The organism is Pseudomonas sp. FW305-96 (assembly GCF_058783825.1).
The window spans coordinates 171303-285235 of record NZ_JBYSYW010000001.1 but is presented as its reverse complement, the minus strand read 5'-3'; the positions used below and the strand labels follow the sequence as shown (position 1 = coordinate 285235).

At 64.6% G+C, this 113933-nt stretch carries 96 protein-coding genes, 4 pseudogenes and 2 riboswitches (1 of these 102 only partly in view); of the genes and pseudogenes, 44 read left to right on the top strand and 56 right to left on the bottom strand.

What is annotated here, in order from left to right; all coding sequences use genetic code 11:
• The 13 genes and pseudogenes from AC3WL2_RS01260 to ubiE all read right to left on the bottom strand — a co-directional run.
• Nucleotides 1-214: the start of a methyl-accepting chemotaxis protein gene (locus AC3WL2_RS01260; protein WP_371918341.1), read on the bottom strand. Its footprint begins 650 nt before the window's first position; the window shows 214 of its 864 coding nt (coding positions 1-214); it begins with the start codon at nt 212-214; the stop codon falls past the left edge of the window.
• Nucleotides 206-1294: pseudogene (locus AC3WL2_RS01255) on the bottom strand (methyl-accepting chemotaxis protein); the annotation flags it as partial. The gene AC3WL2_RS01260 and the pseudogene AC3WL2_RS01255, both read right to left, overlap by 9 nt.
• Before the next feature lie 155 nt (nt 1295-1449).
• Nucleotides 1450-2163 carry a methyl-accepting chemotaxis protein gene (locus AC3WL2_RS01250; RefSeq protein ID WP_404940939.1) on the bottom strand — a complete coding sequence of 238 codons (714 nt, stop codon included), beginning with the start codon at nt 2161-2163 and terminating at the stop codon, nt 1450-1452.
• A gap of 141 nt (nt 2164-2304) precedes the next feature.
• Nucleotides 2305-3366 (bottom strand): annotated as a pseudogene (locus AC3WL2_RS01245) (methyl-accepting chemotaxis protein); the annotation flags it as partial.
• A gap of 99 nt (nt 3367-3465) precedes the next feature.
• Nucleotides 3466-4173, bottom strand: coding sequence for a 16S rRNA (uracil(1498)-N(3))-methyltransferase (locus tag AC3WL2_RS01240; RefSeq protein WP_102682251.1), 708 nt, complete (start codon nt 4171-4173; stop codon nt 3466-3468).
• Nucleotides 4170-4961: a twin-arginine translocase subunit TatC gene (gene tatC / locus AC3WL2_RS01235; RefSeq protein ID WP_023632588.1), complete on the bottom strand. Its 792-nt coding sequence runs from the start codon at nt 4959-4961 to the stop codon at nt 4170-4172. The genes AC3WL2_RS01240 and tatC overlap by 4 nt, the downstream gene beginning before the upstream one ends.
• The gene (gene tatB, locus AC3WL2_RS01230) at nt 4958-5326 is read right to left on the bottom strand and encodes a Sec-independent protein translocase protein TatB (RefSeq protein ID WP_102682250.1); all 369 of its coding nucleotides are present in this window, start codon (nt 5324-5326) and stop codon (nt 4958-4960) included. The genes tatC and tatB overlap by 4 nt, the downstream gene beginning before the upstream one ends.
• 3 nt (nt 5327-5329) lie before the next feature.
• Nucleotides 5330-5602, bottom strand: coding sequence for a twin-arginine translocase TatA/TatE family subunit (locus AC3WL2_RS01225; RefSeq protein WP_102682249.1), 273 nt, complete (start codon nt 5600-5602; stop codon nt 5330-5332).
• A 77-nt stretch (nt 5603-5679) separates the two neighbouring features.
• Complete coding sequence (locus AC3WL2_RS01220; protein WP_102682248.1) at nt 5680-6015, bottom strand: phosphoribosyl-ATP diphosphatase; 336 nt, start codon at nt 6013-6015, stop codon at nt 5680-5682.
• A gap of 1 nt (nt 6016) precedes the next feature.
• A complete protein-coding gene (hisI, locus tag AC3WL2_RS01215; RefSeq protein WP_023632585.1) occupies nt 6017-6409 on the bottom strand; it encodes a phosphoribosyl-AMP cyclohydrolase in 393 nt (130 codons plus the stop codon).
• Nucleotides 6410-6482: 73 nt separating this feature from the next.
• Nucleotides 6483-8096 carry a ubiquinone biosynthesis regulatory protein kinase UbiB gene (gene ubiB / locus AC3WL2_RS01210; protein WP_102682247.1) on the bottom strand — a complete coding sequence of 538 codons (1614 nt, stop codon included), beginning with the start codon at nt 8094-8096 and terminating at the stop codon, nt 6483-6485.
• Nucleotides 8093-8716 carry a ubiquinone biosynthesis accessory factor UbiJ gene (locus AC3WL2_RS01205; RefSeq protein ID WP_102682246.1) on the bottom strand — a complete coding sequence of 208 codons (624 nt, stop codon included), beginning with the start codon at nt 8714-8716 and terminating at the stop codon, nt 8093-8095. The genes ubiB and AC3WL2_RS01205 overlap by 4 nt, the downstream gene beginning before the upstream one ends.
• Complete coding sequence (gene ubiE / locus AC3WL2_RS01200) at nt 8716-9486, bottom strand: bifunctional demethylmenaquinone methyltransferase/2-methoxy-6-polyprenyl-1,4-benzoquinol methylase UbiE (RefSeq protein ID WP_102682245.1); 771 nt, start codon at nt 9484-9486, stop codon at nt 8716-8718. Before ubiE ends, AC3WL2_RS01205 begins: the two co-directional genes overlap by 1 nt.
• A 125-nt stretch (nt 9487-9611) precedes the next feature.
• Here ubiE and AC3WL2_RS01195 point away from each other — a divergent pair, with 125 nt between their 5' ends.
• A complete protein-coding gene (locus AC3WL2_RS01195) occupies nt 9612-9887 on the top strand; it encodes a polyhydroxyalkanoic acid system family protein (RefSeq protein ID WP_102682244.1) in 276 nt (91 codons plus the stop codon).
• Between the two features lie 12 nt (nt 9888-9899).
• On the opposite strand, the gene AC3WL2_RS01190 is transcribed toward AC3WL2_RS01195, so the two are convergent.
• On the bottom strand, nt 9900-14549 hold the full coding sequence (locus AC3WL2_RS01190) for a DUF6543 domain-containing protein (RefSeq protein ID WP_256582555.1): 4650 nt from the start codon (nt 14547-14549) through the stop codon (nt 9900-9902).
• Between the two features lie 226 nt (nt 14550-14775).
• Between AC3WL2_RS01190 and AC3WL2_RS01185 the strand changes: the two genes are divergently transcribed.
• Nucleotides 14776-15195, top strand: a complete 420-nt coding sequence (locus tag AC3WL2_RS01185; RefSeq protein WP_102682242.1) for a phasin family protein — start codon at nt 14776-14778, stop codon at nt 15193-15195.
• Between the two features lie 10 nt (nt 15196-15205).
• Nucleotides 15206-15949: a phasin family protein gene (locus AC3WL2_RS01180; protein ID WP_102682241.1), complete on the top strand. Its 744-nt coding sequence runs from the start codon at nt 15206-15208 to the stop codon at nt 15947-15949.
• 85 nt (nt 15950-16034) lie between these two features.
• Here the strand turns inward: AC3WL2_RS01180 and AC3WL2_RS01175 are convergent, their stop codons facing one another.
• The 14 genes from AC3WL2_RS01175 to gshB form a co-directional block, all read right to left on the bottom strand.
• Nucleotides 16035-16649 carry a TetR/AcrR family transcriptional regulator gene (locus AC3WL2_RS01175; RefSeq protein ID WP_046853913.1) on the bottom strand — a complete coding sequence of 205 codons (615 nt, stop codon included), beginning with the start codon at nt 16647-16649 and terminating at the stop codon, nt 16035-16037.
• Nucleotides 16650-16653: 4 nt separating this feature from the next.
• The gene (gene phaC, locus AC3WL2_RS01170) at nt 16654-18336 is read right to left on the bottom strand and encodes a class II poly(R)-hydroxyalkanoic acid synthase (RefSeq protein WP_102682240.1); all 1683 of its coding nucleotides are present in this window, start codon (nt 18334-18336) and stop codon (nt 16654-16656) included.
• A gap of 126 nt (nt 18337-18462) precedes the next feature.
• Nucleotides 18463-19314: a poly(3-hydroxyalkanoate) depolymerase gene (gene phaZ, locus AC3WL2_RS01165; RefSeq protein WP_038706927.1), complete on the bottom strand. Its 852-nt coding sequence runs from the start codon at nt 19312-19314 to the stop codon at nt 18463-18465.
• Nucleotides 19315-19378: 64 nt separating this feature from the next.
• Complete coding sequence (gene phaC / locus AC3WL2_RS01160) at nt 19379-21058, bottom strand: class II poly(R)-hydroxyalkanoic acid synthase (protein ID WP_046853916.1); 1680 nt, start codon at nt 21056-21058, stop codon at nt 19379-19381.
• A gap of 335 nt (nt 21059-21393) precedes the next feature.
• Nucleotides 21394-21771: a gamma-butyrobetaine hydroxylase family protein gene (locus tag AC3WL2_RS01155; RefSeq protein ID WP_102682239.1), complete on the bottom strand. Its 378-nt coding sequence runs from the start codon at nt 21769-21771 to the stop codon at nt 21394-21396.
• An 87-nt stretch (nt 21772-21858) separates the two neighbouring features.
• Nucleotides 21859-23202 carry an ATP-dependent protease ATPase subunit HslU gene (gene hslU, locus AC3WL2_RS01150; RefSeq protein WP_102682238.1) on the bottom strand — a complete coding sequence of 448 codons (1344 nt, stop codon included), beginning with the start codon at nt 23200-23202 and terminating at the stop codon, nt 21859-21861.
• A gap of 74 nt (nt 23203-23276) precedes the next feature.
• Nucleotides 23277-23807, bottom strand: a complete 531-nt coding sequence (gene hslV / locus AC3WL2_RS01145) for an ATP-dependent protease subunit HslV (RefSeq protein WP_011536056.1) — start codon at nt 23805-23807, stop codon at nt 23277-23279.
• Between the two features lie 178 nt (nt 23808-23985).
• Nucleotides 23986-25257 (bottom strand): dihydroorotase, encoded by a 1272-nt coding sequence (locus AC3WL2_RS01140; protein WP_102682237.1) that lies wholly within the window; start codon nt 25255-25257, stop codon nt 23986-23988.
• The gene (locus AC3WL2_RS01135) at nt 25254-26258 is read right to left on the bottom strand and encodes an aspartate carbamoyltransferase catalytic subunit (RefSeq protein ID WP_102682236.1); all 1005 of its coding nucleotides are present in this window, start codon (nt 26256-26258) and stop codon (nt 25254-25256) included. The genes AC3WL2_RS01140 and AC3WL2_RS01135 overlap by 4 nt, the downstream gene beginning before the upstream one ends.
• 12 nt (nt 26259-26270) lie before the next feature.
• The gene (pyrR, locus tag AC3WL2_RS01130; protein WP_102682235.1) at nt 26271-26789 is read right to left on the bottom strand and encodes a bifunctional pyr operon transcriptional regulator/uracil phosphoribosyltransferase PyrR; all 519 of its coding nucleotides are present in this window, start codon (nt 26787-26789) and stop codon (nt 26271-26273) included.
• A 52-nt stretch (nt 26790-26841) separates the two neighbouring features.
• On the bottom strand, nt 26842-27267 hold the full coding sequence (gene ruvX / locus AC3WL2_RS01125) for a Holliday junction resolvase RuvX (RefSeq protein ID WP_028688357.1): 426 nt from the start codon (nt 27265-27267) through the stop codon (nt 26842-26844).
• Nucleotides 27267-27836 (bottom strand): YqgE/AlgH family protein, encoded by a 570-nt coding sequence (locus AC3WL2_RS01120; RefSeq protein ID WP_102682234.1) that lies wholly within the window; start codon nt 27834-27836, stop codon nt 27267-27269. Before AC3WL2_RS01120 ends, ruvX begins: the two co-directional genes overlap by 1 nt.
• Before the next feature lie 127 nt (nt 27837-27963).
• Entirely contained in the window at nt 27964-28863 is a 900-nt protein-coding gene (locus AC3WL2_RS01115) for an energy transducer TonB (protein WP_102682233.1), read from the bottom strand.
• 233 nt (nt 28864-29096) lie between these two features.
• Complete coding sequence (gene gshB / locus AC3WL2_RS01110; RefSeq protein WP_102682232.1) at nt 29097-30050, bottom strand: glutathione synthase; 954 nt, start codon at nt 30048-30050, stop codon at nt 29097-29099.
• Nucleotides 30051-30305: 255 nt separating this feature from the next.
• On the opposite strand from gshB, the gene pilG reads away from it, so the two are divergent.
• The 7 genes from pilG (at nt 30306) to trhA (ending at nt 40217) form a co-directional block, all read left to right on the top strand.
• Nucleotides 30306-30707 carry a twitching motility response regulator PilG gene (gene pilG / locus AC3WL2_RS01105; RefSeq protein ID WP_102682258.1) on the top strand — a complete coding sequence of 134 codons (402 nt, stop codon included), beginning with the start codon at nt 30306-30308 and terminating at the stop codon, nt 30705-30707.
• 47 nt (nt 30708-30754) lie between these two features.
• A complete protein-coding gene (gene pilH / locus AC3WL2_RS01100; RefSeq protein WP_046853925.1) occupies nt 30755-31120 on the top strand; it encodes a twitching motility response regulator PilH in 366 nt (121 codons plus the stop codon).
• Nucleotides 31117-31671, top strand: a complete 555-nt coding sequence (locus AC3WL2_RS01095) for a chemotaxis protein CheW (RefSeq protein ID WP_046853926.1) — start codon at nt 31117-31119, stop codon at nt 31669-31671. The genes pilH and AC3WL2_RS01095 overlap by 4 nt, the downstream gene beginning before the upstream one ends.
• Before the next feature lie 63 nt (nt 31672-31734).
• Nucleotides 31735-33759, top strand: coding sequence for a methyl-accepting chemotaxis protein (locus AC3WL2_RS01090; protein ID WP_102682257.1), 2025 nt, complete (start codon nt 31735-31737; stop codon nt 33757-33759).
• A gap of 11 nt (nt 33760-33770) precedes the next feature.
• Nucleotides 33771-39065 (top strand): Hpt domain-containing protein, encoded by a 5295-nt coding sequence (locus tag AC3WL2_RS01085; RefSeq protein ID WP_102682231.1) that lies wholly within the window; start codon nt 33771-33773, stop codon nt 39063-39065.
• Complete coding sequence (locus AC3WL2_RS01080) at nt 39058-39531, top strand: chemotaxis protein CheW (protein ID WP_023632084.1); 474 nt, start codon at nt 39058-39060, stop codon at nt 39529-39531. Before AC3WL2_RS01085 ends, AC3WL2_RS01080 begins: the two co-directional genes overlap by 8 nt.
• Nucleotides 39532-39599: 68 nt before the next feature.
• A complete protein-coding gene (trhA, locus tag AC3WL2_RS01075) occupies nt 39600-40217 on the top strand; it encodes a PAQR family membrane homeostasis protein TrhA (protein ID WP_102682230.1) in 618 nt (205 codons plus the stop codon).
• Here trhA and AC3WL2_RS01070 read toward each other — a convergent pair.
• The 3 genes from AC3WL2_RS01070 to AC3WL2_RS01060 form a co-directional block, all read right to left on the bottom strand.
• Complete coding sequence (locus AC3WL2_RS01070) at nt 40214-40933, bottom strand: 16S rRNA (uracil(1498)-N(3))-methyltransferase (RefSeq protein ID WP_102682229.1); 720 nt, start codon at nt 40931-40933, stop codon at nt 40214-40216. The two genes, trhA and AC3WL2_RS01070, sit on opposite strands and share 4 nt — an antisense overlap.
• Nucleotides 40934-41014: 81 nt before the next feature.
• Nucleotides 41015-42421: an adenosylmethionine--8-amino-7-oxononanoate transaminase gene (locus AC3WL2_RS01065; protein ID WP_102682228.1), complete on the bottom strand. Its 1407-nt coding sequence runs from the start codon at nt 42419-42421 to the stop codon at nt 41015-41017.
• A gap of 73 nt (nt 42422-42494) precedes the next feature.
• A complete protein-coding gene (locus tag AC3WL2_RS01060; RefSeq protein ID WP_102682227.1) occupies nt 42495-42926 on the bottom strand; it encodes a hypothetical protein in 432 nt (143 codons plus the stop codon).
• Nucleotides 42927-43130: 204 nt separating this feature from the next.
• Between AC3WL2_RS01060 and AC3WL2_RS01055 the strand changes: the two genes are divergently transcribed.
• The 3 genes from AC3WL2_RS01055 to AC3WL2_RS01045 all read left to right on the top strand — a co-directional run bounded on the left by AC3WL2_RS01055 (nt 43131) and on the right by AC3WL2_RS01045 (nt 46332).
• On the top strand, nt 43131-44957 hold the full coding sequence (locus AC3WL2_RS01055) for a flavin monoamine oxidase family protein (RefSeq protein ID WP_102682226.1): 1827 nt from the start codon (nt 43131-43133) through the stop codon (nt 44955-44957).
• 213 nt (nt 44958-45170) lie between these two features.
• The gene (locus tag AC3WL2_RS01050) at nt 45171-45722 is read left to right on the top strand and encodes a cytochrome b (RefSeq protein ID WP_094012344.1); all 552 of its coding nucleotides are present in this window, start codon (nt 45171-45173) and stop codon (nt 45720-45722) included.
• Nucleotides 45723-45756: 34 nt separating this feature from the next.
• On the top strand, nt 45757-46332 hold the full coding sequence (locus AC3WL2_RS01045; protein WP_102682225.1) for a YceI family protein: 576 nt from the start codon (nt 45757-45759) through the stop codon (nt 46330-46332).
• Nucleotides 46333-46429: 97 nt separating this feature from the next.
• On the opposite strand, the gene rhlE2 is transcribed toward AC3WL2_RS01045, so the two are convergent.
• The 4 genes from rhlE2 to ahcY all read right to left on the bottom strand — a co-directional run bounded on the left by rhlE2 (nt 46430) and on the right by ahcY (nt 51844).
• The gene (rhlE2, locus tag AC3WL2_RS01040) at nt 46430-48325 is read right to left on the bottom strand and encodes an RNA helicase RhlE2 (protein ID WP_173862419.1); all 1896 of its coding nucleotides are present in this window, start codon (nt 48323-48325) and stop codon (nt 46430-46432) included.
• 223 nt (nt 48326-48548) lie between these two features.
• A complete protein-coding gene (locus tag AC3WL2_RS01035) occupies nt 48549-49331 on the bottom strand; it encodes a substrate-binding periplasmic protein (RefSeq protein ID WP_102682256.1) in 783 nt (260 codons plus the stop codon).
• A gap of 116 nt (nt 49332-49447) precedes the next feature.
• A complete protein-coding gene (metF, locus tag AC3WL2_RS01030; RefSeq protein WP_046853938.1) occupies nt 49448-50293 on the bottom strand; it encodes a methylenetetrahydrofolate reductase [NAD(P)H] in 846 nt (281 codons plus the stop codon).
• Nucleotides 50294-50434: 141 nt separating this feature from the next.
• Nucleotides 50435-51844, bottom strand: a complete 1410-nt coding sequence (gene ahcY / locus AC3WL2_RS01025) for an adenosylhomocysteinase (RefSeq protein ID WP_046853939.1) — start codon at nt 51842-51844, stop codon at nt 50435-50437.
• A gap of 21 nt (nt 51845-51865) precedes the next feature.
• Nucleotides 51866-51962, bottom strand: a riboswitch (S-adenosyl-L-homocysteine riboswitch).
• A 177-nt stretch (nt 51963-52139) separates the two neighbouring features.
• On the opposite strand from ahcY, the gene AC3WL2_RS01020 reads away from it, so the two are divergent.
• The gene (locus AC3WL2_RS01020) at nt 52140-52541 is read left to right on the top strand and encodes an acyl-CoA thioesterase (RefSeq protein ID WP_003257757.1); all 402 of its coding nucleotides are present in this window, start codon (nt 52140-52142) and stop codon (nt 52539-52541) included.
• 107 nt (nt 52542-52648) lie between these two features.
• Here the strand turns inward: AC3WL2_RS01020 and AC3WL2_RS01015 are convergent, their stop codons facing one another.
• Complete coding sequence (locus tag AC3WL2_RS01015; protein ID WP_102682224.1) at nt 52649-53887, bottom strand: cation:proton antiporter; 1239 nt, start codon at nt 53885-53887, stop codon at nt 52649-52651.
• A gap of 218 nt (nt 53888-54105) precedes the next feature.
• Here AC3WL2_RS01015 and AC3WL2_RS01010 point away from each other — a divergent pair, with 218 nt between their 5' ends.
• Entirely contained in the window at nt 54106-54939 is an 834-nt protein-coding gene (locus AC3WL2_RS01010) for an EamA family transporter (RefSeq protein ID WP_102682223.1), read from the top strand.
• 31 nt (nt 54940-54970) lie between these two features.
• Nucleotides 54971-55357, top strand: coding sequence for an MAPEG family protein (locus AC3WL2_RS01005; protein ID WP_046853941.1), 387 nt, complete (start codon nt 54971-54973; stop codon nt 55355-55357).
• 61 nt (nt 55358-55418) lie between these two features.
• Here AC3WL2_RS01005 and mltA read toward each other — a convergent pair whose 3' ends face one another.
• Nucleotides 55419-56570: a murein transglycosylase A gene (gene mltA / locus AC3WL2_RS01000; RefSeq protein WP_102682222.1), complete on the bottom strand. Its 1152-nt coding sequence runs from the start codon at nt 56568-56570 to the stop codon at nt 55419-55421.
• Between the two features lie 119 nt (nt 56571-56689).
• Here mltA and AC3WL2_RS00995 point away from each other — a divergent pair, with 119 nt between their 5' ends.
• On the top strand, nt 56690-57136 hold the full coding sequence (locus AC3WL2_RS00995) for a c-type cytochrome (protein WP_102682221.1): 447 nt from the start codon (nt 56690-56692) through the stop codon (nt 57134-57136).
• A gap of 54 nt (nt 57137-57190) precedes the next feature.
• On the opposite strand, the gene AC3WL2_RS00990 is transcribed toward AC3WL2_RS00995, so the two are convergent.
• From AC3WL2_RS00990 to AC3WL2_RS00975, 4 genes are all read right to left on the bottom strand, one after another.
• Nucleotides 57191-57583, bottom strand: coding sequence for a DUF1090 domain-containing protein (locus tag AC3WL2_RS00990; RefSeq protein ID WP_102682220.1), 393 nt, complete (start codon nt 57581-57583; stop codon nt 57191-57193).
• 118 nt (nt 57584-57701) lie between these two features.
• Nucleotides 57702-59402, bottom strand: coding sequence for an NAD-dependent DNA ligase LigB (gene ligB / locus AC3WL2_RS00985; protein ID WP_102682219.1), 1701 nt, complete (start codon nt 59400-59402; stop codon nt 57702-57704).
• Between the two features lie 144 nt (nt 59403-59546).
• The gene (gene metK, locus AC3WL2_RS00980) at nt 59547-60737 is read right to left on the bottom strand and encodes a methionine adenosyltransferase (protein WP_038706913.1); all 1191 of its coding nucleotides are present in this window, start codon (nt 60735-60737) and stop codon (nt 59547-59549) included.
• A gap of 19 nt (nt 60738-60756) precedes the next feature.
• Complete coding sequence (locus tag AC3WL2_RS00975) at nt 60757-61749, bottom strand: ArsR/SmtB family transcription factor (RefSeq protein ID WP_102682218.1); 993 nt, start codon at nt 61747-61749, stop codon at nt 60757-60759.
• A 229-nt stretch (nt 61750-61978) separates the two neighbouring features.
• Here AC3WL2_RS00975 and tkt point away from each other — a divergent pair, with 229 nt between their 5' ends.
• From tkt to AC3WL2_RS00930, 9 genes are all read left to right on the top strand, one after another.
• Nucleotides 61979-63976: a transketolase gene (tkt, locus tag AC3WL2_RS00970; RefSeq protein WP_102682217.1), complete on the top strand. Its 1998-nt coding sequence runs from the start codon at nt 61979-61981 to the stop codon at nt 63974-63976.
• Between the two features lie 129 nt (nt 63977-64105).
• Nucleotides 64106-65167, top strand: a complete 1062-nt coding sequence (gene epd / locus AC3WL2_RS00965) for an erythrose-4-phosphate dehydrogenase (RefSeq protein ID WP_102682216.1) — start codon at nt 64106-64108, stop codon at nt 65165-65167.
• Between the two features lie 12 nt (nt 65168-65179).
• Entirely contained in the window at nt 65180-66343 is a 1164-nt protein-coding gene (locus tag AC3WL2_RS00960) for a phosphoglycerate kinase (RefSeq protein ID WP_102682215.1), read from the top strand.
• On the top strand, nt 66343-66594 hold the full coding sequence (locus AC3WL2_RS00955) for a hypothetical protein (protein ID WP_371918102.1): 252 nt from the start codon (nt 66343-66345) through the stop codon (nt 66592-66594). Before AC3WL2_RS00960 ends, AC3WL2_RS00955 begins: the two co-directional genes overlap by 1 nt.
• 79 nt (nt 66595-66673) lie before the next feature.
• Complete coding sequence (locus AC3WL2_RS00950; RefSeq protein ID WP_102682214.1) at nt 66674-67003, top strand: MliC family protein; 330 nt, start codon at nt 66674-66676, stop codon at nt 67001-67003.
• A gap of 100 nt (nt 67004-67103) precedes the next feature.
• Nucleotides 67104-68168: a class II fructose-bisphosphate aldolase gene (gene fba, locus AC3WL2_RS00945; protein WP_023631710.1), complete on the top strand. Its 1065-nt coding sequence runs from the start codon at nt 67104-67106 to the stop codon at nt 68166-68168.
• 237 nt (nt 68169-68405) lie between these two features.
• Entirely contained in the window at nt 68406-70523 is a 2118-nt protein-coding gene (locus AC3WL2_RS00940) for a putative bifunctional diguanylate cyclase/phosphodiesterase (RefSeq protein ID WP_046853949.1), read from the top strand.
• Nucleotides 70524-70561: 38 nt separating this feature from the next.
• On the top strand, nt 70562-71062 hold the full coding sequence (locus AC3WL2_RS00935; RefSeq protein WP_023631708.1) for a M48 metallopeptidase family protein: 501 nt from the start codon (nt 70562-70564) through the stop codon (nt 71060-71062).
• Nucleotides 71063-71076: 14 nt separating this feature from the next.
• Nucleotides 71077-71379, top strand: a complete 303-nt coding sequence (locus AC3WL2_RS00930; protein WP_102682213.1) for a winged helix-turn-helix domain-containing protein — start codon at nt 71077-71079, stop codon at nt 71377-71379.
• A gap of 65 nt (nt 71380-71444) precedes the next feature.
• Here AC3WL2_RS00930 and AC3WL2_RS00925 read toward each other — a convergent pair whose 3' ends face one another.
• A complete protein-coding gene (locus tag AC3WL2_RS00925; RefSeq protein ID WP_102682212.1) occupies nt 71445-71897 on the bottom strand; it encodes a GNAT family N-acetyltransferase in 453 nt (150 codons plus the stop codon).
• A gap of 212 nt (nt 71898-72109) precedes the next feature.
• On the opposite strand from AC3WL2_RS00925, the gene AC3WL2_RS00920 reads away from it, so the two are divergent.
• Complete coding sequence (locus AC3WL2_RS00920) at nt 72110-72847, top strand: substrate-binding periplasmic protein (protein WP_102682211.1); 738 nt, start codon at nt 72110-72112, stop codon at nt 72845-72847.
• A gap of 27 nt (nt 72848-72874) precedes the next feature.
• Here AC3WL2_RS00920 and yccS read toward each other — a convergent pair whose 3' ends face one another.
• The 7 genes from yccS to AC3WL2_RS00885 all read right to left on the bottom strand — a co-directional run bounded on the left by yccS (nt 72875) and on the right by AC3WL2_RS00885 (nt 84021).
• Nucleotides 72875-75058: a YccS family putative transporter gene (gene yccS, locus AC3WL2_RS00915; protein WP_102682210.1), complete on the bottom strand. Its 2184-nt coding sequence runs from the start codon at nt 75056-75058 to the stop codon at nt 72875-72877.
• 131 nt (nt 75059-75189) lie between these two features.
• On the bottom strand, nt 75190-76371 hold the full coding sequence (locus tag AC3WL2_RS00910; RefSeq protein WP_102682209.1) for a BaiN/RdsA family NAD(P)/FAD-dependent oxidoreductase: 1182 nt from the start codon (nt 76369-76371) through the stop codon (nt 75190-75192).
• 49 nt (nt 76372-76420) lie between these two features.
• Nucleotides 76421-77758: an ATP-dependent RNA helicase DbpA gene (gene dbpA / locus AC3WL2_RS00905; protein WP_250888476.1), complete on the bottom strand. Its 1338-nt coding sequence runs from the start codon at nt 77756-77758 to the stop codon at nt 76421-76423.
• A 112-nt stretch (nt 77759-77870) separates the two neighbouring features.
• On the bottom strand, nt 77871-79298 hold the full coding sequence (gene mdtD / locus AC3WL2_RS00900; RefSeq protein WP_102682207.1) for a multidrug transporter subunit MdtD: 1428 nt from the start codon (nt 79296-79298) through the stop codon (nt 77871-77873).
• A 122-nt stretch (nt 79299-79420) separates the two neighbouring features.
• Entirely contained in the window at nt 79421-80752 is a 1332-nt protein-coding gene (locus tag AC3WL2_RS00895; RefSeq protein WP_102682206.1) for a TldD/PmbA family protein, read from the bottom strand.
• Complete coding sequence (locus AC3WL2_RS00890; protein ID WP_102682205.1) at nt 80752-82194, bottom strand: TldD/PmbA family protein; 1443 nt, start codon at nt 82192-82194, stop codon at nt 80752-80754. The genes AC3WL2_RS00895 and AC3WL2_RS00890 overlap by 1 nt, the downstream gene beginning before the upstream one ends.
• A gap of 30 nt (nt 82195-82224) precedes the next feature.
• Nucleotides 82225-84021: an acyl-CoA dehydrogenase gene (locus tag AC3WL2_RS00885; RefSeq protein ID WP_102682204.1), complete on the bottom strand. Its 1797-nt coding sequence runs from the start codon at nt 84019-84021 to the stop codon at nt 82225-82227.
• 117 nt (nt 84022-84138) lie between these two features.
• Here AC3WL2_RS00885 and AC3WL2_RS00880 point away from each other — a divergent pair.
• The 3 genes and pseudogenes from AC3WL2_RS00880 to AC3WL2_RS00870 form a co-directional block, all read left to right on the top strand.
• Nucleotides 84139-84255, top strand: a pseudogene (locus AC3WL2_RS00880) (DUF3077 domain-containing protein); the annotation flags it as partial.
• Nucleotides 84256-84603: 348 nt separating this feature from the next.
• On the top strand, nt 84604-84888 hold the full coding sequence (locus AC3WL2_RS00875) for a type II toxin-antitoxin system Phd/YefM family antitoxin (RefSeq protein ID WP_023630627.1): 285 nt from the start codon (nt 84604-84606) through the stop codon (nt 84886-84888).
• On the top strand, nt 84854-85162 hold the full coding sequence (locus tag AC3WL2_RS00870; protein ID WP_102682203.1) for a Txe/YoeB family addiction module toxin: 309 nt from the start codon (nt 84854-84856) through the stop codon (nt 85160-85162). Before AC3WL2_RS00875 ends, AC3WL2_RS00870 begins: the two co-directional genes overlap by 35 nt.
• Before the next feature lie 55 nt (nt 85163-85217).
• On the opposite strand, the gene putA is transcribed toward AC3WL2_RS00870, so the two are convergent.
• On the bottom strand, nt 85218-89171 hold the full coding sequence (gene putA / locus AC3WL2_RS00865; protein ID WP_102682202.1) for a trifunctional transcriptional regulator/proline dehydrogenase/L-glutamate gamma-semialdehyde dehydrogenase: 3954 nt from the start codon (nt 89169-89171) through the stop codon (nt 85218-85220).
• A 361-nt stretch (nt 89172-89532) separates the two neighbouring features.
• Here putA and putP point away from each other — a divergent pair, with 361 nt between their 5' ends.
• The 9 genes from putP to AC3WL2_RS00820 all read left to right on the top strand — a co-directional run bounded on the left by putP (nt 89533) and on the right by AC3WL2_RS00820 (nt 100319).
• The gene (gene putP / locus AC3WL2_RS00860; RefSeq protein ID WP_102682201.1) at nt 89533-91008 is read left to right on the top strand and encodes a sodium/proline symporter PutP; all 1476 of its coding nucleotides are present in this window, start codon (nt 89533-89535) and stop codon (nt 91006-91008) included.
• 167 nt (nt 91009-91175) lie between these two features.
• Complete coding sequence (locus tag AC3WL2_RS00855; RefSeq protein ID WP_102682200.1) at nt 91176-92012, top strand: 23S rRNA (adenine(2030)-N(6))-methyltransferase RlmJ; 837 nt, start codon at nt 91176-91178, stop codon at nt 92010-92012.
• Nucleotides 92013-92221: 209 nt separating this feature from the next.
• Nucleotides 92222-93979: a carbamoyltransferase family protein gene (locus tag AC3WL2_RS00850; RefSeq protein WP_102682199.1), complete on the top strand. Its 1758-nt coding sequence runs from the start codon at nt 92222-92224 to the stop codon at nt 93977-93979.
• Nucleotides 93963-95093, top strand: coding sequence for a glycosyltransferase (locus AC3WL2_RS00845; protein WP_102682198.1), 1131 nt, complete (start codon nt 93963-93965; stop codon nt 95091-95093). Before AC3WL2_RS00850 ends, AC3WL2_RS00845 begins: the two co-directional genes overlap by 17 nt.
• Entirely contained in the window at nt 95093-95989 is an 897-nt protein-coding gene (locus AC3WL2_RS00840) for an antimicrobial resistance protein Mig-14 (RefSeq protein WP_102682197.1), read from the top strand. The genes AC3WL2_RS00845 and AC3WL2_RS00840 overlap by 1 nt, the downstream gene beginning before the upstream one ends.
• Before the next feature lie 2 nt (nt 95990-95991).
• Complete coding sequence (locus AC3WL2_RS00835) at nt 95992-97419, top strand: PIG-L deacetylase family protein (RefSeq protein ID WP_102682196.1); 1428 nt, start codon at nt 95992-95994, stop codon at nt 97417-97419.
• On the top strand, nt 97416-98378 hold the full coding sequence (locus AC3WL2_RS00830) for a glycosyltransferase family protein (protein WP_102682195.1): 963 nt from the start codon (nt 97416-97418) through the stop codon (nt 98376-98378). Before AC3WL2_RS00835 ends, AC3WL2_RS00830 begins: the two co-directional genes overlap by 4 nt.
• Before the next feature lie 23 nt (nt 98379-98401).
• Entirely contained in the window at nt 98402-99169 is a 768-nt protein-coding gene (locus AC3WL2_RS00825; RefSeq protein ID WP_102682194.1) for a glycosyltransferase family 2 protein, read from the top strand.
• Complete coding sequence (locus AC3WL2_RS00820) at nt 99162-100319, top strand: hypothetical protein (protein ID WP_102682193.1); 1158 nt, start codon at nt 99162-99164, stop codon at nt 100317-100319. The genes AC3WL2_RS00825 and AC3WL2_RS00820 overlap by 8 nt, the downstream gene beginning before the upstream one ends.
• A gap of 33 nt (nt 100320-100352) precedes the next feature.
• Here the strand turns inward: AC3WL2_RS00820 and AC3WL2_RS00815 are convergent, their stop codons facing one another.
• Entirely contained in the window at nt 100353-100991 is a 639-nt protein-coding gene (locus AC3WL2_RS00815; RefSeq protein ID WP_102682192.1) for a phosphotransferase, read from the bottom strand.
• Between the two features lie 110 nt (nt 100992-101101).
• Between AC3WL2_RS00815 and msbA the strand changes: the two genes are divergently transcribed.
• The gene (msbA, locus tag AC3WL2_RS00810) at nt 101102-102904 is read left to right on the top strand and encodes a lipid A export permease/ATP-binding protein MsbA (protein ID WP_102682191.1); all 1803 of its coding nucleotides are present in this window, start codon (nt 101102-101104) and stop codon (nt 102902-102904) included.
• 131 nt (nt 102905-103035) lie between these two features.
• Nucleotides 103036-104361, top strand: a pseudogene (hldE, locus tag AC3WL2_RS00805) (bifunctional D-glycero-beta-D-manno-heptose-7-phosphate kinase/D-glycero-beta-D-manno-heptose 1-phosphate adenylyltransferase HldE); the annotation flags it as partial.
• A gap of 19 nt (nt 104362-104380) precedes the next feature.
• Here the strand turns inward: hldE and AC3WL2_RS00800 are convergent.
• The 4 genes from AC3WL2_RS00800 to AC3WL2_RS00785 form a co-directional block, all read right to left on the bottom strand.
• Complete coding sequence (locus tag AC3WL2_RS00800; RefSeq protein WP_102682189.1) at nt 104381-105349, bottom strand: metal ABC transporter ATPase; 969 nt, start codon at nt 105347-105349, stop codon at nt 104381-104383.
• 37 nt (nt 105350-105386) lie between these two features.
• Nucleotides 105387-106199, bottom strand: a complete 813-nt coding sequence (locus tag AC3WL2_RS00795) for an aldo/keto reductase (RefSeq protein WP_102682188.1) — start codon at nt 106197-106199, stop codon at nt 105387-105389.
• Complete coding sequence (locus AC3WL2_RS00790) at nt 106196-107371, bottom strand: NAD(P)/FAD-dependent oxidoreductase (RefSeq protein ID WP_102682187.1); 1176 nt, start codon at nt 107369-107371, stop codon at nt 106196-106198. Before AC3WL2_RS00790 ends, AC3WL2_RS00795 begins: the two co-directional genes overlap by 4 nt.
• Nucleotides 107372-107488: 117 nt before the next feature.
• Nucleotides 107489-107821, bottom strand: a complete 333-nt coding sequence (locus AC3WL2_RS00785) for a DMT family transporter (RefSeq protein WP_050707183.1) — start codon at nt 107819-107821, stop codon at nt 107489-107491.
• 90 nt (nt 107822-107911) lie between these two features.
• Between AC3WL2_RS00785 and AC3WL2_RS00780 the strand changes: the two genes are divergently transcribed.
• Both AC3WL2_RS00780 and waaA read left to right on the top strand, forming a co-directional pair.
• Nucleotides 107912-108802 (top strand): LysR family transcriptional regulator, encoded by an 891-nt coding sequence (locus AC3WL2_RS00780; RefSeq protein WP_102682186.1) that lies wholly within the window; start codon nt 107912-107914, stop codon nt 108800-108802.
• A 38-nt stretch (nt 108803-108840) separates the two neighbouring features.
• Nucleotides 108841-110112, top strand: coding sequence for a lipid IV(A) 3-deoxy-D-manno-octulosonic acid transferase (gene waaA / locus AC3WL2_RS00775; RefSeq protein ID WP_102682185.1), 1272 nt, complete (start codon nt 108841-108843; stop codon nt 110110-110112).
• An 82-nt stretch (nt 110113-110194) separates the two neighbouring features.
• Here waaA and AC3WL2_RS00770 read toward each other — a convergent pair whose 3' ends face one another.
• Complete coding sequence (locus AC3WL2_RS00770; RefSeq protein ID WP_023632667.1) at nt 110195-111628, bottom strand: TolC family outer membrane protein; 1434 nt, start codon at nt 111626-111628, stop codon at nt 110195-110197.
• 158 nt (nt 111629-111786) lie between these two features.
• Nucleotides 111787-111893, top strand: a riboswitch (TPP riboswitch).
• A gap of 157 nt (nt 111894-112050) precedes the next feature.
• Here AC3WL2_RS00770 and thiC point away from each other — a divergent pair.
• Complete coding sequence (thiC, locus tag AC3WL2_RS00765) at nt 112051-113931, top strand: phosphomethylpyrimidine synthase ThiC (RefSeq protein WP_102682184.1); 1881 nt, start codon at nt 112051-112053, stop codon at nt 113929-113931.
• The last annotated feature ends 2 nt before the right edge of the window (nt 113932-113933 follow it).

Sequence of the window (113933 nt, the reverse complement as noted above, 5' to 3'; positions counted from 1 at the left end):
CCGCTAGCGAGGCTTGTTCGGCGTTCTGCGCGACTTCCTGTACCGTGGCGCTCATCTGGTTCATGGCCGTGGCCACCTGATCGGTCTCTTCGCGCTGCTGGCTGATGCGCTCGCGCGTATCCACGCTGGCGCAGGCCAGCTCTGCCGCTGCCTTGGACAACTGGCCGACGCCCTGATCGATGCCGCCGAGCAGCTCGCGCAGGCTCAAGGTCATCTCGCGCATGCTGGTTTGCAGCTGGCCCATCTCGTCACGGCGGTGCACCGTCTGTACCTGGCTGAGATCGCCACGGGCGATGCGCGCGGCCTGGGACAGCACCTGGCGCAGAGGTAGGGTGACCTGCCGGGTGATCAGCCAGGCGGCCAGGATGCCGAACACCAGCGCCAACACGGCCACGCTGGTCAGCAACGAACGGTCGGCCAGGGCCTCGTTGTCGCGCTGTTCGACCTTGCGCTCGCTCAGTTCAAGGCTCACGGCCTGCAGTTCGTCGCCCATTTTCTCCATGCCGTCCTGCAATTGCTCAACCTTGAGCGCGGCCTCGCGGTATTGGCGCAGGGTGTCGCGGTAGCGGTCCAACTCCACCTGTGGCCGCTGGGTCAATGTGGCGGGCAGTTCCAGTGGGGCAATGGCCCGTAGCAACTGCCCCAGGCTGACGTTCGCCGCCTGCAGCGCGGCATCGCCCATGCTGGCGAAACTGTCCTGGGGCGAGTAGGTATAGGCCGGCACCTGGCTTTGCTGGCTGGCGGACTCGATATGGCGGCCCAGGGTATCCATAAGCCCGACTACGCTGCCTTGCTGGCCATCGCCGGGCAGCTTGAGCAAGGCCTGGGTCTGCAGTTCGTCGATCACGGCTTCGAGCACGCCTGCCTGCGCCTGCATCGCCGCACGCAAGCCTTCGCGGCTGTCCACGGTGCCTTGCAGGATGGCGAAGTCGGCCTTCAGGCGCTGCAGCAGCTGCAGTTTCTGGTTCAGCATCTGCCGCGACGAATCGACGCCGCTGCGTTGTTGCAGCAGGGTCAGGCGGTCGTGCAACTGCTCCAGGATGGTCGCGATGCGGGCCTTGCTGACGTCGTCGGCAAGCACCCGGTAAGTGATGCGCTCGGCACGCAGGTCACGGGTCAGGTCGTTGAGTTGACCGATGTCGCCGAGCTGCTCCGAGCGCTGGATGGCGCCGTCCAGGGCGCGCCAGCCGCTGAGCGTGGTGGCCAGGGTGAGCAGCAGCACCACGGCGAAACCGAGGGCGAGCTTGAGCCCGACGCCGAGGTTGCCGAGCTGACGATCAAGGTATCCGAACATGGCAGGTCTCCGTCCAATTGAGAAATGGCCATAGCGCTATGTTGCCGCTATGACCCTTGCTCATCGGCAGGGAGTCCGTCGGACTGGACCTGTAAATAGGGTAGGAAAAGTCCTTGCGGGCTGAAGGGCAAAACCTACAGCCCGCAAACCGCAGTCTAGAGCCTGAAACGTCCTACCAGACCCTGCAGGTGAGTCCCCAGGCGCGCCAGCTCGACGCTGGAACTTGCCGTCTCCTCGCTGGCCGCGGAGGTCTGGTCGGAGATATCGCGCACGTTCATCACGCTGCGGTTGATCTCCTCGGCCACGGCGCTCTGTTGCTCGGCGGCGGTGGCGATCTGCTGGTTCATCGACTGGATCGACGACACGGTGCGGGTGATGGTGCCCAGCGAATCACCGGCGCGGCGCGTCAGTTCCACGCTGCTGTCGGTGAGGGCGCGGCTGCTGTCCATGACACCGGCCACGCGCTCGGTGCCGTTTTGCAGGCTGGCAATCAGCTCCTCGATCTCTTCGGTGGACTGCTGGGTGCGCTGGGCCAGGCTGCGCACTTCGTCGGCGACCACGGCGAAGCCACGGCCTGCCTCGCCCGCACGGGCCGCTTCGATGGCTGCGTTGAGCGCCAGCAGGTTGGTCTGCTGGGCCACCGACTTGATCACATCGAGCACACTGCCGATCTTGTCGCTCTCGGCCTTGAGCTGGTTCATCGCTTCGCTGGAGTTGACCACTTCGCTGGCCAGGCGCTCGATCTGACTGATCGCCTCGCCCACCACCTTGTCACCCTCGCGGGCCTGCTGGTCGGCCATCAGCGCCGCTTCCGAGGCCTGTTCGGCGTTGCGCGCCACTTCCTGGACGGTGGCGGCCATCTCGTTCATGGCGGTGGCGACCTGGTCGGTCTCGACTTTCTGGTTGTTGACTCCGGCGCTGGTCTGCTCGGTGACCGCCGACAGTTCCTCGGCAGCACTGGCGATTTGCGTCACGCCGTCGCCGATGCCGCCGATCAGTTCGCGCAGGCTCTGGGTCATGCGCTGCATGCTGGCCTGCAATTGGCCCAGCTCGTCGCGCCGGTCGGCCTTGAGGTCCTGGCGCAGGTCGCCACCGGCCACGCGTTCTGCGGCGGCGAGGGTCTGGCGCAGGGGCACGATGATCTGCCGGGTAATGGCGAACGCGGCGAGCACGCCCAGCAGCAAGGCCAGCGCCGTGGCACCGGCCAGCAGGGTCTTGGCCTGCTGGGTGCCCTGATCGCGCACGGTTGTTTGCGAAACGGTCATTGCCTGGCTGGCGTCCAGCAGCACCTGGCCCTGTGCGGACATGCGCGTCAACGCTTGCTCGCTGGCGGCCTGGGCATTGCCGAACTGGTTCACCGCGTCGCGGTAGGCGGCCAGCGCGCTGGCGGCGTCGTCCAGGCTGGCGGCGAACTCGGCCGGGAGCCTGGCGGGCAGGGCCTTGAGCACGGTCAGGGCCTGGTCGATGGCAGTGAGCGCGGTCTGCTGGAATTCGGCCTTGCCGCTGTAGGTGTAGCCGCGTACCTGGAAGCGCGCCTGCTGCAGCAGCGCCGCGACCTGCACAGCTTCCTGGTACTGCTGGATATCCCCGCCCTGCAACAGGCGCTGCTGGACCTTGCCGATCAGGTCGGCGGCCTTGTCGGCGCTGTCGCCCAGGGTGCCGCGGCTGGCCTCGCGGCGCTGGCCGGCCTGCCTGAGCTCGGCGAAGGCTTGCTGGTATTGGCGTACGGCGTCCTGTTGCTTGTCCAGACGCTGGCGGTCGGCGGGCAGTTCGATCTGGCCGATCATGAGCTGTACTTGGCGCTCAAGATTGGCCAGGGCCTTCTCCAGCTCGGCCACGGAAGCGTCATCACGGCTGCGCTCGTAGGCCAGGCGGGCGAGACGCAGGTCCTGGGTGTACTGGTGGATCACCGAGATGTTGCCGAGCTTGTCGCCACGGCTGGTGACGCTGTCGATGCCCAGCCAACCGGTGAAGGTGATGCCCAGGGTGAGCAGCAGCACCAGGCCGAAGCCGATCCCCAACTTGCGATTGACGCTTACATTTCCCAATGACTGGGCAAACCAACGGTACATAGACGACTCCCCGGCGCGTGGCAGTGCGGATTATTGTTTTGTTGCATAGGGCATCGGCGCACGGCGGGGAAACTTGATGGGAAAAAGCTGACCGCTCTGTCAGAAAATTCGCGAAAGCAACGCTGTTACAGCCGTCTCCACACGTAGGATCCTATCCCCCAATTGCACAGGCTCCAGGCCAGCCTTGCCCAGCAGCTCGACTTCATAGGGGATCCAGCCGCCCTCCGGGCCGATCGCAAGCGTCACCGGGCCTTCAACGGCTCGTGGGCAAGCGAGGTAGGGGCCGGGATGCCCGACCAGGCCGAGAGTGCCGGCGGCGATGGCGGGCAGGCGGTCGTCGACGAACGGCTTGAAGCGCTTCTCGATGATGACCTCGGGCAACACGGTGTCGCGGGCCTGCTCGAGCCCGAGGATGAGGTTCTCGCGAATGCTCTCGGGGTTGAGGAATGGCGTCTGCCAGAAGCTTTTCTCAACCTTGTAGCTATTGACCAGGATCAGCCGCGGCACGCCCAGGGTGGCGACCGTCTGGAACAGCCGGCGCAGCATCTTCGGGCGCGGCACGGCCAGCACCAGGGTAAGCGGCAGTTTGGCCGGTGGTGTCTGGTCGAAAGTCACCTGCAGTTCGGCTTCGTGATGCTCGAGGCGCACGACCTCGGCCTTGCCCATCAAGCCGTTTACGCGACCCACGCGCAGGCTGTCGCCCACCGCCACGCGATGGATCTCCTGCATGTGGGTGAAGCGGCGATCGGCCAGGACAACACGGTCGGCCGACACGAAGTCGGCCTCTTCAAGGAGCAACAGATTCACGGTTGGGTCGCAGGCGGCTGGTCGTTGTGGTCGTTGCCGGTTTCTTCATGGGCGTGGCTGCGCTTGCGGATCAGGCTGCCGCACAGCACGCCGACCTCGAACAGCATCCACATCGGCACGGCCAGGAGGGTCTGGGAGAAGATGTCCGGTGGGGTGAGGATCATGCCGACCACGAAGCAGCCGATGATCACGTACGGGCGGATCTTCTTCAGGTACTGCACGTCGACCACGCCAATCCACACCAGCAGCACTACCGCCACGGGGATTTCGAAGGCGACCCCGAAGGCGAAGAACAGGGTCATGACGAAGTCGAGATAGCTGGAAATGTCGGTCATCATCGACACGCCTTCGGGCGTGGCGCTGGCGAAGAAGCCGAAGATCAGCGGGAACACCAGGAAATAGGCGAAGGCCATGCCGGCGTAGAACAGGAAGATGCTCGACACCAACAGCGGGATGGCGATGCGCTTTTCATGGCGGTACAGGCCGGGGGCAATGAAACCCCAGATCTGTTGGAGGATGAACGGGATTGCCAGGAACAGCGAGACGATCATGGTCAGCTTGAACGGCGTCAGGAACGGCGAGGCCACATCGGTGGCGATCATCGTCGCGTTGGCCGGCAAGTGCTCGCGCAGCGGCGCCGAGACCAGGGTGTAGATCTGCTGGGCGAAGGAGAACAGCCCGGCGAAGATCAGGAAGATGGCGGCGACGCAGCGCAGCAGGCGGGTGCGCAGCTCGGTCAGGTGCGAGACCAGCGGCATCGGCTGGTCGGTTTCCGGATTCTCGCTCATGGGGCTCGCGGCGGTTGTGGCGGTTCGGAGGGTGGGGCTGCGGCCGGCTGCGCGGGCGCTGCGTCGGCGGCAGGCGTGGCGGGCGTTTCAGCGTTTGCTGGCGGCTGTGTGGGCGGCGTCAGCGGATTGAGGATGCGCTTGGCCTCCTGCTCCATCTGCAGGATGTGCTCGTTGTGCAGCTGGCGGCGGATGTCGTCGGCGCCGATCTCGCGCTCGACTTCCATCTTGATCGCGTTGAAGCTGCGCTTGAGGCGACCGATCCACAGCCCGGCAGTGCGCGCGGCTCCCGGCAGGCGCTCAGGGCCGAGCACCAGCAGGGCGACCAGGCCGACGAGCAGCAGCTCGCTGAAACTGATACCGAACATGGGTCAGTCTTTCCGCTGCGGCTCTTGAACCGGCTGGGCCTGGCCCTCGATGGTGTGGCCCTGGGCCTGCTGCGCGGTGTTCTGCACAGGCGGAACGGGCTGCGCCGGCGGTGGGGCCTGCTCGGCCGGCTTGGCTTCTTCTTCGTTCATGGCCTTGCGGAAGCCCTTGATCGATTCGCCCAGGTCGCTGCCGAAGTTCTTCAGTTTCTTGGTGCCGAACACCAGCACCACGACGACCAGCAGGACGATCCAGTGTTTCCAGTCAAAAATACCCATTTCGTACTCCTGAAAAATGTATGTCAGCCGGAACCGGCGCTATCGCGGGGCAAGCCCGCTCCTAAAAATACGCGCGGTCAGGCCTGGGGCTGACGGGCGGCCTTCTCGTCATGGCCGGAAAGGCCGAAGCGGCGCTCCAGTTCGTCCAGCACCGCCTGCGGATGCTGGCCCAGCGCGCTGAGCATGACCAGGCTATGAAACCACAGGTCCGCGGTCTCGTAGATGACATCGCTGTAATCCTTGCTGATGGCGGCATCCTTGGCGGCGATGATGGTCTCGATGGACTCTTCGCCGAGCTTCTCGAGGATCTTGTTCAGGCCCTTGTGATGCAGGCTGGCCACGTAGCTGCTGTCGGGCGCCGCGTGCTTGCGTTCTTCCAGCACCTCGGCGAGGCGGTCTAGCGTGTCGCTCATGTCAATGCCCTGCGCTATAGATGGCGTCCGGATCCTTGAGGACCGGATCGACGATTTTCCACTGGCCGTCTTCGAACACGCGATAGAAGCAGCTTTCGCGGCCGGTATGGCAGGCGATATGGCCCAGTTGCTCGACCATCAGGATGATCACGTCGGCGTCGCAGTCCAGGCGCATTTCGTGCAGCTTCTGCACATGGCCCGACTCTTCGCCCTTGCGCCACAGCTTGCCTCGCGAGCGCGACCAATAGATGGCGCGATGCTCGGCGGCGGTCAGGGCGAGGGATTCACGGTTCATCCAGGCCATCATCAGCACGCGCCCGGTCTTGTGGTCCTGGGCGATCGCCGGTACCAGGCCATCGCTGTTCCACTTGATCTCGTCCAGCCAGTCTTTCATCGTCGACTCCAAACCGGGCCCGCTCCCGTACCGGGCCCCTGTGCGCTAGTGTGCCAGCCGGCGGCGCGGCTGGCTATCGGCGCACGATCAGGTACAGGCCCGCTGCCAGCATCAACCACGCAGGCCAAGCGGCCGGGGCGCTGAGGCTGACCGCGCCGGCCGCCAGGGTGGCGCCACCGCCGAGCAGCCCGGCGCCAAGCAGGCGCAGCGCCCAGTTGTCGCCGGCGCGGCGGCGCTCGGGCAGTTGTGGGTCGTGCAGGTGCGGTTGCGACAGGCGTTCGAGCAGGTCGCGGGTCATGTCGGCCAGGTGCGGCAGTTGCTCGGCCTGGCTGTAGAGGTTGCCGATTACCGCTTTCGGGCTCATGCGCTCGCGCATCCAGCGTTCGAGGAAGGGCTTGGCGGTGCTCCACAGGTCCAGGTCGGGGTAGAGCTGGCGGCCCAGGCCTTCGATATTGAGCAGGGTCTTCTGCAGCAATACCAGCTGTGGCTGGACCTCCATGTTGAAGCGTCGGGCCGTCTGGAACAGGCGCATCAGCACCTGGCCGAAGGAGATGTCCTTGAGCGGCTTTTCGAAGATCGGCTCGCACACGGTGCGGATCGCCGCTTCGAACTCGTTGACCTTGGTCTGCGCCGGTACCCAGCCCGAATCGATATGCAGCTGGGCCACGCGGCGGTAGTCGCGCTTGAAGAAGGCGATCAGGTTGCGGGCCAGGTAGTCCTGGTCCTCGGCAGTGAGGCTGCCGACGATACCGCAGTCGATGGCGATGTATTGCGGGCTCCACGGCTTGACCGTGCTGACGAAGATGTTGCCGGGGTGCATGTCGGCATGGAAGAAGCTGTCGCGGAACACTTGGGTGAAGAACACCTCGACGCCGCGCTCGGCCAGCATCTTCATATCGGTGCGCTGGTCGGCGAGCGTCGCCATGTCGGTGACCGGCACGCCATAGATACGCTCCATCACCAGCACCTTGGGCCGGCACAGGTCCCAGTAGACCTGGGGTACGTACATCAGCTCGGAGCCTTCGAAGTTGCGCCGCAGCTGGCTGGCGTTGGCGGCCTCGCGCAGCAGGTCGAGCTCGTCGTAGATGGTCTTTTCGTAGTCGCCGACGATTTCCACCGGGTGCAGGCGACGGGCATCGGCCGAGGCGCGCTCGGCGGCCTTGGCGATCAGGAACAGCCAGGCCAGGTCCTGGGCGATGACCGGTTTCAGGCCTGGGCGCACCACCTTGACCACCACTTCCTCACCGCTCTTCAGGCGTGCGGCGTGTACCTGGGCCACCGAAGCCGAGGCCAGCGGCTCAACGTCGAAACGGCTGAACACCTCGCCCACCTTGGCACCGAGCTGTGCTTCGATCAGCGCCACGGCGTGCTGCGGGTCGAAGGGTGGCACGCGGTCCTGCAGCAGCATCAGCTCGTCGGCGATGTCGGTGGGCAGCAGGTCGCGGCGGGTGGAGAGCAACTGGCCGAACTTGATGAAGATCGGCCCCAGGTCCTGCAGCGCCAGGCGCAGGCGTGCGCCGCGGCTCAGCTCCAGGGGCTTGCGCGGCAACCAGCGCCACGGCATCAGCAGGCGCAGGCTGGCCAGCCACCAGGGCAGCAGGGGTTGTTCGAACAGCAGGTCATCGAGGCGGTAGCGGATCACGACGCGCTGGATGCGCAACAGACGGCGGACGGCGAGCAGCTTCATGCGTTATCGCTGGTATCAAGAGTGTGGGCGAGGCGGCGCAGGCGTGCCTCGAGGCGTTCGATATCGACCTTCAGCGTATCGAGTTCGCTGAATGCCGCTTCGGCTTCGCGTTTGCCGACCAGGGTACGCGATTCCTCGGCCAGGTACTCGGACAGATTCTCGCCGAAGCGGGCCAGGCCCTGGCGGGTCCAGCGCGCGCGCAGGCGCAGGTGGCCGGCGAGCAGCGCGGTGGGCACCGGCCCCAGCCAACGCTGCAACTCGTGTTCCCAGTCCAGTTCCAGGTCCTGCAGGATGCCGAACAGGTCGAGCAGCACGGCGCTGTCGCCATGCAGCTCGACCTGGGGGCTGTGCAGTACCGCGGTCTTGTCTTTGGCCAGCGCCAACTGCGCCAGGCGCCCGGCGGGGGCGCGCAGGGTGCAGTCGACCTCGCTTTCCCAATGGGCGGCAAGCATCAGGCCTTCCTCGTCGGGCAGCACGAACAGCTTCAGGGCCGGCTGCACGCAGTCGATCTCGATCACCTTGCCTTCCAGCGCCGCCAGGCGCGGGAGGGCGGTGCTGTCCAGGCGCAGGACACGGTTGAGCCCGTGCTCGACGCTGGCGAGCAGGCCGGCCAGGAGCATCAGGGCTTGATCCCCCGGTGCACGGCGACGATACCGCTGGTCATGTTGTGGTAGGTGACGCGGTCGAAGCCGGCCTCGACCATCATGCTCTTGAGCGTTTCCTGGTCGGGGTGCATGCGGATCGATTCGGCCAGGTAGCGGTAGCTTTCCGAGTCGTTGGTGATGAGCTTGCCGGCCAGCGGCATGAAGGCGAACGAGTAGGCGTCGTAAGCCTTGGACATCAGCTTGTTGGTCGGCTTGGAGAACTCCAGGATCAACAGGCGGCCACCGGGCTTGAGCACGCGCAGCATGGAGCGGATGGCCGCATCCTTGTGCGTCACGTTGCGCAGGCCGAAGGCGATGGTCACGCAGTCGAAGTGGTTGTCCGGGAACGGCAGCTTTTCAGCATCGGCCTGGACGAATTCGATATTGCCGGACACGCCGCGGTCGAGCAGGCGGTCGCGGCCGACCTTGAGCATCGATTCGTTGATATCGGCCAGCACCACCTGCCCGCTCGGGCCGACCAGGCGCGAGAACTTGGCGGCCAGGTCGCCGGTGCCACCGGCGATGTCCAGCACGCGGTTGCCGCTGCGCACCCCGGACAGCTCGATGGTGAAGCGCTTCCACAGACGGTGCATGCCGCCGGAGAGCACGTCGTTCATCAGGTCGTACTTGGCGGCCACCGAGTGGAAGACCTCGGCGACTTTCTTCGCCTTCTGGCTCTCGGGAACGTCCTGGTAGCCGAAGTGGGTGGTGGGTTCGGCGTGGTCGCCTTTGCGCTGGTCGGTCATATCGCTTCACCAGAAAAAAATTACGGCCATTCTAGGGGCTACGGGCGGATTTGTCTTGGCGGGGTGTGTCATGCAAAGGGGGCGGGCATAATGGCGATTATGTCTTCATATCCAGGATCACCCGCATGACCCAGATCAGCGTCGAACGCAAACACTCCCTCGGCCGTGAAGCCGCTCGCGCCAAGGCGCAGGCGCTGGTGGAAAAGCTGACCCGCGAGTACGACCTCAAGGCCAGCTGGAACGGTGATCGTGTCGATGTGAAACGCAGCGGCGCCAACGGCAGTGTGCATATCGGTGAGGACACCATCCGCGTCGAGCTCAAGCTGGGCATGATGCTGTCGATGATGAGCGGCACCATCAAGGGCGAGATCGAGCGGGCGTTGGACAAGGCGCTGGCCTGACGCCCGCTGCTGTCAGTTGTCGGGGAACGGGATCAGGTCGTCGATCTGCTCCAGACGTAGATCACCTCTATAGATCTCATTGCGCTCTGCCGGGGCCAATGCACGTTCCAGGCGCTCGTCGCGACTCATGGCGTCCGGGAACTTCAAATGGCCTTTGGCGAAGCGCCGGGCATCGACATTGGCAGTGGTGTAGTGGAAATGCGCTTCCCAGAGCTTCTGCCTGGGTTGCAGGCGATAAATGTCATACACATCCAGAAAATCGTTGGCCTTGAGCTTCTTGCGGCTTCGGGTCAGCTTGATCTCGATTTCGCCCGCCCCCACCAGGAAACGCAGGGCTTTGCTATCCGGCTGCAGGGTGCCAAGGTAGGCGATGGTCAAGAGCCGTTTCTTTTCTGCCTGTACCTCGGCAATCGCCTGATCCAGCCTGGTGGCGAGTGAATGCCCTTGATCCGGGCCGTTACGCAAATCCTTTGCGGTGTTGGTCATGTCCTGAATGTAGAAATCAAGCTGGTCTCTTAGGTCGTTTGGGGTCTTCAAATAGCGGGAGGCGTGGGTGAGCCTGGCATTCTGCTCATCTAAAAGGTAGTTGCCGGTGCGGCGCAGGCGAGCGTAGTTAGGTGTTGGCGCTCTTTGCTTTACATCTTCCCAGCGATCACCTTCAGGCTGATAGCGCGCAATGGTCTGTCCTGTCAGCGGATCGATCTGCACGGCTTCACTGCCTTCCTCGGTCTGCTCGACGACCAGTGATCTGCCGTGGGTGGTGCGGATTATTTTGCGTCTCGCTGGCCGCACCTTGTGCGTCGTCAATTGCGGTTCGAACACTGCCTCCGGCGTATCCGCCGCAGCAGAAACATGGGCAAGGTCATTCTCGGCCAGGGTTATTAGGGCATTCAGTTCAGCGATGTATTCATTTAGCCTGCTGCTGTCTATTGCCGGAAGATCACCTGATAGCAAATATTCGGCATTGCTCCGTGACAGTTTGTATTCGCTCAGCGCGCTCTCCAGCGGTTCCTTCTGCGCTTGCGGCTCCAGGCGGGCAGCGGCCAGGCTGTCGTGGCTCAGCAGCGCTTCGTGGAGTTGTTTGCTGCGCAAGGTCTTTTGCAATAACAGGGTGGATTCGAAGTTTTCCGCGGTCAGCTGGCCTCGCTTCACCACCAACTGATGCAAGTCGCTCAAGATCTGGGCTCGAACGATCAGTGTCGAGTATCGTCGGGTGTTGATGATGTGATCGAGCACCTTGCGTTTGCCCGGGAACTGGATCTGTCCATCTGCTAGAGCCTCGCTGAGGTCCTGGTCAAGCCGTTGGCTGACGTTGAAAATGCGTCTATGGACACCCAAGGCCGCCTCGACGTTCTTGCTGTACTCCAGATACAGCGCTGCTTGTTGCTGGCCGAAAGGCAGTTGCTGAAGCTGACGCGACTGGTTCTTGAGTGTGTCGTAGTCATTCATTTCTAGCAGGCGGCGGAATTGTTGCACGTCGGCGGTCAACAACTGTTCCGACCACTGGCCGCGGGCATAGGATGCTGCACCCTTGGGATCGAACCTGGCATATTTCGGGTCGCTCATGCGGGCGTACAGCTGCATCTGGTCCTTTATCAACCCGGCCTGTTTTTCAAAAGTGCGTGCCAGTACATCCAGGTTGTCCCGTGCCTCGTTGCGCAGGGCTCGTAGTGCCTGCCGCCGTATCTGCATACCTTCCGGCAGGTCGTCCGGGGCGACGCCGGGGTAATCGTTCAGAGCCTGGTCGAATGCCGAGTGTGCTTCGTCATACGGTTTCACCCGCTCAAGACAGCGCTCGACCAACGTTACTGTGCTGGTGAGTTGTTGGTCATTCGCCACTCGGCGTTCCTGCATCTGCTTGAAGGCCTGCTTTTTTTCATCGATCAACGCCCTGGCTGTTTTTGGCATGCCGCCTGGCATATGCAGGTCCAGCATCCATTCGCCGTTCCAGCGCGCCAACCACGGACCGCGGCCGCGTTCACGGCCGACAATATAGTAATCGTCAGGCTCCGCCCCCCAGGTTTGCGACCAGTCACTCTGTGTGACGTCCGGGCCAATAATGCGCATGCCCCTCCAGCTCTCCTCAACTTCATAGGCGACTTCTTGCAGTTTTACGTAGTAACGGTCATCCACCTTGTACAGGCCGCGCATGCGGCCGGTGGTCAGCGCACTTTGTTCGTTCAGACTGACATGGGCGCGTAGCGTGTCGAGGGTGGCACGGGCGTCGCGGGGCAGGTTGCCGAGCCGCTGATCGCGGCCCCATTGGCCGACGTTGAGCGCTGCAGGCTTGAGGTGCTCGGTGGGGGCTTGCCAGGTTTTTTGCTCAGGTTGCTGCTTTGCGGTCGCGCGGGAGCCACGCCATGACCTGGGCTGAAGCGCCAGCTCAGGTTCGACGTGGGCTGGACTGGAATCGTGGGCCAGCAGCATGGCCAGGTTCAGCAGTATGTCAGCGGTGGCGAGCACCTTTTCTCCGCTGCTTCCTTGGGTCAAGGCTGTCAGGTCATCCTTGATGCTGAGCAGGGCTGTCACCAGCCAGGCGAGCAGGCCTGCAGGCCCACGCAGCAGCGGCGTGACCGTGTTGAACGCCAGCCAGGCGAATTGCACGACCATCGCCCAGCGTTGTTGGGCATTCGAGGTGCTCTGGCGTGAAGCCAGTAACAGAAGCACGTCGGCTCTGGCCTGAAACATCGACCTGTCCAGGTCGCCGGTCGGTGGAGTGAAGGCCAAAGTGGCCGGTGCCCTCAGGCGTTCGATCGCCTCGGCGGCCAGCTCGGAATCGGGCCCCAGCAAGTGCGCCAGTTCAGTCAGGCCACTGTGCAAGTGCGGATGAGTGAAGCCATCATCGGCATAAATGGGGCGGGCTTCGTCATCCAGCCAGGCGAGGATGTCCTGCTGCAGGCGCTGCTCAGTCCGGATTGCTGCCATCAGGTGCCCTTGGCTTTCGAACTGCCTGACAGCCTGCGCGGCGTTCAAGGGCCGGTAGAGTATCCAGGCCTCTGTGGCGGGGACATGGATGACGAACATGCCATGCACCCGGTTGGCCTTCGGGCCACCCGGGACGCTGTTGAATGACAGCGGAGCCAGGCTCAGCGATGCGCTGGCGTGGGCTTTACGGTGGCAAAAGTCTGCAACGACCTGCCAGGTTCGCTCACTCAGCTGGCCACCGATCTTGGCCTGTAGTGCGCTCAGCAGTAGGGCTGCACGCCATTCTTCGGCGAAAAGCTGGCGGTGTTTGTCGGTGTCGTTGCCCTTTTGCAACTGGTCGTGGACAAAGGGCGGATACTGGCCACCGACATCCACGGCAGCGATCAGTGCATCGACGTAGTCAAGGTCCAGCCAGCTGCTCAGCGCCTGTTGATCGGCCAGTTGGATGGCTGAAGCTACCTGGCCGCTGCCCAAGGGCAGGCGTGAAATGGCCAGTTCGGTCAGGCTGATGGTTTTCAGGTACTCAAGCCTCGCCGGCCCCTCGGAGGACACCTGCACCACCTGCGAAACGGTGATCTGCACCTGGTCAGGGTGGTAAGGCGGCTCGGCCGGGTGGTCATTGCGCATGTGCTCGCGTAGGCGGCGAACCGTGTACTGCTGCAAGTCTTCGATTCCGTCCAGGGATGACTCACCCTGTTTCAGCATTTGCTGCGCCGACAGATCCAGCAACGCCATGTGGTACTGGAATCGATCCGTCAGCGTGGCGTTTTCCAGCCAGTCAGGGAGGGGGATCGCGGGTGTCCATTGCTCGAGCTTGAAGGAGGCCGGGAATGTCGATGAAGGATCGCTCAACAGGCTGAAGGCCTCTTCCAGATCGCTTGTCTGTTCGATTGCATCAAGTTGCATGCGGTCAATCTGTTGCAGCATGGCGTTGAGCAGTTGCCTGGCCTGATAGCCGAACGGGTCTTCGGCCAGGGCCGTGCAGGCCCAGGACATCGTGTCGAACACATGGCGCTCGGAGAGCTCGTCGCGCAGGGCTACCGCAAAGGCCGGGAGCCCGGTGAAGCCGCGTACGGTGCCAGAGGGTTTGCACCACAAGATCACCTCGCGCGCCTCTTTTTTGCCAGTAATGAGAAGGTCCGGCACTACCAGCTCAACCATGTTGCCGTGATTGCCGAGTGTCACCTGCACACCCTGCACGTTGGCCGACGTATCGGATTGAGCGAGCATGGGGTACAGCAAGGCCTTCTGGTCACTGTCCAGGCCTTGGCGCTCGAGCGTGCCGAGAAGTGCGGCCTTGAGCACCTGCTGCATCCAGTGCAGACGGGTCACATCCGAGTCCCCCTCGCGGCTGTTCCAGAAACTGACCTGTGCCTGCTGAAATCTTTCGCAGAGGGTCGCAAGGACATCGTCGTAATCCGTGTTCAGGTCGGCCATGCGAATGTGGATGGTCGGCGCATCATCCTGGGGGTGGAAGATGGCTGGCGGGTTCAGGCTGAACTGGTCCGTGGGCTTGAGGGCCATGGGCTGGCCGTTGAGGAAATGCTCCAGCAATGTGTCGACCAGGTTGCCTGGTTGTGTCGGTTGTTCTTCATCCGGGCCGGGCAGGATGCTGAAGCCCTCCAGGGATTGCAGCTGCGGGTGGTTCTTGCGGGTCCACGGGTAGCGTGCGGCAAGTGCGTCGAAGCCAGCAGCGGCAGTGACCTCGCGCAAGCTGGGGCGGTTGGCGAATTGCATTGCTACCCGTTGCCTGAACGATGTCGCTGGCGAGGTCGGTGACTGGGGCATGACAAAGGCTCCGGGAAAAGGGAGCCGAATTCTGCAACGCCAGCATGCAGCAGCTGCGGTAGATACTTCAGCGTGGCGATCTTAGGGTGAAGATTCTAAATCCTGCCCCTACCTTATGCTCAAGCCCAAACTTCATGGGCGGTTCTCCTCCACTCATGAGCATGAGGTACAGAGCATGGCCAAAGTGAATGTGAAGAAAAAGGACGACGCCCAGAGTACGCTGGGCGAAGTGCGCGGCTACGCGCGCAAGATCTGGCTGGCTGGGATCGGCGCTTATGCGCGGGTCGGCCAGGAAGGCTCCGACTACTTCCATGAGCTGGTCAAGGCCGGCGAAGGTGTCGAGAAGCGTGGCAAGAAGCGCATCGATAAAGAGCTTGATGCTGCCAACCACCAGATCGACGAAGCCGCTGAAGAAGTCAGTCGCGTACGCGGCAAGGTAGAGATCCAACTGGACAAGATCGAAAAAGCTTTCGACGCACGGGTGGGGCGCGCCTTGAATCGCCTCGGCATTCCGTCTAAACATGACGTTGAGGCGTTGTCCATCAAGCTTGAACAGCTGCACGAGCTGCTCGAGCGCGTCGCGCACAAACCATAAGGAGAGCAGGATGGCTGGCAAGAAGAACACCGAGAAAGAAGGCAGCTCCTGGATCGGCGGAATCGAGAAGTACTCCCGCAAGATCTGGTTGGCTGGCCTGGGTATCTACTCCAAGGTCGACCAGGACGGTCCGAAGCTGTTCGATTCGCTGGTGAAGGACGGCGAGAAGGCCGAGAAACAGGCGAAGAAAACCGCCGAAGACGTGGCCGAAAGCGCCAAGTCGTCGACCAACTCGCGAGTGTCGGGCGTGAAGGATCGCGCGCTGGGCAAGTGGAGCGAGCTGGAGGAAGCCTTCGACAAGCGCCTGAACAGCGCCATCTCGCGCCTGGGCGTGCCCAGCCGCAATGAGATCAAGGCCCTGCACCAGCAGGTCGATTCGCTGACCAAGCAGATCGAGAAACTGACCGGTGCCTCGGTCACCCCGATCTCCAAGGCCAGCGCCAGCAAGACGGCCGCCAAGCCATTGGCCAAGGCGGCCGCCAAGCCTGCGGCCAAGACCGCTGCGGCAAAACCTGCGGCGAAAACCGCGGCGGCCAAGCCTGCGGTCAAGGCTGCGGCCAAGCCTGTAGCGGCCAAGCCCGCTGCCAAACCGGCAGCAGCCAAGAAACCTGCCGTGAAGAAAGCGGCGCCGGCCAAGCCTGCCGCAGCCAAGTCCGCCGCACCGGCGCCTGCTGCCACCGCAGCCCCGGCACCGAGCGCGGCTCCGGCCAGCAGCACCCCGTCGGCACCGGTGAACGCGGCCAACCAAGCCTGATACCGGGTCGTACTGCTCGCGGGGCAAGCCCGCTCCCACGAAACCTGCACAGGACTCGGGGGAGCGGGCTTGCCCCGCGATCGTTTCAGCCTTCCAGATACCTCATTGCCAACTGCTCCGCCGCCATACGCGCCGGGGCCTGCAGATGTGGCGCCACCAGCATCATCACCTGGTACACCACCACGCCGACATCGCCCTCGCGGCCAAGCACGCGCTGATAATCAAGCGAGCACATCAGGGTCAGGGTGATCTGTTCCACCAACTGCCCCAGTGCCTGGGTCTCGCTGGTCACCTGGCCCTGTCCCTTGAGGCTGGCCAGCAGTGCGGCCAGGGTGCGCTTGAGAGCGTTGATCAGGCTGCGCATGCCCCGCGCCAGCTTGGGCAGACGCCCGGTGAGGTTGGACAGGTCCTGGAACAGGAAACGGTACTGGGCCATGCGTTCGACGATCAGGTGCAGGAACAGCCAGTAGTCCTCGGCATCCAGGCGTACGTCCAGCGGCGGGTCGAGCAGTGGCATCAATTGCTCTTCGAAACGTTCGAACAGGCCGATCACCAACGGCTCCTTGCCGTGGAAGTGGTAGTACAGGTTGCCTGGGCTGATCCCCAGTTCGTTGGCGATCTCCAGGGTCGAGACGTTCGGTTCGCCCTGGCGATTGAACAGCTGCAAGGCACATTCGAGGATACGGTCGCGGGTCTTCATCCGGTCAGCGTGCCAGTACGTAGCTGCCGGGCGCGGGGCCCAGCGGTGGATAAGTGGTGCTGCCCAGGTCGTCGCGTGGCGTCCTGAGCGTGCCGGAGCGCTGCAGTATCCATTCCAGCCACAGGGGCCACCAGCTGCCGTCGCGGCGTTGGGCGTCGTGGAACCAGGCCCGCGGGTCGCTGGAGAGCTTGGGGTTTTCCAGGTAGTAGGACTTTGGGTTGCCGGGCGGGTTGATGATGCTCTGGATATGACCGCTGTTGGCCAGAATGAAGCGCCGGTCGCCGCCGAGCAGCAGGGCCGAACGGTACACCGCGTCCCAGGGGGTGATGTGGTCGTTGCTGCCGGCCACGGTGAAACTGTCCAGCCCGACCTGCGTGAGGTCGATCGGTGTGCCGCACACCTCAAGGCCTTCGGGGAAGGTCAGCGGGTTGAGCTTGAAGAAATCCAGCAGGTCGCCGTGCAGCGCGGCCGGCAGGCGCGTGCTGTCGGCGTTCCAGTAGAGGATGTCGAAGGCCGGCGGTGTCTTGCCCATCAGGTAGTTGTTGACCCAATAGTTCCAGATCAGGTCGTTGGGGCGCATCCAGGCGAAGATCCGTGCCACCTCGCCGCCGTCCAGTACGCCGCGCTGATAGGAGCGGCGCTTGGCCGCCTCGATGGTCTGTTCGTCGGCGAACAGGCTGGCGGGGCTGTCGAACTGGCTGTCGAGCAGGCTCACCAGGTAAGTGGCGCTGCGTACCTTGCGCAGCTGCTTCTTAGCTTGCAAGTGGCCCTGCAGCGCGGCCATGGTCAAGCCGCCGGCGCAGGCGCCCATGAGGTTGGGGTCGCGGTTGCCGCTGATGCTGCGGCAGGCGTTGAGCGCTTCCTCCAGGGCTTGCACATAGCTGGACAGGCCCCACTCACGGTGACGGGGGTCGGGGTTGCGCCAGCTGACCATGAACACCTGCAGGCCCTGCTTGAGCATGTACTGGACGAAGCTGTTGGTCGGGCTCAGGTCGAAGATGTAGAACTTGTTGATCTGCGGCGGTATCACCAGCAGCGGCCGGGAGTACTGTTTCTCGCTCATGGGTTTGTACTGGATCAGCTCCAGCAGCTCGTTGCGAAACACCACGGCGCCCGGGGTCGCTGCCAGGTTGCCGCCAACCTCGAAGGCCCGTTCGTCCACTTGCCGTGGCAAGCCGTCGTTGTGGCGCAGGTCGTCGAGCAGGTGGCTGACACCACGCAGCAGGCTCAGGCCGCCGGTGTTGAACAGTTCCTTGACCGCCAGCGGGTTGAGCAGCGAGTTGCTGGGGGCGAAGGCGTCGCTGACCAGGTTGAACAGGAACTGCGCCCGGGCGCGGTCGTCGTCGGCCAGGCTGCTTTCCTCGATCCACAGGCGCGTCTGCTTCTGCCAGGCAAGGTAGGCCTGCAGGCCGCGGCGGTAGAACGGGTTCTGGCTCCAGGTCGGGTCGCTGAAGCGTGCGTCACGCGGGTGGGGCTGGTAGGGGCTGTCGCCGATAAGCACGCGCCCCAGCTGGCCGCCCAGGCTCAGCAGGTGATGCGCGGTGTGCAGCGGATTGCGCAGGCCGATCCGGCCGACCTGGCGCAGGGTCGAGAACAGGTCGCGACCGCGCAGGCCGGTAATGGCGTTCTGCACGTTCATGCTCGTGGCGGGGACCGGTGTCGATCCTCTGGCCGGTTTGTCCTTCATGCCAACACTCCTTCGTCAGATCCATTTCCGCGTTGGCCTTGGTGCGGGTAAAGCTACTCCTGCAGGTTCGCATCACCTACCTGGGAGTGCCCGCAAAGGCCCGTGCTGACGCAATAAAAAGCCTTCCTACCCCCGTGCCGCTGGCCGAGGGTGCATGACCGCGCGTTGGCGTTCTTGCTCGAGGAATTTCATGATGATCGGGGCGACGGCCTCGGCCCGGGTGATCAGGAACAGGTGGCCATCATCGATTATGTGTAGCTGGGCATTGGGAATCCGCCAGGCCAGCAGGCGCATGTTGATCAGCGGGATCAGCGGATCGTCGTCGCCGGCCAGCACCAGGGTGGGCTGGTGGATCTTGTGCAGCCAGTGGATGCTGGTCCAGCCGAGCCCGGCGAACAGTTGCCAGTAGTAGCCCAGCTTGCCGCCCGAACGTACCTTCGAGGCATGGTGCATGGCGAGGTCCGGATCCCGGCGAAAGCCGCCGCCATAGATCAGCGGCGCGATGCGGATCACATGGGAGGGCTGCACGTAGCGCCGTGGGCTGGCCATCATCCACAACACCTTGGGCTTGCCCGGTACCATCACCGCGCCGGCGGCGGTGGCGGCCAGTACCAGTTTCTTGCAGCGTTCGGGGTAGTCGTGGGCGAACTGCTGGGCCAGGGCGCCGCCCCAGGACACGCCGATGACGTTGACCTGGCCGTAGTCCAGGTAGTCGAGCATCCTTGCAGTCAACTTGGCCAGGCCGGGAAAACGGTAGGGGTGACGGGGCGTGGACGAGCCGCCCACCCCGGGCACGTCGAAGGCGATGACCTCCAGGTCCGGGTCCAGGGCCTCGATGAATGGAAACACCAGCTCGAGGTTGGCGCCGATGCCGTTGAATATCAGCAGCGGCGTCAGGTGGGGCTTGCCCGGGCGGACCGCAGTGCGGATGGACTGGTCGTCCAGCTCGACGGTCCTGAAGATGTACGGTTGCGGCATGCGCGTGACTCTGTGGTGAAAGTAGCGCCGCGCTGCGCCAGCAGGCGCACCACGGCGGTTCGGCTCAACGCTCGTGCACGTATGTTCCCGGTGCGGCCTCGCCCGCGGTATAGGCGCGGTTACCCAGCCGTGTAGGTGCCTTCTTGAGTTCGCCGGCGCGCTCACCCAGCCAGGCCTGCCAGTGCAGCCACCAGGAGTCGGCATGCTTGACCGCGTTCTCCTGCCAGGCCACCGGGTCGTCCGGGCGGTCTTCGCCGGTCATGAAGCGCGCCTTGGGGTTGCCCGGGGGGTTGAGGATGCTCTGGATATGGCCGCTGTTGGACAGCACGAACTCGATCTTGCCGCCGAACAGGTGCGCCGAGCGGTAGCACGACTGCCACGGGGTAATGTGGTCGGCGGTGCCGGCAACGCTGTAGATGTCGCAGTCGACCTGCTTCAGGTCGATGGCCGTGCCGCACACTTCGAGGGCGTTGGAACGGATCAGCGGGTTGTTCTTGAACATCTCGATCAGGTCGCCGTGGAAGGCGGCCGGCAGTCGGGTGGTGTCGTTGTTCCAGAACAGAATGTCGAACACCGGTGGCTCGTTGCCGAGCAGGTAGTTGTTGACCCAGTAGTTCCAGATCAGGTCGTTGGGGCGCATCCAGGCGAACACCTTGGCCATGTCGCTGCCTTCCAGCACGCCGGACTGGTAGGAGTGGCGCTTGGCCGCTTCCAGGGTCTGCTCGTCGACGAACAATGCCACCTGGGTGTCGACAGTGGTGTCGAGCACGCTCACCAGCAGGGTCAGGGCATTGACCTTCTTCTCGCCGAGGGCGGCGTAGTGGCCCACCAGCGCCGTGCAGGTGATACCGCCGGAGCAGGCACCGAGCATGTTCAAGTCCTTGCTGCCAGTGATTGCCAGCACCGCGTCGACGGCTTCCTTGAGTGCGTCGATGTAGGTGGACAGGCCCCACTCGCGCTGGGCCTTGGTCGGGTTGCGCCAGCTGACGATGAAGGTCTGTTGCTGCGAGCGCAGGCAGAAGCGCGCCAGGCTCTTTTCCGGGCTCAGGTCGAATACGTAGAACTTGTTGATCTGCGGTGGCACCACCAGCAACGGGCGGCTGTGCACCTGCTCGGTGATGGGGCTGTACTGGATCAGCTCCAGCACATCGTTGCGGTACACCACCGCGCCTTCGCTGGTGCCCAGATTCTTGCCGACCTCGAAAGCCTCCATGTTCACCTGGCTGGGCATGCCGCCGTTGTTGACGATGTCCTTGGCCAGGTTGGACAGCCCGTCGAGCAGGCTCTTGCCGCCGGTCTCGAAGAAGCGTTTGACCGCGGCCGGGTTGGAGAGGGTGTTGGTGGGCGCCATGGCCTCGGTCACCAGGTTGATGACGAACTGCCCGCGGCTGATGTCCTGCGGCGACAGGTCACTCTCGCTGATCCAGTCGTTGAGTTCCTTGCGCCAGGCGAGGTAGGTCTGCAGGTAGCGGCGATAAAGGGGGTTCTTGCTCCACGCCGGGTCGCTGAAGCGACGGTCGTCGCCTTCCGGTTGCAGCGCCGACTTGCCCAGCAGGACGTTTTTCAGCTCCAGGCCGAAGTGCGCCACGTGCTTGGCGCTGTGCAAGGGCTGGCGCATGGCCTGGCGTAATACCGTGCGTGCCGATGTAAGTAGATCCTTGCGGCGAATGCCGATGACCGGGTTCAGCCCCAGGGTGTTTTCCGAGGCCTGCCGCTGCAACTCATCGTTGTTCTTGTTACTCATCTACGACGCTCCGTTGTCCTGAGACGAGTACCGGTGTGCTGTGACAGCCCGGTACTGCTACTCGGGTGACCAGTGATAAGGAACAGCGGTGCTGCGACCGGATGCGTGCCGATGATGAGCTGCGGGGGTTTCTGCGTGTGAAGACAACCTGCTTTCGCTCGCGACCTCTACATACCGGCCTGGCCCTGCCTGCCCGGAGGCGATGCAGGGAACTTGCCAGCTCCATTGGTTACCCGACTTTCGTGTAATGCGCAAGACAGCCAATCTTTGGCCGTCATCCAGGCATTCAAGCAGATGAGATTAGAAAATGCGCTCTAAAGCTTGCGGGGCTTGAGCTAGAGCATCAATTTCACTACCGATTCGGACGGGTCGCGGGATTTGCCGGCCTTGTGCAATTCGTCGAGGTAGTCGGCCCATAGCTGCTCCTGGCGCAGGCACAGCTGCTCGAGGTATTCCCAGGTGAACAATCCTGAGTCATGGCCGTCGTCGAAGGTCAGTTTCAGTGCGTATTGACCAGCCGGTTCCAGGCCGCTGAGGCCGACGTTGATCTTGCCGAATTGCAGGATGGGATTGCCGTGGCCCTGGACTTCGGCGGAAGGCGAGTGCACGCGCAGGAACTCGGCGGGCAGGTGGTAGACCTCGCCGGGGGCGTAGGTGAGGGTAAGGGTTCTGGAGGCTTTGTGCAGGTTGATGGCGGTGGGGAGGCGGGCCATGGGTGACTCTCTCTTTGGCTTCAAGCTGCAAGCTTCGAGTGATTCCAGGCATTGTGCAAGGGGGCCGCAACGCGGCCCCCTGCGGTCTTACAGGATGTAGCGCGACAGGTCTTCGTTCTGCGCCAGCTCACCCAGGTGGCTGTTGACGTAGGCGGCGTCGATGTGGATCGGCGACTCGTCGTGGGCGCTGGCCAGGTCGCCGGCGCTGAACGACACCTCTTCGAGCAGGCGCTCGAGCAGGGTGTGCAGGCGGCGGGCACCGATGTTCTCGGTTTTCTCGTTGACCTGGTAGGCGATCTCGGCCAGGCGCTTGAGGCCCTCGTCGGCGAACTCGATGTTCAGGCCCTCGGTCTTGAGCAGGGCGCTGTATTGCTCGGTCAGCGAGGCGTGCGGCTCCTTGAGGATGCGCTCGAAGTCTTCCGGGGTCAGCGCCTTGAGCTCGACACGGATCGGCAGGCGGCCTTGCAGCTCGGGTACCAGGTCGCTCGGCTTGCTCAGGTGGAACGCGCCGGAAGCGATGAACAGGATGTGGTCGGTCTTGACCATGCCCAGCTTGGTATTGACGGTGCAGCCTTCGATCAGCGGCAGCAGGTCGCGCTGCACGCCTTCACGGGAAACATCGGCGCCACCGACGTTGCCACGCTTGGCAACCTTGTCGATCTCGTCGATGAACACGATACCGTGCTGCTCGACCGCCTCCAGGGCCTTGGCCTTGAGCTCTTCCTCATTGACCAGGCGGCCGGCTTCTTCGTCACGGACCATCTTCAGCGCGTCCTTGACCTTGAGCTTGCGTGCCTTGCGCTTGCCCTTGCCCATGTTGGCGAACAGGCTTTGCAGCTGGTTGGTCATCTCTTCCATGCCGGGTGGCGCGGCGATCTCGACACCCATGCTTTCGGCGACTTCGATCTCGATTTCCTTGTCGTCCAGCTGGCCTTCGCGCAGGCGCTTGCGGAACAGCTGGCGAGTGTTGGAGTCGCTGCTGCTCTGCTGGGCTTCCTCGCTGAAGCTGCTGACCCGCGCCTGTGGCAGCAGGGCGTCGAGGATGCGGTCCTCGGCGGCGTCCTCGGCGCGGTGGCGCACGCGGACGATCTCCTGCTCGCGCAGCATCTTCAGCGCGGCGTCGGCCAGGTCGCGGATGATCGATTCGACGTCACGGCCGACATAGCCGACCTCGGTGAACTTGGTCGCTTCGACCTTGATGAACGGTGCGTTGGCCAGCTTGGCCAGGCGGCGGGCGATTTCAGTCTTGCCCACGCCGGTGGGGCCGATCATCAGGATGTTCTTGGGGGTGACTTCGGCACGCAGCTCGGCGGGGAGCTGCATGCGCCGCCAGCGGTTGCGCAGGGCAATGGCGACGGCGCGTTTGGCGTCGTCCTGGCCGATGATGTGGCGGTTGAGTTCGTGGACGATTTCGCGTGGGGTCATGGACATGATGTGTGGGGTCCTCAAGCACAGTGATCAGTGTGGAAAAGTCCCGCTGCGAGCGGGACGCCAAAACAACTGATTCACTCGGCCAGGTCCTGCTCCTCGATGGTCAGGTTGTGGTTGGTGAACACGCAGATGTCGCCGGCGATGTTCAGGGCGGCCTCGGTGATCTCGCGGGCCGACAGGTCGGTCTTGTTCAGCAGGGCGCGGGCCGCGGCCTGGGCATAGCCACCGCCGGAACCCATGGCGATCAGCCCGTCCTCGGGTTCGACCACGTCGCCGTTGCCGGTGATGATCAGGGATGCATCCTTGTTGGCCACGGCCAGCATCGCTTCCAGGCGGCTCAGCGAGCGGTCGGTACGCCATTCCTTGGCCAGCTCGACGGCGGCACGCACCAGGTGGCCGGAGTGTTTCTGCAGCTGGGCTTCGAAGCGCTCGAACAGGGTGAAGGCATCGGCGGTGGCACCGGCAAAACCGGCGATGACCTGGCCGTTGTACAGGCGCCGCACTTTCTTGGCGTTGCCTTTCATCACGGTGTTGCCGAGGGAAACCTGGCCGTCGCCGCCCATGACGACTTTGCCGTTACGGCGGACAGAAACGATGGTAGTCAAGGGGAGAGTCTCCACGCAGCGGGGCGAAAGTGCCTGATGCAGACTCATATGGGGGGAGGGGGGAAGGATTTCAACCGAGAGGGATGAATGGTTGTTTCAAGGCATTGCCTGGCAGGCCTGCTCCACACAATGACCCCGGGGGCTTCGTGGGAGCGGGCTTGCCAGGCAATGGCGTTACTCAGGCCTCGTGGCAGACGTGCCCATCGACCAAGGTATAACGCACCGCGCCCGGCAGGCAGTGGCCGATGAACGGGCAGTTCTCGCCGCGGGAGAACCAGTGTTCGCCGGCCACGGTCGAGGCTTTCGGGTCGAACAGCACCAGGTCGGCGGCGGCGCCGACTTTCAGCTCGCCGGCTGGCAGGCGCATGGCCGTGGCCGGGCCGCTGCTCAGGCGTGCCAACAAGGTCGGCAGGTCGAGCAGGCCGTCCTCCACCAGGGTCATGGCCAGCGGCAACAGCAGTTCGACACTGCTGATGCCTGGCTCGGTGGCGCCGAACGGCGCCAGCTTGGCATCGCGCTCGTGGGGCTGGTGATGGCTGGAGATTGCCTGGATCACCCCAGACTTTACCGCCTCGCGCAGGCCGTCGCGGTCGGCGGCGGTGCGCAGCGGCGGCTGCACGTGGTACAGGCTTGAGAAGTCGCGCAGGGCCTCATCGGTGAGGATCAGTTGGTACAGCGCCACATCGGCGGTGACCGGCAGCCCCAACTGCTGGGCCTGGGCGATCAGCCGGGCGCCACGGGCGCTGGTGATCTGGGTGAAGTGAGCGCGCACGCCGCTCTGCTCGACCAGCAGCAGGTTGCGGGCCAGGGCCACGGTCTCGGCGGTTTCCGGGATGCCAGGCAGGCCGAGGAAGCTGGCCATCGGCCCCTCGTGGGCGAGGCCGCCCTGGGCCAGGTCACGGTCCTGGGAATGGAACACCACGGTCAGGTCGAAGGTGGCGGCGTATTCCAGGGCGCGAGCCAGGGTGCGGTTGTTGGGGATCTCTTTCAGGCCGTTGCCGAAGGCCACGCAGCCAGTGTCGCGCAGGGCCACCAGTTCGGCCAGTTGCTCGCCTTCCAGGCCTTTGGTCAGGGCACCGATCGGATAGACCTTGCTGTTGGCCGCTTCGCGGGCGCGGTCAAGGATCAGTTCGGCGACGGCCGAGGTGTCCAATACTGGCTTGGTCTGCGGTGGGCAGCACAGGCTGGTGACGCCACCGGCGACCGCGGCGCGGGTTTCGCTGGCGATGTTGCCTTTGCGGCTGTAGCCAGGTTCGCGCAGGGAGACGCCGAGGTCGACCAGGCCTGGGGCGGCGACCAGGCCATCGGCCTGGATCATGCGGCTGGCGCTGAAGCCGGCTGGAGCCGCGCCGATGGCGGCAATGCGCCCGCCGTCGAGGTGCAGGTCGGTGACCTTGTCCAGGCCGCTGGCAGGATCGATGACCCGGGCGCCGATAATGCTGATGGTCACTGGGCGTTCTCCTGCTCGAATTGACGTTGCGCGTTCTGCCCGCTCATGGCCATGGACAGTACTGCCATGCGTACGGCGATGCCGTAGGTGACCTGATTGAGGATCACCGAATGCTGGCCGTCGGCCACTGCTGACTCGATCTCCACGCCGCGGTTGATCGGGCCCGGGTGCATGACGATGGCGTCGGGTTTGGCACCGGCCAGGCGCGCGGTGGTCAGGCCGAACAGGCGGTAGAACTCGCCCTCGCTGGGCAGCAGGCCGCCGGCCATTCGCTCACGCTGCAGGCGCAGCATGATCACCACGTCGACATCCTTGAGGCCTTCGGCGAGGTCCGTGTACACCTTCACGCCGTACTGCTCGATGCCGATCGGGATCAGCGTCTTCGGGCCGATCACGCGGATGTCCGGGCAGCCCAGCGCCTTGAGCGCGAGCATGTCGGAGCGGGCCACGCGCGAGTGCAGGATATCGCCGACGATGGCCACCGACAGGTTCTCGAAGCTGCCCTTGTGCCGACGGATGGTCAGCATGTCGAGCATGCCCTGGGTCGGGTGGGCGTGGCGGCCGTCACCGCCGTTGATCACCGCCACGTCCGGGCACACGTGCTCGGCGATGAAATGGGCGGCGCCGGAGTCGGAGTGGCGCACGACGAACATGTCGGCGGCCATGGCCTCCAGGTTGCGCAGGGTGTCGAACAGGGTCTCGCCCTTGCTGGTCGAGGAGGTCGACACGTTCAGGCTGATCACGTCGGCCGACAGGCGCTGGGCGGCCAGCTCGAAGGTGGTGCGGGTACGGGTGGAGTTCTCGAAGAACACGTTGCACACGGTCTTGCCGCGCAGCAGCGGGACTTTCTTCACGGCCCGGGCGCCGACTTCGAGGAACGAGTCGGCGGTGTCGAGGATCTCGGTCAGCAGTTCGCGGGGCAAACCGTCGAGCGAGAGGAAGTGGCGCAGCTGGCCCTGATCATTGAGCTGCAGCGGGCGCTTGGCGTCGAATGGCGTCATCGCGGGGGACTCTTAAAGGGCGGATGCGGGAGCGAGGTCCTGGCGCTCGAGGGCGAGCGGCGTGGGTCCGGTCAATTTTACCCGTTCATGGGCGGCCAGGGACAGGGTGGCGCCAAGCACATTCGGGCGGATCGGCAGTTCGCCGGCATCCAGGTCGAGCAGGCAAACCAGCGTCACGCTGGCCGGGCGGCCGTAGTCGAACAGCTCGTTGAGCGCGGCGCGGATGGTGCGCCCGCTCATCAGCACGTCGTCCACCAGCACCAGGTGCTGGCCTTCGATCTCGAAAGGCAGTTCCGAGGGGCGCACCTGCGGGTGCAGGCCGTTCTGGCTGAAATCGTCCCGGTAGAAGGAGACGTCCAGGGTACCCAGCGGGCTCTGGTCGCCGAGCTCGGCCTGCAGGGCCTGGGCCACCCACACGCCGCCGGTGCGGATGCCGATGAAGCGTGGCTCGGCGATCGTGCGGCGGGCCAGGTGGGCGCGAAGGTCGACGGCCATCTGCCGGATCAGGTCGGCGGGATTGGGTAGGCTCATTGCGTGCTCCTCGGAAGGCGGGCGCCGGCAAGCCGCCGGCGGCAAAGCGGATTTAAGTGTTGGCCTCCAGCCAGCCTTGCAGCAGCAGGGCCGCGGCGATGGCGTCGACCGGATTGTCGCGGTAGCTGCCATGCCGGCCGCCACGGGCCATCTGCTCGCCCTTGGCTTCGAAGGTGGTGAGCCGTTCGTCGTGGGTGTGTACCGGCAGGTTGTAGCGGCCGTGCAGGCGACGGGCGAATTTTTCGGCGCGTTCGCTCATCTCGCTGGGCGTGCCGTCCATGTTCAGCGGCAGGCCGACGACGATGGCGTCGGGTTTCCATTCCTTGATCAGCTTCTCGACCTGGTTCCAGTCCGGCACGCCGTTCTGCGCCTTGAGCGTGCACAGTTCTCGGGCCTGGCCGGTGATCACCTGGCCGACGGCCACGCCGATCTGCCGGGTGCCGTAGTCGAAGCCAAGCAGCAAGCGCAGTTCGGCCATCAGGCGTGGCCCGCCTGGCTGGTCAGCAGGCTGAGGTTGATCCCCAGGCTGGCGGCGGCGGCGCCCAGGCGCATGTCGCTGGCCATGCCGAAGATAATCTCGGGGTCGAAGGGGCAGTTGAGCCAGGCGTTGTCGGCCAGCTCGGCCTCCAGCTGGCCGGCTTCCCAGCCCGCGTAGCCCAGGGTGATCAGGCTCTTGCGCGGACCGTCGCCGGCGGCGATGGCGAACAGCACGTCCTGGGAGGTGGACAGCGACAGGCCCTCCAGCTCGACCGTGGCCTGGTAGCTGCGGTCGTTGCTGTGGAGTACGAAGCCGCGGTCGGTCTGCACCGGGCCGCCCTGGTAGATCGGGATGTGCAGGGTGCTGGCGGGCGGCTCATCGTCCGGGCGCAACTGCTCGAGGATGTCGGCCAGGTTCAGCTCCTGCGGGCGGTTGACCACCAGGCCCATGGCGCCGTGGGCATTGTGCTCGACGATGTAGGTGAGGGTCTGGGCAAAGTTCGGATCGGCCATGTGCGGCATGGCGATCAGGAACTGGTGCTTGAGGTAGCTGGGGGCGAGGGTCTTCATGTCCGCTAGTGTGGCGCCAGGTGGCGAGGCTGACAAGCCGGCTCCTCCACCGATCGTGCAGAACTCAAGCCATGCGCTGCCCCTGTGGGAGCTGGCTTGCCAGCGATGGGCCGCAACGCGGCCCCGATCAGTTGCTCGACAGCCGGTCACCCCGGGCAAAGCGCCAGGTACGGATGATCTCCAGGCGGTCGAACTCCGCCAGGTCCCCGGTGAATGGCGCGAAGGGCGCGGCCAGGCGCACGATGCGCTGGGCAGCCTGGTCCAGCACGGGCTGGCCGGAGGACTCCAGCACCAGCACCTCGTACAGCGAACCGTCGCGGTTGATCGACACCATCATCCGCAGGCTGCCGTACATCTGCTGGCGCCGGGCTTCTTCGGGGTAGTTGAGGTTGCCGATGCGCTCGACCTTCTTGCGCCACTCTTCCTTGTACCAGGCACCCTTGTCGCGCAGGGTCGAGGCGGCATTCAGGCGGTGGATGCGCGGGCGTTTGGCGTAAAGCTGCTGTTCCTGGGACAGTTCGGCCTCGAGGCTGGCGATCTGGCTGGACAGCTGCGAACTGTCGAAGTCCGGTACCTTGGCCTCGGGCTTAGGTTGCGGCTTGCTCTCCTTGGGCCTGGGCTCGGCTTTCTGCGGCTTCGGCGCCTGGGTGGCGACCACGGACTTCGCCGGTGCCGGGGGTGTTTGCGGTTTCGCCGCCGGGGGCGGGGTGATCTTGTTGATCTTGCTGTCCTGGAACGGCGCGACCTCGGTGGTCTTGGGCACCGCTTTCTTGTCCAGCGTACCGCTACCCTGCTGGTTGTCCTGGGCTTGGAAATCGGCCTTCTCGGGCGCTTTCTCGCTCTTGAAGGTGGCCAAGGTGATATCCATGGCGTGTCGGATTTCGGCCGGTTTGACCACGGTGAAACCCACGCCCAGGATCAGCGCCAGGTGCACCAGGGTGGCCAGGAACAGGGTGAAACCGAGCCGGTCCACCGGGCGGACGCGCGGTGGCAGCAGGTCGGGTGGGATGTCGGCGGGGAGCGTCATCGGGTATCCAGCAACCGCTAGGCTCTGTACGAAAAGCCTTGATACTTGTTCATGCTGCGTTGAAAACAGCCTCGGAATGCTCATGTACTCCAGTACACTGCGCTTCCTCGGCGGTTTTCGCCTTGCCTGACCTGCGTCTCAAGACTTTTCGTACAGAGCCTCGGCGGGGCAGCAGCTCAGTCGAAAAGGACCGGCATCATACCCCACTGCGCGGTGTTGCCACCTGTCTTCGGTCAGCGCGCCTGAAGCTTGCGATCAATGGCGTCCATCAATTGCCCGCCGATATTGGTGTTGAAGGCGGCGTCGATCTCGCGGATGCAGGTCGGGCTGGTGACGTTGATTTCGGTGAGGTAGTCGCCGATCACGTCCAGGCCGACGAACAGCAGGCCCTTTTCACGCAAGGTCGGGCCGACCTGGGCGGCGATCCAGCGATCGCGCTCGCTCAACGGGCGGGCTTCGCCGCGACCACCGGCGGCCAGGTTGCCGCGGGTCTCGCCGCTGGCCGGGATGCGCGCCAGGCAGTAGTCCACCGGCTCGCCGTCGATCATCAGGATGCGCTTGTCGCCGTCCTTGATCGCCGGCAGGTAGGCCTGCGCCATGATCTGCTGGGCGCCGAGCGCGGTCAGGGTCTCGAGGATCACCGACAGGTTGGGGTCGCCGACCCGGTGACGGAAGATCGAAGTGCCACCCATGCCATCCAGCGGTTTGAGAATCACATCACCATGCTCGGCGGCGAACTCGCGGATGATGTCGGGGCGGCGGCTGACCAGCGTGGGGGGCGTGCACTGCGGGAACAGCGTGGCGAACAGCTTCTCGTTGCAGTCGCGCAGGCTCTGCGGGCGGTTGACCACCAGCACGCCTTCGGCCTCGGCCTGTTCCAGCAGGTAGGTGCTGTAGACGAACTCCATGTCGAAGGGCGGGTCCTTGCGCATCAGGATCACGTCCAGCTCGGCCAGGGTGCTGTCCTGCTCCTCGCCCACTTCGAACCAGCGGGCCGGGTCGGCGAACACCTTGAGCGGGCGCATGCGTGCGCGGGCCTTGCCCTGGCCCTGGTACAGATCGCGCTGCTCCATGTAGTACAGGCTCCAGCCGCGGGCCTGGGCGGCCAGCAGCATGGCCAGCGAGCTGTCCTTTTTGTAGGAGATGGACGCGATGGGGTCCATGACAATCCCGAGGCGAACGCTCATGGGTAGTTCCTCTTGGCGGCCCTAGGCCGCGATGGCACGAAAGAAAAGTGGCTCAGGGTGGCGCCGGGCGCGCCCACGGTCAAGGGGCGGGCGGATGGAATGGCCTTCGGGAGTGTGCTAAAAAGGCTCGATCCAGCTTCAAGCTCCAAGCCACAAGCTGCAAGAGAGCCGGGCTGCACACCCATTTGCTTTTACTTGACGCTTGTAACTTGCAGCTTGCCGCTCAGACCAGAGCAGCAAATGATGGCGAACTATATGGAACAACCCCTGAAGGTGATGGTGATCGACGATTCCCGCACGATCCGCCGCACCGCGCAGATGTTGCTCGGCGAGGCAGGCTGTGAGGTGATCACCGCCAGTGACGGCTTCGACGCCCTGGCCAAGATCGTCGACCACAAACCGCGGGTCATCTTCGTCGACGTGCTGATGCCGCGCCTCGACGGCTACCAGACCTGCGCCATCATCAAGCACAACAGCGCGTTCAAGGACACCCCGGTGATCCTGCTCTCTTCCCGCGACGGCCTGTTCGACAAGGCCCGCGGCCGGGTGGTCGGCTCCGACCAGTTCCTGACCAAACCGTTCAGCAAGGAAGAACTGCTCGACGCGATCCGTGCCTGCGTGCCCGGTTTCGCCGCGCAGGATCCACACGCACCCTGACGCCGCCCACGCAAGGCGGCGTCTCTATTTCCTGATGGGGAAACAGCATGGCCCGAGTTCTGATTGTCGACGACTCGCCGACAGAGATGTACAGATTGACCGAATGGCTGGAGAAGCACGGCTATGGGGTGCTCAAGGCCGACAACGGTGCCGACGGCGTGGCCCTGGCCCGCCAGGAAAAGCCCGACGCGGTGCTGATGGACATTGTCATGCCCGGCATGAACGGATTCCAGGCCACCCGCCAGTTGAGCAAGGACCCGGAAACCAGCGCCATCCCGGTGATCGTGGTCACCACCAAGGACCAGGAAACCGATCGGATCTGGGCCCAGCGCCAGGGCGCCCGCGACTTCCTGACCAAACCTGTGGAAGAAGACGCGCTGATCGCCAAGCTCAAAGAAGTGCTGCAGGCTTGACCACCCGGCCCCAGGGCGCGTCGCTGACCGCCTTCGAGCTGCTGCTGGACATCGACCGGCGCTGCCGCCTGCTGGTGGCCGACCAGCCACCGCAGGACATCCGCCTGCAACAATGGAGCGGCATCGGCTTTCGTGTCGCCGGGCAGTGGTTCGTCGCGCCCATGGGTGAAGTCGCCGAAGTGTTGCGCGAACCCCGCGGTAGCCGGGTGCCGGGTGTGCAGCCCTGGGTGCGCGGAGTGGCCAACCTGCGTGGGCGGCTGCTGCCGGTGATGGACCTGTGTGCATTCTTCGGCCTGGGGCCGGCGGCGGCGGGCAAGCAACGGCGGGTGCTGGTGCTGGATCACGAAGAGCTGTTCGCCGGGCTGCTGGTGGACGAAGTGGTCGGCCTGCAGCACTTCGCCCTGAGCAGCCTCGAGCTGTCGCCGCCGCAACCGTTGATCCGCGCGGCCGCGCCCTTCGTGCAGGGCCATTTTCCCCGTGAGCGCAATTGGGCGATCTTCAGCCCGTTCGCCCTGGCCCAGGCGCCGGGCTTTCTCGATGTGGCGTTGTAGAGGACTTTCGACGTGAACAAGCCAGGACCCACCGTTGCCGCAGCCGGCGTCTCGCCCGCAGCCGTGGCCCAACGCCCGCGCAGCACTGCGCAGATCACCGTGCTGTTCGTGGTGCTGATCCTGTCGATCGTCCTGTTGTTCGCCAACTTCGCCTACCTCAACACCCAGGCCAACCACGACAAGCAGTACATCGGCCATGCCGGCGAGCTGCGCGTGCTGTCCCAGCGCATTGCCAAGAACGCCACCGAGGCGGCGGCGGGCAAGGCGCTGGCGTTCAGGCTGCTCAGCGACGCGCGCAACGACTTCGAGCGGCGCTGGAGCTACCTGCGCGAGGGGGACAAGACCACCGGCCTGCCCGCCGCGCCCGCCACGGTACGCGACGAAATGGACGCGGTGCGCCAGGACTGGGAGAACCTGCGCAAGAACACCGACACCATCCTGGCCAGCGAACAGACCGTGCTGTCGTTGCACCAGGTCGCGGCCACCCTGGCCGAGACCGTTCCGCAGTTGCAGGTCGAATACGAGAAAGTGGTGGAAATCCTGCTGCAGAGCGGTGCGCCGGCCAACCAGGTGGCCGTGGCCCAGCGCCAGTTGCTGTTGGCCGAGCGTATTCTCGGCTCGGTCAACACCGTGCTCGCCGGTGACGAGACTTCGGTGCAGGCCGCCGATGCCTTCGGCCGCGACGCCAGCCGCTTCGGCCAGGTGCTCGAGGGCATGCTCGCCGGCAACCCGGCGATCCAGGTCACCCGCGTCGAGGACGCCGATGCCCGGGCGCGGCTGGCCGAGATCGCCGAACTGTTCCAGTTCGTCTCGGGCTCGGTGGACGAAATCCTCGAGACTTCGCCCGAACTGTTCCGCGTGCGCGAGGCTGCCGGTAACATCTTCAGCCTGTCGCAGACCCTGCTCGACGAGGCCTCGCACCTGGCCAACGGCTTCGAAAACCTGGCCGGCGGGCGTACCCTCGATACTGTCGGCGGCTACGTACTCGGCCTGCTGGCACTGGCCTCGATCATCCTCATCGGCCTGGTGATGGTGCGCGCCACCCACCGCCAGCTCCGCGAGACCGCGGAAAAGAACGAGCGCAACCAGCAGGCGATCATGCGCCTGCTCGACGAGATCGAGGAACTGGCCGACGGCGACCTGACCGTGACCGTTTCGGTGACAGAGGACTTCACCGGAGCCATCGCCGACTCGATCAATTTCTCGGTCGACCAGCTGCGCGACCTGGTCGCCACCATCAACCACAGTGCCGAGCAGGTCGCCGCTGCGGTGCAGGACACCCAGAACACCGCCCGCCAACTGGCCAAGGCCTCCGAGCACCAGGCCGAGCAGATCAGCGAGGCGTCCGAGGCGGTGGGCGACATGGTCGAGTCGATCGACCGGGTCTCCGCGCATGCCTATGAATCGGCCAAGGTGGCCGAGCGTTCGGTGGCCATCGCCAACAAGGGCAACGAAGTGGTGCACAACACCATCCACGGCATGGACAACATCCGCGAGCAGATCCAGGACACCGCCAAGCGGATCAAGCGCCTGGGTGAGTCCTCCCAGGAGATCGGCGATATCGTCAGCCTGATCGACGACATTGCCGAGCAGACCAACATCCTCGCCCTCAACGCGGCCATCCAGGCATCGCTCGCCGGCGAGGCCGGCCGCGGCTTTGCCGTGGTCGCCGACGAGGTGCAGCGCCTGGCCGAGCGCTCGTCCTCGGCAACCCGGCAGATCGAGGCGTTGGTACGCACCATCCAGGCCGATACCAACGAGGCGGTGATCTCCATGGAGCAGACCACCGCCGAAGTGGTGCGCGGCGCGCGCCTGGCCCAGGACGCCGGCGTGGCCCTGGCAGAGATCGAAGGCGTGTCGCAGACGATGGCCGACCTTATTCACAGCATCTCCGATGCCGCTCAGTTGCAGACGTCGTCTGCCGGGCAGATTTCCCACACCATGGCGGTGATCCAGCAGATCACCGCGCAGACCTCCGCCGGTTCCGGCGCCACGGCCGACAGCATCCGCCACCTGGCACGCATGGCCAGCGAGATGCGCCGCTCGGTATCCGGTTTCACCCTGCCCAAGCCGGTGGAGCGGTCGTGAGCGGGGCGAGCATGGCCGGCCCGGGCAATACGGCCGGCGAGCGCCACGACACGGTGGCCCTGGCCTGGATCAAGGCCCCCATCCTCGATTGCCTGGCGCAGGCGCGCCAGGCCCTGGAGCGTTTCTCGGCGGAGCCAGGCGATCTGTCGATGCTGGCGTTCTTCGTCGACAACCTGCACCAGGTGCACGGTTGCCTGCACCTGCTCGAATTGCCGGGCGCGACGCGCCTGGCCGAGGAACTGGAGCTGCTGGGACGGGCCATGGCCGAGGGCCAGGTGAGCCCTCGCGGCGACTGCCTGGGCGCGCTGTTCCGGGGGCTTGAGCAATTGCCGCCTTACCTGGATCGCCTGCGCGGAGCGCGTCACGACTTGCCGCTGGTGGTCATGCCGTTGCTCAACCAGCTGCGGGTCTGCCGGGGTGCCGAGCCCCTGGCCCAGGGCAGCCTGCTGGGCGAACTCGGGCAGCGCCTGGCGGGCGCCGCGGACCTCGCCAACCTCGACCTTTCCCTGGGGAGCTGGCGTGAGCACATGCAGGCCGGCCCTGGGCGGGACGCGCTGCGTTCGGTGGTGATGGCCCTGTGCGATGACCTGATGCGCATCAAGGACCGTCTCGACCCCTTTGTCAGTGGCGAGCATCCGCCCCGCGAGTCGTTGGAAACCTTGCTGCCACCCTTGCGCCATGTCGCAGATACCCTGGCAGTGCTGGGTTTCCAGCAGCCACGACGAGTAATCATCGACCAGGTGCTGGCGCTGCAGGCGCAGGTCGAGAAGGACGGCGCGGTGGACGAGGCGCTGTTGATGGATGTCGCCGGGGCGCTGTTGTACGTCGAGGCGACCCTCAACGGCATGGTCGGCCCGCTGGAGGAGACCTCGCCAGGCAACCTGCCTGGTTCTGACCTTGCCGAGATTCGCCAACTGGTACTCAACGAGTCGCTCAATGTGCTGCAGCAGGCCAAGGACCTGATCGGCGACTGCCTGGAGTCGGACTGGTCGCGTCAGCGCCTGCAGGCCTTGCCCGGTTTGCTGCAGCAGGTGCGCGGGGCGTTGGCGATGCTGATGCTGCCGGCCGCCGCCGAGGTATTCGGTGGGTGCGCGGGGTATGTGCAGGGCTGGTTGGTCCATGTGGAGGACGAGCCGCTGCCCGATGAGCTGGCCCACCTGGCCGATGCCCTGTGCGCCGGGGAGGCCTGGTTGCAGTGGCGGGTGGCCGATCCGCTGGCCGATGCCCAGCGTTTCATCGACATGGCCCACGCCAGCCTGACCGCCCTGGGCGTGCAATGCCCGCGCCTCGAGCGGCCCTTGGCTGGCTCCGGCATGGCGGACGGTGTCGATGACGAGTTGCGCGGGGTTTTTCTCGAAGAGGCCGGCGAACTGTTGCCTGAACTCGAGCGCCAGTGGCTGCGTTGGCGTGCCGACAACGGCCTGCGCGAGGCACTGATCGAGGTACGCCGCGCGCTGCATACGCTCAAGGGCAGCGGGCGGATGGTTCACGCAGAGGCCGTGGCAGAACTCGCCTGGGGCGCCGAGCACCTGCTCAACCGGGTGCTGGAGGGGCGCATCACACTGAGCGCCGAAGGCCTGGTGGCCTTGCAGCAAGTGTTCGTGCGCCTGCCCGACCTGCTCGCCGACTTCGCCGCCAGCCAATTGCCGCCCACTGCGGAGATAGAGCAACTGGCCGGGCATCTGCACGCACTGGCGCTCAATGACACGCCGGCCAGCGCCAGCATCGACGGGCTCGATCCGCAGCTGCTGGAGATTTTCCGTAACGAGGCCCAGGGGCACCTGGCCGGGCTCGATGTTTTCCTGCAGGTGGCTGGTGCCCAAGGCACAGTGGTCAGCGACAGCCTGCAACGCGCCTTGCACACCCTCAAGGGCAGCGCCGCCATGGCCGGCGTGATGCCGGTGGCGGATCTGGCCACCGCGCTCGACCGCTTGGTGCGCGAGTACAAAGGTCACCACCTGCCTTTACAGCAGGCCGAGATCGAGCTGCTGGAGGCTGCGCGTGCGCTGTTCCACCTGGGGCTGGCCCAGTTGGATAGCTCACCATTGGCTGCCATCCCGGGGGCTGCGGCGTTGATCGAGCAGGTCGGGCAAACGGTCGATGCCAGGCTCGCCCGGCACCAGGCCGAGCCGCACCCGTCGCGTCGGGCCAGGCGTGACCCGCAACTGACGGCCACCTTCCTGACCCTGGGCATGGATATCCTGCTTGACGCCGAGGCGCGGCTGGCCAACTGGCAGGCCGACCCCACGCAGCATCATGAGCTGCACCTGCTGCTCGAGGAAATGACCACCCTCAGCCATGGCGCGCACCAGGCTGAGCTGTGGCAGGTGGATGAAGTCTGCGAAGGGCTGCTCGACCTCTATGGCGCGGTCGAAGAGGGCAGCCTTGCGGTGACACCGCGTTTCTTTGCCATCGCCCGTCAGGCCCACGAAGCGCTGCTCGACCTGTTCGACGAAATAGCCGCCGGGCAGGATCCGACCGCCCGCCCCGATTGCCTGGCCGCCTTGCATGGCTTGCTTGACGATGCCCTCGACCCGGCGGCCCTGGGGTTGGTCGGCGCAGCTGGCGCGACAGTGCTGCCCCTACCTGGCCAGCTGCCGGACCCCGCTGTCGTCGAGCTGTTTCTCGAGGAGGCCGCGGATATTCTCGAGGGCGCCGACCAGGCACTGCGGCAATGGAAGGACGATCCCGAAAGCCTGTCACCGCTGTCTGCGTTGCAACATGATGTGCTGACCCTCAAGGGCGGTGCGCAGATGGCCGCGATTGGCGCCATCGAAGTGCTTGCCCAGGAGCTCGCGCGGCTCTACGAAGGGCTGGTGGACCGGCGGATCGGGGCAAGCCCAGGGCTGTTCGAGCTGCTCGCACGCAGCCATGACGCCCTGGCCGAGATGCTGCGCAGCTTGCGCGAGGGCCAGTCACCGCTGTCGGCGGTGGCGTTGCTGGGCGAGCTGCGCGATTTCCGCCATAACGCTCCGCCCCCTGGCCCGACCGAGGCGCAGGACGACACGCAGGAAAGCGAAGGCGACAAGGAACTACTGGAGGTTTTTCTCGAAGAGAGCTCCGATATCCTCGAAAGCGCGGCCCAGTCCCTGGCGCGTTGGCAGGCCGACCCGCGCAACACGGTCGAGGTGGAGAACCTGTTGCGCGACCTGCACACCCTAAAGGGTGGGGCGCGCATGGTCGAGATCGCCGCCATCGGCGACCTGGCCCATGAGCTGGAATTCCTCTACGAGCTGCTGGCGGCCGCGCGGCTGCCGTCGACGCCGGCCTTGTTCAGCCTGCTGCAGAACTGCCATGACCGCCTGGCGCACATGCTCGACGCGGCGCGCCTGGGTGAGCCGCTGCACGCGGCGACGGCGCTGATCGACTATATCCGCAACTTCTCCAGCGCCGCGCTGACCGACAGCGCCGCCGGGCAGCCCCAGGCCGAGCCCGCCCCGGCCGAAGCCCCGGCTGTCGCGCCCGAGCGGGCCGGGGACATGGTCAAGGTCGATGCCGAACTGCTTGACGACCTGGGCAACCTGGCCGGCGAGCATTCGGTGATCCGTGGGCGCATCGAGCAGCAGGTCAACGATGCGCAGTTCGCTCTCAACGAGATGGAGACCACGCTGGAGCGCATGCGCGACCAGCTGCTGCGCCTGGATATCGAGACCCAGGGGCGGATCTCGAGCCGGCACCAGTTCGAAGGTGACGCCTATGACGACTTCGACCCCCTGGAGATGGATCGTCATTCGCAGTTGCAGCAATTGTCGCGGGCGCTGTTCGAGTCCACCTCGGACCTGCTCGACCTCAAGGAGACCCTGCTGCAGCGGGCCCAGGAAGCGCACAGCCTGTTGCAGCAGCAGGCGCGGGTCAACAGCCAGTTGCAAGAGGGGCTGACCGCCACCTTGATGGTACCGTTCGAACGCCTGGTGCCGCGTTTGCAACGGGTGGTGCGGCAGGTGGCGAGCGAACTGGGCAAACAGGTCGAACTGGTGGTCGGCAATGCCGAGGGCGAGCTGGACCGCAGTGTGCTCGAGCGCATGGTCGCGCCGCTGGAACACATGCTGCGCAATGCCGTCGACCATGGCCTGGAAGCCCGCGAGGCGCGCCTGGCGGCCGATAAGCCGGAGCAGGGCACCATCCACCTGAACCTGCTGCACGAAGGCGCCGACATCGTCATCGAGATGAGCGACGACGGTGCCGGGGTGCCGCTGGAGGCGGTGCGCAACAAGGCGATCAAACGCGGCCTGCTCGATCCGCAGGCACGCTTGAGCGACCACGAGATCCTGCAGTTCATCCTGCGCCCGGGGTTTTCCACTGCCGAGAAGATCACCCAGATCTCCGGGCGCGGCCTGGGCATGGACGTGGTCCATGAAGAGGTCAAGCAGCTGGGCGGTTCGATGAGCATCGAGTCCAGCCCCGGCAAGGGCGCGCGCTTCCTGATCCGCTTGCCGTTCACCGTGTCGGTGAACCGGGCGCTGATGGTGCACGTGGAGGATGAGCAGTACGCTATTGGGCTGAACACCATCGAGGGCATCGTGCGCGTGCCGCCATCGGAGCTCGAGGCCTGCTACCGACTCGACCCGCCACGCTACAGCTATGCCGGCCATGACTACGCGCTGCGTTACCTCGGCGAGCTGCTGCAGGAGGGTACGCAACCCAACCTGCTGGGCCAGAGCGTGCCGCTGCCGGTGCTGCTCACCCATTCCCACGAGCAATCGTTCGCGATCCAGGTCGACAGCCTGTCGCCCAGTCGCGAGATCGTGGTCAAGAGCCTGGGCCCGCAGTTCGCGGCGGTGCCGGGGCTGTCCGGTGCCACCCTGCTTGGCGACGGGCGGGTGGTGCTGATTCTCGACCTGCTCGGCCAGTTGCGCGGCCAGCAGCGACGCCTGGCGCGCCTGCCGGGCGCGGCGCAGGGGCAGCATCTGCTGACCGGCCCGGTGCCCAGGCGGCCATTGCTGGTGATGGTGGTGGACGACTCGGTGACCGTGCGCAAGGTCACCAGCCGCCTGCTCGAACGCCACGGCATGAGCGTGCTGACCGCCAAGGACGGGGTGGATGCCATGGCGCTGCTCGAGGAGCACCGCCCGGACGTGTTGCTGCTGGACATCGAGATGCCGCGCATGGACGGCTTCGAGGTGGCCACGCGCATCCGCCGCGACGAACGCCTGGCACAGTTGCCGATCATCATGATCACCTCGCGTACCGGGCAGAAGCACCGCGACCGGGCCATGGCCATTGGCGTCAACGATTACCTCGGCAAGCCCTACCAGGAGTCGGTCCTGTTGCAGAGCATCGCCCACTGGAGCCAGCCCCATGCTTGAACATATCGCCGGCCAGCGCAGCAGCCTAACCGGCCTGCTGTTGCCCCTGGGCGACCGCACCCTGGTACTGCCCAACGTGGCGGTGGCCGAATTGATTGGTCATCGTGCCATCGCCTGCGAGCCAGGAGAGCCGGCCTGGCACCTGGGCTGGGTGGACTGGCGCCAGCAGCGCTTGCCGTTGATCGGTTTCGAGGCGGCCTGTGGCGGGCAGACCACTTGCGGCGAGCGGGCACGGGTGGTGGTTCTCAACGCATTGGGAGATACCGGCCTGCGCTTCCTGGCGTTGCTGCTGCAGGGGATTCCGCGCTCGTGCAAGCTCGACAGCCAGTTGAACTATGTTGACGTGCCGCTGGCCGCGCTGGAGCTGGCGGCAGTGCAGGTGGGCGAGCAGGTGGCGCGGGTGCCGGACCTGGCCGGGCTGGAAAGATTGGTACGTGACGCTGATCTGCAATCTGCAGCTGGCTAGGATGATGGTTGAGCGGGCCCTGTCGCGGGGCTCAGGAACCCTGACTGCTGCGGGAGGTCTGTGCTTGCATGTATTACGGTGAACGCTTCAACGCCTGGACCCACCTGGTCGGCGCGGTACTGGCCTGCATCGGCGCGAGCTGGCTGATCGTCGTGGCGGGCCTGCAGGGCGATCCCTGGAAGATCGTCAGTTTCTCCATCTACGGTTTCACCCTGCTGTTGCTCTACAGCATCTCCACCCTCTACCACAGCACCCGCGGGCGGGCGAAGCGGGTCATGCGCAAGCTCGACCACCTGTCGATCTACCTGTTGATTGCCGGCAGCTACACGCCGTTCTGCCTGGTCAGCCTGCGCGGCCCCTGGGGCTGGAGCCTGTTCGGGGTGGTCTGGGGGCTGGCGCTGGTCGGCATGTTGCAGGAGATCAAGCCGCGCTCCGAGGCACGGATCCTGTCGATCGTCATCTATGCGCTGATGGGCTGGATCGTGCTGGTGGCGGTGAAACCGCTGCTGCACAGCCTGGGTGCCGCGGGTTTCGCCTGGCTGGCGGCCGGCGGTGTGTTCTACACCGTCGGCATCATCTTCTTCGCTTTTGACAGCCGATTCCGCCACTGGCACGGCATCTGGCACCTGTTCGTGATTGCCGGCAGCCTGATGCACTTCGTCGCGGTGTTTTTCTACGTGCGTTAGAAATCGCCCCACAGTTGCTGTGCCACCGACAGGGCCACCACAGGCGCGGTTTCGGTGCGCAGCACGCGAGGGCCGAGGCGGGCGGCGTGGCAGCCGGCGGCCTTGGCCTGCTCGACTTCCGCTTCGCTCAGGCCGCCCTCGGGGCCGATCAGGAAGGCCAGCCTGGCCGGTTTGGCATGGCTGGTCAGTGGCTCGGCCACCGGGTGCAGCACCAGCTTGAGGTCGGCTTCGGTGCTTTTCAGCCACTCGGCCAGGGTCACGGGCGGGTGGATCACCGGCAAGGTCGAGCGCCCGCACTGCTCGCAGGCACTGACAGCCACCTGGCGCCAGTGGGCCAGGCGCTTGTCGGCGCGTTCGTCCTTCAGGCGTACTTCGCAGCGTTCGCTGACGATCGGGGTGATTTCGTTGGCCCCCAGCTCGGTGGCTTTCTGGATCGCCCAGTCCATGCGCTCGCCACGGGACAGGCCCTGGCCGAGGTGGATATGCAAAGGCGAGTCGGCCTGGCCGGGAAGTGCCTGGTCGAGGCTGACGCGCACGGTTTTCTTGCCGACTTCGAGCAGTTGGCCGAGGTATTCCTGGCCGCTGCCGTCGAACAGCTGCACGGCGTCGCCAGCGGCCATGCGCAGCACGCGGCCAATGTAGTGGGCCTGGGCTTCGGGGAGCTCGTGCTCGCCAAGGCCCAGTGGGGCGTCGATGAAGAAGCGGGAGAGTCTCATGGGCTTGCTCTGGAAAAAGGCTGACGCAGATCCTGTAGGAGCGGACGAGCCGGCTCCTACAGGTTTCGGGTTGGTCTGGGGCTAGCCCGGATCGCGGAAATCCGGATGGAAGTCGGCCGGCACGGCAACGCTCACCTTGTCGCGGGTGGCGATATCGATCCCTTCGCTGGCCACCTCGGCCAGGAAGTCGATCTGTTCGGGTGTAATCACGTAAGGCGGCAGGAAATACACCACGCTGCCCAGCGGGCGCAACAGTGCGCCACGGCTCAGGGCGTGCTCGAAGACTTTCAGGCCGCGGCGCTCCTGCCAGGGGTAGGCGGCCTTGGTGGCCTTGTCCTGGACCATCTCGATGGCCAGGACCATGCCGGTCTGGCGGATCTCGGCGACGTGGGCATGGTCGGCCAGGTGCGCGGTGGCGCTGGCCATGCGCGCCGACAAGGCCTTGTTGGCCTCGATCACGTTGTCCTGCTCGAAGATGTCCAAAGTGGCCAGGGCCGCGGCGCAGGCCAGCGGATTGCCGGTGTAGCTGTGCGAGTGCAGGAAGGCGCGCAGGGTCGGGTAGTCGTCGTAGAACGCCTGGTAGACCTTGTCGGTGGTCAGGCAGGCGGCCAGCGGCAGGTAGCCGCCGGTCAGGGCCTTGGACAGGCACAGGAAGTCCGGGGTGATGCCGGCCTGCTCGCAGGCGAACATCGTGCCGGTGCGGCCGAAGCCGACGGCGATCTCATCGTGGATCAGATGCACGTCGTAACGGTCGCAGGCCTCGCGCAGCAGCTTGAGGTACACCGGGTGATACATGCGCATGCCGCCGGCGCCCTGGATCAGCGGTTCGACGATCACCGCAGCGATGCTGGCGTGGTGTTCGGCCAGGGTCTGCTCCATGGCCGCGAACATGTTCCGCGAGTGCTCTTCCCAGCCCATGCCTTCCGGACGCAGGTAGCAGTCCGGGCTCGGCACCTTGATGGTGTCCAGCAGCAGCGCCTTGTAGGTTTCGGTGAACAGCGGCACGTCGCCCACCGACATCGCGGCGATGGTCTCGCCATGATAGCTGTTGGTCAGGGTGACGAAGCGCTTCTTCTGCGCTTTGCCGGTGTTCTGCCAGTAGTGGAAGCTCATCTTCAGCGCCACTTCGATGCACGATGAGCCATTGTCGCCATAGAACACCCGGTCCAGGCCGGCGGGGGTGATCGCTACCAGGCGTTCGGACAGCTCGATCACCGGCTGGTGGCTGAAACCGGCGAGGATCACATGTTCGAGCTGGTCGACCTGGTCCTTGATGCGCTGGTTGATGCGCGGGTTGGCATGGCCAAAAGCGTTGACCCACCATGAGCTGACGGCGTCCAGGTAGCGTTTGCCCTCGAAGTCCTCCAGCCACACGCCCTCGCCGCGCTTGATCGGGATCAGCGGCAGCTGTTCGTGGTCTTTCATCTGGGTGCAGGGGTGCCAAAGGACCTTCAGGTCGCGCTGCATCCACTGATCGTTGAGGCCCATGGGCACTTCTCCTGGCGTTACGGCTCGGTTTGACCGCGTAAGCCTAAGCAATGCCGGGGGGCAGGACAACCGCTCAGTGTCGCCAGGCCGGGCGCCATTCCAGCTGGCGGATATGCACGGTGCACTGCGGTAGGGTGGACAGGGTCAGGCGGTCGAGCGGGCCGGGCACGTCGTGCCAGGAGGTGCCGTGGGTGCCGGGCCCGGGCGTGAACTCGGTGTAGTCCAGGTCGCGCAGGGTCAACCAGTAGGCGGTCGAGACGGCCGTGCTGAGCGTGGTGACATCCACTTCAAGCAGCAGGCAATCGACCGTCTGGCCGAAGATGAACTCGATATCGCACTGGCCATGGATGATCAATTCCGTGCCGATCCGCCCCTCCTCGGTCTGGTAACGCGCGCTGTAGACAATGCCATTGGACACGATGTTCAGGCCGGTGGGCGTGCGCCAGGAGCACTCGGGTAGGGGCGCCGAAGGCGTCCACCTGGCAAAATCTTCGGTGTAGATCACTGTTCTTCCCCGGCTCGATGCTTGAGTGCCAGCCAAGGCTGCACGCCCCGGCGACCCAACGCCACTGACAAAATTACCAGTTGCCAAAGGCACTTGATGTCACTGCGGTGGCAGGGTGGGCAGAGGTGACGTATTCTTAACGCATCTCTCCCGGGGCATTGCTCCCCGTCCCTTCTATCGCTTCTCTAACCGGAGTTCGCCATCATGGCTGCTGCTTGGGTGCGCCTGTGCGCGTTGGTATTGATCGGGGTGACCAGCGGCGTCGCGCTGGCCAAGGACAAGACGGCGATCGTCGTCGGTGGTGGCCTGGCGGGCCTGACCGCGGCCTACGAGCTGCAGAGCAAGGGCTGGCAGGTGACCCTGCTGGAAGCCAAGTCGGGCATGGGCGGGCGTTCGGGCCTGGCCACCAGCGAATGGGTCGGCAACAGCAAGACCCAGCCGGTGCTCAACCAGTATCTGGAGCAGTTCAAGGTCGCCACCCTGCCGGCCCCGGAGTTCGTGCGCAACCCCGGCTACCTGATCGACGGTGAATATTTCACTGCCACCGATCTGGCGACCAAGCAGCCAGCCACTGCCGAGGCGCTCAAACGCTTCGAGAAAACCCTCGACGACCTGGCCCGTTCCATTGAAGACCCGCTCAATCCCGCGGCAAACAGCACCCTGTTCGCCCTCGACCAGATGAACGTGTCCACCTGGCTCGACAAGCTGCAGCTGCCAGCCACCGCCCGTCAGCTGGTCAACCAGCAGATCCGCACCCGCTATGACGAGCCGTCGCGCCTGTCGCTGCTGTACTTCGCCCAGCAAGGCCGGGTCTACCGCAATGTCAGCGACCGTGACCTGCGCGCCGCGCGCCTGCCAGGTGGCAGCCCGGTGTTGGCCCAGGCCTTCGTCAAGCAGCTGAAGACCATCAAGACCAGTTCGCCGGTTACCGCCATCGTTCAGGACAAAGACGGTGTGACCGTCAAGGTCGGCGGTGTCGGCTACCAGGCTGACTATCTGGTCATGGCCGTACCGCTGCGTGCACTGGCCAAGATCCAGATGACCCCAGGCCTGGACGGGCAGCACCTGGCCGCCTTGAAGGGCACCAACTATGGCTGGCGCGACCAGCTGATGCTCAAGTTCAAGAACCCGGTGTGGGAAAGCCGTGCACGCATGTCCGGCGAGATCTTCAGCAACACTGGCCTTGGCATGCTGTGGATCGAGCCGGCGCTCAAGGGTGGCGCCAACGTGGTGATCAACCTGTCCGGGGATAACGCCCGCTTGCTCCAGGCTTTTGGTGACAAGCAGATGGTCGATCAGGTACTGATCCGCCTGCACGCCTTCTACCCGCAGGCACGCGGCGCCTTCACCGGTTATGAAATCCGCCGCTACAGCACCGACGCCGGCATGGGCGGTGCGTACCTGGCCTACGGCCCGGGGCAGATCAGCAAATACTGGCGCCTGTGGGAGCGCCCGGTACAACGGATCGCCTTTGCCGGCGAACACACCGATGCGCTTTACCCAGGTACCCTCGAAGGGGCCCTGCGTAGCGGCCAGCGTGCCGCGGGGCAGGTCCAGGACCTGGCGGCGGGCAAGTCCTTCGACCCGGCCAAGGCTGCGTCGGTAGCCGCCGCAGCGGCTACTGGAGCGGCCGGCGTCGCGGCCGCGAAGGACAAGGGCGGGTTCTTCTCCAACCTGTTCGGCGGCGCCTCTGACAAGGCTCCGGCCAAGGCGGAGCCCGTGAAGGCCGAGCAGGTCAAGCCGGGCTTCTTCTCGCGTCTGTTTGGCGGCTCTGACAAGCCAGAGGCCAAGGCCGCGCCGATCGCCAAGGCCGAGGAGGTTGCGCCTGCACCGGCAGCCGCGCCGGTTGCGCCGACACCCGTTGCTAAGGAAGAGCCAGTGAAGCCGGCGGCCACCAAGCAGACCCCCGCCAAGCCTGCGGCCAAGCAGGCCCACAAGCCTGCAGCCAAACCGGCGCCGGTGAAGAAGGCCACCGCCAAGTCGGAATCGGCCAAGAAGCCGGTGCTCAACAGCCAGGCCAAGGCCGGCTGATCTCGGTATAGCCGCCATCGCGGAGCCCTGTGTAAGCGGGCTTGCCCCGCGATGGCGTCGGATCTTCCAAACGTCTATCGTTAATGTTTCCTTAATAGGAAGCTTCCAGAATTAATATCTGGTTTTTCGATAATCAGAAGCTGCTTTTTACGCTTTTATTCGATGCATTACGCGTTAGTCTTGTGCACAGCTTTCACGGGGAAATACGCCAACATGCAACTGCGCAATTCATCTTCTCGCTATGGCCTGGTCAGCATCGTCCTGCACTGGGGTGTGGCGCTGGCGGTCTTCGGGCTGTTTGGCCTGGGCTTGTGGATGGTCGGCCTTGATTACTACGACCCATGGCGCAAGTCCGGTCCGGACCTGCACAAGAGCATCGGCCTGGTGTTGCTGGCACTGATGCTGTTGCGGGTAGTCTGGCGTTTCGTCAGCCCGCCGCCACCGGCACCGGCCAACCATGGCAAGGTCACCCGGCTGGCCGCCAAGCTGGGCCATCTGGCGCTGTACCTGGGCCTGTTCGCAGTGATGATAGCGGGCTATCTGATTTCCACCGCCGACGGCGTGGGTATTCCGGTGTTCGGCTTGTTCGACGTTCCCGCGCTGGTCAGCGACCTGCCTGACCAGGCTGACCTGGCGGGGGTGATCCACCTCTGGCTGGCCTGGGGCCTGGTGATTTTTGCCGTACTGCACGCATTGGCGGCATTGAAACATCATTTCATCGACCGTGACGCGACCCTGACCCGCATGCTGGGCCGCAAAGCTTGACTCTCAACCTCAATTGCAAAGGAAGGAAGTAAGGATGTTGAAAAAGACTTTTGCCGCTCTGGCGCTCGGTACCGCTCTGATCTCCGCCGGCCAGGCCATGGCCGCCGAGTACAAGATCGACAAGGAAGGCCAGCACGCGTTCGTCGACTGGAAGATCAGCCACCTGGGCTACAGCTTCATCCACGGCACCTTCAAGGACTTCGACGGCAACTTCACCTGGGACAGTGCCAAGCCCGAGGCCAGCAAGATCAGCGTAGACCTGAAGACTGCCAGCCTGTGGTCGAACCACGCCGAGCGTGACAAGCACATCGCCAGCAAGGACTTCCTGGATGTCAAAAAATATCCGGAAGCCAAGTTCGTCTCCACCAGCGTCAAGTCGACCGGTGACAAGACTGCCGATGTGACCGGCGACCTGACCCTGCACGGCGTGACCAAGCCCGTCACCTTCAAGGCCGTGTTCAATGGCGAGGGCAAGGACCCGTGGGGCGGCGAGCGCGCTGGCTTCAACGCCACCACCACGCTGAACCTGAACGACTTCGGCATCAAGGGCCCAGGTCCGACTTCGCAGACCCTGGACCTGGATATCAGCGTCGAAGGCCTGAAACAGTAGTAATTCGCTTCGCCAGCAGCGAAAACGCCGCCCAATGGGCGGCGTTTTCGTTGGCTTTGCATGGCCTCATCGCGGGGCAGGCCCCGCGATTGCGGGCTCAGCCCTTGCGGGTCAGCAGCGCCGGGCGCTCACCGCGTGGGCGGCTTGGCAGGTCGTCCAGTTGCTCGGGCGTCGGGTAGCGGTCGAGTTTGGATTCCTTGCGGATGATCACTGGTGCGCTCTGCGACTCGCGCGGGTTGCGCACGGCCGGTTCCTGGCGGGACGAATCTTCACGGCGAGCACGGCCACCGTTGTTGTCGCGTCGGGCGCCACCATTGCTGCCGCCGCCGTTGCGCGGGCGCTTTTCACCGGAGCCCTGGCCCTGGCGCTGCTGGCCATTGCCACGGCCCTGGCCTTGCCCCTGGCCGCCACCACTGCGCTGGCCTTGCCCTTGGGCTTGGCCCCCGTTGCCGCCCGGGCGACGATTGCGCCCCTGGTTCTTGGCGTTCTGGTAGGGGCTGACGTAGTCGGCGCGGTTGCCAAAGTTGTCGACGTCGTCGTCGAGGAACTCTTCAGGGTCGCGATTGGGGGAGGCGACCGGCGCGGCTTTCTGGCCGTTGTTCTGCTGCTGGCGTGGCTTCTGGTCGCGCGGCTTGCGCTGCTGGCCCTGCTGCTGTTTCTCGCCGGACTTGTCCTTTTCCGCGGACTTCTCGGACGAAGGCTTGTTGCGGCCTTTGTCCTTGCCTTTGTCCTTGCGCCCGCCACTGCCTTCCTTGCCGCCTTCGCCGCGAGGTTGCTGGTTGCGGCCACCGCGGCCATTGTTCGGCTGGCGCTCGCGCACTTCCGGCTTCTCGGCCTCGACCTGCGATGCGTCAAAGCCCATCAGGTCGCCATCCGGGATTTTCTGGCGGGTGACGCGCTCGATGCTCTTGAGCAGCTTTTCTTCATCCGGCGCGACCATCGAAATGGCTTCACCGGAGCGACCGGCACGGCCCGTACGGCCGATGCGGTGAACGTAGTCTTCCTCGACATTGGGCAGCTCGAAGTTGACCACGTGGGGCAACTGGTCGATGTCCAGGCCGCGGGCGGCGATGTCGGTGGCGACCAGCACGCGCACGGTGTTGGCCTTGAAGTCGGCCAGCGCCTTGGTGCGGGCGTTCTGGCTCTTGTTGCCGTGGATCGCCGCGGCGGTCAGGCCGTGCTTCTCGAGGTATTCGGCCAGGCGGTTGGCGCCGTGCTTGGTGCGGGTGAACACCAGCACCTGTTCCCAGGCGCCCAGGGTGATCAGGTGCGCCAGCAGGGCGCGCTTGTGGCTGGCCGGCAGGCGGTAGACCCGCTGCTCGATACGCTCGACGGTGGTGTTTGGCGGCGTGACCTCGATGCGCTCGGGGTTGTGCAGCAGCTTGTCGGCGAGGTCGGTGATGTCCTTGGAGAAGGTCGCCGAGAACAGCAGGTTCTGGCGCTTGGCCGGCAGGCGCGCCAGCACTTTCTTGACGTCGTGGATGAAGCCCATGTCGAGCATGCGGTCGGCTTCGTCCAGCACCAGGATCTCGACCCGCGAGAGGTCGACGCTGCCTTGGCCGGCCAGGTCGAGCAGGCGGCCCGGGCAGGCGACCAGGACGTCGACGCCCTTGGCCATGGCCTGGACCTGCGGGTTCATGCCGACGCCACCGAAGATGCAGGCGCTGATGAAGTTGAGGTCGCGGGCGTAGACCTTGAAGCTGTCATGCACCTGCGCTGCCAGCTCGCGGGTGGGGGTCAGCACCAGCACGCGCGGTTGGCGCGGGCCATGGCGTTGCGATTTGTCGGGGTGGCCACCCGGGAACAGGCGCTCAAGAATAGGGAGCGCGAAGCCGCCGGTTTTACCAGTACCTGTCTGGGCGGCGACCATCAGGTCGCGACCTTGCAACACGGCGGGAATGGCCCGCTGTTGCACCGGAGTGGGCTGGGTATAGCCCGCTGCCTCGATAGCGCGGACAAGAGCCTCGGAGAGACCGAGGGAAGCAAAGGACATGGGCAATCCTGTTCTCGTGGGGGCTAGGCCCGATGGGGTGTTCTGCCTGGCGCGACGGGCATCGGAGGGATGCGATCGCGTCCGGTCCAGCTGGGCGTTCACTGCGCATCCTGAATGCCGGCGGGCGGGCACCAAAGGTGCGCGGCTGCGGGTCGAGATGCCTGTTGCGAGGCCGAGCGTCCGGGCGTGAGCCGGGCGGGAAGGCCCGAGTATAACAGAGCAATCAGCGTGTGCCGCGTTCCTGCTGCTCAACGGCGAAAGGAAAATCCTGATTGCCGAGGTAGCGGGCACTGATCGCGGCATAGGCTGGCTCCTGTTTGAAGCGCCGCAGCTCCTCGCTGAAGGCCTGCGCCAACTGCTCGCGGCCGGGCTTGCGGGCCAGCCCCAGGTACTGTGGGCGGCGGCTGACCACCAGGGGCAGCTCTTCCACGGTCTGCTCCAGGCCCAGGCGTCGGCTCACATAGCGGCCGACCCGGCGGTCGGTCACCAGCAGGTCGATGCGCCCCAGCGCCAGCTTGCCGAAGTTGGCTTCGTGGCTGGGCGCGGGCTCGCGGCGAAACAGCGGCGATTCGGCGAAAGTGCCGTCGTAGACATAGCCCGGTGAGGTGCCGACGGTCAGCCCGGCCAGGTTCTCGACGCGCTTGACCGGGTGTGGCCGTGAGCGCGCTTGGTAGAGGACGAACTCGACCTCGGACATCGGTTCGTCCGGGTAGACCAGGTAGCCCTGGCGCGAGTCGACCTGGAAAATATCCATCACGGCATCTGCCAGGCCCTGTTCGACCATGGCCAGGCAGCGCTTCCAGGGCAAAAACTGCCATTGCACCTCGACGCCCAGGCGTTTGAACACCTCGTTGGTGATCTCGTAGTCGATGCCTTTGGCCTGGCCGTTCTCCTGGTAGAGGTAGGGCGCCCAGTCGTCGCTGACGATGCGCAGGCGTTCTGCATTGGCCAGCGGGCTCAGGCCGGCGAGCAGCAACAGCAGGAGAGGGAGGATGAGCGTGCGCATGGCGTGAGAGTACGCTGCAAGCCCGGGCAAGACCAGTGAACGCTGGCCGCAGGTGTGTGCGGCGCGAGCGCGAACGAACAAGGCTTTGACCTGCGCCAAAGCCTTGTTCGCGACCATCAGCGTGGCAGCTTCAGGTTGTTCCAGATCGCCAGGCTCGGCTCGGCCTGGTTCAGGGTGTAGAAGTGCAGGCCCGGCGCGCCGCCTTGCAGCAGCTGTTCGCACATGCGGGTGATCACTTCCTCGCCGAATGCCTGGATGCTGGCGGTGTCGTCGGCATAGGCTTCCAGCTGCTTGCGGATCCAGCGTGGGATCTCGGCGCCGCAGGCGTCGGAGAAGCGTGCCAGCTTGCTGTAGTTGGTGATCGGCATGATGCCGGGCACCACCGGGATCTCCACGCCCAGCTTCTGCGCGCGCTCGACGAAATAGAAGTAGCTGTCGGCGTTGAAGAAATACTGGGTGATGGCGCTGTCGGCACCGGCCTTGACCTTGTGCACGAAGTTGGCCAGGTCGCTCTCGAAATTGCGCGCCTGCGGGTGCATCTCCGGGTAGGCGGCCACTTCCAGGTGGAAGTGGTTGCCGGTTTCCTGGCGGATGAATTCGACCAGGTCGCTGGCGTAGCGCAGTTCGCCGCTGGCCATGCCCATGCCCGACGGCAGGTCGCCACGCAGGGCGACGATGCGCTTGATGCCGGCGGCCTGGTACTCGGCCAGCAGGGCGCGCAGGTCGTCCTTGCTGTCGCCCACGCAGGACAGATGCGGGGCGGCGGGGACTTTCACCTCATTTTCCAGCTGCAGCACGGTGTTGAGCGTGCGGTCGCGGGTCGAGCCACCGGCACCATAGGTGCAGGAGAAGAAGTCCGGGTTGTAGCTGGCCAGCTGGCGGGCAACGCCCATCAGCTTTTCGTGACCGGCATCGGTCTTGGTGGGGAAGAACTCGAAACTGTAGCGGCGTTCTTGTGACATCTCTGGTTCCTTCGGCAGTGAGCCTGGGCTGCTGCCTGCAAATAAAAGCCAGGACGGTGGGGGCCGGCCTGGCTCGGACATCGGTTCGAAACGTTGCCTGCCAGTGCCGGGCAAGGATACCTGGCACTGGCAACCAGCCGCTTAGTAGCGGTAAGCGTCCGGCTTGAACGGGCCTTCGACGGTCACACCGATGTATTCGGCCTGCTGCGGGGTCAGCTGGGTGACCACGCCGCCGAAGCCGCGGACCATTTCCAGGGCCACTTCTTCGTCGAGTTTCTTCGGCAGCACTTCCACGGTCAGGCGCTCGGCCTTCTTCGCGGCAGGCAGCGCGGCGAACTTCTGCTCGAACAGGAAGATCTGCGCCAGGACCTGGTTGGCGAACGAACCGTCCATGATGCGGCTCGGGTGGCCGGTGGCGTTGCCCAGGTTTACCAGGCGGCCTTCGGCCAGCAGGATCAGGTAGTCGTCGTTCTGCGGGTCGAACACGCCGGCGCCGGTGCGGTGGATCTTGTGCACCTGTGGCTTGACCTCTTCCCATGCCCAGTTCTTGCGCATGAAGGCGGTGTCGATCTCGTTGTCGAAGTGGCCGATGTTGCAGACCACGGCGCGCTTTTTCAGGGCCTTGAGCATGTTGGCGTCGCAGACGTTGACGTTACCGGTGGTGGTGACGATCAGGTCGATGCGGCCGAGCAGGTCCTTGTTGATGCCGGCTTCGGTACCGGTGTTGATGCCGTCCTTGAACGGCGAGACGACTTCGAAGCCGTCCATGCAGGCTTGCATGGCGCAGATCGGGTCGACTTCGGTGACCTTGACGATCATGCCTTCCTGGCGCAGGGACTGGGCCGAGCCCTTGCCCACGTCGCCGTAGCCGATCACCAGGGCCTGCTTGCCCGAAAGCAGGTGGTCGGTGCCGCGCTTGATGGCGTCGTTGAGGCTGTGGCGGCAGCCGTATTTGTTGTCGTTCTTGCTCTTGGTGACCGAGTCGTTGACGTTGATCGCCGGGACTTTCAGCTCGCCCTTGGCCAGCATGTCCAGCAGGCGGTGCACGCCGGTGGTGGTCTCTTCGGTCACACCGTGGATCTTGTCCAGCATGGCCGGGTATTTCTTGTGCAGGATCTCGGTCAGGTCACCACCGTCGTCCAGCACCATGTTGGCGTCCCATGGCTGGCCATCCTTGAGGATGGTCTGCTCGATGCACCACTCGTACTCTTGCTCGGTCTCGCCTTTCCAGGCGAACACCGGGATGCCGGCGGCAGCGATGGCGGCGGCGGCCTGGTCCTGGGTGGAGAAGATGTTGCACGACGACCAGCGCACTTCGGCACCCAGGGCGACCAGGGTCTCGATCAGCACGGCAGTCTGGATGGTCATGTGGATGCAGCCGATGATCTTCGCGCCCTTGAGCGGTTGCTCGGCTTGATACTTGCGGCGCAGGCCCATCAGCGCGGGCATTTCCGACTCGGCGATGATGACTTCCTTGCGGCCCCAGTCGGCCAGGGAGATGTCGGCGACCTTGAAGTCGGAAAAACCTGCAGGCGTGTTTACAGCGCTCATTGAGAGCCTCCATTCGTAGTGTGCGAATGGGCGCCGTTGTGCGTTGAGCGTCCGCTTGCGCGGACAACGCCCCAACCGAGCCTGACAGGCCAAGCCTGCTGCAGCGCCCCTCGGATGGGTGGCGGGATGGCCACCACTGTGGGGGGCCATGTGAAACGGCAAGATTATAGCCGCGGGCGTGTGACACACCCAAGACTTTCTGTCGATTAATCGAGACGATAGTCGATGTTCAATGGAGCGTGACCGAGCGGTCTGCCATCATTAGCGCATGTCAGCAAGCAGGTCAGGAGTACAGATGAACTTTCACACCCGCAAATGGGTAAAACCCGAAGACCTCAATCCCAACGGCACCCTGTTCGGCGGCAGCCTGCTGCGCTGGATCGACGAGGAGGCGGCGATCTACGCCATCGTCCAGCTGGGTAACCAGCGCGTGGTGACCAAGTACATTTCCGAGATCAACTTCGTCAGTGCCTCGCGTCAGGGCGACATCATCGAACTGGGCATCACCGCCACCGAATTCGGCCGCACCTCGATCACCCTCAAGTGCGAAGTACGCAACAAGATCACCCGCAAGGCGATCCTGACCGTCGACAAGATGGTGTTCGTCAACCTGGGTGAGGATGGCCTGCCGGCCGCCCACGGGCGCACCGAGATCAAGTACATCCAGGACCAGTTCCCGGACAGCGCGGTGGAATAGACCCGTTTGCTCAAGCGTGGGAGCGGGCTTGCCCCGCGATGGCGCCGGCAGGATCAACATCGATGCCTGTGCAGACGATATCGCGGGGCTAGTCCGCCTCTACGTTGTTACTCGGGTTGTGTGCTGACCTTGCGCACCACCTTGCCGACCGTCAGGCCCTGAATCAGGATCGACGACAGCACCACGATGTAAGTGATCGACAGCAGCAGGTCACGCTCGGCGCCCTGCGGCAGCGACAGCGCCAGGGCGACCGACACGCCACCGCGCAGGCCGCCCCAGGTCAGCACGCGGATGGTGCCCTGCGGCACGCTGCGCCAGCGGCGCAGCAGCACGATCGCCGGCGCCACGGTCAGCAGCCGCGAAGCCAGCACCGCCACCGCCAGCACGCCACCGGCCGCCAGGTGCAGCCAGTTGAACGGCAGCAGCAACAGCTCCAGGCCAATCAGCGCGAACAGCAAGGCATTGAGCATGTCGTCGATCAGTTCCCAGAAGCCGTCCATGTAGCGGCGGGTCATGTCGTTCATCGCCAGGTTGCGTCCCAGGTTGCCGATGATCAGTCCGGCTACCACCATGGCGATCGGCGCCGACACGTGCAGCTCGTAGCACATGGCCGAGCCGCCGATCACCAGCGCCAGGGTCAGCATCACTTCCACCTGGTATTGTTCGACGCTCTTGATCATGCGGTAGGTGGCATAGCCGATCAGGCCGCCGAAGGCGATGCCACCCAGGGCCTCGCGGGCGAACAGGATGGCGGTGTCGGCGACGCTCGGCGTCTCGCCCAGCTGGATGATGCCCAGCAGCACGGTGAACACCACGACCGCTGTGCCGTCATTGAACAGCGACTCACCGACGATGGTGGTCTTCAGCGGCTTGGAGGCGTTGGCGGTACGCAGTGCACCGAGCACGGCGATTGGGTCGGTCGGCGAGATCAGCGCGCCGAACAGCAGGCAGTAGATCAACGGCACGTTCCAGCCAAACAGGGCGAACACCCAGTGCGCCAGGTAACCGATCACCACGGTGGCGATGAGTACGCCAAGGGTGGCCAGCAGGCCGATCGGCCAGCGGTAGCTGCGCAGGTCGGCGAGGTTGACGTGCAAGGCGCCAGCGAACAGCAGGAACGACAGCATCCAGTGCATCAGCAGGTCGTTGAAGTCGATCTGGTTCATCAGGCCTTCGACGCGTTCTTCCAGGCCAGGGAAGCCGATCAGGCTCAGGCCCTGCAGCATCAGGGAGAACAGCAATGCGGTGACCATCACGCCGATGGCCGGCGGCAGGCCGATGAAGCGGTAGTTCACATAAGTGAGGAGGGTGGTGAGGCAGATAAACGCGGCAACTAATTCAAGCATCCCGAATCCTGTGTAAGTGGCTTCCAAGTCATTACCCGAATGGCTCGGGCAGTTCTTTGATGACCTGGCGCGGCGTTCGGGACACACCTTATGACCGGATTTCTCCAGTTGGTTCCTGTCAGGCGAAGCCGCGGGAGCGGGCTTGCCCTGCGATGAGGCCATAACTAGCCAGGCGCTATATAGTGGTCCCCACCAAACGACGACAAGGATTCCAAGGCGTGCTGGCAACTTCCCTCGTACTGGTCGCAGCCCTGCTCCATGCCACCTGGAACACCCTGATCAAGTTCAGCGCCGAGCGGCTGCTGGTGATCGCCAGCATGGACGTGGTGGCACTGAGTTTCGCCATACTGGCGGTAGCCTTCGTAGATTTCCCGCCCGCCGAGATCTGGCCCTGGCTGCTGGCCTCGGCGCTGGCCGAGCAGCTGTACCGTTTTCTGCTGATCCAGGCCTATCGGGTCGGTGACCTGGGGCTGGTCTATCCGTTGATGCGTGGCCTGTCGCCATTGGTGGTGCTGGGCCTGACCCTGGCCTTTGCCGGCGAATCGTTGAGCCAGCAGCAGATCATCGGCATCTTGCTGATCCCCTGTGGCATGGCGTGCTTGCTTTGGCAGGGTGGCGGCGGCGACCGCCTGCCCTGGTCGATGCTGCCGGTGGTGGCACTGATAGGCCTGTGCATCGGCTGCTACACCTGGTTCGACGGTCAGGCCGTACGCCTGTGGGGCAAGCCCTGGGACTACCTGGTATGGCTGACCTTGCTCAGTGCCTGGCCGTTCCCGTTGCTGGCCATGGTGGCCCGACGAGGGCCGTTCATGCTGTTCTGGCGCACCCAATGGAAGCTGGGCCTGGCGGTCGGGTTCTGCGTATTGTTCAGCTACGCTCTGGTGCTCTGGGCCATGCACCTGGGCTCGGTGGCCGAAGCGGCAGCGTTGCGCGAGTTGAGCGTGATCCTCGTGGTGCTGTTGGGCATGCGCTACCTCAAAGAACCTTTTGGCGGGCCAAGACTCCTAGCTTGCGGGCTGGTACTGGCCGGCATGCTGGTGATGAAGCTCTGAAGCGAACCTCTATGAACAAGGAGTCCTGTAGATGACCGTAGCCCTGTGGTGCATTCTCGTCGCGCTGGTCCTGCCGCCGCTGTGTGCACTGATCGCCAAACTCAGCAGCGGGTATTTCGGCCTGCGTGCCAATCACGATCCGCGTGCGTTCCTGGACAAGCTCGAAGGGCTGCCACGGCGAGCCCATGCCGCCCAGTTGAACGGCTACGAGGCGTTTCCCGCGTTTGCCGCGGCGGTGCTGGTGGCCGATATCGTCGGCAATGCCGAACAAGTGACCCAAGATGTGCTGGGGGTGATGTACATCACCAGCCGGTTGCTCTACATCATTTGCTACCTGGCGGACTGGGCAGTGTTGCGCTCGCTGGTATGGTTCGTCGGGATGGCGCTGATCGTGTCGTTCTTTGTCGTTTCGATCTGACTGCATCGCGGGGCAAGCTCGCCCCCGCAGTGGGAGCGGGCATGCCCCGCGATAGCGCTCTTCAGGGGACCTTCGGTACTTCGGGCAAAGGCTGACCCTTAGGCCACAACATCCATATCTGCCCCTGTTGTTTCATGTTGCCTGCCAGTTCACCGGCCTCAGGACCGGTGCCCCAGAACAGGTCCGCACGCACTTCACCGGTAATCGCCCCACCCGTGTCTTGAGCTCCCACGGGGCGCACCACCGGGCTGCCGTCGGGGCGGGTGGTGGACAGCCACAGCAGGCTGCCCAGCGGGATCACCTTGCGGTCGATGGCCACGCTATAGCCAGCGGTCAGCGGCACGTTGAGCGAGCCGCGCGGACCTTCGTTGCTATCCGGCCGGGTGCTGAAGAACACGTAGCTCGGGTTGCTGGCCAGCAACTCGGGGACCCGCTGCGGGTTGGCCTGGGCCCAGGCGTGGATGCTGCCCATGGTCACCTGTTCCTTGGGCAGTTGGCCCTGGTCCACCAGCCAGCGGCCAATCGGCCGATAGGGGTGGCCGTTCTGGTCGGCGTACCCCAGGCGCAGCTGGCGGCCACCTTCCAGCTGGATGCGACCGGAACCCTGGATCTGCAGGAACTGCAAGTCCATCGGGTCGGTCAGCCAGGCCAGTACCGGCGCCTTGGCACCGTCGCGGTTGATCACTTCGGCGGTGTCATAGGGCTTGAGCACGCGGCCATCGAGGCGCCCGCGCAGGCGCTTGCCCTTGAGTTCGGGATACACACTGGCCAGATCGACCACGATCATGTCCTCGGGTACGCCGTACACCGGTACATGCGCGGCTTCGGTGCGTTCCAGGCTGCCGGGGTAGACCGGCTCGTAGTACCCGGTTATCAGGCCGTTGGCGCTGTTCTGCGCCGAGCGCAGCCCATACACCTGGAGATTCTGCTCGAGGAAGGTGCGTACCTGGTCAGCGCTCGCCGTGGCTGAACCGGCTGCCTCGCAGGTAGCGGCCCACACCGGATCGCGCTTGAGCTTCTCGCAACCGTTGCGCCAGGCATAGAAACCGGCCAGCAGGTCGTCGTCGCTGACCTGGGGCAGGTCCTTCCAGGTGGCTGGTACATAAGTGGCGATGGCATGTGGCTCGGGCTTGGCGCTTTCGCCGCCGTTGCAGCCGGCCAGGAGCGCCAGGGCGGGGAGGGCCCAGGCGAGATGGCGCAATGCAGATTTCATCGGGTGGGTCCTGTGCTGGGCGAAACATGAACATTCGCCCTTGTTTTCTGTGTGGCTATTGGTCTTTGCCCGGCAGGCGGCGATACTGGCGACCCGTTTGCCTGGCCAAAGAGACCGTGATGTTCAAGCGATTGACCGTAGTACTGCTCGCCGCCCTCGCCCTGACCGCCTGTGACGGCGTCGACCCCAACTCGCCGCTGGGCCAGCGCAAGGCAATCTTCAAGCAGATGCTCAAGACCAGTGAAGACATGGGTGGCATGCTGCGCGGGCGGTTGCCCTTCGATGACGTGAAGTTCGCCGAGGGCGCGGTGAAGCTGGATACCTTGGCCCATGAGCCGTGGCAGCACTTCCCGCAGGTGCGCGACGAGGGTGACAGCAGCGCACGGGCGGATGTCTGGGAGCGCCAGGCGCGGTTCCAGGACCTGGCCCGGCAGCTGGAGGGCGTTACCGGTGATCTGGTGACGGTGACCCGCAACCCGCCGCTGGACGCAGCGCAGATGAAGGCACCGATGGACAAGGTCGAGGCGGCGTGCAAGGCCTGTCATAGCGAGTTTCGCAATCACTGAGCCGTGTGAGGCTGTTGTGGGAGCGGGTTCGTTCCCACATCAAAGGCTGTACGGTCAGCGCTCTAGCTCGTCCACGGCTTCTTGCAGTTCTTTCTTCGCCTCGGCCAGCTTGTCCTTGCGCTTGTTGATCTTTTCCGCGTCACCTTTCTTCATGGCTTTGTCCAGGTCCTTGGTGCGCTGGTTCACTTCGTGGCGGGCATCGAGCACTTTCTGCTCGCGCTCTTTGCGCAGCCCGGCTTCGGTGCAGTTGTCCACGCCACGCAGCGCCTCTTCGAGCCCGGCAGCCTGGTTGCTGTTGCCATGGTCACGGGCAATCTTCAGCTGGTTCTCGATGGCGCTGCGCTTGGCGGCGCAGCCGGTCAGGCCTGCATCCGGCTGGGCGGCTTGCGCGGCGCCGGTTGCCAGGCCAAGGGTTGCCAGCAGGAAAAGAGCGGTGAAACGTGTCATGAAAAGCCTCCTGAGCGGGGCGGAGCAGCAAAAGTTGGTGGAATCCTGCCTTGGTTTGCCGGATTTAGGAACCCTTGGTGGGGCTTTAGACAGCAAACTCGGAGTTCCCCTACGCCCGTCATTGTTCAGCCGTGGCGTCCGAGTGCTGGAAACCGGCGATACGATACCCGCCCAGTTGCTCAGCAAGGGCTTGAACATCTTCTGTTGCAAAAAATACCTCGAGTTGTTTCGATCTTGCGCCACCGACGCCCGGCAAGGCTTGCCATGCGTCAGCCGATCGTGTTGCCAGCGTCGACCAGTCGGCCTCCAGGGGCATCCCCTGAGGCAAGGGCGCGCCTAACGCGTTCAACCATTGGAGGAAGGGGCGCAAGCGCGCCGCGCTAAAACTGTCATGAAGTTGTCGGGCGCTGGCATCGCCGAGACCCGGCACCGCCGCCAGAACTTGGGTATCGAGCTCCAGCCAATCCACGAGGGTGGTCACAAGGCCGACATCCACCAGTCGGCGCCAGGTGCCCGGCCCGATCCCTGGCAGGGCCAGCCCCTGCTTGCCGCTCAACCAGGTCAAACGGGCGATGAATTGCTCTTCGCAGCCAGCAACAGCCTGCCAGCAGGTGTGGGCGTCATACTGCCCGGCAGTCGGTGAGGTGACGGGCTGTCGCACGACCGTGCGATGTACCACGTCGTCAAACCGCGGAATGGTGAGGCCGGCAAGGCTGATAGCCACCTGGTCGCCCGGGCGTATATCGAGTTTCTGCCAGCGTGCCAGGGACCCAAGGCTGACCTGCGAAACCCGACGGTCGTCCAGTTCGACAGGCGCCAGGTGCAGGATGGGGGTTACCTTGCCGGTGCGGCCAATGCGAAAGCGCACTTCGCGCACTTCGGCCAGGGCTTGGGAGAAGGGGTATTTCCAGGCTGCAATCCAGTAAGGGGCTTTGGCCTGCCAGCGCTCGGCGGGCGGGCGGCTGCCCTGGCGCAGGATCACGCCATCGGTGGCGAAGGGCAGGGCGGCGCGATACCAGTGCAGGCGCATCTCGGCGGCCTGCTCCGGGCTGGCGATGGGGATGCTGTAGCGCTGGCTGTCGGCAAAGCCCATGGCGGCCAGTAGCTCGAGGCGCTCCGCCTGGGTTTGCGGCCCGTGTGGCCAGTCCCAGACGAACAGGCCGATGCTCGCGCCGAGGGCGGTGTCCAGCTGCTTGCGTGCCATTAGCCCGGCCACGCTGCCGCGAGCGTTGATGCTGCCTGCCTGAGCCTGCACATGGCCCTCCAGGCGTTGGTAAAGTTCCCCTTGCAGCACCAGGTCCACAGGTTGCGGCAGCTGTCGGGTGATGGCGCCGAGCGAAGGAATATGCCGGCTCCAGTCATGGCCCTGGACGCCATCGCCGCGGCTGAGCAGCCGGACCAGCCGGCCCTGCTGGTAGATCAGGGAAACCGCGACGCCATCGACCTTGGGCTGTATCCAGACATCGTGCTTGCCCGCCAGCCAGCGGCGCATGGCCTGTTCGTCGGGCAGCTTGTCGACGCCGGTGTGCGCGACCGGGTGGGGCATCGGGCCACGTGCGCCGGCCAGCGGGTCGGGCGCCGCGTCTGGCAGGTTGAAGCACCGCTGCAGTCGCAGCAGGCGCTGGCGGCTCTGGTCATAGAGTTCGTCCGCCACCAATGACTTGCCCTGACGATGGTAGTGATCGTCCCAGCGGGCCAGGGTCTCGCCCAGTCGGGCCATTTCGGCATTCGCCTGTGATGGGCCCCAATCCGGACACTGGCCGGCCTGTGCGCTGGTGAAGAGAGTCGACAGGAGCATGAGTATCGGCAGTAGCGGCATGGCCGGCATCCTTGCGAGGCAGTAAGGAGTCCTCAGCCTAGGTGCCAGTTGCTTGGTGCGACGTGCCGCATTGTCAGGCGATATGTCACGAAAAAGCCCCTGCCGATTGCTCGGCAGGGGCTTTCTTTTACTGCTGCAGGAGGCTTACAGGCCAGCGGCGTCGCGCAGGGCGGCGGCGCGGTCGGTGCGCTCCCAGGTGAAGGTGGTGAAGGTGTCATCACCCACGGTCTTCTGCTGCGGAGTACGGCCGAAATGACCGTAGGCAGCGGTTTCCTGGTACATCGGGTGCAGCAGGTCGAGCATGGTGGTGATGGCATACGGACGCAGGTCGAAGCACTCGCGCACCAGTTGCACGATCTTCTCGTCCGAGACCTTGCCGGTGCCGAAGGTGTTGATCGAGATGGAGGTCGGCTGGGCCACGCCGATGGCGTAGGACACCTGGATCTCGCAACGCTCGGCCAGGCCAGCGGCGACGATGTTCTTGGCCACGTAGCGGCCGGCGTAGGCAGCGGAACGGTCGACCTTGGACGGGTCCTTGCCGGAGAACGCGCCACCACCGTGGCGGGCCATGCCGCCGTAGGAGTCGACGATGATCTTGCGGCCGGTCAGGCCGCAGTCGCCCACCGGGCCACCGATGATGAAGTTGCCGGTCGGGTTGATGTGGTACTGGGTACCCTTGTGCAGCAACTCGGCAGGCAGGGTGTGCTTGACGATCAATTCCATCACCGCTTCCTGCAGGTCTTTCTGCGAGACCTCAGGGTTGTGCTGGGTCGACAGCACGACCGCGTCGATGCCGACGACCTTGCCGTTTTCATAGCGGCAGGTGACCTGGGACTTGGCGTCCGGGCGCAGCCAAGGCAGCAGCTTGGACTTGCGCGCCTCGGCCTGGCGCTCGACCAGGCGGTGCGAGAAGCAGATCGGGGCCGGCATCAGCACGTCGGTCTCGTTGCTGGCGTAGCCGAACATCAGGCCCTGGTCACCTGCGCCCTGGTCTTCCGGGCGGGAGCGGTCGACGCCCTGGGCGATGTCCACCGACTGCTTGCCGATGATGTTCATCACGGCGCAGGTGGCGCCGTCGAAGCCGACGTCTGAGCTGTTGTAGCCGATGTCGATGATCACGTTACGCACCAGGTCTTCCAGGTCGACCCAGGCCGAAGTGGTGACTTCGCCGGCGATGATGGCGACACCGGTCTTGACCAGGGTCTCGCAGGCTACGCGGGCGTACTTGTCCTGGGCGATGATGGCGTCCAGCACCGCGTCGGAGATCTGGTCGGCGATCTTGTCCGGATGCCCTTCGGACACGGACTCGGAGGTGAAAAGGGAGTATTCGCTCATCTCGATGGGTTCCTGAAATTTACCGATGTTGTATGTCGCCAATGGCCCGCTGGAAATGCCGGACCTGGATCTGAAAACCGTTACGCAAGCCCACGTAGAGGCTGTCCCCGGGGGCCAGCCCTGCCGCGTCGGCCCAACGGGCCAGGTCGTCCTGCTCGAAGCCAAGCCACAGGTCGCCGCAAGCTTCGCGCGCCCACCCCTGGTCATGGCTGCACAGCTCGGTGACCAGCAGGCTGCCGCCCGCCTTCACCCGTTTGGCCAGCAGGCGCAAGGCCTGGGCCGGGTCGCTGAAATGGTGCAGGACCATGTTCAGCACAACGCAGTCGGCTTCCACATCCGTTGCACCCAGTGCATCGGCCAACTGCAGGTTTACGTTATTCAGTGCATTGCGCTCGCAGACCTGGCGCGCCAGTTCGAGCATGGTCGGGCTGTTGTCCATGGCCGTGACCTGGTCGAAGCGGCGGGCCAGGTCGGGCAGGAATCCGCCGTCGCCAGGCCCCACTTCCAGGGCGCTGGCGCCGACGCCGAAGCTGAGCTTGTCGAGCAGCGCCAGCAGGCTTTCGCGGTACTGCGGCAAGCCGGCGATCAGGTCCTGCTGGGCGCGGAACTTTTCTTCTACGCGCTGGAAAAAGTCCTGGCTGGTGGCGGCGCGGCGCTGTTGCACCAGGGCGATACGCGCCTGTACGTCGACGGGCAGCGCGAGGTCGTCGGCTTCCTCGAGCAGTGCCGTATGCAGGCGGCCCCCCAGGCGCTGACTGTCGGGCAGGGCACGGCGGTAGAAGATCGCATTGCCTTCGCGACGGGTCGCCACCAGGTCGGCCTGGGCCAGTACCTTGAGGTGGTGGCTCATGCCCGACTGGCCGATGTCGAAGATCTGCGCCAGCTCCAGCACGCCGAACGAGTCGTTGGCCAATGCGCGCAGCACGTTCAGGCGCAGCGGGTCGCCGCCGGCCTTGCACAGGGCGGCCAGCTCGTCGCTGTGTTGCGGGGTGATGGGCGCATTGAGGTTCATGGGGCGGGAGTCTAGTCAGGGGAGGCTGTGGTCGCAATAGCAATATCAAAAAGTTTTGATATTGCTGGATGGGTGGTGGTTGCGCAGGCGCATTTTTCTTGAAAAGCAGGCCAAACACAGGAAAAAAGCCCGACTGCGACCATACGTCATTGCCCCCGGCCCCCCCTGTGGGCGAAAATGGTCGTCTTTTTTCGCTTCACCACCCTTTCAAGCCCCAGGAGACTCAGCGATGCCCAGCCGTCGTGAACGTGCCAACGCCATTCGTGCCCTCAGCATGGATGCCGTGCAAAAGGCCAACAGCGGCCACCCAGGTGCCCCCATGGGTATGGCGGATATCGCCGAAGTGCTTTGGCGCGACTACCTGAAGCACAACCCGAGCAACCCCAGCTTCGCCGACCGTGACCGCTTCGTGCTGTCCAACGGTCATGGTTCGATGCTCATCTATTCGCTGCTGCACCTGACCGGCTACGACGTCACCATCGACGACCTCAAGGCCTTCCGTCAGCTGCACAGCCGCACCCCGGGCCACCCGGAGTACGGCTACACCCCTGGCGTGGAGACCACCACCGGCCCTCTGGGCCAGGGTCTGGCCAACGCCGTGGGCTTCGCCCTGGCGGAAAAGGTGCTGGGCGCCCAGTTCAACCGTGAAGGCCACAACATCGTCGACCACAACACCTACGTGTTCCTCGGCGACGGCTGCATGATGGAAGGCATTTCCCATGAAGTCGCCTCGCTGGCCGGCACCCTGGGCCTGAACAAACTGATCGCCTTCTACGACGACAACGGCATTTCCATCGACGGCGAAGTGCACGGCTGGTTCACCGACAACACCCCGGCGCGCTTCGAAGCCTACAACTGGCAGGTGATCCGCAACGTCAACGGTCACGACGCCGACGAGATCAAGATGGCCATCGACACCGCTCGCAAGAGCGACCGTCCGACCCTGATCTGCTGCAAGACCATCATCGGCTTCGGCTCGCCGAACAAGCAGGGCAAGGAAGACTGCCACGGCGCACCGCTGGGCAACGACGAAATCGCCCTGGCCCGCAAGGAACTGAACTGGAACCACGGTCCGTTCGAGATCCCGGCCGACATCTATGCCGAGTGGGACGCCAAAGCCGCTGGCGCCAAGGCCGAAGCTGCCTGGAACGAGCGTTTCGACGCCTACGCCAAGGCTTACCCGGAACTGGCTGCCGAGTTCAAGCGCCGTGACGCAGGTGAGCTGCCGGCCGACTTCTCCGAGAAGGCCCAGGCCTACATCAACGAAGTCGCCGCCAAGGGCGAAACCATCGCCAGCCGCAAGGCCAGCCAGAACACCCTGAACGCCTTCGGCCCGCTGCTGCCGGAGTTCCTCGGTGGTTCGGCGGACCTGGCCGGCTCCAACCTGACCCTGTGGAAAGGTTGCAAGGGTGTCGAGGCCAATGACGCCAGCGGCAACTATGTGTTCTACGGCGTGCGCGAATTCGGCATGACCGCCATCATGAACGGCGTCGCCCTGCACGGCGGCCTGGTGCCTTACGGCGCGACCTTCCTGATGTTCATGGAATACGCCCGCAACGCCGTGCGCATGTCGGCGCTGATGAAGCAGCGTGTGATCCACGTCTACACCCACGACTCCATCGGCCTGGGCGAAGACGGCCCGACCCACCAGCCGATCGAGCAACTGACCAGCCTGCGCAGCACGCCGAACCTGGACACCTGGCGTCCGGCCGATGCGGTCGAGTCCGCCGTGTCCTGGAAAGCCGCCCTGGAGCGCAAGGACGGCCCTTCGGCGCTGATCTTCTCGCGCCAGAACTTGCAACATCAGGATCGCAATGCCCAGCAGATCGCCGATATCGCCCGTGGCGGTTACGTCCTCAAGGACTGCGCCGGCGAGCCTGAGCTGATCCTGATCGCTACCGGTTCCGAAGTGGGCCTGGCCGTCCAGGCGTTCGACAAGCTGAGCGCCGAGGGCCGCAAGGTCCGCGTCGTGTCGATGCCGAGCACCAGCGTGTTCGATGCCCAGGACGCAGCCTACAAGCAGTCGGTCCTGCCACTGGAAGTCAGCGCGCGCATCGCCATCGAAGCTGCCCATGCCGACTTCTGGTACAAGTACGTCGGCCTCGAAGGTCGCGTCATCGGCATGACCACCTACGGCGAGTCGGCGCCGGCCTCCGCGTTGTTCGAGGAGTTCGGCTTCACCCTGGACAACATCCTGGGCACCGCTGAAGAGCTGCTGGAAGACTGATGCACCCGGGAGGCTCCATGCCTCCCGTCTGATCGCGGGGCATGCCCGCTCCCACAAGGCATCCCGGTGCCTTGTGGGAGCGGGCATGCCCCGCGATGGTCGTTCAACGCACCTGCACGTGAGTATCGAATGCCCCACCCGCGTCCCTACAAAGTTGCACTCAACGGTTACGGCCGCATCGGCCGCTGTGTCCTGCGCGCACTGTTCGAGCGAGGGGCGAAGGCCGGTTTCGAGATCGTCGCGCTGAACGACCTGGCCGACCAGGCCAGCCTGGAATACCTGACGCGCTTCGACTCCACCCACGGGCGTTTCCCCGGTGAGGTGAAAGTCGACGGCGACTGTCTGCATATCAACGGCGACTGCGTGAAAGTGCTGCGCAGTGCCACCCCCGAAGGCATCGACTGGGCCGCCCTCGATGTCGACCTGGTGCTGGAGTGCTCTGGCGCCTACAACACCCGCGCCGACGGCCAGCGCTTTCTCGATGCCGGTGCGCCGCGGGTACTGTTTTCGCAGCCGATGGCCAGTGAAATCGACGTCGATGCCACGGTGGTCTACGGCATCAACCAGGATTGTCTGACGGGCAACGAACTGCTGGTATCGAACGCGTCCTGCACCACCAACTGCGGCGTGCCCCTGTTGCGGGTGCTGGACCAGGCCTTTGGCATCGAGTACGTACAGATCACCACCATTCACTCGGCGATGAACGACCAGCCGGTGATCGACGCCTATCACCACGAAGACCTGCGCCGCACGCGCTCGGCGTTCCAGTCGGTGATCCCGGTGTCCACTGGCCTGGCGCGCGGTATCGAGCGCCTGCTGCCGGAACTTGCCGGGCGAATCCAGGCCAAAGCGGTACGTGTGCCGACCGTCAACGTGTCGTGCCTGGACATCACCCTGCAGACCGCCCGCGACACCAGCGCGGCCGAGGTCAACCGGGTGTTGCGCGAGGCCGCCCTGGATGGCCCGCTCAAAGGCTTGCTGGCCTACACCGAGCTGCCCCACGCCAGCTGTGATTTCAACCATGACCCGCATTCGGCCATCGTCGATGCCAGCCAGACCCGTGTCTCAGGCCCTCGCCTGGTGAACCTGCTGGCCTGGTTCGACAACGAATGGGGGTTCGCCAACCGTATGCTCGACGTTGCCGAACACTATCTGCACGTCGTCCACCCAACCCGCAGCAAACAGCCCTGAAGGACTGCATTCATGACCGTGTTGAAGATGACCGACCTCGACCTGCAAGGTAAGCGCGTGCTGATCCGCGAAGACCTCAACGTTCCCGTGAAGGACGGCGTGGTCGCCAGCGATGCGCGTATCCTGGCAGCGCTGCCGACCATCAAGCTGGCCCTGGAGAAGGGCGCGGCGGTAATGGTCTGCTCGCACCTGGGGCGCCCGACCGAAGGCGAGTTCTCCGCCGAGAACAGCCTCAAGCCGGTTGCCGACTACCTGGGCAAGGCCCTGGGCCGCGACGTACCGCTGGTCGCCGATTACCTCGACGGCGTTCAGGTGCAGGCCGGTGACCTGGTGCTATTCGAAAACGTGCGTTTCAACAAGGGCGAGAAGAAGAACGCCGACGAGCTGGCGCAGAAGTACGCCGCCCTGTGCGACGTATTCGTCATGGACGCCTTCGGCACCGCCCACCGCGCCGAAGGTTCCACCCATGGCGTCGCCAAGTTCGCCAAGGTCGCCGCCGCCGGCCCGCTGCTGGCCGCCGAGCTGGACGCCCTGGGCAAGGCCTTGAAAGCCCCGGCCAAGCCGATGGCCGCCATCGTTGCCGGCTCCAAGGTCTCCACCAAGCTGGACGTGCTGAACAGCCTGAGCACCGTGTGTGACCAACTGATCGTCGGTGGCGGCATTGCCAACACCTTCCTGGCCGCCGCCGGTCACCCGGTCGGCAAGTCGCTGTACGAGCCTGACCTGGTCGAGACCGCCAAGGCCATCGCCGCCAAGGTCAGCGTACCGCTGCCGGTGGACGTGGTAGTTGCCAAGGCATTCGCCGAAGACGCCGAAGCCACTGTCAAGTCGATCGCCGACGTCGCCGCCGACGACATGATCCTCGACATCGGTCCGAAGACCGCCGAGCAGTTCGCCGCGTTGCTGAAGACCTCGAAGACTATCCTGTGGAACGGTCCGGTCGGTGTGTTCGAGTTCGACCAGTTCGGCAACGGCACCAAGGTCCTGGCCAAGGCCATCGCCGACAGCGCCGCATTCTCCATCGCCGGTGGCGGTGACACCCTGGCAGCCATCGACAAATATGGCGTTGGCGCCGATATCTCCTACATTTCTACCGGTGGCGGCGCGTTCCTCGAGTTCGTAGAGGGCAAGGTCCTGCCTGCCGTGGCAATCCTGGAAGAACGGGCCAAGGCCTGATTTTGAAGGCGCCTGGCAAAGGGAGCGACCTGATGGTCAAGCAATTGCCTGTGATGATCGTGGCCGTGTTGCTGGGCGCCTGCTCCAGCAACTCGGGCAGCGAGGCCGACCCGGCGCAGCCGCCCAAGGGCGGTTGCTACCAGTCCCAGTGGCAGGCCGAGACGGCACCGGTGATCAACAAGCGCCTGGGCCCGGACGGCCTGGAAAAATACGACGACGAACACCAGCGCAAGGCGCCGGGCTGCCCTTGATCGGATGGCAGGCAACCTGGGGCGGTTTTCGTGGTCTTGGACATTGGGGCCGCATTGCGGCCCCTGGCGGAGTAATTGAATGAAAGCGCTTCTGGCCATGTTGGCCCTGGCGACCCTGGCAGGCTGTTCGTTGCTGCAACCCGCTCAACCCGCCCCGGCGGACAACTGGACCCGATGGGTCTGCGACAGCCAGGCCGAGGTGCTGTGGCGCTTCGCCGATGCACAACAGGACGCGGTCGATGTGCGCCTGGGTGGCGGCGACCAGGTCTACCGGCTCAAGGCCGAGCCGGGTGCCTCCGGCGCGCTGTACAGCGATGGCATGCTGGCCTTCCACACCAAAGGTGAAGAAGGCCTGGTGTACTGGGTGGCGACCAACGATCTGATTGGGCGGGGCTGCAAGGCACCGTGACTGGCCGGGCCGCGCAGGTGGCCCACACTACTTGAACAGCAACCGCCCCTGCGGCAGGCTTGCACGAAACAAACGACGCTTGTCGGGAGAGAGATACACAATGGCACTCATTAGCATGCGCCAGATGCTGGACCACGCCGCCGAGTTCGGCTACGGCGTTCCGGCTTTCAACGTCAACAACCTCGAGCAGATGCGCGCGATCATGGAAGCCGCCGACAAGACCGACTCTCCGGTCATCGTCCAGGCTTCCGCTGGCGCTCGCAAATATGCCGGTGCGCCGTTCCTGCGCCACCTGATCCTGGCGGCCATCGAAGAGTTCCCGCACATTCCGGTGTGCATGCACCAGGACCACGGCACCAGCCCCGACGTGTGCCAGCGCTCCATCCAGCTGGGCTTCAGCTCGGTGATGATGGACGGCTCGCTGGGTGAAGACGGCAAGACCCCGACCGACTACGAGTACAACGTCCGTGTCACCCAGCAGACCGTCGCCATGGCGCACGCCTGTGGTGTTTCGGTGGAAGGCGAGCTGGGCTGCCTGGGTTCGCTGGAAACCGGGATGGCCGGTGAAGAGGATGGTATCGGCGCCGAAGGCGTGCTGGATCACAGCCAGATGCTGACCGACCCGGAAGAAGCGGCCGACTTCGTCAAGAAGACCCAGGTGGACGCCCTGGCCATCGCCATCGGTACCAGCCACGGTGCCTACAAGTTCACCAAGCCACCGACCGGCGACGTGCTGGCGATCGACCGTATCAAGGAAATCCACAAGCGCATCCCCAACACCCACCTGGTGATGCACGGCTCGTCCTCGGTGCCGCAAGAGTGGCTGGCGATCATCAACCAGTACGGTGGCGACATCAAGGAAACCTACGGCGTGCCGGTCGAAGAGATCGTCGAAGGCATCAAGTACGGTGTCCGCAAGGTCAACATCGACACCGACCTGCGCCTGGCCTCCACTGGCGCCATGCGCCGTCTGATGGCGCAGAACCCGAGCGAGTTCGACCCGCGCAAGTTCTTCGGTGAAACCGTCAAGGCCATGCGTGACGTGTGCATCGCCCGCTACGAAGCTTTCGGCACCGCCGGCAACGCCTCGAAGATCAAGCCGATCTCCCTGGAAGGCATGTTCCAGCGCTACGCCAAAGGTGAACTGGCGGCCAAGATCAACTGATCCGGCACCGTTCAACGACAGAGCCCGCAGCGATGCGGGCTTTTTTGTGCCTGCAGCCTTTGCGGCACGCTCAGGCCTGGGCCGTGCGTCGCCTGTCCGGCGCTTATACCGTTAGTCGGCTAACATCAACTCCAGTGGCTTATAGCCATCCACCTGCATTGCGTCTTCGGAGGCCGAGACTAGAGTAACAATCGGATCCAATAACAAGTCGCAGTTGGACTTACCAAGAGAAGCAACATGGATGGCGCTTATTCTCAAACACCGGAAAGCAGTTCGGTTCTGTTGGTCGTAGACGACTATCCGGAGAACCTCATCAGCATGCGGGCCTTGCTGTCCCGCCAGGATTGGCAGGTATTGACCGCCAGTTCAGGGATGGAAGCCCTGAGCACCTTGCTCGAGCACGAGGTCGATCTGGTCCTGCTCGACGTGCAGATGCCTGAAATGGACGGTTTCGAGGTTGCCCGCCTGATGCGCGGCAGCCAACGCACGCGTTTGACCCCGATCATTTTCCTGACCGCCAACGAGCAGTCCGACGCCGCCGTACTCAAGGGCTATGCCAGTGGCGCTGTGGACTACCTGTTCAAACCGTTCGACCCGCAGATCCTCAAGCCCAAGGTCCAGGCCCTGCTGGAGCAGCAGCGCAACAGGCGCATGCTGCAGCGGCTGACCCGTGAACTGGAGTCAGCGCGGGCATTCAACGCCTCGATCCTGGAAAATGCCGCAGAGGGCATCCTGGTGGTGGACGAAACGGGTTGCATCGGCTTCGCCAACCCGGCCATCTCACGCCTGCTCGATGCGCCGGTGGACAAACTGCAAGGCGCGCACATGCTGGACCTGATCCAGCTCCCCTGTGCCAACCTGTGGCACGAGTCGGACTTCTACCAGGCCTATCTGCGGCGGCAGATCTTCCGTGTGCACGATGCCCAGCTGCGCACCCTCGGTGGCCAGCTGGTGCCGGTGGCATTGTCATGCGCGCCGCTGCCCGCCGAACAGAAGGCCATGGTGGTGACGGTGCTGGACATGTCGGTGGTGCGCAGCCTGCACCAGCAATTGGAGTACCAGGCGGTGACCGACCCGCTGACCGGGCTGCTCAACCGTCGTGGCTTCTACCAGACCGCCGAAAGCGCGTTGCTGCGCAACGAGCGTTCGGACAAGGCCAAGGCCCTGATGTACATGGACCTGGACGGCTTCAAGCGGATCAACGACCTGCTCGGCCATGAGGCCGGCGACAAGGTCCTGCGCTGGGTGGCCGACCAGCTCAAGGAGTGCCTGGGCAGCGAGGCGCTGCTGGCGCGTATGGGCGGCGACGAGTTCACCGCGCTGTTCGACGGCCTGCCGTATCCCGAACAGGCCGGCCGCTATGCTGAAAAGCTGTTGGAGCGCATGTCGAGCTTCCAGCAGGTGGATGGGCTCGAGGTCAACCTGGGGGTGAGCATCGGCATCGCCACCTACCCCGACTGCGGCGCCAACGTGGAGGGCCTCTTGCGCGCGGCCGATGCGGCGATGTACGCGGCCAAGCAGGCCGGTCGCCAGCAGTACCGCTTCTACGACCAGGAACTCAATGGCCGCGCCCGCTCACGGCTGATGCTCGAGGACAGCGTGCGCACGGCCATCGAGCAAAATGATTTCAGCCTGGTCTACCAACCCCAGGTGGCTTTCGCCGATGGCCGGCTGCGCGGCTTCGAGGCGTTGTTGCGCTGGCAGCACCCGAGCGTCGGCGACGTGCCGCCCGGGCTGTTCATCCCGTTGCTGGAAGAAGCTCGCCTGATCAACCGCCTGGCCAGCTGGATCTATCGCAAGGGCGCCGCGCAACGCAATGCCTGGAGCGATCGCTTTGGCTCGCAGCTGGTGCTGGGCATCAGCCTGAGCCGCGCCCAGTTCACCATGCCCGGGTTGGTCGATGAACTGGCCCAGGTGATCGACAAGCATCAACTGCAACCCGCCCAATTGGAGGTGGAGGTTGCCGAGACCTCGTTGATGTACAACATCGACGCGGCGGTGAAGCAGGTGCACCGCTTGCGAGAGCTGGGCATTCGCGTGGCGCTGGACGATTTCGGCGCTGGCGACTGCTCGTTGCGCATGCTGCGCGACCTGCCTATCGACACGCTCAAGCTCGATCGCCACCTGGTCGCGCGGTTGCCGGACTCGGCGGCGGATATCGCCTTGGTGCGCAGCGTCATCGACCTGTGCGCGGCCTACGACATCACGGTAATCGCCGAGGGCGTCGAGACCCGGGCCCAGGCCGAATGGCTCAAGGGCGCCGGTTGCGCCTACGTGCAGGGGTTTCTGGTGGCCCGGCCGCTCACCGCCGACGCCGCTGGCGATTTCCCAGCGTTTTTCCCATGGGCGTCGTGATTGGCTAAACTCGCGTCTTCTCGTTCCGAACGTCTGCCATGACCGCCCTACGTTACCTGCAAGCCTACCCGCCGCATCTGCAGGAACAGGTGCGCCAGATGATCGCCAGCGATCGCCTGGGCGACTACCTGCGCCAGCGCTACCCCGAACGCCATGACGTGCAGAGCGACAAGGCCCTGTACGGCTATGCCCAGGAGATCAAGCAGCAGTACCTGCGCAGCGCGCCGCCGCTGGACAAGGTCCTGTTCGACAACCGCCTGGACCTCACCCACCGTGCGTTGGGCCTGAACACGGCGGTATCGCGGGTGCAGGGCGGCAAGCTCAAGGCGAAGAAGGAGATCCGCGTCGCCTCGTTGTTCCGCGAGGCAGCGCCGCAGTTCCTGCGCATGATCGTGGTGCATGAGCTGGCGCACCTGAGGGAGCGCGATCACAACAAGGCCTTCTACCAGCTCTGTCAGCACATGGAGCCGGACTACCATCAACTTGAATTCGACCTGCGCGTCTACCTGACCTATCGGGAACTGCCGGGCAACACCTGAGGGACAAGCACCCCATGACCACGGAAGTGAGCAAGACCCGTAGCAGCTTCTACCGTCGCCTTTACGTGGCCTGGCTGATCGACAGCCAGACCGCCACCAGTGTGCCGGCGTTGATGGAAGCCACCGGCATGCCCCGGCGTACCGCCCAGGACACCATCGCCGCCCTGGCCGATCTGGACATCGTCTGTGAGTTCGAGCAGCAGCTCGGTGCGCGCAACCATGCCGGGCACTACCGTATCCGTGACTGGGGGGCGATCGACAAGCAGTGGATCATCCAGCACCTGCGGCAGATCCGTGACGTGTTGGGCTACCCATGAGCATCGCGGGGCAAGCCCGCTTCCACGCTGAACAGTGGGCGCAGCCTTGCCCCGCGACAATGTCCTCAGCCCTTGCGCATGCCGATATGCGGAATATCGTCCTCAAGGTATTCCTCGCCCACCACCTCGAAGCCATGGCGGTTGTAGTAGCCCTGCAGGTGCGCCTGGGCCGACAGGTATACCGGCGTCTCCGCCCAGCAGTGCGCCGCGCACTCCAGTCCCTTGAGCAGCAGTTGATGCCCCAGCCCACCCCCACGTGCCGACGGGGCGGTCACCACCCGGCCGATCACCACGTCGCCATTGTGTGATTGCGGGTCGAGCAAACGCAGGTAGGCCACCAGTCGGTCCCCGTCCCAGCCCATCAGGTGTAGGGTATCGCCTTGCAGATCAAGCCCGTCGACTTCCTGGTAGGCGCATCGTTGCTCGACCACGAACACCTCGGTGCGCAGTTGCAGGATGGCGTAGAGTTGTTCCATGGCGAGGTCGCCATGGTGCTTGCAAATCCACTCGATGGACATGGGGGAGGACTCCTTCGGTTGACCGGCGATCATCGCAAATCCAGGCGGTCACGACGAGGGAGAATGACGCCGTCCAGAATTCGGCCAAAATAGAGGCTAAATGACATTATCGTCCGCTGTCGCCAGGATTTGGCTTGTGTAATCTGCAACCTCTGTTGCTAGTAGAGATCGCCGTCACCAGCGTGGGCCCCCAACTTCGAAAGGATTTGAGCATGCGGCCACTGCTTTGCGTTCTTGGTTTACTTGGGCTGCTGTGTGCGGGGCCTGCCCTGGCCCATGGCAAGCTGCGGCTGGTGGCCGACAGCTGGCCGCCTTTTACCGACACCAGCATGCCCGGTGGCGGCCTGGCCACCAGCATCGTCACCACGGCGCTGACCCGTGCCGGCTACGCCACCGAGTTCGAGGAGGTGCCCTGGGCCAGGGCGCTGATGGGCGTGGGCGAGGGACGCTACGATGTACTGATCAATGCCTGGTACAACCAGGAGCGCACCCTGATCGGCCAGTTCTCCGCGACCTACCTGGTCAACCGTATCCGCCTGCTCAAGCGTGAAGGCGAGGCTTTTGCCTATGCCCGCCAGGCTGACCTGTACCCTTACACCATTGCCGTGGTGCGCGACTACGCCTATTCCCCCGAATTCGACAGCGACGAACGCCTGAACAAGGTGCTGGTGCGCAACTTTTCATCGGCGGTGCGCATGCTGGCGGCCGGGCGGGTGAACCTGGCGGTGGAGGATGAATACGTGGCGCGCTACAACCTGCAGCGCGAGCCGCAGACGGTGCGCGAGGGCGTGGCCTTCGTCGACCCGCCGCTGGGCGAGAACAGCCTGCACATCCTGGTAAGCCTCAAGCACCCGGAGCACAAGAAGATCGTGGCGCGTTTCGAAAAGGCCATCGCCACCATGAAGGCCGACGGCAGTTACGCCCGCCTGATGCGCCAGCATGGTTTCTGAGCCCGCTCTTGGTGTGGGAGTGGGCAATCAGGCGGGTTGACCTTCCTTGATCAGATGCCCGGCCAAGGTCCGCAACGGCCCCAACTGCCGGCAGATCAGCGCCAATTGCGTCTGCACCAGGCGCTGATGCTCGTCCAGCTCCTCGGGCATCTGCTCCAGCGCGTTGGCCAGCGCCTCCTCGGCGTCGCTGTGGATCGCCACCGGCAAGCGTGCCGCCAGGCCATTGGCGATCTCGTCCAGGCTGCTGGCCAGGCTCCGCCCGGCACCATCGATCAACTGCTCGTGGACTTCGGCCGGCAGCGCAGTGTCGCGGTGCGCGCCCAGCCCCGAGAGGTAGCTCAGCAAGGTATGTGACAACACCAGGAAGCGGAAGCCGACGTCGGCCTCCTTACGGAAATGTCCTGGCTCCATGAGCATGTTGGCCAGGGTGGTCGACAGCGCCGCGTCGGCATTGTGCGCATTGCGCCGGGCCAGGCGGTAGGCCAGGTCGTCACGTTTGCCATGGGCGTATTGCTGCATGATCTGGCGCAGGTATTCGCTGGCGCAGGCGAGGGTGTTGGCCAGCACCTTGTTCAAGCGCCGTCCCTGCCAGTCGGGCAGGAACAGGAACACCGCGAGGATGGCGATCAGGCTGCCGACCAGGGTATCGAACAGGCGTGGCAGGAACAGCCCGTAGCCATCGCCGATCTGGTTGAAGCAGAACAGCACCATCAGGGTGATCGCCGCCGTGGCCAGGGTGTAGCGGGTGGTGCGGTTGACGAAGAACACCACCCCTGCGACCACCGCGAACAGCGATTGGACGATCGGGTTGGGGAACAGGTCGAACAGCGCCCAGCCCACGGTCAGGCCGATGGCGGTGCCGATGATCCGTTGCACCAGTTTGCGCCGGGTCGCGCCATAGTTGGGCTGGCAGACGAACAACGTGGTGAGGATGATCCAATAGCCCTGGGTCGGGTGGATCAGGTGAACCATGCCATAGCCCACCGACAACGCCAGCGACAGGCGCAGGGCGTGGCGGAACAGCAACGAGGTGGGTGTCAGCTGGGTGCGCAGGCGTTTCCACACATCCTTGAAGTTGCGTGGCGAGCGGTCGAGCAGGCTGCTGTCGCTGGCATCGGCCAGGCTGTCCGGGTTGCTGGCGGCGCTGAGCAGCCGGTCCAGCGTGGCCAGGTTGGCGGCCAGCGCCCGCAGCGAGCGCAGCAGGCTGCGCCAGGCTGGGTTGTTCTGGGTGCGCAGGTGCTCCAGCGAGGCGTTGAGGTCTTCCAGTGCCTCGGGGTAGCCGCTGGCCAGCACGAACGGCTGGCGCAGGCGGATCGAGCGCGCCAGCTCCTGGCAGGACGAGCCCTGCTTGCGCAGCAGGCGCTGGCAGCGGAACATCACGTCGCTATGGAAGAACGCCTCGGTCAGGCCATTGTACGGATAGTGCGAGGCGCTGACCCGCTCATGGATGTCCTGGGCCAGGAAGTACAGCTTGAGGTAGCGGCTGACCTTGGAGTTGGGCTGGCTGTTGCCGACCCGGTGCAGGATGATCTCCTTGGCGGCGTTGAGCGCGGCCACTACCTTGCCATTCTGCTTGGCCAGCTCCAGGCGCGTGGCCTCGACATCGAGGGTGCGGACCGGCTCGAACAGGCTGGCCTTGAGCTTGAGGTAGCTGCCCAGCTCGTAGAACAGCCTGGCCAGGCTCTGTTGCACCGGCTGGTTGGAAAACAGCGCCTGCCACAACACCGACAGCAGTCCGTACCAGGCCGCACCCGTCACCAGCAGCAACGGCTCGTGCCAGAAATCGCTGACCTCTCCGCCGCGCTGGTCGACACCGATCATGGTGTAGACCGACAGGATCAGCGTGGCCGAGGCGATCGCCCCATAGCGTTCGCCCAGGGCCCCGAGCATGGTCAGGGAGAACGCCGCCAGGGCCAGGGCGATTGCAAAGACCCAGGGGTAGGGGAACAACAGCTCGACCGACAGCGCGGCAATGGCGAAACAGCCCAGGGTGACCAGCAGGGCACTGAGGCGGCCCTGCCAGCCATCGTCGGTCTCGGCCAGGGCGCTGGCGATGATGCCGAGGAACAGCGGGATGAGCAGGCTCATCTCGTTCTGGTACCAGCACCAGGCCATGCTGCCGGTGAGGGCGATGGTCACGCGGATGGCATAGCTGAACTTGTCTTGGCCCCACAGGCGACGCAATGAATGGCGGAACGAGCTCGATGACATGATGGCCTGCTGGGCAGTATTCGAAAAAGAATCTCTGGGGCCTCATCGCGGGGCTTGTCCCGCGATGGTTTCGCACCCTTCACAACACAGGACCAGCAAGAAGCGTTCCGTGCTGCTGAATGGATTCTACTCTACACGAACTGCGCCGCTGCGTTGGCCGAAGCCCAGGCCCACTGGAAGTTGAAACCGCCCAGATGCCCGCTCACGTCTAGCACTTCGCCGATGAAGTACAGCCCAGGGCTCTTCAGCGATTCCATGGTTTTCGAAGACACTTCGCGGGTATCCACCCCGCCCAGGGTCACTTCCGCGGTGCGATAGCCTTCGGTCCCCGCCGGAGCCACCTGCCAGGCCGCCAATTTTTCGGCGACTTGCGCCAGTTCCGCAGGGGTGTATTGCTTCAGCGGCTTGGACTCGAACCACTGCTCGGCCAGCAAGTTGGCCAGCTTGCGGGTGAATACCTCGCCCAGCACGGTCTTCAGCTCGCTGTTGGGACGCTCGGCTTGTTGGCCTTGCAGCCATTCCAGGGCGTCGCGATCAGGCAGCAGGTTGATCTCCACCGTGTCGCCGGCTTCCCAGAAGGACGAGATCTGCAGGATCGCCGGCCCGCTCAGGCCACGGTGAGTGAACAGCAGGTTCTCGCGAAAGCTGGTGCCATTGCAGCTGGCGATGCAGTCCAGCGAGGTGCCGGACAGCTCGGTGCACAGTGCCTTGAGCTGGGGCTCGGTGATGGTGAACGGTACCAGGCCGGCTCGGGTCGGCAGCAGTTCGTGGCCGAACTGGCGGGCGACCTGATAGCCGAAACCGCTGGCGCCGAGCGTCGGGATCGACAGGCCACCGGTGGCGATCACCAGCGACTGGCAGGCGAATGGGCCGGCGCTGGTCTGCAGGCTGTAGCCGGCCTCGGTTTTTTCGATCTTGTCGATGCTGGTGTTCATGCGCAGATCGGCGCCGGCCTGGTCGCACTCGGCCAGGAGCATGTCGAGGATGTCGCTGGACTTGTTGTCGCAGAACAGCTGGCCGAGTTTCTTCTCGTGGTACGGCACGCCGTGCTTGCACACCAGCTCGATGAAGTCCCACTGGGTGTAGCGGGCCAATGCCGACTTGCAGAAGTGCGGGTTGTGCGAGAGGAAGTTGGCCGGCTCGGTGTACATGTTGGTGAAGTTGCAGCGCCCGCCGCCGGACATGAGGATCTTCTTGCCCGGTTTGTTGGCGTGGTCGAGCACCAGCACCCGGCGCCCGCGCTGGGCGCTGAGCAGGGCGCACATCAGGCCGGCGGCGCCGGCGCCGAGGATGATCACGTCGGTGGAGTACACAGTGTTACCTATTCAATAGCTGGGGCTGCACAGCAGCCCCAAAAAGACTTCAGACGATACGGACTTTCAGCGCGCGACCCTTGATCTTGCCGCTGTTCAGCCGCTGCATGGCCTGTTTGGCCACCGCCCGCTCCACAGCCACGAACGCGACGAAGTCAAAGATGGCGATTTTGCCCACCTGCTTGCCCGGCAACCCGGCGTCGCCGGTCAGCGCGCCGAGGATATCGCCCGGGCGCAGCTTGTCCTTGCGCCCGGCGGCGATGCACAGGGTGGTCATCGGTGGCAGCAGCGGCTCGCCGCCTTTGCTTTTGAGGCTGTCCAGCTGTTCCCAGCGCAGCGGCTGCTTCTGCAAGTCTTCGATGGCCTGGGCGCGATGGCCTTCGGCCGGTGCCACCAGGCTGACCGCCACGCCTTTCTCGCCGGCACGACCGGTACGGCCAACGCGGTGCACGTGGATCTCGGCATCACGCGCCAGTTCGACGTTGATGACCATGTCCAGGCCATCGATGTCCAGGCCGCGGGCGGCCACGTCGGTGGCCACCAGCACCGAGCTGCTGCGGTTGGCGAACATCGTCAGCACCTGGTCGCGGTCACGTTGCTCCAGGTCGCCGTGCAGGGCCTGGGCGACGATGCCCTTGGCGGTGAGGTGGGCAACCACGTCCTCGCACTGCTGCTTGGTGAAGCAGAACGCCACGCAGGACTGTGGACGGTAGTGGCCGAGTACACGGGTCACGGCGTCCAGGCGCTGCTGAGCGTCGATCTCGATGAAGCGCTGTTCGATCTGGTTGTCGCTGTGCAGCGCCTCGACCTTGACCTGCTGCGGCTGGCGCATGAAGGCCTTGGCCAATTGCTCGATGCCGGCCGGGTAGGTGGCCGAGAACAGCAGGGTCTGACGGCGTGACGGGGTCTTGCCGATGATGCTGGCGATGGCGTCGAAGAAGCCCATGTCGAGCATGCGGTCGGCTTCGTCGAGCACCAGGGTGTTGAGCCCGTCGAGGACCAGTGTGCCCTTGTCCAGGTGCTGCTGGATGCGCCCCGGCGTGCCGACGATGATGTGCGCGCCGTGCTCCAGCGAGGCGATCTGCGGGCCGAGCGAAACGCCGCCGCACAGGGTGAGGATCTTGATGTTGTCCTCGGCGCGGGCCAGGCGGCGCAGTTCCTTGGCCACCTGGTCGGCCAGCTCGCGGGTTGGGCACAGCACCAGGGCCTGGCAGCCGAAGTAGCGCGGGTTGATCGGGTTGAGCAGGCCGATGCCGAAGGCGGCGGTCTTGCCGCTGCCGGTCTTGGCCTGGGCGATCAGGTCCTGGCCCTTGAGGATCACCGGCAGGCTCTGGGCCTGGATCGGGGTCATCGAGGCATAGCCCAGGGCGTCCAGGTTGGCCAGCATGGCAGCGGACAGCGGGAGGGTGGCAAAGGCGGTGGTTTCAACGGTCACGAGGCGGGCCTGCGGTGCGAAGCGAAAAATGTCGCACAGTCTACCAGCCTCGAAGCCATTCGCCCTACGACTCCACGTGCTCTTCCGGACGACGGGCGCGCCTTCCGTCTGTCGGCGCCAGTTGCAGGAAGATCGCCGCCGCCAGCATGGCCATCACGCCGATGGTGACGAAGGTCAGCTGGAACGCCCCCAGGGTGCTTTCCACGCCTTCGGCGCTGCCGGCCGCGGTGAAACCACCGAGCAGCGCGCCGGCGCAGGCCACGCCCAGGCTCAGTGACAGCTGCGCGACCACCGACAGCAGGCTGTTGCCGCTGCTGGCGCTGGCGTCGTCGAGGTCGATCAGGGTCACGGTGTTCATCGCTGTGAACTGCATTGAGTTCACCGCGCCCAGCATCGCCAGCTGCGCCAGCAGCAGCGCATACGGCGTCTGTTCGTCGACCAGCCCCAGGCTGGCCAGCAGCAGGCCCAGCAGCAGGGTGTTGCCGGTGAGCACGATGCGGTAGCCGAGGTGCTCGATCAGCGGCCGGGCGACCGACTTGGCGAGCATCGCCGCCGCCGCCAGTGGAATCATGCTCATGCCGGCCTGTGCCGGTGAATAACCCAGCGCCACTTGCAGCAGCAACGGCACCAGGAAGGGCAGGGCGCCGCTGCCCAGGCGGGCGAACAGGTTGCCGAGGATGCCGATGGCGAAAGTGCGTACGCGGAATAGTGACGGCGAGAACAGTGGCTCCGGGTCGCGCCCGGCGCGCAGCCAGTAGGCGGCCAGGCAGGCCATGCCGGCGAACAGCAACAACATTACCCGCAGGTGCGGCAGGTGCAGTTCGCCCAGGCCTTCCATGGCGATGGTGATCAGTACCATCGCCGCGCCAAACAACAGGAAACCCGGCCCGTCGAAGGTGGTGCGCTCGGCGCCGCGCAGGTCGGGGATGAACCTCCACACCGCATAGCAACCCACGGCGCCCACCGGCAGGTTGAGCAGGAAGATCCAGTGCCAGCTGAGGATTTCCACCAGCCAGCCGCCCACGGTCGGGCCGAGCAGTGGCCCGAGCAGGCCGGGGATGGTGATGAAGCTCATGATCCGCACCAGTTCGCTGCGCGGGTAGGCGCGCAACACCACCAGCCTTCCCACGGGCAGCATCAGTGCGCCGCCCAGGCCTTGCACCACCCGGGCGAAGATCAGGAAGCCGAGGCTGTTGGCCATGGCGCACAACAGCGAGCCGAAGCTGAACAGCAGGATGGCGCTGAAGAAGATGCGCTTGGTGCCGAAGCGGTCGGCGATCCAGCCCGAGGCCGGGATCAGCAAGGCCACGGTGAGCATATAGGCGATGATCACCCCCTGCATGCGCAGCGGGTCCTCGGCAAGCGACCGGGCCATGGCCGGCAACGCGGTGTTGAGGATGGTGCCGTCGAGCGATTGCATGAAGAAGGCGATGGCCACCACCCAGGGGATCCAGCGGGCGGTGACGGGGTCCAGCGGGGCACGGTCGGGCATGGGTTACCTCAATGTCCTGTGTTGCCGGTGCTGGCCTCATCCGGCACGCCGGCTCCCTCAGGGGCAGTGCATGCCGGCCACTGTGGGAACTGGCTTGCCAGCGATGAGGCCAGTCCTGTCGATCACAATGTCAGGGTCAGGCCTTTGACCAACGCCCCGGGCAGATGACTCGACCCGGTGCTGCGCTGCCCGTAGGTGCTGGTCGACAGGATCATCTCGCGCTCCTGGGTCAGGTCCTCCAGCTGGTTGCCCAGCAGGTTGTACAGGCTGTCGTCGAAGCGCATGGTGCTCACCGGGCCCTGGATCTGCCCGTTCTCCACCCAGAAAGTGGCGAAGCGGGTCAGCCCGGTCATGCGCGCCGCCGGCAGGTCCGAGTAGTTCAGGTACCAGAGGTTGCTGATGTAAAGGCCGGTGCCCAGACGTTCGAGAATCTGCTCGACGGGCAGGTTGCCCGGCGCCAGGCTCAGCGCGCAGGGCGACTCGTAGCTGTCGGCGCCATTGGCCTGCTGGCCGAATTCGACGGCGCTGCGCGCACTCACCAGTCGCTCCAGCGCCCGCCCTTCACCGATCAGCAGCAGGTCTCGGCGCGGCGAGCCCTCGTCGGAGAAGGCCGGACTCAGCGAGCCGCTGACCTGTTCGCTGAAGCTCACCAGTGGGCTCAACTGCGCGTCGCCGTTGTACAGGCGCTGCAACGGGCTGTTGCCAGTGGCCAGGGCTTGTGCCGAGAAGCCTCCCCAGCACAGCATGCCGGCGATCTCGTCCATCGCCGCCGGCGCCAGGTAGGCGCGGTAGCTGCCGGGCTTGAGGGTGACGGCCGGGCGCCCCAGGTGCGCCAACTGTTCGCGAGCCTGACACAGGCGTGCGGCAAAGGTTTCGCCGCGCCAGGCCTGCCCTGCGTAGTTGGCTTTGACGGCTTGGCCGTTGGCGTGGAACAGGCTCCAGTCAACGTTGAAACTGTTGGCTTGGTGCCAGCCAAAGGCGCCGAACGAGCTGGCGAAGCCGCGGCAGATGGGGCCGGCGGCATAGATGCCGACTAGGTCCAGGTCGCCGGCTCCACGCTCGACCAAGGCCAGCACCTCGTCCAGCTCGGGCAGTGGCTGCTCCTGCAGGCTATGGCTGTGCCAGGCGCTGTCGTCGAGGTTCAGGTAGGGATCCACAGCCAGCAGCGGCAGGGTCTGGCGCAGTTGCGCCAGGGCATTGTGCAGGCGCTGGCGGTCCAGCTCTGAATCGTCGCCCAGGGTGATCTGTTGCTCGGCCTGGCGCCCGTCGCGGACTAGCCGCAACTGCACGCTGGCCTGGCTGACCAGCCCGGCCTGGCGCACCTTGGCGTGGTTGAAACGCACGAACTGCGAGTGCTCGGCGCTGTAGCCCAGGGTGAACTGCTCACCGGGCTGCATGGCGGCGTTCAGGCCATCGAGCAAGCTTTCGAAACGTTGCTGGTAGACGGTGCTCATCAGGCGTCCCCTCCGAATACGTCGATCTGGCGGAACACGCACGCCGGCGAGGCGTGGCCGACCCGCACCACCTGGTTGGGCTCGCCTTTGCCGCAGTTGGGCGTGCCGAGTACCTGGAAGGTACTGCGGTCACCGACCGCCGAGAGGTTGCGCCAGAAGTCCGCGGAGATGCCGCGATAGTTCGGGTTCTTCACCACGCCCTTGAGTTCGCCGTTCTCGATCAGTTGGCCCCACTCACAACCGAACTGGAATTTGTTGCGCGCATCATCGATGGACCAGGAGCGGTTGGTGCGCATCAGGATGCCGTGCTCGATGCCGGCGATCAGTTGCGCAAGTGTCTGGTTGCCCGGCTCGATATTGAGGTTGGCCATGCGGTCGATCGGCGCGCGGTTCCAGCTGCAGGCGCGGCTGTTGGCCACGCCGTCCAGGCCCGAACGCTGTTGCGACAGGGCGCCGCCCAGCGGGCGCACCAGCAAGCCATCGCGGATAAGGAACTGCTTGCTGGCCGGGGTGCCGTCGTCGTCGAAACTGTAGCTCGCCAGTTCTTCGCCTATGGTCGGGTCGAAAGTCACGTTGAGCAGCTTCGATCCATAGTGCAGGTGGCCGAAGTCGCTGGTTTTGACGAAGCTGGTGCCGGCGTAGTTGCGCTCATCGCCGAGAATGCGGTCCAGCTCCAGCGGGTGGCCGATGGATTCGTGGATCTGCAGCATCATCTGGTCGGGCATCAGCAACAGATCACGCTGGCCGGCCGGGGTGTTCGGTGCCAGCAGCAGTTGCAGCGCCTCGTCGGCCACCCGGCGGGCCGCGCCGACCAGGCCGCAGCGCTCGACCACTTCGAAGCCGCCTTGCTGGCCGAAGTTCTCCCGGCCCAGGCTGCGGCTCTGGCTGTCCTGGCCGTCGCTGGCGGTGACGGCCAGGCCTGGGTAGATGAAGCGCTGGGCGTGACGCAGCTCGGCGCCGGCGGAGTTCAGGTAGGTCTGTTCGACCACACTGAAGCCCAGGCTCGCCTGCCAGTCCACCAGGCGCTCGTCCCTGGGCACGCTGGCCGATTCGGCGGCGAGCAGCTCCAGGCAGTCGGCGAGGTTGGGCAGGGACTGTTCGAAATTGGGCGAGACATGATCGTGACGCCCGCTCGGGGCGGCTTGGCCGCTCAGGTCGAGCAGGCTGCTGGCCTTGATCCGCCGGGCGAGTGCCTCGGCCTGTTCCAGGGCGCGTTGCAGGCCTGCCTGGGACAGGTCGGCGGTGGCCGCGTAGGCCTCGACGCCATTGACCCGCACAGTGAGCATGGCGCCTTCGTCCTGGCTGAAGAAGGGCGGCTCGGCGACGTTGCGCCGTACTGACAGTGACTGGTGCGATTGCTTCACATGGCGAAGCGAAAACAGTTCGGCCGTGCTGCGCAGCGCGGCGAAGCGCTGGCGCAGCAGGGTGCTGGAGTCGAACATGGGAAACCTCCGTGTGCGCGGTGGCTCCCCCTAGAACCACCCCTCTTGCATGCCCAGGCACGTATCGTCGCGGGCCTCGAGCAAAGCGAGGTCATTATGGCAGCCCGGCACTTCCCAGGTGAGGAAATAACGCGCGGCCTGGAGCTTGCCCAGGTAGAAGTCGCGGTCGCTGCCCTTGAGCAGGCCGACCTCGGCATGGATCGCCTGCTCCAGCCAGCGCCAGCCGATCGCGCAGTGGCCGAAGGCCTTGAGGTACAGAGACGAGTTGGCCAGTGCGCCGGCGACCTTGCCCTGGGCTAGATCGCCGAGCAGGGTGAGGGTCACGCTTTGCAGGCGATTGACCAGCTGCTCCAGTGGCTGGCGCAGTGTGTCGAGGTTCGGGTGATGGCTGGCGCGCTCGCAGGTGCCGGCGATCAGGCGGATCAGTTGCTTGAGGCCAGCACCGTTGTTCTGCGCCAGCTTGCGCCCGAGCAGGTCGAGGGACTGGATGCCCTCGGTGCCCTCGTGGATCGGGTTGAGGCGGTTGTCGCGGTAGTACTGCTCGACCGGGTACTCACGGGTGTAACCGTGGCCGCCAAGGATCTGAATCGCCAGTTCGTTGGCTTTCAGGCAGAACGCCGAAGGCCAGGACTTGACGATGGGCGTGAGCAGGTCGAGCAGTTCCAGGGCTTGCCGGCGAGCCTCTGCATCTGCGGCAGTGTGGGTGTCATCGAACAGCCGGGCCGCGTACAGGCCCAGGTCGAAAGCCCCCTCCACGTAGGCCTTCTGTGCCAGCAGCATGCGCTTCACATCGCAGTGCTCGATGATCGGCACGGCGGGGCTGTGCGGGTCTTTGTTGTCCGGCAGTCGGCCCTGTGGACGTTGGCGGGCGTAGTCCAGTGAATAAAGGTAACCGGCGTAGCCCAGCATCACCGCGCCCATGCCGACGCCGATGCGCGCCTCGTTCATCATCTGGAACATGCAGGCCAGGCCCTGGTGCGGCTGGCCGACCAGGTAGCCGACGCACTGGCCGTTGTCGCCGAAATTGAGCGCGGTAGAAGTGGTGCCGCGCCAGCCCATCTTGTGGAACAGCCCGGCCAGCAGCACATCGTTGCGCGGACCCAGGCTGCCGTCGGGGTTGACCAGGTACTTGGGCACGATGAACAGCGAGATGCCCTTCACCCCGGCCGGCGCGTCCGGCAGCTTGGCCAGGACCATGTGCACGATGTTCTCGGACAACTCGTGATCGCCGCCGGAGATGAAGATCTTGTTGCCCTTGAGCCGGTAGCTGCCGTCGCCAGCGGGTTCGGCGCGGGTGCGGATATCGGCCAGCGACGAGCCGGCATGGGGCTCGGTCAGGGCCATGGTACCGAAGTAGCGGCCCCCGATCATCGGCTGCAGGAACAGGCGCTTTTGCTCTTCAGTGCCGAAACTCTCGATCAGGTTGGCCGCGCCCATGGTCAGGAACGGGTAGGCCGTGGTGCCAGCGTTGGCGGCCTGGAAGTGGGCAAAGCAGGCCTGTGATACCAGGCTTGGCAACTGCATGCCGCCGACTCCGAATTCGCGGTTGGCGTTGAGGAAGCCCGCTTCGAGGAAGGCGTCCACGGCCGGTTTCACTTCCGGGATCAGCTCAGCGCGGCCGTCCACGTAGCGGGGCTCGTTTTCATCGCCTTTGCGGTTGTGCGGGGCGAAGTATTTCTCGGCAATGGTGCGGGCGGTGGTCAGGGCTGCGTCGAAGGTCTCGCGGCTGTGCTCGGCGAAGCGCGGGCGCTGGGTCAGGGCCTCGGCGTCGAGGACTTCGTAGAGTTCGAAGGCGAGGTTGCGGCTGCTGAGGAGTTGCTCGGACATGGCGGCATTCCTGGTTCGGGGTGCAGCGAGTCTAGGCGGGGTGGTGGGGCAGGGGACAGGTTAATTGGTGTGGGTGATATGGGGGCAGAAGTGGCCATCGCCCAGGTCACCTTGGGCAACCTGACCATCACCGGGATCATGGAGGAAAAGCTCCAACTGCTCTGGGCCTCGTATTACCTGAGCGCCCTGGCCAAGGCGCTGATGGATGATGCCGAACTGGGCATGGGGTGTTGACGACCCAAAAGGGCATCGCGGGGCAAGTCGCATCGGCGCACCGCCGCTCCCACGAATTTGAGTACTGCCGCAGGAGTGGGGCTGTCTTGATATCGCGTCAAGCGCCGGTTTGGGACAGCTCCTACATGGCAGCAGGACTTAACGCTGTTTTGCCGCTGCGGGAATTCCGGTTCCATATCCACCTTTCCCAGCGGCAATCAGTTCTCCAAATAGTTTCAGGGCTCGATCTTGCGAGTTGTACGCAAGTTTGTACAATGTTTGGCAGGCAGGTCGCACAGCGCCGACCTGTCATCAAGGCCTGTTGACTCTCGAGAACTGATCCAGGCTGTACCTGGAAAGGAAGGAAAAATGCATGTACTGACGTTCAGCCAGGCACGCGCCGACCTGAAGCAGACAATGGACGACGTATGCCGGGACCATGAGCCGGCAGTCATCACTCGTCAGCGTGGCGAGCCGGTCGTGATGATTTCGCTCGAGGACTACAACGGCATGCGCGAGACCATGTACCTGCTGGAGTCGTCCGCTAACGCCAAGCGTCTTCGCGCTTCTATTGCTCAGCTCCGGGCTGGTAAGGCCGTTACCCAGGAACTGGCACTCGATGAGTGTGAAAGCCAAGCAACGAAACAAGACTGAGGCGCGAAGCACCACAAGCGTGGCCTTCACTGCTGAGGGGTGGGAAGACTACGGTTATTGGCGAAACAGTGATGTCGCTATCTTCCAGCGCATCAACACGATGATCTGTGAGTGCCTGCGCAGCCCTTTCAAAGGCACCGGCAAGCCAGAACCGCTCAAAGGCGACTTGTCAGGTTTCTGGTCTCGCCGTATCACTCGCGAACACCGATTGGTCTACTTCTACGAGGCGGGAACCCTGACCATCCTGCAGTGCCGTTACCACTATGACGATTAGGCCAAGCGCCCACAAAAAAGGAGAGCCGAAGCTCTCCTTTTTTGTTCGATCTGTGTCAGCCGATGGTCATCAGGCTGGCGTTACCACCTGCCGCCGCGGTATTAACACTCACCGCCCGCTCGATCACCAGGCGCTCCAGGGCGATCTGGTGATCGCCGCTCGACAGCCCATGCACGCCGACGATCGCGCCGGCACGCTTGGCCACCTGCTCGCAGACGCCGCGCAACTGGTCGGAGTGACCGTGGTGGATGACCGCGTCAAAGGCGACCTCATCCTTGCTCCAGTCAGCCACCAGCTTGATCTTCGCTTGCAGCTCCTTCGGCAGACGAGCGCGCACGGTCTTGGCCGGCTCGCCGTCCTGGAACACCGCCGAGCTACCCACGGCCAGTACCGCTGCCAGCTGGGCCAGCAGGTCGGCCTCGTTGTCGGCTAGGCACAGCACGTGTTCGCGTGGCAGCACGCTGTAGGTGTTGCGCTCGCCGGTCGGGCCTGGCAGCACGCGGGTGATGCCGCTCTGCGACTGCTCGGCGAACTGCTCGCACAGCGCGGTCAGGTCGCTCATCTGGCTGCTGGCCGCCCAGGTCGTGAGGGTTGTCAGCGGCTTGAGCTGTTGGTCGCGCAGGGTGGTATCGGCCTGGCTGCGCGCATCGTCGGCCTGGAAGTGGCGGGCGATGGCGTCGGCCGGGCGGGTCGACAGCAGGCGGTACAGGTACAGCGGGCCGCCGGCTTTCGGGCCGGTGCCCGACAGGCCTTCACCGCCGAACGGCTGCACGCCGACCACGGCGCCGACGATGTTGCGGTTGACGTACATGTTGCCGGCGTTGACGTTGTCCACCACCTTGGCGATGGTTTCGTCGATGCGGGTGTGCACGCCCAGGGTCAGGCCGTAGCCGGAGGCGTTGATCTGCTCGATCAGCTGGTCCAGGTCCTTGCGGTTGTAGCGCACCACGTGCAACACCGGGCCGAAGATCTCGCGCTTGAGCTCGTCGAAGCTTTCCAGTTCGATCAGGGTCGGCATCACGAAGGTGCCGCGCTTGATCTCCTCGCCTTCGGCGATAGCCACCTGGTAGACGGTGCGGCCTTTGTCGCGCATGGCCTGGATGTGCTTCTCGATGCCCGCCTTGGCTTCGGCGTCGATCACCGGGCCGATGTCTACCGACAGGCGCTCGGGGTTACCCAGGCGGCTTTCGGCCATGGCGCCCTTGAGCATCTCGATCACGCGGTCGGCGGAGTCTTCCTGCAGGCACAGCACGCGCAGGGCCGAGCAACGCTGGCCGGCGCTGTCGAAGGCCGAGGACACCACGTCGATCACCACCTGCTCGGTCAGCGCCGAGGAGTCGACGATCATGGCGTTCTGGCCGCCGGTCTCGGCGATCAGCGGGATCGGCCGGCCCTGGTTGTCCAGGCGCCCGGCGATGTTGCGTTGCAGCAGGCGGGCGACTTCGGTGGAACCGGTGAACATCACACCTTTGACACGCTCGTCACCGACCAGGCCGGCACCGACGGTTTCGCCCTGGCCAGGCAGCAGTTGCAGCACGCCTTCCGGGATGCCGGCTTCCAGCAACAGGCGCACGGCCTGGGCGGCGACCAGCGGGGTCTGTTCGGCTGGCTTGGCCAGTACCGGGTTGCCGGCGGCCAGGGCCGCGGCCACCTGGCCGGAGAAGATCGCCAGCGGGAAGTTCCACGGGCTGATGCACACCACCGGGCCCAATGGGCGGCAGCTGTCGTTGCGCAGATCGTTGCGTGCCTGCACCGCGTAGTAGCGCAGGAAGTCCACCGCCTCGCGCACTTCGGCGATGGCGTTGGCGAAGGTCTTGCCGGCTTCGCGCACCAGCAGGCCCATCAGCGGCTGGATATCGGCTTCCATCAGGTCGGCGGCGCGTTCGAGGATCGCGGCGCGCTCGGCCGGTGGGGTGGCCTGCCAGATTGGCGCGGCGTTCAGCGCGCACTGAATGGCATTGTCGACGTCGGCGACGGTGGCTTCCTGCACATGGCCGACCACATCGCGATGATCGGACGGGTTTAGCACTGCGCTGGCCGGTTGCTCGCTAGTGGCGCAGGCCAGTAGCGGCGTGGCCTTCCAGTCGTTATGAGCGGTGGCCAGCAGGGCGCAGGACAGCGACGCCAGGCGGTGTTCGTTGGCCATGTCGATGCCGGCCGAGTTGGCCCGCTCGCTGCCGTACAGCTCACGCGGCATCGGGATGCGCGGGTGCGGTAGGCCGATGCTGCCTTCCTGGGTGCCCATGCGCTCGATGCTGGCGACCGGGTCGGCGACCAGTTCCTGGATCGAGATCGAGTGGTCGGCGATGCGGTTGACGAACGAGGTGTTGGCGCCGTTTTCCAGCAGGCGACGCACCAGGTAGGCCAGCAGGGTTTCGTGGGTGCCGACCGGGGCGTACACGCGGCACGGACGGTTCAGCTTGCCCTCAGAGATCTTGCCTACAACTTGTTCATACAGCGGTTCACCCATACCGTGCAGGCACTGGAACTCATACTGGCCCGGGTAGTAGTTCTGCCCGGCGATGGTGTAGATGGCTGACAGGGTGTGGGCGTTGTGGGTGGCGAACTGCGGGTAAATGGCTTCTGGCACGGCCAGCAGCTTGCGGGCGCAGGCGACGTAGGAAACGTCGGTGTACACCTTGCGGGTGTACACCGGGTAGCCTTCCAGGCCCTCGACCTGGGCGCGCTTGATCTCGCTGTCCCAGTAGGCGCCCTTCACCAGGCGAATCATCAGACGGTGGCGGCTGCGCTTGGCCAGGTCGATGACGTAGTCGATCACGTACGGGCAGCGCTTCTGGTAGGCCTGGATAACGAAGCCGATGCCGTTCCAGCCGGCCAGCGACGGCTCGAAGCACAGGCGTTCGAGCAGGTCCAGCGACAGCTCCAGGCGGTCGGCTTCCTCGGCGTCGATGTTCAGGCCGATGTCGTACTGCTTGGCCAGCAGGGTCAGCGACAGCAGGCGCGGGTACAGCTCGCTCATCACGCGCTCGTACTGGGCGCGGCTGTAGCGCGGGTGCAGGGCCGAGAGTTTGATCGAGATGCCCGGGCCTTCATAGATGCCACGGCCGTGCGAGGCCTTGCCGATCGAATGGATCGCCTGCTCGTAGGAGGCCAGGTACTTCTGCGCGTCGTGCTCGGTCAGCGCGGCTTCGCCGAGCATGTCGTAGCTGTAGCGGAAACCCTTGGATTCGAACTTGCTGGCATTGGCCAGCGCCTCGGCGATGGTTTCGCCGGTGACGAACTGTTCGCCCATCAGGCGCATGGCCATGTCGACGCCCTTGCGGATCATCGGCTCGCCGCTCTTGCCGATGATGCGGGTGAGCGAGGAGGTCAGGCCGGATTCATTGTGGGTGCTGACCAGCTTGCCGGTCAGCAGCAGGCCCCAGGTGGCGGCGTTGACGAACAGTGACGGGCTGTTGCCCAGGTGCGGCTGCCAGTTGCCGGTGCTGATCTTGTCGCGGATCAGCGCGTCACGGGTACCTTTGTCGGGGATGCGCAGCAGCGCTTCGGCCAGGCACATCAGCGCCACGCCTTCTTGCGAGGACAGCGAGAACTCCTGCAGCAGGCCCTGGACGATGCCGGCGCGGCCGCCGGCGCTCTTCTGGTTGCGCAGCTTGTCGGCCAGGCTTGCGGCCAGCTTGTTGGTGGCTTCGGCCTGGGCCGCCGGCAGGCGTGCCTGCTCCAGCAGCATTGGCACCACTTCCTGTTCGGGGCGGCGGTAGGCGGCGGTGATCGCCGAGCGCAGCACCGATTGCGGCAGGATGCTTTCGGCGAACTCCAGGAAGCACTGGTGGGCGTGCTCGGCCGGGGCTTCGCCGGCATCGTCGCCGAGTGCGGCCGCGTGGCCATTGAGTTCGTTCAGGGTGGCGCCACCCTCGAGCTTCTCGAGATAGTTGAAAATCGCTTGCTTGATCAACCAGTGCGGTGTGCGGTCGATGGACTGCGCAGCTGCTTTGAGTCGCTCACGGGTCGGGTCGTCGAGTTTGACCCCAAGGGTGGTCGTCGCCATTTCTTATCCTCGTTATTGCCACGGATGTGGCCTAAGCTGACGGCAAGATTAGCCTGTAGGACAATTCGGGTGCAACCGGGTGCAACCCTAATTTTTCAAGGTAAAGGTGCTACTCGTCTGAAGGGTGTTTCCGTACAACCGAAACGGTCTTTATTGGCGCTTTTTGTTATGTAAAACGCTGTCTTTGCTCCGAATTGGAGCAAGAATGCGGTTTTATCTGAAAATGCAGGGTTGGGTGCAACTGGCAAATGAAAAATGGTTGCACCTCGTTCACGTTGTTGCATAGGATTCGCCGCCTGGGTGCAACCGTCGTCGTGCACGGCGGGTCGCAAGAGATAAAAACAACGCCAGGGCACAACTCATGGGCAATCCACTAACGATCACTTTCGTGGTCTACATTGCGGTAATGGTGCTGATCGGCTTTGCCGCCTATCGCTCCACCAAGAACCTTTCCGACTACATTCTCGGCGGCCGTAGCCTCGGCAGCGTGGTTACCGCGCTTTCCGCCGGCGCATCGGACATGAGCGGCTGGCTGTTGATGGGCTTGCCGGGCGCCATCTACTTCGCGGGCCTCTCCGAAGCCTGGATCGCCATCGGCCTGACCGTCGGCGCCTACCTCAACTGGCTGTTCGTTGCCGGCCGCCTGCGTGTGCAGACCGAGCACAACGGTGACGCCCTGACGCTGCCGGACTACTTCTCCAGCCGCTTCGAAGACCAGAGCGGCCTGCTGCGGATCATCTCCGCGATCGTGATCCTGGTGTTCTTCACCATCTACTGTGCCTCTGGCATCGTTGCCGGTGCCCGCCTGTTCGAAAGCACCTTCGGCATGTCTTACGAGACCGCGCTGTGGGCTGGCGCTGCGGCAACCATCGCCTACACCTTCATCGGTGGTTTCCTGGCAGTGAGCTGGACCGACACCGTGCAGGCGTCGCTGATGATCTTCGCGCTGATCCTCACGCCGATCATCGTGCTGATTTCCACCGGCGGCTTCGACACCACGTTCCTTGCCATCGAGGCGGTGAACCCGGCGCACTTCGACATGTTCAAGGGCGCCACCTTCATCGGTATCATCTCGCTGATGGGCTGGGGCCTGGGCTACTTCGGCCAGCCGCATATCCTGGCGCGCTTCATGGCCGCCGACTCGGTCAAGTCGATCGCCAACGCCCGTCGCATCTCCATGACCTGGATGATCCTGTGCCTGGCCGGCACCTGCGCCGTGGGCTTCTTCGGCATCGCCTACTTCTCGGCGCATCCTGACCTGGCCGGTCCGGTCACCGAAAACCACGAGCGCGTGTTCATCGAGCTGGCCAAGATCCTGTTCAACCCGTGGATCGCCGGCGTGCTGCTGTCGGCCATCCTGGCGGCGGTGATGAGCACCTTGAGCTGCCAGCTGCTGGTATGCTCCAGTGCGCTGACCGAGGACTTCTACAAATCGTTCCTGCGCAAGAACGCCTCGCAGAAGGAGCTGGTATGGGTCGGTCGCCTGATGGTGCTGGCCGTCGCGCTGATCGCCATCGCCATGGCCGCCAACCCCGAAAACCGCGTGCTGGGCCTGGTGGCCTACGCCTGGGCTGGCTTCGGCGCCGCCTTCGGCCCTGTTGTGCTGCTTTCGGTGCTGTGGAAAGGCATGACCCGCAATGGCGCGTTGGCGGGCATCGTGGTCGGTGCGCTGACCGTGATCGTCTGGAAGCAACTGGGTACCGGCCTGTACGAGATCATCCCGGGCTTCCTGTTCGCCAGCATCGCCATCTTCCTGGTGAGCAAGCTGGGCAGCCCGTCGAACAGCATGGTTTCGCGCTTTGAAACCGCTGATGCGCAGTATCACGCCGACAAGTAACGCCTGCTGAACTGGCGTCGCCTTCATCGCCGGCAAGGCGGCTCCCACAGGGATAAACTCAAATCTGTGGGAGCCGGCTTGCCGGCGATGGGGTTCAAATCGATCGACCGCCGTACCTGACGTCTCCCTCGCGACAAGGTAAACTTGCCGCCCCCGCAGGAGCCGCCATGAACTATCGTCACGCCTTCCACGCCGGCAACCATGCCGACGTCCTCAAGCACATCGTGCTCACCCGCCTCATCGCCCTGATGTCGCGCAAGGAGCAGCCGTTCGCCTACATCGATACCCACGCAGGGCTTGGCCTGTACGACCTGCAGGGCGATCAGGCGAGCCGTACCGGTGAGTACCTCGAAGGCGTCGCCCGCCTGTGGAATCGCGATGACCTGCCGGCCGTCACCGCCGACTATCTGGGCGTCATCAAGCGCCTGAACAAGAATGGCGAACTGCGCTACTACCCGGGCTCCCCTGAGCTGGCCCGGCGCTTGATGCGTGAACAGGACCGTGCACAGCTCAACGAAAAGCACCCTGAAGACGGCGTGCTGCTCAAAGAGAACATGAAGAAGGACCCGCGAGTCACCGTGCACCTGGGCGAGGGCTGGCATATCCCGCGGGCGCTGCTGCCGGTGCAGGAAAAACGCGCGATCATGCTGATCGACCCGCCGTTCGAGCAGGCCGACGAGCTCAAGCGCTGCACCGTGGCGATGAAGGAGGCGATCGGTCGCATGCGCCAGACCGTCGCGGCCATCTGGTACCCGATCAAGGACCAGCGTTCGCTGACCCGCTTCTACCAGGACCTCACCAGCACCGGCGCGCCCAAGCTGTTGCGCGTGGAGCTGTATGTGCATCACCAGGACAGCCCGCAGGGCCTGAATGGCTCGGGCCTGGCCATCGCCAACCCACCGTGGGGCCTGGAAGATGAGCTCAAGACGCTGCTGCCGTGGCTGGCCAAGGAGCTGGCGCAGACCGCCGGCAGCTTCCGCATGGACTGGCTGATCGCCGAATAAACAGGCGTCGCAGGCAGCGTGGGAGCCGCGATGCGGCGGCCCGACTTGCCCGGCGATGGCGTCAGCAAATCCAGCGCCATCGCGGGGCAAGCCCGCTGCCACGTCCATGCATCGCGTCAGGCGATCTTTGCGTTATAATCCCGCCCTTTAGCCGCCATCCGCCTGAATGGCCGGTGGCGCACTTCATACCGATTTGAGAGGCTAACCCCTTGGCACTGACGATTCTTGGCCTGTCCGGCGCCCTTAGCCATGACCCTTCCGCGGCCCTGTACATCGACGGCAAGCTGATTGCCGCCGCCGAAGAAGAGCGCTTCGTGCGTGACAAGCATGCGAAGAACCGCATGCCCTACGAGTCGGCGAAGTTCTGCCTGGAGCAGGCAGGCATCAAGCCGTCGGACGTCGACGTGGTGGCCATTCCTTTCGCCCCGATCAGCCTGTTCGGCAAGGCCCGCTGGCACTACGCCAAGCGCTACTGGTACGCCCCGGACCGCGCCCTCGACGCGCTGCTGATGGGCAACCGGCGCTACAAGCGCTACCGCAAGAAGATCGTCTGGTGCCTGGAGCAGCTGGGCTTCGATCCGAAGAAGATCAAGATCGAACCGGTCGAGCACCACCTGGCCCACGCCTCCAGCGCCTATCACTGCTCGGGCTTCAAAGAGAAGACCGCGATCCTCGGCATCGACGGCAAGGGCGAGTACGCCACTACCTTCTTCGGCTATGGCGAAAACGGCAAGATCCACAAGATCAAGGAATTCTTCGACCCGGATTCCCTGGGTGGCCTGTATGGCGCGATCACCGAGTTCCTCGGCTTCGAGATGCTCGATGGCGAGTTCAAGGTCATGGGCATGGCGCCGTACGGCGACGCCAGCAAGTATGACTTCTCGCGCCTGGCCAGCTTCGAAAACGGCGAACTGGTGATCAACACCGAGTACGCCAACGTCATCGGTCTGCGCCGCTATAAAGAGAAGGGCAAGGGCTTCTACTTCTCGCCCAAGCTGATCGAGTGGCTGGGTCCGAAGCGCGAAGGCGACATCGCCGACGAGCCGTATATCCACTATGCGGCGAGCATGCAGGCATTGTTCGAGAAGCTCGCCCTGCAGATGATCGACCACTACCTGGGCGATACCCTGAAAGAGACCGGCAAGCTGGCCTTCGCCGGCGGCTGTGCGCTGAACGTCAAGCTGAACCAGAAGATCATCGCCCGCGATGATGTGAAAGAGCTGTTCGTCCAGCCAGCGTCCGGCGACGCCGGTACTGCGGTCGGTGCAGCTGCCTATGTGTCCCACGCCCGTGGCGTGCCGGTCGAGAAGATGGAGCACGTCTACCTCGGCCCTGCGTACTCCAACGAAGACGTGATCGCCGCCTGCGCCCGTCACCCGAGCAAACCGGTATGGCGCAAGCTCGAGAACATGCCTGAGCAGATCGCCAAGATCATGGTCGACGGCAACCCGGTTGCCTGGTTCCAGGGGCGCATGGAGTTCGGCCCTCGCGCACTGGGTGGTCGCTCGATCATCGGTTGCCCGAGCGTGCCGGGCGTGGCCGACCGCATCAACCACCAGATCAAGTTCCGCGAGCGCTGGAGGCCTTTCTGCCCGTCGATGCTCGACACTGTCGCGCCGCAGATGATCAAGATCGATCATCCGGCGCCGTTCATGACCTTCACCTTCGAAGTAGCTGAAGAGTGGAAGACCCGTGTGCCGGAAGTGGTCCACGAGGACGGTACCTCGCGCGCCCAGGTGCTCAAGCGCGAGTACAACCCGCGCTACTACGACATGATGAAGGCGCTGGAAAACCTGACCGGCAACGGCGTGTCGCTGAACACCTCGCTCAACCGCCGTGGCGAACCGATGATCTGCTCGCCGACCGATGCCCTGAATATGTTCTTCGGTTCGGACCTGCAGTACCTGATCATGGAAGACATCCTGGTGGTCAAGGAAGGCGCCGCGCCGTATGACCAGCCGCTCTGAACCGCGGATCCTGCAGTTCTGCCATGGCTATGACGGGCCGTTCCTCGACTGCGCCCGTCAATATGCCAGCCTGTTCCAGGGCAGCGGCTACAAGGTCACCACCGTGTTCCTCACCGGGGCGGCTGACGCGCAGGTCGCGGCTGGCTGCGCCTCGGACGAGGTGTTGTTCCTGGAGTTCAGCTCCAAGGCCGTGCGCGGCCTGAAGCTGGGCGCCATCGCCGCGCTGCGCAAGATCGCCGCGCAGCGCAATTTCGCGTTCTGCATCGCCCACCGCTTCAAACCGATCTATGTCGCGCTGCTGGCCACCGGTCTGCCGGTGATCGGCGTACACCACGCGTTTGGCGACTACCAGCGCAAGGGGCGCCGACTGTTTGCCAACCTGTTCCGCAAGCGCCTGAGCCTGCTCGGTGTCTCGGATGCGGTGCGCGACGACATGCGCCGCTGCCTGGGGCGGTGGCCGGCCGAGCGTATCCAGACCCTGTACAACCGCATCGATATCGAGGCATTGCAGGCCAGCCTGGTGCCGCGTGACGAGGCGCGTCGTGCCTTGGGACTGGATGAACAGGCCTGGGTGGTCGGCAATGTCGGCCGCCTGCACCCGGACAAGGACCAGGCCACGCTGTTGCGTGGCTTTGCCGAAGCGTTGCCTGGCCTGCCGGCTGGCGCGCGGCTGGTGATCCTGGGCAAGGGTCGCCTCGAGGCCAAGCTCAAGGCGCTGGCCAGTGAGCTGGGCATCGCTGGGCAGGTGAACTTCCTCGGCCAGGTGCCGGATGCTCGCCGTTATTTCCGCGCCTTCGATGTATTTGCGCTGAGCTCCGACCATGAGCCGTTCGGCATGGTCCTGCTCGAGGCCATGGTGGCGGGCGTGCCGCTGCTGGCCACCGCCTGTGGCGGCGCCCGGGAAGTGGTCGAGGGTGTGGGCGTGCTGTTCCCGCTGGGCGATGCCGCGCAGCTGGCCCAGGGCCTGAAGCATCTGGCCGGGCTGGACGCCGGGCAGCGCGAGGCCTGTGCTTTGCACATGCTGCAGCGCCTGCGGCAGCGTTTCAGCGATCAGGCGGTGCGCGATGCCTTCTGGCAGTTGCCGCAGGTGCGTGCGCTGGTGGCGGAGGCCTGATGCTCAATCACCTCAAGGCCTGGCGCGAACGCGGCTGGCAAGTGATCGACGCGGCCGAATACAACGCTGCCTGGCAGCGTTTCGGCGGCAGTGTCGCCACGCACCCGCTGGTGGTCGAGCAACTGGCGGACCTGGCACAGATCCCGGTGCGTTACCTCGGTTGGTTCCAGGGCGGCGAGCTCAGGGCCGCACTACCAACCTGGGGGCGCCACCTGGCGCTGGCCAAGGATGTACTCAAGCGCGAAGGCAAGAAGGGCCTGTTCGACCTGGGCAATGCCGAGATCATCCTGCCGGCGGCCATGGATGTCGGGGCGCCGTTGCGCCACGCCGGGCGCTACCTGTCGGAGCTGAACCAGGGGCGTTTCACCGGCTTGAAGGCGCAGCCCGAGCAGTTGGCCATGGCACGTGCGCATGAGGACCTGTCGAAGAAGTTCCGCTATAACCAGCGCCGTGAGCTGCGCCTGCTGGAAGAGGCTGGCGGCCAGGTGCGACCGATTGGCGATTTCACTGCAGCCGAGATCGCGGCGATGTACTGTGAATTGTTCCAGCATCGCTGGGGTTTCCCGGCCACCGGTGCCGCCCGCATGGCCGAAGTGATCGAGCGCCTGCGCGAACTGTTGATTGGCTCCGTGTTGTTCCTGGAGGGGGCGCCGATCGCGATCCAGTTGGTGTATCGCGTCGAGGCGCCACAGTGGATCAGCGTTGAATATGTAAACGGCGGTGTCGACCCAGACACCAAGGCTTTCAGCCCAGGTAGCGTACTGAGTTTCCTCAATACCCAGGCTGCCTGGGAGGATGCCAATGCCCGCGGCAAGGCGCTGCGGTTCTCCTTCGGCCGGGCCGATCGAGAGTACAAGGATCGTTGGTGCAAACCCGTCAACGTCTTCCAGGTCTGAACATGAGCGCCAACAAGCAGCAACTGCTCAAACGCCATCGCAAGCGCAAGCGGGTGATCCTGCTGGTATTGCTTGTCGCGCTGTTGCTCACGGCGCTGTGGGCCTGGTGGCTGCCGCCTTTGCTCGCGGTGCTGCTGTGGGTTGCCCATGAGGCCTGGTTTTCCGACCACCTGTTCTACGTGCCCGGCAGCGACTACCAGTACGATTTGCAGGCCAGCGAGCGTCATGCGCTGCGCAGCCATGACGGGGTGCTTGCGTTGCCGGGCGGTTGCCTGTTGGGCGGCAGCGAGACCCTGTTGCTGCGGGTGAATTTGCGCGCCGGTTGGTTGGGGCGCCTGTTCGACCCAGCGGTGCGTATCGAAGGTGGCGTCGCCGATTGCCAGGCCTTCGAGCGTGGTGTCCGTGGTGTGCGCTACCTCAATCTGGGTGGCCAGGCCGAGGCGCTGAGCGCCGGGCGTCTGCGCCTGAGTGGCCGGCACTGCCGCGTGGCGCCGGAGGTGGAGTTGCTGGTTTTCCGTCACGCCGACTACCTGGCCAGCTCGCTGATGGTCATCGCACCCCATGCCGACGATGCCGAGCTTGCGGCTTTCGCCGCTTATGCCCAGGCAAAAAGCAGCTGGATCGTGACCCTGACCGCAGGCGAGATCGAGAACGCGCATTATCGCGAAACCTTCGGCCTCGACCTGGTCGAAGCGGCCCGGCTCAAAGGCGAGTTGCGCAGTTGGGACAGCATCGCGGTACCCCGCTGGGCCGGGGTGCCTTCCAACCAGTGCGTGCAACTGGGTTATTTCTGCATGCAGTTGCCGGCCATGCAGGCTGAGCCCGAGGCAGTTGTCGCATCGCGCGAGGCGGATCTGGTCGACACCCGGCCATTCCGCCGTTTCAACGAGGTCGCGCTGCGCAGCGATGCCGATGGCCGGCCGACCTGGAACAACCTGGTCCAGGACCTGCGCGAGCTCATCGAGCATGCGCGCCCGGCAACCATCGTGATGCCTCACCCGACGCTCGATCCACACCCGGATCACGTGTGCGCCCATGACGCCTTGCAGCAAGCGTTGCAAGGGGCGAGTTGGCAGCCGCAAACCTTGCTGTTGTACGCCAATCACCTGCACGACAATGACCGCTGGCCGATGGGCGATGCCGGTACCGGGGTGCCTTTGCCACCGTTCTTCGATGCGGGCCTGCCCATGCGTCCCTGGGTGCTGGGGGTTGGCGAGCAGCAGCAGAGGCAAAAGGCCATCGCTTTGGGTATGATGCACGACCTGCAGCCTGCGGCTCCATTCAAACGCAGGGTTCGTCGCTTCCTGCAGCGCTGCCTGGCCGCCCGGCGCTGGCCTGCATTCGGTGACAATGAATTCTTCCGCAAGGCCGTACGGCGCCACGAACTGCTGTGGGTCGGTACAGTGATCGACAAGAGAGAGCCACGGTGAAAGTCCTGTTCCTGGTCCAGAAAGAGCAACGCGCCATCCTGGACCGTCTTTACGAAGGCATCGCGGCCGACTGCGAGTGCGACATCCGTTGGCTCACTGGCGACGAGCAGGCCGATCTGCGCAGCTACTTCCATCAGCATGTGCAAGTCGATCAGTACGACCGCATCCTGTTCTTCCTGCGGTTCAAGAAAGAAATCCGCCAGGCGCGTTTCATCCGCACGCTCCCGAACCTGGTGATCCTCGAGCACGACGCCTATCAGAACTATATTCCGTGCAAGTACACCGGCAAGTTCAGCGAGTACTACCGCCAGTTGCCGTGGGCGCGGGTCATCACTTCAGGTGCGGTGGTTACCCGTCGGCTGCGTGATGAAGGTTTCGATGCGGTATTCGTGCCCAAGGGCTACGACCAGGCGCTGCTGCGCAACGAGAACCGCGAGCGCGACATCGAGCTGGCGTTCGTCGGCAGCCTGCGCAGTGTGGCCTACTCGGGCCGCAAGCAGATGCTCGAGTCGATTGCGGCGGTAGAGAACCTGCTGATCACCCGCACCAAGTCGGGCGAGGAATACAGCCAGACCCTCAGCCGTATCCGCTTTTTCGTCAGTGCCGACGTTGGCATGGGCGAGTACATGATCAAGAACTTCGAAGCCATGGCCTGTGGTTGCGTGCTGTTCGCCTACGATCAGGGCGAGGAGGAGAACCAGGCGCTGGGCTTCGTCGACATGCACAATATCGTGCTCTACCGCGACCTTGAACAACTGCGCGAGAAGCTCGCCCAACTGCGGGGCGACCTGGACCTGGCCGAGCGTATCTCGCGCAACGGCCAGCAACTGGCCGAGCAGCGTTATACCTTTCACGCGCTTGGGCAGGCGATCACCGAGGCCATGCGTGCGCCGTTACGCCCGGCCAGCAAACCCGGCCTGGTGGAGCGCCTGTTGCGTGCCATCGGTTTGGCGCGTTAAGCCCTAAACACATCGAGGAAGCCATGATCTTCAGTGAAAACAGCGAGATCACACTGGTGGTGACCAGCTGTGGTCGTTTTGAACTGCTCAAGCGCACGCTGGAGAGTTTCGATCTCTACAACACGGCGCCCATCCGCGAAGTGTTCATCACCGAGGATTCCGGTGACGAGGCGGTGCGCAGCTGCATTCCTGAGCATTGGCGCGAGCACACCACCTTCATCGTCAACAATCCCAAGCTCGGACAGTTGCGTTCGGTGGATGCCGCCTACTCGCAGGTCAAGACGTTCTGGGTGTTCCACTGTGAGGATGACTGGGCGTTCTATCGCCCGGGTTTCGTCGAGGAGTCCCAGGCTTTGCTCGAAGCCGACCCGCAAGCCTTGCAGGTCTGGCTACGCAGCTTCAACCATGACTTGCAGGTGCACAGCCCCTACGTGTTCCTGGAGGCGCGTCAGGTGCTGCAGGGTATTGCCTTCCACAAGCTGGGTTCGCACAAGGCGGAATGGCAGGGCTTCTCGTTCAACCCGGGCTTGCGCAGGCTTGCCGACTACCAGGCGCATGCGCCGTACGCCGCGCATTCGGGCGAGAAGAGCCTGTCGCGGCTCTACGCCGAGCGTGACCGCTACGCGCTGATCCTCGAGAACGACGCGGTGCTGCACACCGGGTTCGGCGAGCATGTGGAAATGCCGGAAGAGAAGATCAAGAAGGCTCGACGCAAGCGCATGGATCGTATCCGCCTGCTGGGCGTGTTGTTTATTGGACTATTGCTTGGATGGGTGTTGAAGGATGTTTGAAGGGATTGGCAGCGATAACCGCACGAGCCGGCGCTATTTCAGCGCGGCGTTGATCGTGTTCCTGGCCAGCTTCGTGCTGATGGCCTCATCGAAATGGACCAACAACATTTTCTACGCTTTCATCGCGTTGCCTGGCTTGGTGTTTCTGGTCAAGGAGCGCGGTGCGGGGTTGTTCAACGACAAGCTTGGATTGGCGTGGCTGCTGTTCCTGCTTTGGTTCCTGGTGCCCGCAGCGATTGCTGGCGATGGGCAGTTCTACAAGCACATCGCTTATGTTGCGCTCTTTGTCTTCGCTGTGGCAGGGCTGACGAATCAGGGCTTCTTCCGCTCCGAGGTGTTTGCTCGTGCGCTGTTCTGGATCATCTGCCTGTACATCTTCGGCTATTCGGCTTTCGCTTACCTGACCGGCATATATGCCTTGGGTGAGCGGGTGAGTCTGATGCCCGCGCGCATGCAGAACGTGATCTACACCAGTATATGGCTGCTCTGTGCGCTGGCACTGGCAATGCCGGGATGGTTGCACCGTCGCCGCTGGATCGAAGCGTTTGCCGCCGTGGCGCTGTCGGTGGTGGCGATCACCTTTGTCCTGCAGACGCGTACCGCGATGGTCGGCGCAGCCTTCCTGTTCGCCGCCTGGGCGTGCTGGGCGTTGTGGCGCTTCCCGCGCGTGGCCGGGAGCTGGCTGTTGGTGTTCGCGGTACTTGGAGGCATCGCCCTCTGGTTGGTGAAGGACATGGCCTGGTTCCATTCGCTTTTCGAGCGCGGTGACTCCTATCGCGGCGAGTTGTTCCACGTGATGGTCGGCGAGTGGCAGAGCTGTGGCTGGATGATTGGCTGCGGTGTCGAGTTCCATACCGACAAGCTGCTGAGCGGCTTCATGCCAATCCAGCATCCTCACAATATCTTTGTTGCGCTGGGCCTCTATACCGGTGGTGTCTCGCTGGTACTGTTCCTGGTCATTGTGGCGATGACCCTGGTACAGGCCTTGCGCCTGCGCGACCCGTGGGGCATGTACCTGGCCTGTGCCCTGGTGATGCTCAACTTCGATGGCAGCAAGCTGATCGGCAACCCCGACGAGCTATGGCCACTGGTCCTGTTGCCGGCAGCCATGGTGCTTGGCCGTGGGTTGCAGCAGCGACGTTTACGCTGATGACGATGGCCGCCTCCGGGCGGCCATCTTCGTTCAGGCCAGTGCGCTGGCCAGGTCCTGGCGACGGCAGACCTGCTGGCTGGCCAGGTAGGCCTCGATGAACACGTTGTCGCGGTCACCCAGCAACCATTCCCGATCTTGCCGATACCGCAGCATATGGCGGAAATTGCGTTGGCGTTGTGATCGGCGAAGTGGCTTGCGATATATGCGCAGGTCGGCGACATCGATCAACCCCAGTTTCCCTTCGGGCGTCAGTACCACGTTGCCCAGATGCGCGGAGCGGAAGTACACGCCTGCCTCGTGCAAGGTCGCGATGAACTGCCCGAGCTGGTCGCGCAGTTCAGGATGCTCGCCGGGTTGGTCCAGTAGTTGGCGCAGCGTATACCCTGGGAGCGGGTCGTAATGCACGGCATCGCGGGCGATCTCGGCAATCCGGTACACCGCCTTGACCTGTGGGCAGGGGATGCCGCGCGCGGCCAGGGCCTTGCAGTTGTCGGCGAAGCGTCGGGCATAGGGATACCAGGCCGCCGAGCTGATCAGGCGCTTGCGCCGGAACAGCTTGAGCATCGTGCCGTCACGCAGGCGCAGGACCTTGTCGCCAGTGCCGTCGGCTTCGAGGACATGGGCGCCCTCGCGCAGGGCAAGGTAGCGGGCGTGGTCAAGTGCGTGCATCTAGCCTCCAGGGCCATGGGTTCGGGACAGCCGCCTATCTTACCTGCAGCGGGCGGTGCGAGACACCGCGTGTGTTATAATCCCGGCTCTTTTTGACCCGACGGATTCTCATGACAGTTCCCGAATCGTCTTCGCCTGCGAGCCTGAAGATCTACCTGCGCCTGCTGGGCTACGTCAAACCCTATATCGGCATCTTCCTGCTGAGCATCGTCGGTTTCGTGATCTTCGCCTCGACCCAACCGATGCTGGCCGGGATCCTCAAGTATTTTGTCGACGGCCTGAGCAACCCCCAGGCGGTGTTGTTCCCCAGCGTGCCTTACCTGCGCGACCTGCAGTTGCTGCAGGCGGTGCCGCTGCTGATCATCCTGATCGCCGCCTGGCAGGGCCTGGGCTCGTTCCTGGGCAACTACTACCTGTCCAAGGTGTCGTTGTGCCTGGTTCACGACCTGCGCGTCGAGTTGTTCAACAAGCTGCTGGTGCTGCCCAACCGCTATTTTGACAACCACAACTCCGGGCACCTGATTTCGCGCATCACCTTCAACGTGACCATGGTTACCGGCGCTGCCACGGATGCCATCAAGGTGGTCATCCGTGAAGGCCTGACAGTGGTGTTCCTGTTCGCCTACCTGCTGTGGATGAACTGGAAACTGACCTTGGTGATGGTGGCGATCCTGCCGCTGATCGCAGTGATGGTGAGTACCGCCAGCAAGAAATTCCGCAAGCAGAGCAAGAAGATCCAGGTGGCTATGGGTGATGTCACCCATGTGGCCTCCGAGACCATCCAGGGTTATCGCGTGGTGCGCAGCTTCGGTGGCGAAAGCTACGAAGAGCGTCGCTTCAACGCTGCCAGCCAGAGCAACACCGACAAGCAGCTGCGCATGACCAAGACCGGTGCGCTTTACACGCCGTTGCTGCAACTGGTGATCTACACCGCCATGGCCACACTGATGTTCCTGGTGCTGTTCCTTCGCGGCGAGGCGTCGGCCGGTGATCTGGTGGCCTATATCACGGCGGCTGGGTTACTGCCCAAGCCGATTCGCCAGCTCTCGGAAGTCAGCTCTACCATCCAGAAGGGCCTTGCCGGTGCCGAAAGCATCTTCGAGCAGTTGGACGAGAAGCCGGAGGTCGATGCCGGCACTGTCGAGAAGGAGCGGGTCGACGGGCGCCTCGAAGTGCGCAACCTCAGCTTCACCTACCCCGGCACCGAGCGTCAGGTGCTCAGCGACATCAGCTTCACCGCCGAGCCTGGGCAGATGATCGCCCTGGTCGGGCGGTCCGGCAGCGGCAAGTCGACGCTGGCGGCGCTGATCCCGCGGTTCTACCACCACACAGAAGGGCAGATCCTGCTCGACGGCGTGGAAATCGAACAGTACCGCCTGCGCAACCTGCGTCGCCATGTGTCCCAGGTGACACAGCACGTCACCCTGTTCAACGACACGGTGGCCAACAACATCGCCTACGGTGACCTGGCCGGCGCCCCTCGGACGGATATCGAGGCCGCCGCCGCCGATGCCTACGCCAAGGAGTTCGTCGACCAGTTGCCCAAGGGCTTCGATACCGAAGTCGGCGAGAACGGTGTGCTGCTCTCCGGTGGCCAGCGCCAGCGCCTGGCGATCGCGAGGGCGCTGCTGAAGAACGCGCCACTGCTGATCCTCGACGAGGCGACCTCGGCCCTGGATACCGAGTCCGAGCGCCACATCCAGGCGGCGCTGGATCACGTGATGGAAGGTCGCACCACCCTGGTGATCGCCCACCGCCTGTCGACCATCGAGAAGGCCGACCTCATCCTGGTGATGGACCAGGGCCGTCTGGTGGAGCGTGGCACCCACGCCGATCTGCTCCAGGCTAATGGCCATTATGCCCGCCTGCACGCCATGGGCCTGGATGAAGCGGAAAAGGCCGACATCACCTGATCGGCCGTAGGGTGGGGCCTTCGCGGCCCCGCCAGTCAATCGATACAGCATTGCCGCGGTTGGCCGTAAAGCCCTGCGCAACCCTGTGCTAATATCCTGCCCCTGTTCACTTTTCCAATGATGGGTTGCCCATGAAGTTGTCCATGCCGCGTTTCGATCAAGCCCCGGTATTGGTGGTCGGCGATGTCATGCTCGACCGCTACTGGCATGGCGGTACTTCGCGTATCTCGCCTGAGGCGCCGGTGCCGGTGGTCAAGGTCGATCAGATCGAGGACCGTCCCGGCGGCGCCGCCAACGTGGCCTTGAACATCGCCGCCCTCGGTGCTCCAGCCGCGCTGGTTGGTGTCACCGGCCAGGACGAAGCCGCCGACAGCCTGGCCAACAGCCTGCAGGCGGCGGGCGTGCGCTCGATCTTCCAGCGCATCGCCCATCAGCCGACCATCGTCAAGCTGCGGGTCATGAGCCGCCACCAGCAGTTGCTGCGCATCGATTTCGAAGAACCCTTCGCCACCGATCCGCTGTCGCTGGGGGCGGAAGTGGATGCCTTGCTCGAAGGGGTCAAGGTGCTGGTGCTGTCCGACTACGGCAAGGGCGCGCTGAAGAATCACCAGTCGCTGATCCAGGCTGCCCGTAGCAAAGGCATCCCGGTGCTGGCCGACCCCAAGGGCAAGGATTTCTCGATCTACCGCGGCGCCAGCCTGATCACCCCGAACCTCAGCGAGTTCGAGACCATCGTTGGCCGTTGCGCCGACGAAGCCGAGCTGGTGGCCAAGGGCCTGAAGCTGCTCGAGGAGCTGGATCTGGGCGCGCTGCTGGTGACCCGTGGCGAGCACGGCATGACCTTGCTGCGCATCGGCCATCCGGCGCTACACCTGCCGGCCCGAGCTCGTGAGGTGTTCGATGTCACCGGTGCCGGCGATACGGTGATTTCGACGCTTGCCGCCGCCATTGCCGCCGGCGAAGACCTGCCTCATGCGGTCGCCTTGGCCAACCTGGCTGCCGGCATCGTCGTCGGCAAGCTGGGTACCGCCGCTATCAGCGCACCCGAACTGCGCCGGGCGATCCAGCGTGAGGAAGGCTCCGAGCGCGGTGTGCTGGGGTTGGAGCAGTTGCTGCTGGCGATCGATGATGCCCGTGCGCACAACGAGAGCATCGTCTTCACCAATGGCTGCTTCGATATCCTGCACGCAGGCCATGTGACTTACCTGGAGCAAGCCCGTGCCCAGGGGGACCGTCTGATCGTCGCCATCAACGACGATGCTTCGGTCAGCCGCCTGAAAGGGCCGGGCCGTCCGATCAACAGCGTCGATCGGCGCATGGCCGTGCTGGCCGGGCTCGGTGCGGTGGACTGGGTCATCAGCTTCCCTGAGGACACCCCCGAGAACCTGCTGCGCCAGGTCAAGCCGGATGTGCTGGTCAAGGGCGGCGACTACGGTATCGACCAGGTGGTAGGCGCCGATGCGACTTGCCCCGCGTTCATTTGTGCAGCGTGTCCCGCGCTCGCTCCAGCAACGCCCGGGCCTTGTCACTGAAGCGTTCCAGGTGCGAAGCCGGTTCGCGCTTGTGTTCGGCCAGGCCTTGTTGCTTCAACCAGTCCTTCCAGCGTACCCGCTCCTCCCGAACCACCCAGCCTACCTGTGGTGCAAAGCTTTCAGCCAGCCATAGGCCGCGTGTGCTCGCCGGCAGCAGTTGATCCTTCTTCAGGGTATAGAGCTCTGCCATCGGTTGGCCGTCCTTCAACGGCATCAGGTAAAGGTCTGGTCTTTTGCGGTCCAGCCGTGCCACCAGTTGGTCGCCCTCGAGCCGTTCATCGACATGGAACAGGCTCAGTGACTTGGCCTCCTTGGGCACTTGCAGACGCAGGTCGTAGATCAGCTGCAACGACGCGGTGGGCAGGTGCACGTAGGCCCGTGGCCGCTCCAGCAGGGTCAGGCGGGCGCAATGCACCGGGCGGGCGGCACCGGACTCAGGCGAGAGCACGAACGGCAGTGCCTCGCGATAGTGCAGGGCGGTGGCATAGGGCGCCGGCAGCCAGGTATCGTTGAAGCGCCCGCCAAGCCAGCCTTCAGGGGTTTCCAGCAGGCACTCCTCGGCCACTTCCTGGATCGCCGTGTGCAGCGGCAGGTTCAGCTCGTGGGCCGGGACATAGCCGGAAATCAGCTTGAGCACCACATCGCCACGGTCCTGTCGGCGTTGGCGCACCAGCACCCAGTAGTCGCGGCCTTGCCAGTTCAGGGTGAGGCGCACCGACACACCAAGGTTGGCCAGCTCCGCCACGAAGTGCTCGGGGTTGGCAACCTGGATGGCCTTGCGCCGCTGCAGGGTCTGGGCGAAGTTCAGCGGCATGCCGATGCTCTGGTAGGTCAGGCCATCGGGCGTGGCCTCGACGTGCAGCGGCAGGGTCTTGAAGTTGCTCGGATTCTTGCGGATCAGCGTACGCGGCACGAGGCTCCTCCTTGCGTTGGGCCCCCGCCAGGGCGGCTCAGGGCCGGCCCAGGATGCGGGCGACGGTGGCCACGTTGTGGGCCAGGTGTACCGGGTTGATGGTGCCGACGATGGCACTGCACACACCGGGGTGGGCGAACAGCAACTCGAAACTGGCCTGCACCGGGTCGACCCCCGGCGCCAGGCAGATATGGCCGCTGGCCAGGGCCTTCTTTACCAGGATGGCCTTGCCGTGTTCGGCAGCGTAGTCGAGCACGGGCCGCTCCGCCTGCTCGTTGAGGTTGTAGGTGACCATGGCGCAATCACCTTGTTCCAAGGCCCTCAGGCCACCCGCGGCAGTCTTGCCGGAGAATCCGTAGCCGAGGATCTTGCCTTCGCGCTTGAGCGCGGCCAGTGTTTCATACACCCCTTCCTGCTCGAGGATCGCCAGGTCGTTGCCATCGGAGTGCACCAGCACCAGTTCGATACGGTCGGTTTCCAGGCGCTTGAGGCTGCGTTCGACCGAGCGACGGGTATGGGCGGCGCTGAAATCGAAATGCGACTGGCCATCCTCGAACTCTTCCCCGACCTTGCTGACGATTACCCATTGCTCGCGTTGGCCTCGCAGCAACGGGCCGAGGCGCTCCTCGCTGCGGCCATAGGCCGGGGCGGTGTCGATCAGGTTGATGCCCAGCTCGCGGGCCTGGGCGAGCAGCAGGCGGGCGGCCTGGTCATCGGGGATGGTGAAACCATTGGGGTATTTGACGCCTTGGTCGCGGCCCAGCTTGACCGTGCCCAGGCCCAGTGGCGATACCCGCAGGCCGGTGCTGCCCAAGGGGCGGTGGTGATCGTGCAGGGTCGGCAGGCTCATGGCAGCAGTTGCTCCCAGGCTGGCAGCGCCAGCGGTGGACGCGGCAGGTCGGCAAGGTCCGGCTGGCTCGCCGGGCGCACGCCGTCACGCTCGAAGCTGGCCAGCACACGATCGGCGAAATCTGGCGCCAGGGCCAGCTTGGTCGGCCAGCCGACCAGCAGGCGTTGCTGGTCGGCAAGGAAGGCGTTGTCCGGGCGTACCAGGCCCGATTGCGCGGGCTCGGCGCGATCGACGCGCAGGGTGGCCCAGCGGACCAGGCTTTGATCGACCCAAGGCAACAGGCTGGCAACTTCCTTCTGCGCCGCGGCGATCTGCGCGGCGGGCTCACGGGCAACGCCGTCAGCCTCGGCGATATCGCCCCCCAGGTACCACACCCATTGGCCATCGGCGGCCGGGTGGGTGGTCACGGTGATGCGCGGCTTGGGGCCGCCGCCCAGGCAGTGGGCATACAGGGGCTTGAGGTTGGGCCCCTTGGCCAGGACCATGTGCAGCGGGCGGCGTTGCATGGCCGGTTGGTTCAGCCCCAGGGCGTGCAGCAGGCCTTCGGTGCCACCGCCGGCGCTCAGGACTATGCGCTGGGCGCGGATCTCGCGGTCATCGACCACCAGGCCGGCGAGCTCTTCGCCGTCGCGCAGCGGTTCGATTCGCTCGCCGGCCAGCAGGCTGTCACCCGCCAGTTGCGCGAGGTTGGCCAGCAGGCTGGGCACGTCGATGACCAGTTCGGCCAGGCGGTAGACCTTACCCTTGAAGGCGCGGTCCTGCAGGGCCGGCGGCAGTTGCTCGCCCTTGACCTGGTCGACCCGGCCGCGCACGGCCTTGCTGGCGAAGAAACTGGTGAGGTTGCCCGCCAGGGTGCCGGGGGACCACAAGTAGTGGGCATCGGACAGCAAGCGGGTGCCGCTCAGGTCCAGCTCGCCGTTGCCGGCCAGCGCTTCGCGCCAGCGTCGCGGCATGTCGGCGATGGCCTCGGAGGCGCCGGTGAGGGCGCCGTGCAAGGCATATTTGGTGCCGCCGTGGATGATGCCTTGCGACTTGATGGTCTGCTCGCCACCCAGGCTGGCGCGCTCCACCAGCACCGTCGAGTAGCCCAGGCGGCGCAGCCGGGCATTGAGCCAGAGGCCTGCGACCCCGGCGCCGACGATCAGCACGTCAGTGGTAATGGCGGATGGCATGCGGGCACCTCGAAAACTGGGACAGGTGCGCAGTATACAGGCTGTGGCGTCGTGCTGACCCCTGTGGGAGCCGGCTTGCCGGCGATAGGGCCGCGCAGCGGCCCCATGGGCTCAGGCTCAGTGCCCTGCGGTATTGGAAAACACCTGGATCACCACCACCCCGCCGACGATCATGGCCATGCCCAGCATCGCCGGCACATCCAGTTTCTGCCCGTAGATCACCAGCGCCGCGATGCTGATCAGCACGATGCCCAGTCCCGACCAGATCGCATAGGCGATGCCCACCGGAATGCTGCGCACCACCAGGGTCAGCATCCAGAACGCCACGCCGTAGCCGCAGACCATCAGCAGCAGCGGCAGCGGCGTGTTCAGCCCCTTGACCGCTTTCATGGAGGCGGTGGCGATGACTTCGGCGCAGATGGCGATGGCGAGATAGGTGTAGGCGTTCATGGTGCGGGTTCTCCGTTGCTGGATGGGCATTCTAGGGAATTCCTGGATGCGGTAAAGTCATTACCTATCTGCTTTGGAGATAGGATAGGGATGACTGAACACTGGAGCCTTGAACAACTTCGCTTGTTCGTGCGGACCGCCGAACTACGTTCGTTTTCCGCCGTGGCCCGAGAGCAGCACAAGGCCCAGTCGGCGATCAGCAGCGCCATCGCCTTGCTCGAGGCGGACCTGGGCGTGACCCTTTTCGAGCGCAGCAGCGGCCGGCAGCCGCGCCTGACCGAAAGCGGCGCCGCGCTGCTGGAGGACGCCCGCGAGCTGTTGCGCCAATGCGAGCGTCTGGACGGTCGGGCACTCGCGTTGATGCGTGGCCAGGAAGCGCTGTTGCGGGTGGCCCAGGACGAGGCCATGCCCTACCAGCCGGTGATCGACAGCCTCGACGAGCTGGCGGTGCGCTACCCCTTCCTGGAGGTGCAACTGGCCAGCGGCGCCCAGGGCGATGTGGCGCGCAAGCTGGTGGAGCGGCGCGCCGACCTGGGGTTGTTCTTTCACCATGAAAGCATTCCCGCCTCGTTGGAGCGACGCGCCCTGGGCAGCGTCGAGATGGTCACGGTGTGTGCCATCGACCACCCGCTGGCACACTTGGCCAAGGTCAGCCGCCAACAACTGGCCCGCCATCGCCAGTTGCTGATTACCCCGCAGCAGAGCGGCTACCCCGGCGGCGAGGCGATCAGCCCGCAGATCTGGCGTGCCGACAGCTTCTATGCCATGGCCGAATTGCTGATGCGCGGCCTGGGCTGGGCCTGGCTGCCGCGTCATGTGGTGCAGTACCCCACCTACCAGGCGCAGATGGTCGAGCTGGACAGCGAATGGCGCCCGCCGGCGCTGGTGGCGGAACTGGCCTGGCGCCGTGACGAGCCCTTGGGCCCTGCGGCGCAGTGGCTGGCCGAGCGCTTCGCCGTGCACCTGCGGGCCATTGGCTGACAGGCCTTTTCATCCAGTTCCTAGTAAACTCCGCCGCCATGAACAGAACCCTCTATACCCTGCTTTTCCATCTGGGCCTGCCGCTGGTCGCGCTGCGCCTGTTCCTGCGCGGGCGCAAGGCGCCGGCCTACCGTGCGCGTATTGCCGAGCGCTTCGCTTGTGGCTTGCCACCCATGCGTCAGGGTGGCATCTGGGTGCATGCGGTCTCGGTGGGTGAGAGCATCGCTGCCGCGCCGATGGTGCGGGCCCTGCTCAAGCAGTACCCGGACCTGCCGGTCACGCTCACCTGCATGACCCCGACCGGCTCAGAGCGCATCCGCGCGATGTTCGAGGGCGAGCCACGGGTGCAGCACTGCTACCTGCCTTACGACCTGCCGTGGGCGGCCGGGCGGTTCCTCGACCATGTGCGCCCGCGCCTGGGCATCATCATGGAAACCGAGCTGTGGCCGAACCACATCCACCAGTGCGCCAGGCGCGGCATTCCGGTGGCGCTGGCCAATGCGAGGCTGTCCGAGCGCTCGGCGCGTGGTTATGCCCGTTTTGCCGGCCTGACCCGGCCGATGCTCGAGGAGATGAACCTGATCGCCGTGCAGACCGAAACCGAGGCGGAGCGTTTCCGCGCGCTCGGTGCACGCCACGAATGCGTGCAGGTGACCGGTTCGATCAAGTTTGACCTCACGATCGACGATCAACTGCTGCCACGGGCCTGCGCATTGCGCGAGCAGTGGGCTGCCCGGCAGCGTCCGGTGTGGATCGCCGCCAGTACCCACGATGGCGAAGACGCGTTGATTCTCGAGGCTCATCGTGAGCTGCTGAAGGTACACAGCGATGCGCTGCTGATCCTGGTGCCGCGCCATCCCGAGCGCTTCGCGGCGGTGCATGAGCTGTGCGCCGGACAGTTCTCCACGGTGCGCCGCTCGGCCGGTGACGCGGTCACGGCGCAGACCCAGGTGCTGCTGGGCGACACCATGGGCGAACTGCTGTTTCTGTATGCACTGGCCGATATCGCCTTCGTAGGCGGCAGCCTGGTCCCCACGGGCGGTCACAACCCGTTGGAGCCGGCGGCGCTGGCACTGCCGGTGCTCATGGGACCGCATGTGTTCAACTTCCTCGAGATCAGCGCGATGCTGCGCGAGGCGGGGGCGTTGCAGCAGGTGGACGATGCCGAGGGGCTGGCCGCGGCGGTGCGCCGCTTGGTCGAGCTGCCGCAGGACGCGCGGCGCATGGGCGAGGCGGGAAGGGCGGTGATGCGGGCCAATCAGGGGGCGTTGCAGCGGTTGCTTGATGGGCTGGCGCGCCTGCTGAGCTGATGATGAGCCTGTAGGCGCGGTTGTGGTGGGGGCGGGGCAAACCCGCTCCCACGAAGCCCGCCCTACAGGTAGTGTGTTGCCTTCAAGGCCGGCGTTCGAAGTTCTTCGCCGCCGCCGCTGCCAGATCCGGTGGCAGGAAATCCTTGTCCGGGTTGTAGTCGGCCTTCAGGTACCGCCCCAGGTCCTGCAGGTCCTGCGGGCTCAAGGTGCCGGCCGCCTGCTTGAGGCGCAGGTTGTCGAGGATGTAGTCGTAGCGGCTGTTGTTGTAGTCGCGCACCGAGGTGTACAGCTGGCGTTGCGCATCGAGCACGTCGACGATGTTGCGGGTGCCGACCTGGTAGCCGATCTCGGTGGCCTCCAGTGCGCTCTGGTTGGAGATGATCGACTGCTTGCGCGCCTGTACCTGTTCCACGTCGGTGTTCACCGCACGGTGCAGATTACGCGTGTTCTCCACCACCTGGCGGCGCAGGCTTTCGCGCTGCTGCTCGCTCTGGGTCAGGCGCGCATAGGCCTCGCGCACCTGGGAGCTGGTCAACCCGCCGCTGTAGATCGGAATGTTCAGTTGCAGGCCGACGCTGGTCTGCTCCACGTCACCGCCGTAGCGCACGCCGTTCTGCGAAGGGTTGGTGAACCCCAGGTTGTCGTTGTCGCCCTTCTGGTACTTGGCCACGGCATCCAGGGTTGGTGCATGGCCCGCTTTGCGTTGGCGCACGGTCTCTTCGGCGGCCGCCACGGCATGGTTGGTGGCCTGCAGGTTGAGGTTCTGCCGCCCGGCGGTCTCGACCCAGGCCTTGGCGTCGTTGGGCGTCGGCACTTGCACCGGCAGGGTGTGGACCACGCCCTGGATCGCGCTGTATTGGCGGTTGGTCAAGGTGATCAGGGCCTCGAAGGCATCCTGCACCTGGCGCTCGGCGATGATCCGGTTGGCCCGCGCCGTGTCATAGCTGGCCTGTGACTGCAGCACATCGGTCTTGTCCGAAAGGCCGACATCGAAGCGCTCGTTGGACTGGTCGAGCTGGCGTTTGAAGGCCGCCTCTTCAGCCTTGGTCGAGGCCAGGTTGTCCTGAGCGCGGAGCACCGCGAAGTAGTTCTCGGCGCTTTGCAGGATCAGGTTCTGCTCGGTGGCCGACAGTTCCAGCGCGGCCTGCTCGTTGACCGCTTCGGCAGCCTGCAGCTGGAACCAGCGGTCGGCGCGGAAGATCGGCTGCGCCAGGGTGGCGCTCCAGGCATTGCCGCTGCGGTTGGAGGTGATCGACGGCTCGTCGAGCTTGGTGCGGGTATTCATCATCTCGGCGCCGGCCGAAAGGTTGGGCAGCAAACCGGCGCGGGCCTGGGGCACCACTTCGCGGCGGGCGCCGTAGTCGGCGCGGGCGGCTGCCAGGTCGGCGTTATTGTCCACCGCTTCCTGGTAGACGCTGACCAGGTCGGTCTTAACCGTCGTGGGCGTATCCACTGCCCAGGCCACTCCGTTGGACGCACAAGACACGGCAATCGCCAGTGAGAGTTTGCGCAGCATAGGGCAATCCTTGATCAAGATGTATTTACTGTACTGTCTGGTATCGAGCACGCCAGTGTAGTGCCGTGCGTCGCCATCAACAATCCGCCAGGTGTGCCATTTATCACGCCAGGGATTTACCCGCTTGGCTTTGCCGACCACTCCAGTCTAGACTGCGCAGGTTCTTGTCGGGGTGCCTTGATGCAAAGGCTGAGATCGCAAAGTTGCGGATCCCGTTGAACCTGATCAGGTTAGCGCCTGCGTAGGGAACAAGATTGCTCTCATGTCCCGGGAGCCTCTTGTGCCAGGTCCGGGATCGCCACAGCTGCTTGCAGCCCACGGCACCCCTTGTCCGGCACTGCACTCGTCAACACGGGTGCGTCCGCGCCTTTCAGGTTCACCCCGACATTCCGCCCGCTAGGAAGCTGTCTGGAGAGCCTGTGATGAGCAAACAAGAAAAAACGATCAGTCTGAGCGAGTCGGCCCAAGTCGACCAACAGTCCGTGCAACCGCTGCCCAACTCGCGCAAGGTCTATGTCGAAGGTTCGCGCCCCGACATCCGCGTGCCCATGCGCGAGATCAGCCTGCACGACACCCCCACCGACTTCGGCGGCGAAAAGAACGCCCCGGTGCTGGTGTATGACACCTCCGGCCCGTACACCGACCCCAATGTCATCATCGACGTGCGCAAGGGCCTGGGCGATGTGCGCTCGGCGTGGATCGACGCCCGTGGCGACACCGAGCGCCTGGGTGGCCTGAGCTCGAACTTCGGCCAGCAGCGCCTGAACGACGCCGAGCTGGCCAAGCTGCGCTTCGCCCACGTGCGTAACCCGCGCCGGGCCAAGGCCGGCGCCAACGTCACGCAGATGCACTACGCGCGCCAGGGCATCATCACCGCCGAGATGGAATACGTTGCCATCCGCGAGAACATGAAGCTGCAGGAAGCCCGCGCCGCCGGCCTGTTGAGCCAGCAGCACGCCGGCCACAGCTTCGGTGCCAGTATCCCGAAAGAGATCACCCCCGAGTTCGTGCGCGAAGAGATCGCCCGCGGTCGCGCGATCATCCCGGCCAACATCAACCACACCGAGCTGGAGCCGATGATCATCGGCCGCAACTTCCTGGTGAAGATCAACGGCAATATCGGCAACAGCGCCCTGGGTTCCTCCATCGAGGAAGAAGTGGCCAAGCTGACCTGGGGCATCCGCTGGGGTTCGGACACGGTCATGGACCTGTCAACCGGCAAGCACATCCATGAAACCCGCGAGTGGATCATCCGCAACTCGCCGGTGCCGATCGGTACCGTGCCGATCTACCAGGCCCTGGAAAAGGTCAATGGCGTTGCCGAGGACCTGACCTGGGAGCTGTTTCGTGACACCCTGATTGAACAGGCCGAGCAGGGCGTGGACTACTTCACCATCCACGCCGGCGTCTTGCTGCGCTATGTGCCGCTGACCGCCAAGCGTGTCACCGGCATCGTCAGCCGTGGCGGCTCGATCATGGCCAAGTGGTGCCTGGCGCACCACAAGGAAAACTTCCTGTACACGCACTTCGACGAGATCTGCGAAATCATGAAGGCCTACGACGTCAGCTTCTCGCTGGGCGATGGCCTGCGCCCAGGCTCGATCGCCGACGCCAACGATGCGGCGCAGTTCGGTGAGCTGGAAACCCTTGGCGAGCTGACCAAGATCGCCTGGAAGCACGACGTGCAGTGCATGATCGAAGGCCCTGGCCACGTGCCGATGCAGCTGATCAAGGAGAACATGGACAAGCAGCTCGAATGCTGCGACGAAGCGCCGTTCTACACCCTTGGCCCGCTGACCACCGACATCGCCCCTGGCTACGACCACATCACCTCAGGGATAGGCGCGGCGATGATCGGCTGGTTCGGTTGCGCCATGCTCTGCTATGTCACGCCCAAGGAGCACCTGGGCCTGCCGAACAAGGATGACGTGAAGACCGGCATCATCACCTACAAGATCGCCGCGCATGCCGCCGACCTTGCCAAGGGCCACCCGGGCGCGCAGATCCGTGACAACGCACTGTCCAAGGCGCGCTTCGAGTTCCGCTGGGAGGACCAGTTCAACCTCGGCCTGGACCCGGACACCGCCCGTGCGTTCCACGACGAGACGCTGCCCAAGGAATCGGCCAAGGTCGCCCACTTCTGCTCGATGTGCGGGCCGAAGTTCTGCTCGATGAAGATCACCCAGGAAGTGCGTGAATACGCGGCCAAGATCGAGACCGTCGACGTGACGGTCGAGCAGGGCATGCGCGAGCAGGCCGAGCGGTTCCGCCAGGAAGGCAGTCAGTTGTACCAGAAAGTCTGAGT

Excerpts from the sequence above, each read along its gene's own strand:
- AC3WL2_RS01185 (WP_102682242.1), top strand. The coding sequence starts at position 14,776 with ATGGCCAAAGTGAATGTGAAGAAAAAGGACGACGCCCAGAGTACGCTG.
- AC3WL2_RS01175 (WP_046853913.1), bottom strand. The coding sequence starts at position 16,649 with ATGAAGACCCGCGACCGTATCCTCGAATGTGCCTTGCAGCTGTTCAAT.
- phaC (WP_046853916.1), bottom strand. The coding sequence starts at position 21,058 with ATGAGTAACAAGAACAACGATGAGTTGCAGCGGCAGGCCTCGGAAAAC.
- phaC (WP_102682240.1), bottom strand. The coding sequence starts at position 18,336 with ATGAAGGACAAACCGGCCAGAGGATCGACACCGGTCCCCGCCACGAGC.
- AC3WL2_RS00995 (WP_102682221.1), top strand. The coding sequence starts at position 56,690 with ATGTTCAAGCGATTGACCGTAGTACTGCTCGCCGCCCTCGCCCTGACC.
- AC3WL2_RS01035 (WP_102682256.1), bottom strand. The coding sequence starts at position 49,331 with ATGCGCACGCTCATCCTCCCTCTCCTGCTGTTGCTGCTCGCCGGCCTG.
- AC3WL2_RS00815 (WP_102682192.1), bottom strand. The coding sequence starts at position 100,991 with ATGCACGCACTTGACCACGCCCGCTACCTTGCCCTGCGCGAGGGCGCC.
- AC3WL2_RS00840 (WP_102682197.1), top strand. The coding sequence starts at position 95,093 with ATGCTCAATCACCTCAAGGCCTGGCGCGAACGCGGCTGGCAAGTGATC.
- metK (WP_038706913.1), bottom strand. The coding sequence starts at position 60,737 with ATGAGCGAATACTCCCTTTTCACCTCCGAGTCCGTGTCCGAAGGGCAT.
- AC3WL2_RS00925 (WP_102682212.1), bottom strand. The coding sequence starts at position 71,897 with ATGTCCATCGAGTGGATTTGCAAGCACCATGGCGACCTCGCCATGGAA.
- AC3WL2_RS00855 (WP_102682200.1), top strand. The coding sequence starts at position 91,176 with ATGAACTATCGTCACGCCTTCCACGCCGGCAACCATGCCGACGTCCTC.
- ruvX (WP_028688357.1), bottom strand. The coding sequence starts at position 27,267 with ATGGCCGAACTGCGCTTGCTGCTTGGCTTCGACTACGGCACCCGGCAG.
- fba (WP_023631710.1), top strand. The coding sequence starts at position 67,104 with ATGGCACTCATTAGCATGCGCCAGATGCTGGACCACGCCGCCGAGTTC.
- AC3WL2_RS01220 (WP_102682248.1), bottom strand. The coding sequence starts at position 6,015 with ATGAGCGACACGCTAGACCGCCTCGCCGAGGTGCTGGAAGAACGCAAG.
- AC3WL2_RS01055 (WP_102682226.1), top strand. The coding sequence starts at position 43,131 with ATGGCTGCTGCTTGGGTGCGCCTGTGCGCGTTGGTATTGATCGGGGTG.
- AC3WL2_RS01080 (WP_023632084.1), top strand. The coding sequence starts at position 39,058 with ATGCTTGAACATATCGCCGGCCAGCGCAGCAGCCTAACCGGCCTGCTG.
- AC3WL2_RS01120 (WP_102682234.1), bottom strand. The coding sequence starts at position 27,836 with ATGAAGACCCTCGCCCCCAGCTACCTCAAGCACCAGTTCCTGATCGCC.
- AC3WL2_RS01155 (WP_102682239.1), bottom strand. The coding sequence starts at position 21,771 with ATGGCCCGCCTCCCCACCGCCATCAACCTGCACAAAGCCTCCAGAACC.
- putP (WP_102682201.1), top strand. The coding sequence starts at position 89,533 with ATGGGCAATCCACTAACGATCACTTTCGTGGTCTACATTGCGGTAATG.
- AC3WL2_RS01180 (WP_102682241.1), top strand. The coding sequence starts at position 15,206 with ATGGCTGGCAAGAAGAACACCGAGAAAGAAGGCAGCTCCTGGATCGGC.
- AC3WL2_RS00895 (WP_102682206.1), bottom strand. The coding sequence starts at position 80,752 with ATGAGCACCGTCTACCAGCAACGTTTCGAAAGCTTGCTCGATGGCCTG.
- AC3WL2_RS00960 (WP_102682215.1), top strand. The coding sequence starts at position 65,180 with ATGACCGTGTTGAAGATGACCGACCTCGACCTGCAAGGTAAGCGCGTG.
- AC3WL2_RS00785 (WP_050707183.1), bottom strand. The coding sequence starts at position 107,821 with ATGAACGCCTACACCTATCTCGCCATCGCCATCTGCGCCGAAGTCATC.
- AC3WL2_RS01225 (WP_102682249.1), bottom strand. The coding sequence starts at position 5,602 with ATGGGTATTTTTGACTGGAAACACTGGATCGTCCTGCTGGTCGTCGTG.
- AC3WL2_RS01250 (WP_404940939.1), bottom strand. The coding sequence starts at position 2,163 with ATGAACGAGATGGCCGCCACCGTCCAGGAAGTGGCGCGCAACGCCGAA.
- AC3WL2_RS01195 (WP_102682244.1), top strand. The coding sequence starts at position 9,612 with ATGACCCAGATCAGCGTCGAACGCAAACACTCCCTCGGCCGTGAAGCC.
- AC3WL2_RS00930 (WP_102682213.1), top strand. The coding sequence starts at position 71,077 with ATGACCACGGAAGTGAGCAAGACCCGTAGCAGCTTCTACCGTCGCCTT.
- phaZ (WP_038706927.1), bottom strand. The coding sequence starts at position 19,314 with ATGCCGCAACCGTACATCTTCAGGACCGTCGAGCTGGACGACCAGTCC.
- AC3WL2_RS00820 (WP_102682193.1), top strand. The coding sequence starts at position 99,162 with ATGTTTGAAGGGATTGGCAGCGATAACCGCACGAGCCGGCGCTATTTC.
- pyrR (WP_102682235.1), bottom strand. The coding sequence starts at position 26,789 with ATGAGCCTACCCAATCCCGCCGACCTGATCCGGCAGATGGCCGTCGAC.
- ubiE (WP_102682245.1), bottom strand. The coding sequence starts at position 9,486 with ATGACCGACCAGCGCAAAGGCGACCACGCCGAACCCACCACCCACTTC.
- AC3WL2_RS01045 (WP_102682225.1), top strand. The coding sequence starts at position 45,757 with ATGTTGAAAAAGACTTTTGCCGCTCTGGCGCTCGGTACCGCTCTGATC.
- AC3WL2_RS01070 (WP_102682229.1), bottom strand. The coding sequence starts at position 40,933 with ATGAGACTCTCCCGCTTCTTCATCGACGCCCCACTGGGCCTTGGCGAG.
- AC3WL2_RS00845 (WP_102682198.1), top strand. The coding sequence starts at position 93,963 with ATGACCAGCCGCTCTGAACCGCGGATCCTGCAGTTCTGCCATGGCTAT.
- AC3WL2_RS01205 (WP_102682246.1), bottom strand. The coding sequence starts at position 8,716 with ATGCTCCTGGCCGGCCTGCTCGCCAGCGTCGAGCACGGGCTCAACCGT.
- tatB (WP_102682250.1), bottom strand. The coding sequence starts at position 5,326 with ATGTTCGGTATCAGTTTCAGCGAGCTGCTGCTCGTCGGCCTGGTCGCC.
- AC3WL2_RS01085 (WP_102682231.1), top strand. The coding sequence starts at position 33,771 with ATGGCCGGCCCGGGCAATACGGCCGGCGAGCGCCACGACACGGTGGCC.
- putA (WP_102682202.1), bottom strand. The coding sequence starts at position 89,171 with ATGGCGACGACCACCCTTGGGGTCAAACTCGACGACCCGACCCGTGAG.
- AC3WL2_RS01020 (WP_003257757.1), top strand. The coding sequence starts at position 52,140 with ATGAACTTTCACACCCGCAAATGGGTAAAACCCGAAGACCTCAATCCC.
- AC3WL2_RS00950 (WP_102682214.1), top strand. The coding sequence starts at position 66,674 with ATGAAAGCGCTTCTGGCCATGTTGGCCCTGGCGACCCTGGCAGGCTGT.
- ahcY (WP_046853939.1), bottom strand. The coding sequence starts at position 51,844 with ATGAGCGCTGTAAACACGCCTGCAGGTTTTTCCGACTTCAAGGTCGCC.
- AC3WL2_RS00870 (WP_102682203.1), top strand. The coding sequence starts at position 84,854 with ATGAGTGTGAAAGCCAAGCAACGAAACAAGACTGAGGCGCGAAGCACC.
- AC3WL2_RS00940 (WP_046853949.1), top strand. The coding sequence starts at position 68,406 with ATGGATGGCGCTTATTCTCAAACACCGGAAAGCAGTTCGGTTCTGTTG.
- AC3WL2_RS00780 (WP_102682186.1), top strand. The coding sequence starts at position 107,912 with ATGACTGAACACTGGAGCCTTGAACAACTTCGCTTGTTCGTGCGGACC.
- trhA (WP_102682230.1), top strand. The coding sequence starts at position 39,600 with ATGTATTACGGTGAACGCTTCAACGCCTGGACCCACCTGGTCGGCGCG.
- AC3WL2_RS00975 (WP_102682218.1), bottom strand. The coding sequence starts at position 61,749 with ATGAACCTCAATGCGCCCATCACCCCGCAACACAGCGACGAGCTGGCC.
- AC3WL2_RS01135 (WP_102682236.1), bottom strand. The coding sequence starts at position 26,258 with ATGACGCCATTCGACGCCAAGCGCCCGCTGCAGCTCAATGATCAGGGC.
- msbA (WP_102682191.1), top strand. The coding sequence starts at position 101,102 with ATGACAGTTCCCGAATCGTCTTCGCCTGCGAGCCTGAAGATCTACCTG.
- thiC (WP_102682184.1), top strand. The coding sequence starts at position 112,051 with ATGAGCAAACAAGAAAAAACGATCAGTCTGAGCGAGTCGGCCCAAGTC.
- mltA (WP_102682222.1), bottom strand. The coding sequence starts at position 56,570 with ATGAAATCTGCATTGCGCCATCTCGCCTGGGCCCTCCCCGCCCTGGCG.
- ligB (WP_102682219.1), bottom strand. The coding sequence starts at position 59,402 with ATGCCGCTACTGCCGATACTCATGCTCCTGTCGACTCTCTTCACCAGC.
- tatC (WP_023632588.1), bottom strand. The coding sequence starts at position 4,961 with ATGAGCGAGAATCCGGAAACCGACCAGCCGATGCCGCTGGTCTCGCAC.
- ubiB (WP_102682247.1), bottom strand. The coding sequence starts at position 8,096 with ATGAAGCTGCTCGCCGTCCGCCGTCTGTTGCGCATCCAGCGCGTCGTG.
- tkt (WP_102682217.1), top strand. The coding sequence starts at position 61,979 with ATGCCCAGCCGTCGTGAACGTGCCAACGCCATTCGTGCCCTCAGCATG.
- gshB (WP_102682232.1), bottom strand. The coding sequence starts at position 30,050 with ATGAGCGTTCGCCTCGGGATTGTCATGGACCCCATCGCGTCCATCTCC.
- AC3WL2_RS00920 (WP_102682211.1), top strand. The coding sequence starts at position 72,110 with ATGCGGCCACTGCTTTGCGTTCTTGGTTTACTTGGGCTGCTGTGTGCG.
- AC3WL2_RS01015 (WP_102682224.1), bottom strand. The coding sequence starts at position 53,887 with ATGCTTGAATTAGTTGCCGCGTTTATCTGCCTCACCACCCTCCTCACT.
- AC3WL2_RS00890 (WP_102682205.1), bottom strand. The coding sequence starts at position 82,194 with ATGTTCGACTCCAGCACCCTGCTGCGCCAGCGCTTCGCCGCGCTGCGC.
- AC3WL2_RS01065 (WP_102682228.1), bottom strand. The coding sequence starts at position 42,421 with ATGGGCCTCAACGATCAGTGGATGCAGCGCGACCTGAAGGTCCTTTGG.
- AC3WL2_RS01190 (WP_256582555.1), bottom strand. The coding sequence starts at position 14,549 with ATGCAATTCGCCAACCGCCCCAGCTTGCGCGAGGTCACTGCCGCTGCT.
- pilH (WP_046853925.1), top strand. The coding sequence starts at position 30,755 with ATGGCCCGAGTTCTGATTGTCGACGACTCGCCGACAGAGATGTACAGA.
- AC3WL2_RS01005 (WP_046853941.1), top strand. The coding sequence starts at position 54,971 with ATGACCGTAGCCCTGTGGTGCATTCTCGTCGCGCTGGTCCTGCCGCCG.
- hslU (WP_102682238.1), bottom strand. The coding sequence starts at position 23,202 with ATGTCCATGACCCCACGCGAAATCGTCCACGAACTCAACCGCCACATC.
- AC3WL2_RS01115 (WP_102682233.1), bottom strand. The coding sequence starts at position 28,863 with ATGACGCTCCCCGCCGACATCCCACCCGACCTGCTGCCACCGCGCGTC.
- hisI (WP_023632585.1), bottom strand. The coding sequence starts at position 6,409 with ATGAAAGACTGGCTGGACGAGATCAAGTGGAACAGCGATGGCCTGGTA.
- rhlE2 (WP_173862419.1), bottom strand. The coding sequence starts at position 48,325 with ATGTCCTTTGCTTCCCTCGGTCTCTCCGAGGCTCTTGTCCGCGCTATC.
- AC3WL2_RS00885 (WP_102682204.1), bottom strand. The coding sequence starts at position 84,021 with ATGTCCGAGCAACTCCTCAGCAGCCGCAACCTCGCCTTCGAACTCTAC.
- epd (WP_102682216.1), top strand. The coding sequence starts at position 64,106 with ATGCCCCACCCGCGTCCCTACAAAGTTGCACTCAACGGTTACGGCCGC.
- mdtD (WP_102682207.1), bottom strand. The coding sequence starts at position 79,298 with ATGCCCGACCGTGCCCCGCTGGACCCCGTCACCGCCCGCTGGATCCCC.
- pilG (WP_102682258.1), top strand. The coding sequence starts at position 30,306 with ATGGAACAACCCCTGAAGGTGATGGTGATCGACGATTCCCGCACGATC.
- AC3WL2_RS00770 (WP_023632667.1), bottom strand. The coding sequence starts at position 111,628 with ATGCTGCGCAAACTCTCACTGGCGATTGCCGTGTCTTGTGCGTCCAAC.
- AC3WL2_RS01050 (WP_094012344.1), top strand. The coding sequence starts at position 45,171 with ATGCAACTGCGCAATTCATCTTCTCGCTATGGCCTGGTCAGCATCGTC.
- waaA (WP_102682185.1), top strand. The coding sequence starts at position 108,841 with ATGAACAGAACCCTCTATACCCTGCTTTTCCATCTGGGCCTGCCGCTG.
- AC3WL2_RS00825 (WP_102682194.1), top strand. The coding sequence starts at position 98,402 with ATGATCTTCAGTGAAAACAGCGAGATCACACTGGTGGTGACCAGCTGT.
- AC3WL2_RS00935 (WP_023631708.1), top strand. The coding sequence starts at position 70,562 with ATGACCGCCCTACGTTACCTGCAAGCCTACCCGCCGCATCTGCAGGAA.
- dbpA (WP_250888476.1), bottom strand. The coding sequence starts at position 77,758 with ATGCTGGCCAACCTGGACGCCCTGGGCTATGCCTCGATGACCCCGATC.
- yccS (WP_102682210.1), bottom strand. The coding sequence starts at position 75,058 with ATGTCATCGAGCTCGTTCCGCCATTCATTGCGTCGCCTGTGGGGCCAA.
- AC3WL2_RS00790 (WP_102682187.1), bottom strand. The coding sequence starts at position 107,371 with ATGCCATCCGCCATTACCACTGACGTGCTGATCGTCGGCGCCGGGGTC.
- AC3WL2_RS00875 (WP_023630627.1), top strand. The coding sequence starts at position 84,604 with ATGCATGTACTGACGTTCAGCCAGGCACGCGCCGACCTGAAGCAGACA.
- AC3WL2_RS00795 (WP_102682188.1), bottom strand. The coding sequence starts at position 106,199 with ATGAGCCTGCCGACCCTGCACGATCACCACCGCCCCTTGGGCAGCACC.
- AC3WL2_RS00835 (WP_102682196.1), top strand. The coding sequence starts at position 95,992 with ATGAGCGCCAACAAGCAGCAACTGCTCAAACGCCATCGCAAGCGCAAG.
- AC3WL2_RS00990 (WP_102682220.1), bottom strand. The coding sequence starts at position 57,583 with ATGACACGTTTCACCGCTCTTTTCCTGCTGGCAACCCTTGGCCTGGCA.
- metF (WP_046853938.1), bottom strand. The coding sequence starts at position 50,293 with ATGTCACAAGAACGCCGCTACAGTTTCGAGTTCTTCCCCACCAAGACC.